Annotated in this window: 104 protein-coding genes and 1 tRNA gene (2 of these 105 cut by a window edge); 57 read left to right on the top strand and 48 right to left on the bottom strand. The window is 68.2% G+C overall.

The window, feature by feature from the left end:
• Together ACODSL_RS06175 and ACODSL_RS06180 are read left to right on the top strand one after the other, a co-directional pair.
• Positions 1-12 carry the end of a hypothetical protein gene (locus ACODSL_RS06175; RefSeq protein ID WP_488899786.1) on the top strand. 918 nt of this gene lie to the left of the window's left edge, so only the last 12 of its 930 coding nucleotides appear in the window; its start codon lies off the left edge, out of view; its stop codon occupies positions 10-12.
• Positions 9-902, top strand: a complete 894-nt coding sequence (locus tag ACODSL_RS06180) for an MBL fold metallo-hydrolase (RefSeq protein WP_488899787.1) — start codon at positions 9-11, stop codon at positions 900-902. The genes ACODSL_RS06175 and ACODSL_RS06180 overlap by 4 nt, the downstream gene beginning before the upstream one ends.
• Before the next feature lie 11 nt (positions 903-913).
• Here the strand turns inward: ACODSL_RS06180 and ACODSL_RS06185 are convergent, their stop codons facing one another.
• Positions 914-3,844 (bottom strand): long-chain-fatty-acid--CoA ligase, encoded by a 2,931-nt coding sequence (locus tag ACODSL_RS06185; protein WP_488899788.1) that lies wholly within the window; start codon positions 3,842-3,844, stop codon positions 914-916.
• Positions 3,845-3,982: 138 nt separating this feature from the next.
• Here ACODSL_RS06185 and udk point away from each other — a divergent pair, with 138 nt between their 5' ends.
• Positions 3,983-4,657, top strand: coding sequence for a uridine kinase (gene udk / locus ACODSL_RS06190; protein ID WP_488899789.1), 675 nt, complete (start codon positions 3,983-3,985; stop codon positions 4,655-4,657).
• A gap of 78 nt (positions 4,658-4,735) precedes the next feature.
• The gene (locus tag ACODSL_RS06195) at positions 4,736-5,371 is read left to right on the top strand and encodes a TetR/AcrR family transcriptional regulator (protein WP_488899790.1); all 636 of its coding nucleotides are present in this window, start codon (positions 4,736-4,738) and stop codon (positions 5,369-5,371) included.
• Positions 5,372-5,531: 160 nt separating this feature from the next.
• Here the strand turns inward: ACODSL_RS06195 and pdxH are convergent, their stop codons facing one another.
• Positions 5,532-6,200 (bottom strand): pyridoxamine 5'-phosphate oxidase, encoded by a 669-nt coding sequence (gene pdxH, locus ACODSL_RS06200; RefSeq protein ID WP_488899791.1) that lies wholly within the window; start codon positions 6,198-6,200, stop codon positions 5,532-5,534.
• 97 nt (positions 6,201-6,297) lie between these two features.
• Between pdxH and ACODSL_RS06205 the strand changes: the two genes are divergently transcribed.
• Together ACODSL_RS06205 and aroC are read left to right on the top strand one after the other, a co-directional pair.
• Positions 6,298-6,972 (top strand): DnaJ C-terminal domain-containing protein, encoded by a 675-nt coding sequence (locus ACODSL_RS06205; RefSeq protein WP_488899792.1) that lies wholly within the window; start codon positions 6,298-6,300, stop codon positions 6,970-6,972.
• A gap of 38 nt (positions 6,973-7,010) precedes the next feature.
• Entirely contained in the window at positions 7,011-8,132 is a 1,122-nt protein-coding gene (aroC, locus tag ACODSL_RS06210) for a chorismate synthase (protein ID WP_488899793.1), read from the top strand.
• A 29-nt stretch (positions 8,133-8,161) separates the two neighbouring features.
• Here aroC and ACODSL_RS06215 read toward each other — a convergent pair whose 3' ends face one another.
• Together ACODSL_RS06215 and ACODSL_RS06220 are read right to left on the bottom strand one after the other, a co-directional pair.
• Complete coding sequence (locus ACODSL_RS06215) at positions 8,162-8,470, bottom strand: helix-turn-helix domain-containing protein (RefSeq protein WP_488899794.1); 309 nt, start codon at positions 8,468-8,470, stop codon at positions 8,162-8,164.
• Positions 8,471-8,565: 95 nt separating this feature from the next.
• A complete protein-coding gene (locus tag ACODSL_RS06220) occupies positions 8,566-10,566 on the bottom strand; it encodes a TonB-dependent receptor (protein WP_488899795.1) in 2,001 nt (666 codons plus the stop codon).
• Positions 10,567-10,788: 222 nt separating this feature from the next.
• Between ACODSL_RS06220 and ACODSL_RS06225 the strand changes: the two genes are divergently transcribed.
• The gene (locus ACODSL_RS06225; protein ID WP_488899796.1) at positions 10,789-11,361 is read left to right on the top strand and encodes a TetR/AcrR family transcriptional regulator; all 573 of its coding nucleotides are present in this window, start codon (positions 10,789-10,791) and stop codon (positions 11,359-11,361) included.
• A 26-nt stretch (positions 11,362-11,387) separates the two neighbouring features.
• Positions 11,388-11,771, top strand: coding sequence for a VOC family protein (locus ACODSL_RS06230; protein ID WP_488899797.1), 384 nt, complete (start codon positions 11,388-11,390; stop codon positions 11,769-11,771).
• A 67-nt stretch (positions 11,772-11,838) separates the two neighbouring features.
• Here ACODSL_RS06230 and ACODSL_RS06235 read toward each other — a convergent pair whose 3' ends face one another.
• Positions 11,839-12,327, bottom strand: a complete 489-nt coding sequence (locus ACODSL_RS06235; RefSeq protein ID WP_488899798.1) for a DUF1579 domain-containing protein — start codon at positions 12,325-12,327, stop codon at positions 11,839-11,841.
• Between the two features lie 155 nt (positions 12,328-12,482).
• Here ACODSL_RS06235 and ACODSL_RS06240 point away from each other — a divergent pair, with 155 nt between their 5' ends.
• From ACODSL_RS06240 to ACODSL_RS06250, 3 genes are all read left to right on the top strand, one after another.
• The gene (locus ACODSL_RS06240; protein WP_488899799.1) at positions 12,483-13,178 is read left to right on the top strand and encodes a pirin family protein; all 696 of its coding nucleotides are present in this window, start codon (positions 12,483-12,485) and stop codon (positions 13,176-13,178) included.
• Between the two features lie 151 nt (positions 13,179-13,329).
• A complete protein-coding gene (locus ACODSL_RS06245; protein WP_488900284.1) occupies positions 13,330-13,839 on the top strand; it encodes a response regulator in 510 nt (169 codons plus the stop codon).
• A gap of 58 nt (positions 13,840-13,897) precedes the next feature.
• Positions 13,898-14,110: a hypothetical protein gene (locus tag ACODSL_RS06250; RefSeq protein WP_488899800.1), complete on the top strand. Its 213-nt coding sequence runs from the start codon at positions 13,898-13,900 to the stop codon at positions 14,108-14,110.
• A gap of 5 nt (positions 14,111-14,115) precedes the next feature.
• On the opposite strand, the gene ACODSL_RS06255 is transcribed toward ACODSL_RS06250, so the two are convergent.
• Genes ACODSL_RS06255 through queC form a run of 3 tightly spaced genes read right to left on the bottom strand, consistent with a single transcriptional unit; the run spans position 14,116 to position 15,903 of the window.
• Positions 14,116-14,484, bottom strand: coding sequence for a 6-pyruvoyl trahydropterin synthase family protein (locus ACODSL_RS06255; protein ID WP_488899801.1), 369 nt, complete (start codon positions 14,482-14,484; stop codon positions 14,116-14,118).
• A 55-nt stretch (positions 14,485-14,539) separates the two neighbouring features.
• A complete protein-coding gene (queE, locus tag ACODSL_RS06260) occupies positions 14,540-15,172 on the bottom strand; it encodes a 7-carboxy-7-deazaguanine synthase (RefSeq protein WP_488899802.1) in 633 nt (210 codons plus the stop codon).
• A complete protein-coding gene (gene queC, locus ACODSL_RS06265; RefSeq protein WP_488899803.1) occupies positions 15,169-15,903 on the bottom strand; it encodes a 7-cyano-7-deazaguanine synthase QueC in 735 nt (244 codons plus the stop codon). Before queC ends, queE begins: the two co-directional genes overlap by 4 nt.
• 377 nt (positions 15,904-16,280) lie before the next feature.
• Here queC and ACODSL_RS06270 point away from each other — a divergent pair, with 377 nt between their 5' ends.
• Both ACODSL_RS06270 and ACODSL_RS06275 read left to right on the top strand, forming a co-directional pair.
• Complete coding sequence (locus tag ACODSL_RS06270; protein ID WP_488899804.1) at positions 16,281-19,133, top strand: TonB-dependent receptor; 2,853 nt, start codon at positions 16,281-16,283, stop codon at positions 19,131-19,133.
• 134 nt (positions 19,134-19,267) lie between these two features.
• Entirely contained in the window at positions 19,268-20,776 is a 1,509-nt protein-coding gene (locus tag ACODSL_RS06275) for a response regulator (protein ID WP_488899805.1), read from the top strand.
• 23 nt (positions 20,777-20,799) lie between these two features.
• On the opposite strand, the gene ACODSL_RS06280 is transcribed toward ACODSL_RS06275, so the two are convergent.
• A tRNA-Met gene (locus ACODSL_RS06280) sits at positions 20,800-20,876 on the bottom strand.
• A 123-nt stretch (positions 20,877-20,999) separates the two neighbouring features.
• On the opposite strand from ACODSL_RS06280, the gene ACODSL_RS06285 reads away from it, so the two are divergent.
• The 3 genes from ACODSL_RS06285 to ACODSL_RS06295 are packed head-to-tail and all read left to right on the top strand — an operon-like array spanning position 21,000 to position 25,006.
• Complete coding sequence (locus tag ACODSL_RS06285) at positions 21,000-22,028, top strand: glycosyltransferase (protein ID WP_488899806.1); 1,029 nt, start codon at positions 21,000-21,002, stop codon at positions 22,026-22,028.
• Positions 22,028-23,770, top strand: a complete 1,743-nt coding sequence (asnB, locus tag ACODSL_RS06290; protein ID WP_488899807.1) for an asparagine synthase (glutamine-hydrolyzing) — start codon at positions 22,028-22,030, stop codon at positions 23,768-23,770. The genes ACODSL_RS06285 and asnB overlap by 1 nt, the downstream gene beginning before the upstream one ends.
• Positions 23,771-23,782: 12 nt before the next feature.
• Positions 23,783-25,006 (top strand): PQQ-dependent sugar dehydrogenase, encoded by a 1,224-nt coding sequence (locus ACODSL_RS06295; protein WP_488899808.1) that lies wholly within the window; start codon positions 23,783-23,785, stop codon positions 25,004-25,006.
• A gap of 120 nt (positions 25,007-25,126) precedes the next feature.
• On the opposite strand, the gene ACODSL_RS06300 is transcribed toward ACODSL_RS06295, so the two are convergent.
• On the bottom strand, positions 25,127-26,236 hold the full coding sequence (locus tag ACODSL_RS06300) for an NAD(P)/FAD-dependent oxidoreductase (RefSeq protein ID WP_488899809.1): 1,110 nt from the start codon (positions 26,234-26,236) through the stop codon (positions 25,127-25,129).
• 66 nt (positions 26,237-26,302) lie between these two features.
• Here ACODSL_RS06300 and ACODSL_RS06305 point away from each other — a divergent pair, with 66 nt between their 5' ends.
• The gene (locus ACODSL_RS06305; RefSeq protein ID WP_488899810.1) at positions 26,303-27,583 is read left to right on the top strand and encodes a tetratricopeptide repeat protein; all 1,281 of its coding nucleotides are present in this window, start codon (positions 26,303-26,305) and stop codon (positions 27,581-27,583) included.
• Between the two features lie 57 nt (positions 27,584-27,640).
• Entirely contained in the window at positions 27,641-28,399 is a 759-nt protein-coding gene (locus ACODSL_RS06310) for an acyl-homoserine-lactone synthase (RefSeq protein WP_488899811.1), read from the top strand.
• A gap of 263 nt (positions 28,400-28,662) precedes the next feature.
• On the opposite strand, the gene ACODSL_RS06315 is transcribed toward ACODSL_RS06310, so the two are convergent.
• Positions 28,663-32,088, bottom strand: a complete 3,426-nt coding sequence (locus ACODSL_RS06315; RefSeq protein WP_488899812.1) for an indolepyruvate ferredoxin oxidoreductase family protein — start codon at positions 32,086-32,088, stop codon at positions 28,663-28,665.
• A gap of 141 nt (positions 32,089-32,229) precedes the next feature.
• Between ACODSL_RS06315 and ACODSL_RS06320 the strand changes: the two genes are divergently transcribed.
• The 3 genes from ACODSL_RS06320 to ACODSL_RS06330 are packed head-to-tail and all read left to right on the top strand — an operon-like array spanning position 32,230 to position 34,876.
• Complete coding sequence (locus tag ACODSL_RS06320) at positions 32,230-32,727, top strand: Lrp/AsnC family transcriptional regulator (RefSeq protein ID WP_488899813.1); 498 nt, start codon at positions 32,230-32,232, stop codon at positions 32,725-32,727.
• Positions 32,708-34,000, top strand: coding sequence for an NHL repeat-containing protein (locus tag ACODSL_RS06325; RefSeq protein WP_488899814.1), 1,293 nt, complete (start codon positions 32,708-32,710; stop codon positions 33,998-34,000). Before ACODSL_RS06320 ends, ACODSL_RS06325 begins: the two co-directional genes overlap by 20 nt.
• A gap of 12 nt (positions 34,001-34,012) precedes the next feature.
• On the top strand, positions 34,013-34,876 hold the full coding sequence (locus tag ACODSL_RS06330; protein WP_488899815.1) for a pirin family protein: 864 nt from the start codon (positions 34,013-34,015) through the stop codon (positions 34,874-34,876).
• Between the two features lie 147 nt (positions 34,877-35,023).
• Here ACODSL_RS06330 and pgsA read toward each other — a convergent pair whose 3' ends face one another.
• Positions 35,024-35,653 carry a CDP-diacylglycerol--glycerol-3-phosphate 3-phosphatidyltransferase gene (gene pgsA, locus ACODSL_RS06335; RefSeq protein ID WP_488899816.1) on the bottom strand — a complete coding sequence of 210 codons (630 nt, stop codon included), beginning with the start codon at positions 35,651-35,653 and terminating at the stop codon, positions 35,024-35,026.
• Positions 35,654-35,818: 165 nt separating this feature from the next.
• Positions 35,819-37,765, bottom strand: a complete 1,947-nt coding sequence (uvrC, locus tag ACODSL_RS06340; protein ID WP_488900285.1) for an excinuclease ABC subunit UvrC — start codon at positions 37,763-37,765, stop codon at positions 35,819-35,821.
• Between the two features lie 104 nt (positions 37,766-37,869).
• Here uvrC and ACODSL_RS06345 point away from each other — a divergent pair, with 104 nt between their 5' ends.
• The gene (locus tag ACODSL_RS06345; protein WP_488899817.1) at positions 37,870-41,355 is read left to right on the top strand and encodes an autotransporter domain-containing protein; all 3,486 of its coding nucleotides are present in this window, start codon (positions 37,870-37,872) and stop codon (positions 41,353-41,355) included.
• 40 nt (positions 41,356-41,395) lie between these two features.
• On the opposite strand, the gene ACODSL_RS06350 is transcribed toward ACODSL_RS06345, so the two are convergent.
• The 4 genes from ACODSL_RS06350 to ACODSL_RS06365 all read right to left on the bottom strand — a co-directional run bounded on the left by ACODSL_RS06350 (position 41,396) and on the right by ACODSL_RS06365 (position 45,586).
• Positions 41,396-42,187 (bottom strand): enoyl-CoA hydratase/isomerase family protein, encoded by a 792-nt coding sequence (locus tag ACODSL_RS06350; protein WP_488899818.1) that lies wholly within the window; start codon positions 42,185-42,187, stop codon positions 41,396-41,398.
• A 190-nt stretch (positions 42,188-42,377) separates the two neighbouring features.
• Complete coding sequence (gene upp / locus ACODSL_RS06355) at positions 42,378-43,016, bottom strand: uracil phosphoribosyltransferase (RefSeq protein ID WP_488899819.1); 639 nt, start codon at positions 43,014-43,016, stop codon at positions 42,378-42,380.
• Positions 43,016-44,260, bottom strand: a complete 1,245-nt coding sequence (locus ACODSL_RS06360) for a DUF1688 family protein (protein ID WP_488899820.1) — start codon at positions 44,258-44,260, stop codon at positions 43,016-43,018. Before ACODSL_RS06360 ends, upp begins: the two co-directional genes overlap by 1 nt.
• Positions 44,261-44,329: 69 nt before the next feature.
• The gene (locus tag ACODSL_RS06365; RefSeq protein ID WP_488899821.1) at positions 44,330-45,586 is read right to left on the bottom strand and encodes a GTP cyclohydrolase II; all 1,257 of its coding nucleotides are present in this window, start codon (positions 45,584-45,586) and stop codon (positions 44,330-44,332) included.
• Positions 45,587-45,775: 189 nt separating this feature from the next.
• On the opposite strand from ACODSL_RS06365, the gene ACODSL_RS06370 reads away from it, so the two are divergent.
• The gene (locus tag ACODSL_RS06370) at positions 45,776-46,786 is read left to right on the top strand and encodes an adenosine deaminase (RefSeq protein ID WP_488899822.1); all 1,011 of its coding nucleotides are present in this window, start codon (positions 45,776-45,778) and stop codon (positions 46,784-46,786) included.
• A gap of 85 nt (positions 46,787-46,871) precedes the next feature.
• Here the strand turns inward: ACODSL_RS06370 and ACODSL_RS06375 are convergent, their stop codons facing one another.
• The 5 genes from ACODSL_RS06375 to ACODSL_RS06395 all read right to left on the bottom strand — a co-directional run bounded on the left by ACODSL_RS06375 (position 46,872) and on the right by ACODSL_RS06395 (position 52,162).
• Positions 46,872-47,654 carry a glycine zipper 2TM domain-containing protein gene (locus ACODSL_RS06375; protein ID WP_488899823.1) on the bottom strand — a complete coding sequence of 261 codons (783 nt, stop codon included), beginning with the start codon at positions 47,652-47,654 and terminating at the stop codon, positions 46,872-46,874.
• Positions 47,655-47,912: 258 nt separating this feature from the next.
• Positions 47,913-49,067, bottom strand: a complete 1,155-nt coding sequence (locus ACODSL_RS06380; protein WP_488899824.1) for an acyl-CoA dehydrogenase family protein — start codon at positions 49,065-49,067, stop codon at positions 47,913-47,915.
• Entirely contained in the window at positions 49,064-50,218 is a 1,155-nt protein-coding gene (locus ACODSL_RS06385) for an acyl-CoA dehydrogenase family protein (protein WP_488899825.1), read from the bottom strand. Before ACODSL_RS06385 ends, ACODSL_RS06380 begins: the two co-directional genes overlap by 4 nt.
• A 127-nt stretch (positions 50,219-50,345) precedes the next feature.
• On the bottom strand, positions 50,346-51,137 hold the full coding sequence (locus ACODSL_RS06390; protein WP_488899826.1) for an enoyl-CoA hydratase/isomerase family protein: 792 nt from the start codon (positions 51,135-51,137) through the stop codon (positions 50,346-50,348).
• Complete coding sequence (locus ACODSL_RS06395) at positions 51,137-52,162, bottom strand: NADP-dependent oxidoreductase (protein WP_488899827.1); 1,026 nt, start codon at positions 52,160-52,162, stop codon at positions 51,137-51,139. The genes ACODSL_RS06390 and ACODSL_RS06395 overlap by 1 nt, the downstream gene beginning before the upstream one ends.
• Positions 52,163-52,347: 185 nt before the next feature.
• Between ACODSL_RS06395 and ACODSL_RS06400 the strand changes: the two genes are divergently transcribed.
• Together ACODSL_RS06400 and ACODSL_RS06405 are read left to right on the top strand one after the other, a co-directional pair.
• The gene (locus tag ACODSL_RS06400) at positions 52,348-53,430 is read left to right on the top strand and encodes a hypothetical protein (RefSeq protein ID WP_488899828.1); all 1,083 of its coding nucleotides are present in this window, start codon (positions 52,348-52,350) and stop codon (positions 53,428-53,430) included.
• Between the two features lie 48 nt (positions 53,431-53,478).
• Positions 53,479-54,123, top strand: coding sequence for a hypothetical protein (locus ACODSL_RS06405; RefSeq protein ID WP_488899829.1), 645 nt, complete (start codon positions 53,479-53,481; stop codon positions 54,121-54,123).
• A gap of 242 nt (positions 54,124-54,365) precedes the next feature.
• Here the strand turns inward: ACODSL_RS06405 and ACODSL_RS06410 are convergent, their stop codons facing one another.
• Positions 54,366-55,556 carry an acyl-CoA dehydrogenase family protein gene (locus ACODSL_RS06410; protein WP_488899830.1) on the bottom strand — a complete coding sequence of 397 codons (1,191 nt, stop codon included), beginning with the start codon at positions 55,554-55,556 and terminating at the stop codon, positions 54,366-54,368.
• 96 nt (positions 55,557-55,652) lie between these two features.
• Here ACODSL_RS06410 and ACODSL_RS06415 point away from each other — a divergent pair, with 96 nt between their 5' ends.
• The 5 genes from ACODSL_RS06415 to ACODSL_RS06435 all read left to right on the top strand — a co-directional run bounded on the left by ACODSL_RS06415 (position 55,653) and on the right by ACODSL_RS06435 (position 62,967).
• Positions 55,653-57,719 (top strand): 3-hydroxyacyl-CoA dehydrogenase NAD-binding domain-containing protein, encoded by a 2,067-nt coding sequence (locus tag ACODSL_RS06415; protein ID WP_488899831.1) that lies wholly within the window; start codon positions 55,653-55,655, stop codon positions 57,717-57,719.
• A gap of 121 nt (positions 57,720-57,840) precedes the next feature.
• Entirely contained in the window at positions 57,841-59,406 is a 1,566-nt protein-coding gene (locus tag ACODSL_RS06420) for a class I adenylate-forming enzyme family protein (protein ID WP_488899832.1), read from the top strand.
• Positions 59,407-59,596: 190 nt separating this feature from the next.
• Entirely contained in the window at positions 59,597-60,550 is a 954-nt protein-coding gene (locus tag ACODSL_RS06425) for a D-alanyl-D-alanine carboxypeptidase family protein (RefSeq protein ID WP_488899833.1), read from the top strand.
• A gap of 24 nt (positions 60,551-60,574) precedes the next feature.
• Entirely contained in the window at positions 60,575-61,627 is a 1,053-nt protein-coding gene (locus ACODSL_RS06430) for a L,D-transpeptidase family protein (RefSeq protein WP_488899834.1), read from the top strand.
• An 86-nt stretch (positions 61,628-61,713) separates the two neighbouring features.
• The gene (locus tag ACODSL_RS06435; protein WP_488899835.1) at positions 61,714-62,967 is read left to right on the top strand and encodes a cytochrome P450; all 1,254 of its coding nucleotides are present in this window, start codon (positions 61,714-61,716) and stop codon (positions 62,965-62,967) included.
• Between the two features lie 4 nt (positions 62,968-62,971).
• Here ACODSL_RS06435 and ACODSL_RS06440 read toward each other — a convergent pair whose 3' ends face one another.
• Positions 62,972-63,394: an OsmC family protein gene (locus ACODSL_RS06440; RefSeq protein ID WP_488899836.1), complete on the bottom strand. Its 423-nt coding sequence runs from the start codon at positions 63,392-63,394 to the stop codon at positions 62,972-62,974.
• A 386-nt stretch (positions 63,395-63,780) separates the two neighbouring features.
• On the opposite strand from ACODSL_RS06440, the gene ACODSL_RS06445 reads away from it, so the two are divergent.
• The gene (locus ACODSL_RS06445) at positions 63,781-65,157 is read left to right on the top strand and encodes an MATE family efflux transporter (RefSeq protein WP_488900286.1); all 1,377 of its coding nucleotides are present in this window, start codon (positions 63,781-63,783) and stop codon (positions 65,155-65,157) included.
• A 90-nt stretch (positions 65,158-65,247) separates the two neighbouring features.
• Here ACODSL_RS06445 and ACODSL_RS06450 read toward each other — a convergent pair whose 3' ends face one another.
• The 8 genes from ACODSL_RS06450 to ACODSL_RS06485 all read right to left on the bottom strand — a co-directional run bounded on the left by ACODSL_RS06450 (position 65,248) and on the right by ACODSL_RS06485 (position 73,333).
• A complete protein-coding gene (locus tag ACODSL_RS06450) occupies positions 65,248-65,685 on the bottom strand; it encodes a hypothetical protein (protein ID WP_488899837.1) in 438 nt (145 codons plus the stop codon).
• Between the two features lie 324 nt (positions 65,686-66,009).
• Positions 66,010-67,011: an LLM class flavin-dependent oxidoreductase gene (locus ACODSL_RS06455; RefSeq protein ID WP_488899838.1), complete on the bottom strand. Its 1,002-nt coding sequence runs from the start codon at positions 67,009-67,011 to the stop codon at positions 66,010-66,012.
• A gap of 176 nt (positions 67,012-67,187) precedes the next feature.
• A complete protein-coding gene (locus tag ACODSL_RS06460; RefSeq protein ID WP_488899839.1) occupies positions 67,188-68,150 on the bottom strand; it encodes a quinone oxidoreductase family protein in 963 nt (320 codons plus the stop codon).
• Between the two features lie 101 nt (positions 68,151-68,251).
• Positions 68,252-69,679: an amidase gene (locus tag ACODSL_RS06465; protein ID WP_488899840.1), complete on the bottom strand. Its 1,428-nt coding sequence runs from the start codon at positions 69,677-69,679 to the stop codon at positions 68,252-68,254.
• Positions 69,680-69,698: 19 nt separating this feature from the next.
• On the bottom strand, positions 69,699-70,976 hold the full coding sequence (locus tag ACODSL_RS06470) for an aminotransferase class III-fold pyridoxal phosphate-dependent enzyme (RefSeq protein ID WP_488899841.1): 1,278 nt from the start codon (positions 70,974-70,976) through the stop codon (positions 69,699-69,701).
• A gap of 93 nt (positions 70,977-71,069) precedes the next feature.
• On the bottom strand, positions 71,070-71,552 hold the full coding sequence (locus ACODSL_RS06475) for a type III secretion system chaperone family protein (RefSeq protein WP_488899842.1): 483 nt from the start codon (positions 71,550-71,552) through the stop codon (positions 71,070-71,072).
• A gap of 155 nt (positions 71,553-71,707) precedes the next feature.
• Positions 71,708-71,980 carry a GNAT family N-acetyltransferase gene (locus ACODSL_RS06480; RefSeq protein WP_488899843.1) on the bottom strand — a complete coding sequence of 91 codons (273 nt, stop codon included), beginning with the start codon at positions 71,978-71,980 and terminating at the stop codon, positions 71,708-71,710.
• Between the two features lie 168 nt (positions 71,981-72,148).
• Complete coding sequence (locus tag ACODSL_RS06485; RefSeq protein ID WP_488899844.1) at positions 72,149-73,333, bottom strand: acetyl-CoA C-acyltransferase; 1,185 nt, start codon at positions 73,331-73,333, stop codon at positions 72,149-72,151.
• A 238-nt stretch (positions 73,334-73,571) separates the two neighbouring features.
• On the opposite strand from ACODSL_RS06485, the gene ACODSL_RS06490 reads away from it, so the two are divergent.
• Positions 73,572-74,063 (top strand): winged helix-turn-helix transcriptional regulator, encoded by a 492-nt coding sequence (locus ACODSL_RS06490; RefSeq protein ID WP_488899845.1) that lies wholly within the window; start codon positions 73,572-73,574, stop codon positions 74,061-74,063.
• Positions 74,064-74,066: 3 nt separating this feature from the next.
• On the opposite strand, the gene ACODSL_RS06495 is transcribed toward ACODSL_RS06490, so the two are convergent.
• On the bottom strand, positions 74,067-75,101 hold the full coding sequence (locus ACODSL_RS06495; RefSeq protein ID WP_488899846.1) for a MerR family transcriptional regulator: 1,035 nt from the start codon (positions 75,099-75,101) through the stop codon (positions 74,067-74,069).
• Between the two features lie 216 nt (positions 75,102-75,317).
• Here ACODSL_RS06495 and ACODSL_RS06500 point away from each other — a divergent pair, with 216 nt between their 5' ends.
• The 9 genes from ACODSL_RS06500 (at position 75,318) to ACODSL_RS06540 (ending at position 80,590) form a co-directional block, all read left to right on the top strand.
• Positions 75,318-75,671: a hypothetical protein gene (locus tag ACODSL_RS06500; RefSeq protein ID WP_488899847.1), complete on the top strand. Its 354-nt coding sequence runs from the start codon at positions 75,318-75,320 to the stop codon at positions 75,669-75,671.
• 28 nt (positions 75,672-75,699) lie between these two features.
• A complete protein-coding gene (locus ACODSL_RS06505; protein ID WP_488899848.1) occupies positions 75,700-76,080 on the top strand; it encodes a VOC family protein in 381 nt (126 codons plus the stop codon).
• Positions 76,081-76,095: 15 nt separating this feature from the next.
• Positions 76,096-76,476, top strand: a complete 381-nt coding sequence (locus ACODSL_RS06510; protein ID WP_488899849.1) for a GFA family protein — start codon at positions 76,096-76,098, stop codon at positions 76,474-76,476.
• A gap of 118 nt (positions 76,477-76,594) precedes the next feature.
• Entirely contained in the window at positions 76,595-76,924 is a 330-nt protein-coding gene (locus ACODSL_RS06515; protein ID WP_488899850.1) for an ArsR/SmtB family transcription factor, read from the top strand.
• An 11-nt stretch (positions 76,925-76,935) separates the two neighbouring features.
• Positions 76,936-77,118, top strand: coding sequence for a hypothetical protein (locus ACODSL_RS06520; protein WP_488899851.1), 183 nt, complete (start codon positions 76,936-76,938; stop codon positions 77,116-77,118).
• A 43-nt stretch (positions 77,119-77,161) separates the two neighbouring features.
• Entirely contained in the window at positions 77,162-77,563 is a 402-nt protein-coding gene (locus tag ACODSL_RS06525) for a hypothetical protein (RefSeq protein ID WP_488899852.1), read from the top strand.
• Positions 77,564-77,658: 95 nt separating this feature from the next.
• On the top strand, positions 77,659-78,990 hold the full coding sequence (fliI, locus tag ACODSL_RS06530) for a flagellar protein export ATPase FliI (RefSeq protein ID WP_488899853.1): 1,332 nt from the start codon (positions 77,659-77,661) through the stop codon (positions 78,988-78,990).
• Positions 78,990-79,400 carry a flagellar export protein FliJ gene (locus ACODSL_RS06535; protein ID WP_488899854.1) on the top strand — a complete coding sequence of 137 codons (411 nt, stop codon included), beginning with the start codon at positions 78,990-78,992 and terminating at the stop codon, positions 79,398-79,400. The genes fliI and ACODSL_RS06535 overlap by 1 nt, the downstream gene beginning before the upstream one ends.
• A 119-nt stretch (positions 79,401-79,519) precedes the next feature.
• Positions 79,520-80,590 (top strand): endo-1,4-beta-xylanase, encoded by a 1,071-nt coding sequence (locus ACODSL_RS06540; protein WP_488899855.1) that lies wholly within the window; start codon positions 79,520-79,522, stop codon positions 80,588-80,590.
• Here the strand turns inward: ACODSL_RS06540 and ACODSL_RS06545 are convergent.
• Both ACODSL_RS06545 and ACODSL_RS06550 read right to left on the bottom strand, forming a co-directional pair.
• Positions 80,565-80,954, bottom strand: a complete 390-nt coding sequence (locus tag ACODSL_RS06545) for a DUF4282 domain-containing protein (RefSeq protein ID WP_488899856.1) — start codon at positions 80,952-80,954, stop codon at positions 80,565-80,567. The genes ACODSL_RS06540 and ACODSL_RS06545 overlap by 26 nt on opposite strands.
• A gap of 126 nt (positions 80,955-81,080) precedes the next feature.
• Positions 81,081-81,557, bottom strand: a complete 477-nt coding sequence (locus ACODSL_RS06550) for a hypothetical protein (protein ID WP_488899857.1) — start codon at positions 81,555-81,557, stop codon at positions 81,081-81,083.
• A gap of 142 nt (positions 81,558-81,699) precedes the next feature.
• Here ACODSL_RS06550 and ACODSL_RS06555 point away from each other — a divergent pair, with 142 nt between their 5' ends.
• Complete coding sequence (locus ACODSL_RS06555) at positions 81,700-82,515, top strand: crotonase/enoyl-CoA hydratase family protein (protein WP_488899858.1); 816 nt, start codon at positions 81,700-81,702, stop codon at positions 82,513-82,515.
• A 97-nt stretch (positions 82,516-82,612) separates the two neighbouring features.
• On the opposite strand, the gene ACODSL_RS06560 is transcribed toward ACODSL_RS06555, so the two are convergent.
• From ACODSL_RS06560 to ACODSL_RS06620, 13 genes are all read right to left on the bottom strand, one after another.
• Positions 82,613-82,951: a hypothetical protein gene (locus tag ACODSL_RS06560; RefSeq protein ID WP_488899859.1), complete on the bottom strand. Its 339-nt coding sequence runs from the start codon at positions 82,949-82,951 to the stop codon at positions 82,613-82,615.
• A gap of 1 nt (position 82,952) precedes the next feature.
• Positions 82,953-83,603, bottom strand: a complete 651-nt coding sequence (locus tag ACODSL_RS06565) for an SRPBCC family protein (protein ID WP_488899860.1) — start codon at positions 83,601-83,603, stop codon at positions 82,953-82,955.
• Entirely contained in the window at positions 83,600-84,226 is a 627-nt protein-coding gene (locus ACODSL_RS06570; RefSeq protein WP_488899861.1) for a TetR/AcrR family transcriptional regulator, read from the bottom strand. The genes ACODSL_RS06565 and ACODSL_RS06570 overlap by 4 nt, the downstream gene beginning before the upstream one ends.
• Before the next feature lie 234 nt (positions 84,227-84,460).
• Positions 84,461-86,488: a flagellar biosynthesis protein FlhA gene (gene flhA / locus ACODSL_RS06575; protein ID WP_488900287.1), complete on the bottom strand. Its 2,028-nt coding sequence runs from the start codon at positions 86,486-86,488 to the stop codon at positions 84,461-84,463.
• A 92-nt stretch (positions 86,489-86,580) separates the two neighbouring features.
• Positions 86,581-87,951 (bottom strand): sigma-54-dependent transcriptional regulator FlbD, encoded by a 1,371-nt coding sequence (gene flbD, locus ACODSL_RS06580; protein WP_488899862.1) that lies wholly within the window; start codon positions 87,949-87,951, stop codon positions 86,581-86,583.
• Between the two features lie 30 nt (positions 87,952-87,981).
• On the bottom strand, positions 87,982-88,323 hold the full coding sequence (gene fliN / locus ACODSL_RS06585; protein ID WP_488899863.1) for a flagellar motor switch protein FliN: 342 nt from the start codon (positions 88,321-88,323) through the stop codon (positions 87,982-87,984).
• Positions 88,316-88,966: a FliH/SctL family protein gene (locus ACODSL_RS06590; RefSeq protein ID WP_488899864.1), complete on the bottom strand. Its 651-nt coding sequence runs from the start codon at positions 88,964-88,966 to the stop codon at positions 88,316-88,318. Before ACODSL_RS06590 ends, fliN begins: the two co-directional genes overlap by 8 nt.
• Positions 88,966-89,997 carry a flagellar motor switch protein FliG gene (gene fliG, locus ACODSL_RS06595; protein ID WP_488899865.1) on the bottom strand — a complete coding sequence of 344 codons (1,032 nt, stop codon included), beginning with the start codon at positions 89,995-89,997 and terminating at the stop codon, positions 88,966-88,968. Before fliG ends, ACODSL_RS06590 begins: the two co-directional genes overlap by 1 nt.
• Positions 89,994-91,658, bottom strand: a complete 1,665-nt coding sequence (fliF, locus tag ACODSL_RS06600) for a flagellar basal-body MS-ring/collar protein FliF (protein WP_488899866.1) — start codon at positions 91,656-91,658, stop codon at positions 89,994-89,996. Before fliF ends, fliG begins: the two co-directional genes overlap by 4 nt.
• Positions 91,659-91,851: 193 nt before the next feature.
• Positions 91,852-92,133 (bottom strand): CtrA inhibitor SciP, encoded by a 282-nt coding sequence (gene sciP / locus ACODSL_RS06605; protein WP_488899867.1) that lies wholly within the window; start codon positions 92,131-92,133, stop codon positions 91,852-91,854.
• A gap of 165 nt (positions 92,134-92,298) precedes the next feature.
• The gene (locus ACODSL_RS06610; RefSeq protein WP_488899868.1) at positions 92,299-93,705 is read right to left on the bottom strand and encodes a flagellar hook-basal body complex protein; all 1,407 of its coding nucleotides are present in this window, start codon (positions 93,703-93,705) and stop codon (positions 92,299-92,301) included.
• 35 nt (positions 93,706-93,740) lie between these two features.
• Positions 93,741-94,418, bottom strand: coding sequence for a flagellar hook assembly protein FlgD (locus ACODSL_RS06615; RefSeq protein ID WP_488899869.1), 678 nt, complete (start codon positions 94,416-94,418; stop codon positions 93,741-93,743).
• 3 nt (positions 94,419-94,421) lie between these two features.
• A complete protein-coding gene (locus ACODSL_RS06620) occupies positions 94,422-95,876 on the bottom strand; it encodes a flagellar hook-length control protein FliK (protein ID WP_488899870.1) in 1,455 nt (484 codons plus the stop codon).
• Positions 95,877-96,265: 389 nt separating this feature from the next.
• On the opposite strand from ACODSL_RS06620, the gene flgK reads away from it, so the two are divergent.
• The 15 genes from flgK to prfA form a co-directional block, all read left to right on the top strand.
• Positions 96,266-98,383, top strand: a complete 2,118-nt coding sequence (flgK, locus tag ACODSL_RS06625) for a flagellar hook-associated protein FlgK (RefSeq protein ID WP_488899871.1) — start codon at positions 96,266-96,268, stop codon at positions 98,381-98,383.
• Between the two features lie 3 nt (positions 98,384-98,386).
• Positions 98,387-99,313 (top strand): flagellin, encoded by a 927-nt coding sequence (locus ACODSL_RS06630; RefSeq protein ID WP_488899872.1) that lies wholly within the window; start codon positions 98,387-98,389, stop codon positions 99,311-99,313.
• A 61-nt stretch (positions 99,314-99,374) separates the two neighbouring features.
• Positions 99,375-102,353, top strand: a complete 2,979-nt coding sequence (locus ACODSL_RS06635; RefSeq protein WP_488899873.1) for a class I SAM-dependent DNA methyltransferase — start codon at positions 99,375-99,377, stop codon at positions 102,351-102,353.
• Between the two features lie 31 nt (positions 102,354-102,384).
• On the top strand, positions 102,385-102,678 hold the full coding sequence (locus ACODSL_RS06640) for a type II toxin-antitoxin system RelE/ParE family toxin (RefSeq protein ID WP_488899874.1): 294 nt from the start codon (positions 102,385-102,387) through the stop codon (positions 102,676-102,678).
• A 2-nt stretch (positions 102,679-102,680) separates the two neighbouring features.
• Positions 102,681-102,866, top strand: coding sequence for a hypothetical protein (locus ACODSL_RS06645; RefSeq protein WP_488899875.1), 186 nt, complete (start codon positions 102,681-102,683; stop codon positions 102,864-102,866).
• A 96-nt stretch (positions 102,867-102,962) separates the two neighbouring features.
• Positions 102,963-104,132, top strand: a complete 1,170-nt coding sequence (gene mnmA, locus ACODSL_RS06650) for a tRNA 2-thiouridine(34) synthase MnmA (protein WP_488899876.1) — start codon at positions 102,963-102,965, stop codon at positions 104,130-104,132.
• A gap of 416 nt (positions 104,133-104,548) precedes the next feature.
• Positions 104,549-105,244, top strand: coding sequence for a response regulator transcription factor CtrA (gene ctrA / locus ACODSL_RS06655; RefSeq protein ID WP_488899877.1), 696 nt, complete (start codon positions 104,549-104,551; stop codon positions 105,242-105,244).
• 141 nt (positions 105,245-105,385) lie between these two features.
• The gene (locus tag ACODSL_RS06660) at positions 105,386-107,761 is read left to right on the top strand and encodes a M20/M25/M40 family metallo-hydrolase (RefSeq protein ID WP_488899878.1); all 2,376 of its coding nucleotides are present in this window, start codon (positions 105,386-105,388) and stop codon (positions 107,759-107,761) included.
• Between the two features lie 87 nt (positions 107,762-107,848).
• Positions 107,849-108,289, top strand: coding sequence for an ArsI/CadI family heavy metal resistance metalloenzyme (locus ACODSL_RS06665; RefSeq protein WP_488899879.1), 441 nt, complete (start codon positions 107,849-107,851; stop codon positions 108,287-108,289).
• Positions 108,290-108,428: 139 nt separating this feature from the next.
• Positions 108,429-108,779, top strand: coding sequence for an ArsR/SmtB family transcription factor (locus ACODSL_RS06670; protein ID WP_488899880.1), 351 nt, complete (start codon positions 108,429-108,431; stop codon positions 108,777-108,779).
• On the top strand, positions 108,779-109,273 hold the full coding sequence (locus ACODSL_RS06675; RefSeq protein WP_488899881.1) for an arsenate reductase ArsC: 495 nt from the start codon (positions 108,779-108,781) through the stop codon (positions 109,271-109,273). The genes ACODSL_RS06670 and ACODSL_RS06675 overlap by 1 nt, the downstream gene beginning before the upstream one ends.
• 3 nt (positions 109,274-109,276) lie before the next feature.
• Entirely contained in the window at positions 109,277-110,320 is a 1,044-nt protein-coding gene (gene arsB / locus ACODSL_RS06680; protein WP_488899882.1) for an ACR3 family arsenite efflux transporter, read from the top strand.
• Positions 110,317-110,721, top strand: a complete 405-nt coding sequence (gene arsC / locus ACODSL_RS06685; protein ID WP_488899883.1) for an arsenate reductase (glutaredoxin) — start codon at positions 110,317-110,319, stop codon at positions 110,719-110,721. The genes arsB and arsC overlap by 4 nt, the downstream gene beginning before the upstream one ends.
• A gap of 147 nt (positions 110,722-110,868) precedes the next feature.
• On the top strand, positions 110,869-112,299 hold the full coding sequence (locus ACODSL_RS06690) for a peptidoglycan DD-metalloendopeptidase family protein (RefSeq protein ID WP_488899884.1): 1,431 nt from the start codon (positions 110,869-110,871) through the stop codon (positions 112,297-112,299).
• Positions 112,300-112,370: 71 nt separating this feature from the next.
• Positions 112,371-112,856 carry the beginning of a peptide chain release factor 1 gene (gene prfA / locus ACODSL_RS06695; RefSeq protein ID WP_488899885.1) on the top strand. The gene runs 591 nt beyond the window's last position, so only the first 486 of its 1,077 coding nucleotides appear in the window; its start codon is at positions 112,371-112,373; its stop codon lies off the right edge, out of view.

A 112,856-nucleotide genomic window follows, 5' to 3' on the forward strand; every position in this document is an offset into this window, starting at 1 on the left:
GCCGGCGCATGATCCCCTTCGTTCGCGAGGTGACCTTCGAGTACGGCGTCGTTGACCGGCTGACGCCGCTGATCCGCCGGGTCGTGGCCAACAACCCGGGACCGTTCACCTACCTTGGCACCGGCACCTACATCATCGGCAACGGCGAGGTGGCGGTGATCGACCCCGGCCCCGACATGGACGATCACCTTGAGGCGATCCTGGCGGCGACCGCCGGTGAAAAGATCACCCACATCTTCGTCACCCACAATCACATGGACCACTCGCCGCTGGCCCGGCCGCTGGCCGCCCGGACGGGCGCGACCATCTACGCCTGCGCCAAGCAGGGCCTGGCCACGGAGTCCGACGTCCGGATGGAAGCCGGCGATGACCGCGCGTTCAGGCCTGACGTTGGCCTGTGCGACGGCGGCCTGTTCCCGGGCGCAGGCTGGACCATGGAGGCCATTCCGACGCCGGGCCACACCTCCAACCACATCTGCTTCGCCCTGCTCGAAGAGAACGCCCTGTTCTGCGGCGATCACATCATGGGCTGGTCGACGACCGTGATCAGTCCGCCCGACGGCGACATGGGCGACTATTTCGCCAGTCTGGAGCGGGTCAGGGAGCGCGGATTCTCCACCCTGTGGCCGACCCACGGTCCGCCGATCACCGAGCCGGCCCCGTTCATCCAGGCCTATATCGACCATCGCCGCGACCGCGAGGCCCAGATCATCGCGGCGCTGAAGGCCGGGCACACCCGGATCAAGCCGATGGTCGCCGAGCTGTACAAGGCTGTCGACGTGCGCCTGCACCCCGCCGCCGCCCATTCGGTGATGGCGCACATGGTCCAGTTGGTGAAGGAGGGCCGCGCCGTCTGCGAGGGCCAGCCCACGCTGGACAGCGACTACCGGCTGGCGGGCTAGCGGAAGAGCCTCTATCCGACCAGCGCGCTGACCAGGCTTTCGATGCGGTGGCAGTTGGCGCCCATATCGCGATCGCCTGTGCGGCGGATCGCGCGGAGGTCGATGCGGGCGCCGGTTCCGTCCGGACGAATGCGCACCACGACATCATCCTTGAAGCCGTAGAGCATGCTGACGGCGGTCGCCTCGATCCGGCCTGACGCCGGATCGGCGGTGATGATCGACATGCCGGCGTTCTCGACCGCAGCCTTGGCCACGGCGAAGGCCTGGGCCGCGTTGGCCGCGAGCGTCACGGGCCGGGCGGCCGGGCAGGTTTCGGCGTTGACCTCGGCCACCGGCCGGCCGGCGTAGGCGCGCGACCCCATCGGCAGGATCGGCGAGGGGTCGACGGGATTGGCGTCCGGCCCCCGCGCCTTCAGCGCCGTGGGCGAGAACATCAGCGGGTCCTTCCAGTCCGTCGCCACGTCATGGATCGAGGGGATCCGGGTGTCCCAGAGGCCGACGCCGATAAACGCGCCCCAGGTCAGGGCCGTGACGACGAGGGCCAGAAACGCCTTGCCCCACAGCCGCGCGAAGCCGCCGAAGACGGCGGCCAAAACGCCGATAATCCCGGTCAGCACGCCGACAAGAGCGATCGCAGGCGCCCAGCCGAGCGAGTCGGTCGGCCCCTGGATCAACATGGCGTCGAAGCCCTGCGCCTCGGTTATGACGCCGAACTTCGTGGCGAACGCGCCGACCAGCGCCATGGCGGCCGGCGCGAGCGCCACCAGCAGGGCGAAGTCGAGGTAGCGGTCGGCCCAGCCGCGGGTCGACTTCGCGCCCGCCTTGCCTTTGGGCTTGCGCCTGTCCTTCGCGCGCTTGCGATCCCCCATGCCTGGCAGGGGGGCGAAGGCCAGCGGCGCGTCGATCCTCGACTCTCCGCTCTTCGGCAAGGGTCCCTTGACGGGTGTCGGCCTGAGCGAGAGCGGAGCCTCGGCGGCCGGCGTACCGCCGGACATGGGTGTCATGTCCGGCATGCTCGGGAGCGCCGCGGGAACGTCGCCGTCCTCCAGGGGATCCGAGGAAGACCAGGCGAGATGTTCCTCGGCCGGGGGTTCGACCACGGGCGCGGACGTGTGTTCAACTTCGGCGGTCACGGGTTCTTCGGCCCCGACGGCAGCTGCCACGCTGGCCGGGGCCTCAGATTTTCCCACGGCGGTCTCCGGCGCGGCGGGCGCCGGATCCGGGTTGTCGGGTGCGTGCAGGACCGGGTCCGGCTCGGCCTTCATCGCGACGGTCGCCGCGGCCAGCACAGGCGTGGCCGGCAGGACATAGTCCTTCATCCGCTCGCGGATCAGCTTCTTGTCGATCTTGCCCGTGGCGCCCAGCGGGATGTCGTCGACGAAGGCGACATCGTCTGGCATCCACCACTTGGCGATCTTGCCTTCAAGGAAGCGAAGCATCTCTTCCTTGGTCGCCGTCTCGCCGTCTTTCAGCTTGATCAGCAGCAGCGGCCGCTCGTCCCACTTGGGATGGGGCATGCCGATCACCGCCGCCAGCGCCACCTTGGGGTGGCCCATGGCGATGTTCTCGATGTCGATGGTGCTGATCCACTCGCCGCCGGACTTGATCACGTCCTTGGCGCGGTCGGTGATCTGCATGAAGCCTTCGGGGTCGATCGTCGCCACGTCGCCCGTGTCGAAATAGCCGTCGTCGTCGAGGATCTTGCCGCCGGCGCCCTTGAAATACTCGCGAACCACGAACGGGCCCTTGACCTTCAGGTTGCCGAAGGTGCGCGCGTCGTGCGGCAGTTCGTTGCCGGCGTCGTCGGTCAGCTTCAGGTCGATGCCGAGCGGCGGCCGGCCCTGCTTGAGCTTGTAGACCATCTGTTCGTCGTAAGGCAGCGAGGCGATGCGGGCGTTGGCGGTGCCGAGGGTGCCGAGCGGCGAGGTCTCGGTCATGCCCCAGGCGTGCAGCACATCCACGCCGTAGCGGTCATGGAAGCCGCGAATGATTGCCTCAGGACAGGCCGAGCCGCCGATGACCACGCGCTTGAGCGTGCTCAGCTTGCCGTTCGTCTTGTCGAGGTGCTGCAGCAGCATCTGCCAGACGGTCGGAACGGCGGCAGAGAAGGTCACGCCTTCCGTCTCCAGCAGTTCGTGGATCGACTCGCCGTCCATCTTCGCGCCCGGCATGACAAGCTTGGCGCCGACCGCGGGGCCCGCGAAGGCGATGCCCCAGGCGTTGGCGTGGAACATCGGCACAACCGGCAGGACGGTGTCGAGCGCCGAGACACCGAGCACGTCACGCTGAAGGCCGACCAGGGTGTGGATGTAGTTGGATCGGTGCGAATAGAGGACGCCCTTGGGATCGCCCGTCGTGCCCGAGGTGTAGCAGAGGCCGGCGGCGGTGTTCTCGTCGAAGCCGCCCCAGGCGACGTCGGGGCTGCTGCCCTCCACCAGGGTCTCGTAGGTGTGGGCGCCCTTCCAGGCCAGGGTCGGCACGCCGCGGATCTGGAACGGTGTCATGTGATGGCTGTCGGTGAAGACGATCACATGTTCCACGGACGGACAGTTGCCGAGGATTTCCTCGAGAATCGGCACGAAGGTCAGGTCGACGAAGATGATGCGGTCTTCGGCGTGCCGGATGATCCAGGCGATCTGGTCAGGGTGCAGACGCGGATTCAGGGTGTGGCAGACCGCCCCGATGCCCATGATGCCGTACCAGGCTTCCATGTGGCGGCCGCTGTTCCAGGCCAGGGTCGCGACGCGGTCGCCCGGCCGGATGCCCAACCCCAGCAAGGCGTTGGAGACGCGCTTGGCGCGGTCGTGCATGCGGGCGTAGGTCGTGCGCACGATCGGCCCCTCGACCGACCGGGTGACGACCTCGCGGTCGCCATGCCAGCGTTTGGCGTGATCCAGGATCGTGTCGACGGTCAACGCCGACTGCTGCATCAGGCCCTGCATGCCCGGACTCCCCTTGATTTCCCTGCGGGCGAGACCCTAGCGGCGCAAGGCCTTCCGGGCAACGCGGGGCGCGCAGAGCGGGAAAATTCACCATACTGACCGTTGGCAAGCGCTTCTGATTGTGGCCGATAGGTCGACATGAGCGATATCCGCGCCCACTCCCCGTCCCCGCCCCTGCTGATCGCCGTCGCCGGCGGGTCCGGGTCGGGGAAGAGCACCCTGGCCAGCGCGCTGGAGTCGCGACTGCCCGCTGGGACGGTCCGGCTGGTCATCGAGGACGCCTACTACGGCGACTATGGCGGGCGGCCTGGCTTTGACGCCGCCACCTTCGACTTTGACGACGTCACGGCCAAGGACCACGCCCTGCTCGGAGAGCACCTGGTTGCATTGCGGGCCGGAGGCACGGTCGAGGCGCCGCTCTACTGCTTCGAGACCCACCGCCGGCTGCCGTCGGTGGACACCATCGCGCCGGCGCCGCTGATCGTCGTCGAAGGCGCGCATCTCTTGTGCTCGCCGGACCTGGCGGCGCTGTTCGACCTGCGGATCTATGTCGACACGCCGCCGGACGTACGGTTCATCCGTCGACTGATCCGGGATCAGGCCCAGCGGGGTCGCACGGCGGACTCCGTGATCCAGCAGTACCTCGCCACCGTCCGGCCGGCGCATGAGCGGTTGATCGAGCCGTCGCGGGCTCGCGCCGATATCGTGCTGGTCGACGACCGCGGCGCGGTGATCCCCGATGACCCCGCCGAATTCGACCGTCTTCTGGCGCCGGTGCTGGCACACCCCCTGCTCAACGCCTGGGCGACCTGATCCGATTTGAGTCACCACGCCTTGCGACTGCGCCTTTTTCGCCTATAGGCTGAACGGAGGCAGCATTTTCGAGGGTGCATGGCGAAGTCAACACCGGGAGAAACAAGGTCCGCGCGAAAACGGAACAGCATCCTTGCATCAGCGCGCGCCCTCTTCGCCCGTGAAGGCTATTCCCATGCCGGCATGGAGCAGGTCGCGCGGGACGCCGGCGTCTCGACCGCGACCCTCTACGCCCATTTTCCCGGCAAGGCCGACCTGTTCACCGTCGTGGTCAAGGACGCCCTCGCCGAAATCGCGACCCACGTACAACGCTCCGCAAAGACCGAGGGCGACGCGCGGACGCGACTGGCGGCCTTCAGCCGGGCGTACGCGGACTTCTACTGCACCGCCCCCGCCCGGGCGACATTCCGGATGGTCGTGTCAGAGCGCCGCCGCTTCCCGCACCTCGCCGACGAGGTCCGGGCGCACGCCCGCACGCAGCTGGCCGGCACGCTGGTGGATATCCTCCAGTCGCTTGAGGCGGATGGCGCGATCCGGGTCGAGAGCCCGGCCTGGGCCGCGGGCCAGCTGCAGGGGATGATCGAACATCCCACGCTGCTGCTGGGACTGCTGGGTGGAGACGACGCGATGCCCGCCCGCCCGCTCGACAGCATCGTCCATGAGGCCGTCGAGACCTTCCTGGCCCGCTACGGCGTCAAGGACGAGGGAGTATAGCCCGCCCTTCCGCTCATCCCGGCGAAGGCCGGGACCCAGGCGTTTTCAGTGGTCGGCCTGCGGTCCCTGCTGGGACTGCGGCCAATTGGAATCTTGCGCAGCCGCTTCAAAAAAACCTGGGTCCCGGCCTTCGCCGGGATGAGCGGAGTATTTGGGGGCCCTACGGAAACAGGCGCCGGGTCGTCCAGCCCGTTCCCGCACGATTGAACACAAGCCGTTCGTGCAGGCGGAACGGCCGGTCGCGCCAGAACTCGATCGACTCGGGGCGGACCCGGAATCCGGACCAGTGCGGGGGGCGCGGCACCTTGCCGAGGCCAAAGCGAAGGCCCGCCTCGGCGACCTTCCTGCCCAGCTGCATCAGCTCGGTCATCGGCCGGGACTGGTCCGAGGCCCAGGCGCCGATCTGGCTGTGGCGGGCGCGGGAGGCGAAGTACTCATCGGCCTCCGCTGCGCTGACCGGCGTAACCGCCCCCCGGACCCGGACCTGACGGCGCAGGGATTTCCAGTGGAACAGCAGCGCCGCGACCGGGTTGGCCGCCAGCTCGCGGCCCTTGGCGCTTTCGAGGTTGGTGTAGAAGACGAACCCGTCTGCATCGACGCCCTTGAGCAGGACCATGCGCACGTCCGGCACGCCGTCGGCGTCGACCGTGGCGAGGGCCATGGCGTTGCCGTCATTGGGCTCGGACTGGTGGGCGGCCTTCAGCCAGGTCTCGAACAGGGCGATCGGATCGCCCTCCGGCAGCAGGGGCAGAGGCTCGGCCTCGGTCACCTGTTTGACGTAGTCGGCCTCGGCGGGGGACGGCGGGATCAGGTCGGTCTTGTCGGTCATGCGCCCCGATATAGCGCGGCCGGCGCGATTGTTCAGCTTAACTGACCATTGACCCTGTTCCCGCACCTTGCCCGCCATGACCGGGGACGGGCGAAACATGACGGCGCGACTGGCGCGCGCACGGCTCGGGGTCGAACCGGGCGCGGACGAACGCGCGCTGCGGGCCGCGTTCCGCGAAGCCGCCAAGCGAAACCACCCCGACCGGCCCGGCGGCGATCCGGCCGCCTTTCGCGAAATCATGGACGCCTACCGCTTCCTGCGCGGCGAGGATCTGGAGCCAATCGGCCTGCCGCCGGTCCCGGTCACGCCGGTCCTGCGCCGGGCCGAACTCGAAATTCCGCCGGAGGTCGCCGTGCAAGGCGGCCTCGCAATGGTCGAGACCGCCGATGGCCGGCGTCTGCGCGTGGCGCTTCCGCCCGGCATGCGTCCGGGAGACCAGGTGCGCGCCGGGGGCGAGTCTTTCGAGGTGGTGGTGCGCGGCGACGGCGCCATCGTGCGCGGCGATGACCTGTGGATCACCGCGCCGGTGGATCCGGCCATCCTGACCGACGGCGGGCGGGTGTCGATCATGACGCCGCGCGGCGAGCGCACTGTCTGGGTCAATCGCAAGGCCGGCGCCCGGGCGCTGGTGCGGCTGCCGGGCGAGGGACTGCCCGAACGCGAGCACTATCGGCAGGGCGACCTGTTCGTGCGGCTGGCCGCAGGATCGGCGCGCGCCGAGGGTCCCGCCCGCCGGATGCTGCGCCAGTTCGCGGCTGCCTGGGCGGCGTGACTTTGTGACCCTTCCGACTTTCGTCTAGAAGCCACCGCATGTCGCACAACACCTTCGGCCATCTTTTCCGCGTGACGACCTGGGGCGAGAGCCACGGGCCGGCGCTGGGCTGCGTGGTCGACGGGTGCCCGCCGGGGATTTCGCTGACGCCCGAGGACATCCAGGTCTGGCTCGACCAGCGCAAGCCCGGCCAGGGCAAGTTCGTCACCCAGCGCCAGGAGCCGGACGCGGTGCGCATCCTGTCCGGCGTGTTCGAGGATGACCGGACGGGCGGTCCCGTCACGACCGGGACGCCGATCAGCCTGATGATCGAGAACACCGACCAGCGCTCGAAGGACTATTCCGAGATCGCCCAGGCCTTCCGGCCAGGTCACGCCGACTGGCCCTATTTCGCCAAGTACGGCGTGCGCGACTATCGCGGCGGGGGCCGGTCCTCGGCTCGCGAGACCGCCGCCCGGGTCGCCGCCGGGGCCGTGGCCCGCAAGGTGCTGGAGGGCGTCACGATCCGCGGCGCCCTGGTTCAGATCGGCCCGCACGCGGTCAATCGCGACCGCTGGGACTGGGACCAGACGCGCGAGAACGGCTTCTGGTGTCCTGACGCAGAGACGGTCCCCGTCTGGGAAGAGCACCTGGAAAAGATCCGCAAGGCCGGCTCCTCGACCGGCGCGATCGTCGAGGTCGAGGCCACGGGCGTACCCGCCGGCTGGGGCGCGCCGCTCTACGGCAAGCTCGACGCCGAGCTGGCCGCCGCGATGATGTCGATCAACGCCGCCAAGGGCGTGGAAATCGGGGCCGGCTTCGCGTCAGCGGCGCTTACCGGCGAGGAGAACGCCGACCAGATGCGCATGGGCAATGACGGCATCAGCTTCCTGTCGAACAAGGCCGGCGGCGTGCTGGGCGGCATCTCCTCCGGCCAGCCTGTGGTGGTCCGGGTGGCGTTCAAGCCGACCTCCTCGATCCTGACGCCGCGCGAGACGGTCAACGAGGCGGGCGCGGAGATCGAGCTGCGGACGAAGGGTCGGCACGACCCGTGCGTGGGTATTCGTGCGGTGCCGGTCGTCGAGGCGATGATGGCCTGCGTGCTGGCGGATGCGTTCCTGAGACATCGCGGGCAGACAGGCGGCGGGGCGTTCTCACCGGGGTCGAGCGAGCGCGGCTAGGCACCCCTCGGGCATCACGAACTCATGGATCAGGGTTGCGAGGGTGTTGACTGGTCGCTGTCGCCCGGACGGGATTCCACCACAAGGCGACAGGCGAGGCTGGCGTCCATGGCCGACAGCAGCCGTGCCGCCGCCTTGAGACTCATCTTGCGATGATCCGACAGCCACTCATGAATTTGTGGCCTTGAGGTCCCAAGCCTTCGCGCCAGGTCGGCCTGCGTAAGGCCGGCCATATTGTGCAGCTGTCCAAACCGGCCCGTGACGAGCAGCCAGACGGCCCGCTGTGCCTCGTCGATCACCTCAGCCTGCCGGCGCTTGCCGAGATAGGCAGGTTTCACGCGTCTCTCCGAATGGATCGTTCGGACGGCCTGCGGGCCCGTCAGGCTTCTTGCTCGCAGTCTCAGGAACACCCCGCAGGCTGGACCTGAGGGGCTCAGAAGCGCGACAGAAGGACCAGGCGGATATCCCGGCCGGGCATGACGACATCATCCTTGTTGAGGGCGGTCGCGTTGCGAATCGTCGCGTCGGCGAGGTTGTGGCCAACGAGCAGCACCTCGAACCGGCGCGATCCGTCGAACGGGCGCCAGGCCAGCTGCGCGTCGACCGAGGTGTAGCCCTCGGTCGGCGAATCGGCGACGCCGACGCGGGTCTGGTCGCTGACCGCCAGCACCAGGAAGCTCGCGTCGAAGGCCTTGCTGTCCCAGCTCAATCCACCCCCAAGTCGGCCCGGCTGGATGCGCGGGACATCGCCGCCGCCGTCGCTGAAGCGCGCCCGGACATAGTCGCCGAGCACATTGAGCGAGAGTTGACCCCCGTCAGTCTTGGCGAGGGGGAAGGCCCCCTTCAGCTCGACGCCCCAGAAGTCGGCGTTGCGCTGGGTATAGTTCAGCTCCTTGAGGGTCTCGGGGCTGCCGAAGGCGCAGACGCCGAGTTCATCGCAGGTGCGACCGGTGAGCGCGCCATAGATGTAGCCGTCAAACTGGCTGGCCCAGACCGAGGCCTCGACCTTCATGCCGCTGTCGGGATGATAGCGGGCGGTCGCTTCCAGCGAGTTGGCCCGCTCGATCCCGAGCGTCGGATTGCCGGTCTCGAAAGTCTGCGGGCCGTCATGCGGACCAATGGCGAAGAGCTCGGTCTGGCCGGGCGCGCGCGCTGCGCTGGAAGCCGTTAGGCCCAGGCGGATGCTGTCGGTGAGATCATAGGTGGCGCCCACCGATACACTCACGGGCGTGAAATCCAGCCGGGTCGAAACGCCCAAGGCCGGCGTGCCGCTGATCCGCGAACCTTCGATCCGCAGAGCCCCCTGAACCTGAAGCCCTCCAACCGGCGCCTCGACAAAGACGAAGCCCGCCGTGCTCTGGGTATGGGTCGGCAGCAGATAGTCAGCCGCTTCACCCAGGCCTTCGAACTTGCGGTCCTGCACCTGAAGGCCGACGGCCGCCGCCGATAGAACGCCCAGTTGTCCAAAGACCGCCTCGGCGCGCCCGTCCCATTCCTTGTTGTTGAAGGTGGACAGTGTGACCATGCCCGCTGGGTCGATTTCACTGTGGCTGTAGTCAGCATAGCTGACGTCGACGTTGAGCGTCTTCAGCGGTCCGTATCCAAGGGCGAAGGACGAGCCGAACGCGCCCTTGTTCTGGCGCATGTCGATGAAGGTGTCGTCGCCGGGGATGCCATAGCGCGCTTCATAGCGCGTGCCGGAAAGGCCGACGCGGCTGTCCTGGTCCGCGCCGAAGAAATAGGACCCGCCAACCGAGTAGCCATCGCCGTGGAACCAGGAGTTGGCCTGGAGGCCGATCGGCGTGTCGTAGCTGCTCGCCCGCCGCGCGAAGCCGTCGACGTGGAAGGCGAACGGACCCTGGCCGGCGTCTAGGCTGACAGCGCCTTCGCCGGTCGACGCCACGGAATTGTAGGCGGCCGACATGTCACCCTCCACGCCTGACACCGGACGCATGGGAATGCGGTTGTTGATCGCGTTAACGACCCCGCCGATGGCCTGGCTTCCGTATCGAAGGGTCGCCGCGCCCCGGACGACTTCCACCGACTGGGCGGCGAGCGGGTCGATCGGCACGCCGTGATCAGGTCCCACGTCCGAAACGTCGGAGCTGGACTGGCCATTCTCGACCAGTTTCACCCGTTGGGCGTCCATCCCGCGAATGACAGGCCGGCTGGCTCCGGCCGCGAACCCCGTGCCGGCGACGCCGGGTGTATCGCGCAGGGCGTCGGCGAGGTTGGCTCCGCCGTTGCTAAGGACCTCGTCGCGTTTGACCAGATCGACAATCGTGGCGAACCGGTCGGGATCGCCGGCGATGGGAGAGGCCGTAACAACCACCTCGGAGACCGTTGGCCCAGCGCCTGAATCGTCAGCCAGCGCCGCCGATGAAATGAACGCTGCAGCGGCAGCGGTGGCGAAAAGCAGAGTACGGCAAGCCATGATTGAAGCCTCTTCGAGAACCGGAAGTGGCTAGTGTTATGATATAACATTTCAGAGAGTCAATCTGATTTGCTCGTGGCGGGACAGAGGCCAACTTCCGCGAGCGCGGCGGCTGATCGACACCCCCGGAGCTTTCGCCGGTTGATCGGACCAGACCTCGAGTCCCCTTGACACTGACCGCCGGTCAGTAACTAATGACTGACAGTCATTAGAGATCGATCCATGCCCAAACCCACCCGTCGCCGCCTCCAGCCGGAGGCCCGGAAGCTGGAGATCATCGAGGCGGCCGAGCGGCTGCTGGCCGTGGAGGGCTCGCGGGTGCGGGTCGAGGACGTGGTCCGCGAGGCCGGCGTCGCGAAGGGCACGTTCTTTCTCTATTTCCCGACCTTCGACGACTTGCTCGAGACCGTGCGCCAGCGGCTGGTGACCGAGTTCGACCGGTCCCATCCCCTGCCGACCGAGGTCGAGGGGCCGGTAGACTGGCCGGGGCTGGTGGAGTCGCAGGCCGCCGCCTTCATCGACTGGACCCTGTCCCGTCAGGGGTTCGGCGAGGCGATCTTCCATTCCGATTTCGCCGAGCGCCGGCCGCTGGCCGACAACGCCATCCTGCGGCTGAGCGCCGTCATCCGCGCGGGCCAGGAGGCGCAGGCGTTCGGGCCGGTCGATCCCGAGCCCACCGCGCGGCTGCTGTTCGCCGTGATCCACGAGGCCGCCGACGCCGTCGCCGGCGGCGCGGACCGGACGGTCATCGTCGCGGCGCTGACCAGCCTGCTGCGGCGCACCCTGGCGCCCTGAACCCCGCCGCCATCAAGGATTTCCACATGACAGAGACCACCGTGAACGTCCGCTACATGGTCGCCGACGTGCAGGCGGCGGTCGACTGGTACGTCGGCCACTTCGGCTTCACCGAGCAGATGAACGCCGCGCCGGCCTTCGCCTCGGTGGCGCTGGGCTCGATGCGGCTGCTGCTGAGCGGGGAGAAGAGCTCCGCGGGCCGGCCGATGCCCGACGGACGCCAGCCCGAGCCCGGCGGGTGGAACCGCTTCCAGATCATTGTCGAGGACATCACCGCCGAGGTCGAACGCCTGCGCGGCCGGGGGGTGGCGTTCCGCAATGACATCCTGTCCGGCCCCGGCGGGTCGCAGATCCTGGCCGAGGACCCGTCCGGCAACGTCGTCGAACTGTTCCAGCCGGCCGGGCGGTGATCTCGCGCTGGGACAGGACAAGCAGTCCCGAGGGACAGCTTGTCCTGTCCCCGTTCAAGCCCGCCCCCTACCCCGCCCGCGTGAACGCCATTTCCCAGTTGGTTTCCCAGGTCGCGCCTTCGTCGGCGGAGAAGGCCTGGCGCCATTCGCAGGTGTTGGGGGTGATGGCGGACCAGAGGAAGCGGACCTTGATCGGGCGCCCCTCGAACAGGTCGTCGCCGAGGAATTCGCCGACGCCGTTCCCGAACCGGCCATGCACAGGCGGGTCGATGTCCGGGCAGCGGGCGTCCAGCCACCAGATCGACCAGCGGCGCAGGGCCGGGTCGAAGCGGCGGAAGGTCACGGCCGCATAGCTGCCCTCGGGCAGCTCCAGCCAGTTGTCGTCCATGTTGCCGAGGCCGCCGAGAATCTTGTGCATCACGCAGGAGCCTTCGAACTCCGTCCAGGCGTCGCAGCCGGCGAGCCGGGTGTTCAGCCGCCGATGGCGGATGGTCCAGCGACCGACGAGGAAGTCGAAATCGTTGCGGCCGTCGTCGATGTTTGTATCCGGAGTCACGATGCGGGTCCCCTTTTCGGGGCCTCATAGGCCTTGCCGCTGTCAGGGCCTGTCAGCATGCTGGCGGGTGACGACGTCAGCGATATTTCTGGCACCACTCCAGTTGCAATTAACGCGGCGCCTCCCTATCTCTTCGTCCGAAAGGGAGATACCCCATGATTGATCGCAGGCCTTTCGAGCAGCTCGGCCACGCCGACCACGGCTGGCTCAATGCCCGACACCACTTCAGCTTTTCCAACTGGTACGACCCGAACCGCATGGGCTGGGGCGCGCTGCGGGTCTGGAACGACGACGAGATCGCGCCGAAATCCGGGTTTCCGCCGCATCCGCACAACGACATGGAAATCATCACCTATGTCCGCACCGGGGCGATCACCCACCAGGACAGCCTGGGCAACAAGGGCCGCACCGGCGCGGGCGACGTGCAGGTGATGAGCGCCGGCACCGGCATCCGTCACGCCGAGTACAATCTCGAGGACGAGACCACGACGCTGTTCCAGCTGTGGATCGAGCCGCGCGAGCGCGGCGCACCGCCGTCCTGGGGCCAGAAGCCGTTTCCCAAGGCCGACCGGTCCGGCCGGTTCGTCGCCCTGGCCAGCGGGTTCGACGAGGACGGCGCCCTGCCCATCCGTACGGATGCGCGGGTGCTGGGCGCGACACTGAAGGCCGGCGAGTCGACCACCTATGACCTGGGCGAGGGCCGTCACGCCTATCTGGTGGCCGCGGCCGGCGAGGTTTCTGTCAACGGCGTGACGCTGAATGCCCGCGACGGCGCGGCGATCAAGGACGAGGCGCGACTGACCATAACGGCGGTCGCCGATGCCGAACTGGTGCTCGTCGACTCGGCATGAAGGCGCCTGAAACGGGCAAGTCGGTGATCCGGTTCACTTTTTTTGTTTGACCGGCCGAGAATGGGCCGCTTACGAGTGGCGGTCTGGACCTTGAGGCTGGCGACACATGCGTCGCCGGCCTCCTTCCACTCGCTGGAAACACTTCCTCGCCGTGCGCTTTGAACTGATCAAGATCCTGCTGGTCGACGACAACCACCACATGCGGGTGCTGTTGACGGAGATCCTGCGCGCCATCGGCGTCAAGCACGTCTACGAGGCGGCCGACGGGGCCGAAGCGCTGCAGCTGATGCGCACCCATCAGGTTGATATCGTCATGACCGATCTGGCGATGCAGCCGCTGGACGGCATCGACTTCGTCAAGCTGCTGCGCAATTCGCCCGACAGCCCCAACCAGATGTGTCCGGTCATCATGATCACCGGGCACTCGACCGCCCGTCGCGTTGGAGAGGCCAGGGACGCAGGGGTCAACGAATTCCTCGCCAAGCCGGTGACGGCCCGGGGCGTCATCGAGCGGATCGGCGAAATCGTCGAACATGCTCGGCCTTTCGTCCGGGTCGCCGACTATTTCGGCCCCGAACGCCGCCGCAAGTCCGATCCCCACTACCAGGGCCCGTGGCGACGGGCGTCCGATCCGCAGCAGGACGCCGCGCCGGTCGACTGACCCGCCACGTTTCCGCAACGATTGGCCGCTAGGCAGGGTGTCTCACCGGAACCCGACCATGTCCCCGCGCAAGGCCTGCCCTGTCCTGATCGTCCTGCTCGCCTTCGGCCTTCAGGGGTGCGTGGCGACCGTTGTCGGCGCGACCGCGGGCGCTGTCGTGGGCGTGGGCGCCGCCGCCGTGGTCACCACCGCCAAGGTCGGCGGGGCGGTCGTCGGCGCAGCCATCCCCGGCGGCGACAAGAAGGACGGGAAGAAGACGCGCAATCGCTGACCGGATCAGAGCGCCAGGGCGCAGCTCTCGTTGATCGTCGGACGCGAGACCACGACCCGCGACAGCCCCGGGAAGTCCGGACGCAGTCGCTCGGCGAAATAGAGACACAGCCGCTCGAGCGTCGGCGCTTCCAGACCCGGCTTGTCATTCAGCAGCCCGTGATCGAGCTCGATCGCAACCGCCTTCAGCGCCTTGTCCAGGCCGTCGAGATCGACGACCCAGCCGGCGGCCGCGGCAGCGCCCCGCACACTGGCTTCCACGCGGAACGAATGGCCGTGAAGCCGGCGGTAGCGGTGATCGGGCGCGCCCTCTTCAATGAAATGGGCGGCATCGAAGGTGGCGGCCTTCGTGATTTCGAAGATGGCGTCGGTCATGTCTTCTTGAGGTGGCCTGGGAGGCTTCAGGTCCGCAGGATGCGGTCCCTATCCGTCAGGGCAGGCCGAGATACTTGTGTGTCTGGACGCTTAAACGCCAACGGGGGTGGGAAAGGCAATAGGCGACCGCCGCCGCGGTGTTGGCCGCCTGGTCCACCGAGTCCATCGGCTGGAGGAAAAACCGCTCGAAATCGAGGTCGGCGAAGCGCGCCGGATCCACGCCGGGCTGGGGATAGACCAGCTTCAGTTCCTGGCCGGAGGTCTGCACCACCGGGGCGTCGGCTTTCGGGCTGACGCAGATCCAGTCGATTCCGGCCGGCGCGGCCAGCGTGCCGTTGGTCTCCACCGCGATCATGAAGCCCCGCGCGTGCAGGGCGTCGATCAGCGGCGCATCGAGCTGCAACAACGGCTCGCCACCCGTGCAGACGACCAGCCGGTTGTCGGCCGGCCCGGTCCAGGCGGCCTCCACGGCGTCAGCCAGCGCGTCCGGCGTGACGAACTTGCCGCCGCCCTCCCCGTCGGTTCCGACGAAATCGGTGTCGCAGAAGGTGCAAACGGCCTTCGCACGATCCTGCTCGCGGCCGGTCCACAGGTTGCAGCCGGCGAAGCGGCAGAACACCGCCGCGCGGCCGGCCTGGCCGCCCTCGCCCTGGAGCGTGAGGAAGATCTCCTTGACGCTGTAGGTCATGGGGCTGTCGCCGGCCGGCCGTCCGCGACCCACGCGTCCCAGCCCGCCGCGCGCAGTTCACAGGCGGGGCACTGGCCGCAGCCGTAGCCCCAGTCATGCCGCTCGCCGCGCTCGCCGCGATAGCAGGTGTGGCTGTCCTCGAGGATCAGCTCGACCAGCGATTCGCCGCCGAGCGCGGCGCCGAGACGCCAGGTTTCCGCCTTGGTCAGCCGCATCAGCGGCGTTTCGACGCGGAATTGCCGTTCCATCCCCAGATTTAGCGCGGTCTGCATCGCGTCGATCGTGTCGCGGCGGCAGTCGGGATAGCCGGAGTAGTCCGTCTCGCACATGCCGCCGACCAGGGCGGTGAGACCGCGACGGTCCCCCAGGGCTGCCGCGTAAACGAGGAACACCAGATTGCGGCCGGGGACGAAGGTCGACGGCAAGCCCCGGGCGGTCATCTCGATCGCCCGATCGGCCGTCAGGGCCGACTCCGCGACAGCGCCGAAGCCGCGCAGATCCAGCACGTGATCCTCGCCCAGGCGGCTCGCCCAGTCCGGAAAGCGGGCGATCAGACCGGCCCGGACCCGTTGCCGCGCTTGCATTTCAACGATGTGGCGCTGGCCGTAGTCGAAGCCGACCGTCTCGACCCGTTCATAGCGTGACAGGGCCCATGCGAGGCAGACCGCCGAGTCCTGTCCGCCCGAGAACAGGATCAGCGCGCCGTCGGAGGACGAGGGTGAGGAGGTCATGGACGGCGCTTCGCGGACGGTGTCGAAAACAGGGGGGAGACGAGCGCCTTCCCTACACGAGAGGGGCGGTCGCCGAAACGGTCGCCCGCCGCATCCCGGCCGGTTTCCGCCTTCCGGGCTCCCGCATGACGAGAAGAAGTCGTTTCCCAAGTGTTACAAGGCGCGGCGGCCCTGCAACACCAAGGTGAAAAGCGGCAACTTGACGGCGGTTACGTCACGGCGCCCGTTGACACAAGCCCTTGGCCCGTATGCAATTCGGGGAAGCTGCGGGGGAATGTGTCGCGCGACCCCGGCGGTAACTGATCGCGCGATACATGAGGAAACACGACGCCGCTGAACCTCCTAGAAGAGGTCGCGCCGTCCGGGGAGGGTTACGAATGTCCGAATCTCTGCGCCTGCGCAGTCTTCTTATCGCCGGGGTCTCCGCCGCCGCCATGATTGGCGTGGCAGCTCCGGCTTTCGCCCAGGACACGACGGTCGGCGAGGTCGTCGTGACCGCTCAGAAGAAGGAAGAAGCGATCCAGGACGTGCCGATCGCCGTCTCGGCCTTCTCCGCTGAAAGCCTCGAAAAGGCGAAGATCGACGGCGGTCCGAACCTGGTTCTGGCCGTGCCGAACGTGAACTTCTCCAAGGGGAACTTCACTGGCTACAACTTCCAGATCCGCGGCGTCGGCTCCAAGCTGGTCGCCGGCTCCGGCGACGCCGGCACCGGTATCCACCTGAACAACGCCCCCCTCACCGCCAACAACCTGTTCGAGTCGGAATTCTTCGACGTTGAGCGCGTGGAAGTGCTGCGCGGCCCGCAGGGCACGCTGTACGGCCGCAACGCCACCGGCGGCGTGGTCAACCTGATCTCCGCCAAGCCGACCGACGATTTCGACGCCCTGGTTCGCGTTGAAGCCGGCAACTTCGGCTCCAAGAAGATCCGCGGCATGATCAACCTGCCGATCGGCGACACGCTCGCCCTTCGCGTGGCCGGCAACCTGCTGAAGCGGGACGGCTACGGCACCAACCTGACCACCGGCAACGACGTCGACGACCGCGATCTGTGGGACGTCCGCGCGACCCTGGCGTTCAACCCGACCGACTCGTTCCGCACCTTCCTGATGTGGGACCACTTCGAGGAAGACGACGCCCGCTCGCGTATCGGCAAGCAGCTCTGCGTGAAGGACCCCGGTCCGGCCACGGCCGTCGGCGGCCAGTCGCTGAACGCCGGCGGCGCCGGCCCTGTCGCCCAGATCCAGCGCGGCTTCTTCAGCCAGGGCTGTCTGGCCCGCTCGGTCACTGATCCGGGCATCCTCGGCACCCCGAACAGCCAGGCCACCCTGGGCGGCCTGTTCGGCACCCTGTACGGCTTCACGACCGGCGACGCCTTCGCCGGCCAGATGCAGGATCCGGATATCCGCAACATCCAGTCGGCCGCTGACCCGATCTACCAGGCCAAGACCGACATCGTTCAGTTCCAGATCGCCTGGGACATGACCGACGACCTGCAACTGACGGCGCTGACGGGCTACAGCAAGAACAGCCTGTTCACCCGCCAGGACTACAACCGGATCGTTCCGACCTCGCAGTTCAACGCGACGCCGAACCCGATCAACGCCTACGGCGCCCTGCCGGGTTACGCCGCGACCTACGCCGCGCTGTTCAACCCGACCGCCGCCGCCACCGGCAGCGTCGTCGATCCGCAGCTCGGCACCCAGACCCGCTTCAGCACCTTCGACATCTCGGGCGGTGAAAGCGAAAACTGGTCGCAGGAACTGCGCGTTCAATCGAACTTCGACGGTGCGTTCAACTTCAACGTCGGCGCCATCTACATCGACTTCAAGTCGGACGGTGACTACTACGTGATGGGGAACACCCTCACCGCCGCGACCCAGGTCGAGAATGCCTATCCGGCCTTCGCCACGCTTCTGCCCTGCTCGAGCGCGACGCCTTGCTATATCGATCCGAACGCGAATCCGACCCGCACCGGCCGCAACTACTACGACAACACCGGCGCCTATCACCTGAAGTCCCGCGCGGCCTTCGGTGAGGTCTACTGGCAGCTGTTCGACAACTTCAAGATCACGGGCGGCCTGCGCTACACCCATGACATGAAGGTTCAGGAAAACCGTCCGGTGGCCCTGTTCGTCGCCGGCGGCCCGGGCATCCCGCTCAGCGCCACGACGCCTTCCCTGACGGCCGACTTCAAGGAACTGACGGGCCGTATCGGCGCCGACTGGAAGCCGGACGTCAGCTTCACCGACGAAACCCTGATCTACCTGTTCTACTCGCGCGGCTACAAGGCGGGCGGCATGAACGCCGCCTGTACTGCCACCGTGGGTTGCCCGGCCCCGACCTTCGAGCCGGAATTCGTCAACTCGCTGGAACTGGGTACGAAGAACACCCTGCTGGGCGGCGCCATGGTGCTGAACTTCACGGGCTTCAAGTACGACTACCAGGGCTACCAGGTGTCGAAGATCGTGAACCGCACGTCGGTGAACGAAAACATCGACGCGAAGATCAAGGGCCTGGAACTGGAAACGGTCTGGTCGCCGCTTGACGGCCTCCGCCTGAACGCAAACATCGGCTACCTGCAGACCGAAATCACGGGCGGCTCGTCGATCGACACGTTCAACCGGACCCAGGGCAACCCGCTCCTGACCCTGATCAAGGCCAGCAGCGCCGCCAACTGTGTCGTCACCACGGCCAACGCCGCCTTCATCCTGGCCAACTCGAACACACCCGCCTCGGTGTTCAACCTGCTCGGCGCCTGTACGCCGGCCACGACGGCCACGGCCGGCACCCCGCTCTTCGCGGGCGGCCCGGTCGCGGTTGGCACGAACGCCTTCGGCGGTCTGATCAGCGACGGTGTCGAAGTCGACCTGAAGGGCAAGGAACTGCCCAACGCGCCGCACTACACCCTGTCCCTCGGCGCCCAGTACAACTGGGAAGTCGGCGGCGGCTGGGAAGCGACCATCCGTGGCGACTACTACAAGCAGACCTCGTCCTTCTCGCGGATCTACAACTCCGTGCCGGACCGTCTCGACAGCTGGCAGAACGTGAACGCCACGTTCACCGTCGCCAACTACGAAGCCGGCTGGTCGGTTGAAGTCTACGGCAAGAACCTGCTGGACGACTCGCCCCTCACGGACACCTACCTGACCGACGACTCGTCGGGTCTGTTCCGGAACGGCTTCTTCCTTGAGCCCCGCACCTACGGTGTGGCGGTCACCAAGAACTTCTAAGCCGCAAGGCCTCTGAAGACTGGAAACGGCGGGGATGCAAATCCCCGCCGTTTTTCTTTGTCCGCACGGCGCTTAACCTCTCTTCAAGCGCATTCTGTCAGGGTGAAGGTCGCTTTGATCTTCGCGTGCGGCTCATGGACACCCTTTTCGACATTTCCGACCAACGCGCGCCGATGCCGGCCGGGTCGACCTGCGCCGCCGCCGCGGCCCGGTTCGCGGCCGAGCCGGACGCCATGGTCCTTGGGGTCGTCGACGGCGCACAGCCGGTCGGCCTGATTTCACGTGATGTCGTTCTGTCCCAGCCCGACGCCGCCCGGCTGATCGACGGCGTCATGGACGCCGCCCCGGTCATCGCCGAAGCCGGCATGACCGCCAGGGCCTTCCGTGAGCAGCTGTTGGCGACCCGCCCCGACTCCATCGTTCGCGGCTTCATCGTTGTCCGTGATGGTCAGTTTGTCGGGACAGGAACCCCGGCGACGCTGCTGGCCGCGCCCAGAGCGCGCGACACGACACCCGGCAGCACCGCGGCCACGCTCGTCCAGCGCCTGAGCGGCGAAATCCTGCGTCACCTCGATGGAGTCGCCGACTTCACCGCCCGGCTCGCGCGCCAGAACCTGTCGCCGGACGCCCAGGCCTGCGTGCGGGCCATCGGCGAAACCGGCGAGGAACTGACCGCCCTGATGCATCGCGCCGCCGACCTCCACGAGGCCGATCTGGGCGTGCTGTCGTTCAATCCCCACCCCTGTCAGCTGCAGCCGTTCATGGACACCGTGGACGCCCGGTGGAAGGCTCGCGCCGCCGCCAGCGGCGTGACCCTGCTGACCGCCTATGACGGTGATCCCGAGGACGCCGCGCAGATCGATGAGGCGCGCCTGCTTCAGGTGTTCGACGCCCTCATCTACGGTGCGCTGAACGAAACCCGCCGGGGCGCCATCGAGGCGAGCCTCAAGGTTCGTCCGACCGCCGACGGCCTGATCCTCGAGGGGCGGGTCCGCGATGGCGGCAGCGAGGTTTCGCCGCAGCGCCTGGCGCACATCTTCGACCCGGTCCCGGAGGGCGCCAGTCCGTCGGAAGACCTGTCCGTCAGCCTCGGCATGGCGCTGGCCAGCCGCATCACCACCAGCGCCGGCGGCCTGATCCACGCTGAATCAAACCCCGGCGCCGGCGTGACGGTGATGTTCGAGCTCATCGTTCGCACCGCCAAGGCGGCCGATCCGGCGACGACGGCCGACGCCGACGCGCCGACCCACGCCGCCCACATCCTGATTGTCGATGACAACGCCACCAACCGGATGGTGGCCGAGGCGCTGTGCGAGATGTTCGACTGCACCTCCGAGCAGGCCGTTGACGGCCTCGAGGCGCTCGACGCGGTGCAGGCCCGGCGGTTCGACCTGATCCTGATGGACATCAAGATGCCGCGCATGGACGGCGTCGCCGCCACCAGGGCCATTCGCGCCCTGCCCGGCCCGGTGGCCCGCACGCCGATCATCGCCCTAACCGCCAACGCCGATCCCGAGGACGTCCGCGGTTATCTCGAGGCCGGCATGAACGATGTAGTCGAAAAGCCGATCAAGGCCGAGCGCATGCTGGCGGCGCTGCAAGGCGCGCTCGATGCGGCCGACGCCCAGTCGGCTGCGGCCTAAGTCCATAAATTACCAGAGAAAAATGGTAGCTGGGGGCGGGATCGAACCGCCGACCTGTGGGTTATGAATCCACCGCTCTAACCATCTGAGCTACCCAGCCACACGCGACGGCAAATCAATCCGCGAGCGCGAGAGGCGGCCTTATACGGGCGCATCGGTTCCGCTTCAAGAGCGCGTCATGCGGCTTGGGAAACCGCCTCTGTCCGGATAGGGTCGCGCCCACATGAGCGTGCTCCATCTGCTCGGGTCCGGCGGCGACGGCGGCGCCGAGACCTATTTCGTCGACCTCGTCACGGCCCTGCATCGCGCGGGGGTCGCGGAGGCCTGCGCGATCCGTCGTCACGCTGCCCGCACAGACGCCCTGTCCGCCGCCGGCGTGATCACCAACGGCTTCGGGTTCGGCGGCCCGCTCGATTTCCTGACCCGTCCGGGTGTCGCCGCTTTCGGCCGCCGGATGGACATCAGGGTCATGGTCGCCTGGATGAACCGCGCCGCCCGCCACACGCCGGCCGGGCCGTGGAAGCGGATCGGCCGGCTCGGTGGCTACTACAGCCTGAAATACTATCGCGGCTTCGACCATCTGGTCGGCAATACCCGGGACATCGTCGACTGGGTCATCGCCCAGGGCTGGCCCGCGACGCAGGTCAGCTACATTCCCAATTTCGCCGGCGGACCCGAGGATGTCGCGCCGGTCACCCGCGCCTCGCTGGACACGCCCGAGGGCGTTCCGCTGCTGCTCGGCATGGGCCGGCTGCACGACGCCAAGGCGCACGACGTCAGCCTGAAGGCGCTGACCCGGATTCCTGACGCCTGGCTGTGGATCGCCGGGGCCGGCGGGCTGGAGGACAAGCTGAAGGCCATGGCGATCGCGCTCGGCGTCGCCGACCGGGTGCGGTTCCTCGGCTGGCGGCAGGACGCGGCGGCTATCTACCGGGCCGCCGACGTCTGCGTCTTCCCCTCGCGGTTCGAACCGCTGGGCAATGTGGTCATCCAGGCTTGGGCGCACGGCCTGCCGGTCGTCGCCGCCAACAGCCAGGGCCCCGGCGCGCTGATCCGCGACGGGCAGGACGGACTGCTGATCCCGATCGATGACGCCGAGGCGCTCGCCGACCGCACCCGGGCCGTGCTGACCGACCCCATGCTGCGCATCAAGCTGATCCAGAACGGTCACGCCCGGGTCGAGGCCGAGTTCGCCGAGGCCGCGGTGGTCGACGAGTGGCGGCATCTGTTCGCGCGGCTGGGCGAAGGCTGATGTGCGGCATCGCGGGGATTCTCGGCGTCACCGACCCGGTCCAGGCCGAGAAGGACGTGCGGGCGATGATCGAGCGTATCGCCCATCGCGGTCCGAACGGCATCCGCGTCGAGAGCGGCCCCGGATGGTGCGTGGCCCACGCGCGGCTGTCGATCATCGATCTGGAGGGCGGCTGGCAGCCCCTGCACGCCGCCGGCTCGACGATCATCGGCAACGGCGAGATCTACAACTACCTGGAGCTGGCCGAGGAATTCCAGCTGAAGGACAAGCTGGCGACGGGCTCGGACTTCGAACCGCTGCTGCACCTCTATGCCCAGGAGGGCGAGAAGGCCTTCGAGCGCCTGCGGGGCATGTACGCCTTCTGCCTGATCGGCTGTGACGGGCGGACGTGGCTGGTCAGGGACGGGTTCGGGATCAAGCCGCTGTCGATTCGACGCGACGGTGAGTCCATTGCCTTCGCCTCCGAGCCCCGCGCCCTGCTTCCCGGCCTGAAGCCCCTGCCCCAGCCGGAAGCGATCGAGGAGCTGTTGAGCCTCGGGTATGTGTTGCCAGGCAATATCCGGCCGCTGACGGCCTATCGTGGCGTCGAGACGGTTGAGCCGGGCGAGCGGGCCCAGGTTCTGGACGGTGATCGCGAAGAGGCGATTCTCGGCTGGCGCCGAAGTCCCGCCAAGCCCCTGCCCGCGGACGAGGACGCGCTCCTCGACAGGCTCGACGCCGTGCTGGAGGACAGCGTCACCGTCCACCAGCGGTCCGACGTGCCTTACGGGCTGTTTCTGTCCGGCGGCATCGACAGCACGACCATCGCCACCCTGATGGCCCGGCTGAATGAAAGGCCGGTGACCGCCTTCACCTGCGGTTTCGACGCACCCGGGGCTCGCGATGAGCGCGGCGCCGCCGAGAGGGTCGCGCGCGCGCTGAACCTCGACTGGCGCGAGACAACCTTTGGCGAGGAGGATTTCTGGCGCATTGCGCCCCAGGCGGCCTGGGCGCTGGACGAGCCAACGTCCGACTACGCCACCTTGCCGACCTACAAGCTGGCGGAGGCGGCCCGGGGAACGCTTACGGTGGTTCTGTCCGGTGAGGGGGGCGACGAGCTGTTCGGCGGCTACGGCCGCTATCGTCGCGCGCAGAGGCCGGTCTGGCTCGGCGGGCGTCCGGCGGAACCGCAGATCGACGCCCCGTTCCTGAAGGTTGGCGGGCGGTTTGCCCTCGCTCGCTGGCGGCAACGGGCCAAATCACCCCCGGGCCTCACCCCTCTCCAACGCGCCCAGTATGCCGACATCGCCACCTGGCTGCCCAATGACCTGCTGCTGAAGCTCGACCGGATGCTGATGGCCCATGGCCTTGAAGGCCGCACGCCGTTCCTCGATCGGGAAGTCGCGGCATTCGCGTTCAACCTGCCGGACGGGATGAAGATCCAGGGCAGGTACGGGAAGTACATCCTGCGCAAGTGGCTGGAGCGGCATTGCCCGGCGGCGGAGCCCTGGGCCAGGAAGAAGGGCTTCACCGTTCCCGTGGCCAGCTGGATCGCGCCGCGCGCCGGGGATCTGGGCCCGCGCATCGCCGACGTGAAGGCCGTGGCCGAGGCCTGCGACGTCCAGGCCGTCCGCGCCGTGTTCACCGACCCGGCCCAGGCGCACAACCGTTGGCCGTTGATGTTCTTCGCCCTGTGGTCGCGGATTCACCTGGAAGGTGCGGAACCTGAAGCCGCCCTCGCCTCTTTGCTCGGCAGCCCCTAGGAGCCAAAAGCCATGCGTCCTGCCCCGCTCGCCCTCGCCGCCCTGCTGCTCGCCGCCTGCGGGGGCCAGTCCTCGGGCGCGCAAACGCCCGGACAGCCGCTGGAAACCCGGCCGCCCAACGCCGATGGCCAGACCCCGGCCTTCCCCGGCCAGACCCGCGCGCCGCTGGTCAGCGCCAACGTCGCCTTCGAGGTCCAGACCGTCGCCACGGGCCTGGACCACCCCTGGGCCATGGCCTGGCTGCCCGATGGCAGGATGCTGGTCACGGAACGTCCCGGCCGACTTCGCATCGTAGCGAAGAACGGAACCCTGTCGGCCCCCGTCGAGGGTCTGCCGAAGGTCGATGCGCGCGGCCAGGGCGGGTTGCTGGACGTCGCCCTGTCGCCGACCTTCGGCAAGGACGGCCTGATCTACTGGAGCTATTCGGAGCCTCGCGAGGGTGGCAATGGAACCGCAGTGGCGCGCGGCAGGCTGGTCGCCGACGACGCCGCGCCCCGGATCGAGGGCGTCACGGTGATCTGGCGGGTCACCCCGACGCTCGAGTCCGTGCAGCACTTCGGCGGCCGGCTGGCCTTCGCGCCGGACGGGACCCTGTTCGTCACCAGCGGCGAACGCTCGATCCTGCCGGGCCGGGTTCAGGCCCAGCGGCTGGACGGCGATCTCGGCAAGGTGGTGCGGATCAATGCCGATGGCTCGATACCCAGGGGCAATCCATGGGCGAAGACCGCCGGCGCCCGGCCGGAGCTGTGGTCCATCGGCCATCGCAATCCGCTGTCCGCGGCGATCAATCCCTGGACCGGCAAGCTGTGGACCGTGGAACACGGCGCCAAAGGCGGCGACGAGATCAACATTCCGCAGGCCGGCAAGGACTACGGCTGGCCGACCATCACCTACGGCGAGGAATACTCGGGCCAGCTGATCGGCGAGGGCATCACGGCGAAGGCCGGTATGGAGCAGCCGGTCTACTACTGGGACCCGGTGATCGCACCGTCGGGCATGGCCTTCTATGACGCGTCCCTGTTCCCGGCCTGGAAGGGCAGCTTGTTCATCGGCGGCCTGAGCAGCAAGAAGCTGGTCCGGCTGAAGCTGAAGGGCGACCATGTCATCGGTGAGGAATGGCTGCTGCAGGACCTGAAGCAGCGCATCCGCGACGTGCGCGTGGGTCCGGACGGGGCCGTGTACGTGGCGACCGACGACAGCGACGGGAAGGTGCTGAGGCTGGTCCCGAAATCCTAGCCCCTCTCCCGCAGGGAGAGGGAGGGGCCCGACGCGTAGCGACGGGAGGGTGAGGGGTTACGGCGGTGAGGGCTTAACCCCTCAACCTCCCACGTCTGCGACGTGGGTCCCTCCTTCTCCCTATGGGAGAAGGGAAGAAACCTCTTCCCCGATGGCCAGCGAACTCGTCAGGCCCGGGCTCTCGATGCCGAACATCGCCAGCAGGTCGGGGATGCCGTGGACGGCGTCGGTGTCCAGCCGGAAGTCCGGCTGGGGTTCGTCCGGGCCGTGGATCTTGGGACGCAGGCCGGCGTAGTCGGGGGACAGGTGATCCTCGGGCACGGCCGGCCAGAACTTGCGGATATAGGCGGCGAAGACGGCCGCCTTGGACGGATCGACCGAATAGTCCTCGGTTTCGACGAACTCGAGATCGGGTCCGAACACCGCCTGGCCGCCGAGGTCCTTGCGGTAGTGGGTGCCGAGCGCGCCGTGGATCGGCGGCGGGTAGATCAGATGCTCGAACGGCGCCTTGCCGGCGAGACGGAAGTAGACCCCCTTGCCGAAATGGCGAGGGGGGATCCGGTCGGCCGGAAAGCCCTCGATCAGCGCCGCGACGGCCTGGGCGCCAAGTCCCGCGGCCGTGACCAGCTTGCGGACGGTGAGGGTCGTCGGCGACTCTCCGCCGGCCCGCACGGAGAAGCCGCCGCCCGGCAGGGGCGTCGCGCCCTCGAACGGCGTGGCGACCACCACCGCGCCGCCATGCGCCTCGATCTCGCCGACCAGGGCGGTCATGTAGCCGTGGCTGTCGAACACGCCGCTCTCGGGTGACAGCAGCGCCATATCGCAGCGAAGGCCTGGCTCCATGGCCATCGCGTCTTCGCCCGAGAGGCGCGCCATGCCCTCGACGTCGTTGATGCGGGCCTGTTCGAGGATGGCGTCCAGCCGCTCGACCTCGGCCGCGCCATTGGCCACCACCAGCTTGCCGCACTTGCGGTAGTCGACGTGGTGCTTGTCGAGGAAGGCGTAGAGCAGCCGCCGGCCCTGCACGCAGAGGCGGGCCTTGAGCGAGCCGGTCGGATAGTAGAGGCCCGCGTGGATGACCTCGGAATTGCGCGAGGACACGCCCTGGCCGATGATCTTTTCCTTCTCCAGCACCACCACGGACAGGCCGCGCTTGCCGAGGGCATAGCCGGTGGCCAGGCCCACGGCGCCGGCGCCGACCACCAGGACGTCAAAGTCGAACTCGCTCATGTCCAAGGCGTAGACCAGGGCGGGCGGTCAGGCCAAGCTACGATTTCACGACGCAGCGAGCAGATCATGGCCTTCGATATCGCGACCGGACAGCGCCCCACGGGCGCCAGCGCCGCGGCGCTTGAGCACTACGAGACGGTCCTGGCCGGGCACCAATGCTTCATCGGCGAGCCGGTGCGGGGTCTGCGGGCGGCGCTGGCCGACAGTCCGGACTTCGTCATGGCGCGGGTGTTCCTTGGCTACCTGCATGCGGCGGGCACGGATGCGGCGACGCTGCCGATCGCGCTGGAGCATCACGCGGCGGCCCTCGGCCTTGCGGCCAACGACCGGGAGACCGGCCATGTCACGGCGCTGGGCCATATGGCGCGAGGCGAGATCGCGGCGGCGGCGCAGGTGCTGGCGGACGTTTCGGCGGCCTGGCCGCGCGACGCCCTGGCGCTGCAGATCGGCCAGCTGCTCGATTTCCTGCGCGGCGACTCGCGCATGCTGAGGGACCGGATCGGGGCCGCCCTGCCCCACTGGACCCCGGACATGCCGGGCTATCACGCGGTGCTCGGCCTTCACGCCTTCGGGCTTGAGGAGACCGGCCACTATGCCGCCGCCGAGGCGACCGGACGGCGGGCGATTGAGCTGGAGCCGCGCAATGGCTGGGCCCAGCACGCCGTTGCCCATGTGATGGAGATGCAGAACCGCCGCGAGGAGGGCGTCGCCTGGATGCGTGAGGACCTCTCGCGCTGGACCGGCGACAGCTACTTCCAGGTGCACAACTGGTGGCATCTGGCGCTGTTCCATCTGGGACTCGGCGACACCGACGCGGTGCTCGCGCTCTATGATGACCCCATCCGGGGCGCCCGGTCGGAGCTGGCCTACGACATGGTCGACGCCTCGGCCCTGCTGTGGCGGCTGCATCTGATGGGCGTGGACGTCGGCGATCGCTGGAGCGAGCTTGCCGGGCGATGGGAACCGGCCGTCGCCGAGAGCCTCTACGCTTTCAACGACGCCCATGCGGCCATGGCCTTTGTCGGCGCCGGCCGGACCGATGCGATCGGCGCCCTGCGCGAGGCCCAGGCGCGGGCGATCGCCGCCGGCGGCGACAATGCAGCCTTCGTCGAGATCGGCGAGCCCGTGGTGCGCGGGCTGGCGGCATTCGGCGAGGGCGACTGGCAAGGGGCGCTGGCGGCATTGCAGCCGGTGCGCGACGTGGCCCATCGCTTCGGCGGCAGCCACGCCCAGCGCGATGTCATCGACCTGACGCTGGTCGAGGCGGCGCGACGGGCGGGCGAGTCGGGACTGGTCGCGGCGCTGGAGGCCGACCGCGCAGCTTCCCGGTTGCGCGTACTTGATTAACATCCTATAGTTGTTTTCGCGGGATCGACACGGAAGGGTGGGCTGGGAGACTGGCCCTTGATCCTGCTGCTCAACGCCGCCAACCGGGACGCCTTCCCGGCGCTGATGGACGACATGTTCCGCATTCGCCACGAGGTGTTCGTCGACCTCAAGGGGTGGGAGGAGCTGCGTCGGCCTGACGGGCGGGAGACTGATCCCTGGGACCGGGCGGACGCCGCCTATCTGCTGGCCGTGGACGGCGACCGGGTGCTGGGCGGTGCGCGGTTCAACGGCGGGGCCGCATCGACCCTGGCCGGCGAAATCCTGCCCGAGCTGTTCGCCGACGCCCCGCCGATCGGCGAGGACTTTCTCGAGATGAGCCGGCTGTTCGCGCGGTCGCACGCGGCGCTGAAGGACCTGCTCAGCCCGGTGATCAGCGAGCTGCTGGTCGCCGCCGCCGAGCTGCAGCGGATCGTCGGCGGGCGCGGGGCGCTGACGATCATGGAGCTGAAGCTGGCCCAGGCGATGCTGGCCTGGGGCGGCCATCCCGAGCCGCTGGGCCTGCCGCAGCGGACGCGGGACGGGGTGCTTGTCGGGGTGATGGCTCACGCCACGGCGCTGGCCAGCCGCAACCTGCGCCGCGCGCGCGGCCAGACGGGGCCGGCGATCTGGTGGGCCGACGATCCGGGGGACCCGCCCAGACTCTACGCTGACGTGCTGCGGGTTGACCCGATCAGCGCCGACTGGGTTCCGCCGGCGGGGTTCACGCCACTGGAGCGGACACACCTGCGGCCGGACGAGATGGCGGAGGCCTACTGGCGGGGACGGTTGGGGTAGCTGACGCATCTTTCCTCTCCCGGAGGGAGAGGGGGACCATGCGGAGCATGGTGGAGAGGGAGACGCCGGTGCTGGATGATCCCGCGCGATCCCGTCTGTCAGCCGTTCATCCCTCTCCGACCCGGCTCCGCCGGGCCACCTCTCCCTCAGGGAGAGGAAGGTCTGAAGCCAGGGACATGTACCGCAGGTACGTGTCCCCCAATCGAGATTCAGCGGCGGTTCGTTTAGGGGACACGTACCTTCGGTACATGTCCCCGCTCCGCCTAACCCCACTCGGCCCAGAGCGCCGTTTCGTCCGCCTTGGCGACCTTTACCGCCGCTTCCTTGATGTGCCCGTAGCCGCGAATCTGCTGCGGGACGGCGGCGATGCGGGCGGCGAGGGGCAGGCGTTCGGCCGTCAGACCGCCGAGGATCCGGTCCAGCTGGGCCTCGTAGGACACGATCAGACCCCGCTCCATCCTGCGCTCTTCAGTCATGCCGAAGATGTCCAGAGGACCACCGCGCAGGCCCTTGAGCCGGGTCAGGACCGGGAAGACCAGGTCGATCATCCAGCCGCCCAGGGCGATCTTCTTCGGCCGGCCGTCGGCGTCCTTCGGGGCGATCAGCGGCGGGCTCATCCACACCTTGACCTTGCCGCCCTTGAAGGTGCCGGCCAGTTCGGAGGCGAACCGGCCATCGGTGTAGAGCCGCGCGACCTCGTACTCGTCCTTGTAGGCCATCAGCTTGTAGAGGTTGACCGCCACAGCCCGCGTCAGGGCCTCGCCGCCCCCATCCTTGCCTGATTGGGCGGTCTCGGCGGCCTTCACCTGGGCTATCCGCTTCGCATAGCGGTCGGCGTAGGCCGCGTTCTGATAGGCCGTCAGTTCGGCCGTACGCTTCGCGACCAGATCGTCCAGCGCCATCGTCTCGGGCGTGGCCACCGCGTCTTCAGGCTGCCCCTTGAAGTCGGGATCCATGGCCGCCTTGCGACCGACCTCGAAGGCCTGGAGGTTGGACTCGTAGTCGACGCCGTTGAGCTTGATCGCCCGGTAGATGGCGCGGCTGGAGATCGGGATCACGCCCTTCTGCCAGGTGAAGCCCAGCATGATCATGTTGGCGTAGATGCCGTCGCCCAGCTTGTGCTCGGCGAGGGCCTGCGAGGGGCAGGCGTCATAGCTCTTCGTCGCGGCCGCGATCTTGCGGGCCATGCCGCCGGTGTCGAAGCGCACGTCGCGGTTGGTGACGAAGTCGGCCGTCGGCGAGAAGTCGGCGTTGCCGAAGGCGCGGGTGGTCTTCTTCGAGAACAGCGCCAGGCCTTCCGGACTGGCGGCCACCAGCAGGTCGCAGGCGATCAGCACGTCGGTCGAGGCCGCCGGCACGCGGCCGCCGACCACGGTGTCCTCGCGCTCGCCGATCTTGACGTGGCTGAACACCGAGCCGCCCTTCTGGGCCAGGCCGGTCATGTCGACCACGCTGGCGGCGCGGCCGTCGACGTGGGCGGCCATGGCCAGGATCGAGGCGACCGTGGTCACGCCGGTGCCGCCGATGCCGGTGAACAGGATGCGGCGCACCCCGGTCAGCGGCTCGAACTCGGGCAGCGGGGTGGCGTCGGCGGTCAGGGCCGCCATCTTCTCCCGCGTGGCGTTCTGCGCGCCCTCGAGCGTGATGAATGACGGGCAGAAGCCGTCGACGCAGCTGTAGTCCTGGTTACAGGTCGACTGGTTGATCTTGCGCTTGCGGCCGAACTCGGTGTTCAGCGGCTCGACCGAGACGCAGTTGGATTTCACCGAACAGTCGCCGCAGCCTTCGCAGACCAGCGGGTTGATGAAGACGCGGCGCGGCGCCTTCTCCATCGTGCCGCGTTTGCGACGACGGCGCTTCTCGGTGGCGCAGGTCTGGTCGTAGAGCAGCACCGTCACGCCGGTCGTGTCGCGCAGCATGCGCTGGACCTTCATCAGGTCCGAGCGCGGGAAGATCTCGACATTGGGCGCCAGGTCGGTGACGGCGGCGTAGCGCTCGACCTCGTCGACGACGATGACGGTCCTGGTGACGCCCTCGCTGGCGAGCTGGCGGGTGATCTGGGCCGGGGTGAAGCCACTTTCGGCCGCCTGGCCGCCGGTCATGGCCACCGCGTCATTGAACAGCAGCTTGTAGGTAATGTTGGCCCCGGCCGCGATCGCCGCCCGGATCGCCAGCGAGCCGGAGTGGTTGTAGGTGCCGTCGCCGAGGTTCTGGAAGACGTGCTTTTCGCTGGTGAACGGCGCGGCGCCGACCCAGGTCAGACCTTCGCCGCCCATGTGGGTGTTCAGGTCGGTCGAGGGGTCGTTGAAGCTGGCCATATAGTGGCAGCCGATGCCGGCCAGGGCGCGACTTCCTTCCGGCAGGCGGGTCGAGGTGTTGTGCGGGCATCCGGAGCAGAAGAACGGCTTGCGCTGCTGGTCGCTGGCCAGGGTGACGGCGGCCATCGAGGCGGCCGAGACCTTGTCGAGATAGGCCTGGGCCCGCTCGCGGTGCGGCCCGTCCGGCAGGTAGTTGTAGAGGTCGAGCGCGATGGCCGCGACGGTCAGGGAGCCGGTCTGCTCCATCAGCGGCCGGCCGTTCTCATCCTTCTTGCCGATGATCCTGGGCCTGGCGTGGGCCGGCAGGTCATAGAGGACGGCGCGGGCCTGATCCTCGATCAGCGGCCGCTTGTGCTCGATGCACATCAGGGTCTCGAGGCCGGCGGCGAAGGCGCGCAGGCCCTGCGGCTCCAGCGGCCAGGGCATGCCGACCTTGTAGATCGAGACGCCGAGGGCGGCGGCTTCGTCGAGGCCGAGGTCCATGGCCTGGAAGGCTTCCAGCACGTCCTTGTAGGCCTGGCCCGAGCAGACGATGCCCAGACGCGGCCGCGGGGCCGCCAGGGCGACCCGGTCGATGCCGTTGGCGCGGGCGAAGGCCAGGGCGGCCGGGATGCGGTAGTTGCGGAGCCGCTGCTCCTTGTCCATCGGCTGGTCCTTCAGCCGGATGTGCAGGCCGCCGGGCGGCAGGGCGAAGTTGTCGGGAACAACGTGTTTGTGGCGATCGAGCGAGACGTCGATCGTCACGCCGCTGTCCATCGTGTCGGCCAGCGCGATCAGCCCGACCCACAGGCCGCTGAAGCGCGACATCGAGAGACCGAGCAGGCCGTAGTCGAGCACTTCCTGGACGTCAGCCGGCGAGAGCACCGGCATCTCGAAGTCCTGGAAGGCGTATTCCGACTGCGACGGCAGGGTGGAGGACTTGCAGTTGTGGTCGTCGCCGGCCACGGCGATGACGCCGCCTTTGGGCGTGGTGCCGGCGAAGTTGGCGTGCTTGAACACGTCGCCGGTCCGGTCGACGCCGGGGGCCTTGCCGTACCACATGGCGCTGACGCCATCGAACTTCGCGCCAGGGAACAGGTTGGCCTGCTGGCTGCCCCAGACGGCCGTCGCGGCGAGGTCCTCGTTGAGGCCTTCCTTGAAGACGATCTCATGGCTTCTGAGCAGCTTGCCGGCGCGCCCGGCCTGCTGGTCCAGCCCGCCGAGCGGCGAGCCGCGATAGCCGGAAACGAACCCCGCGGTGTTCAGCCCGTCGCGCAAATCGAGGCGTCGACGATCGAGCATGACACGGATCAATGCCTGCACGCCGGTTATGAACGCACGACCGTTTTCGAGCAGATATTTGTCGTCTAGCGTCACATTGTCGTGGCGCATTGAAAAATCTTTCCTGTGGCGGGGTCGGTTCGGCTTGCAAGATCATATAAGCACAGCGAAATTGCTTGCCAAAGCCGTGCCCCTTTCACTGTGCAGTTCGGCACGATCAGGGCGCGGAATGGCATATTGGGGGAAAAAGGTTTGGCCGAGCAGCTAGACGCGGTTGACGCAAAGATTCTCGATCTGATCCAGCACGACGCCAGCCTGTCGGTCGCCGAGATCGCCGAGCGGGTCGGCCTGTCCTCCAGCCCGTGCTGGCGGCGCATCAAACGCCTCGAGGACGCCGGCATCATCCAGCGTCGCGTGACCATCCTCGACCGCGAACAACTGGGCCTCGGCTTCGAGGTCTATTGCACCGTGAAACTCAGCCTGCCGACCAAGGAGAACCTCGAACAGTTCGAGGGCAATGTCGTGAAATGGGCCGAGGTGGTGCAGTGCGCCACCGTCACCGGCGCCGCCGACTACGAGCTGCGCATCGTCACCCGCGACATGCACGCCTTCGACGATTTCCTGCGCGACAAGATCCTCAGCCTCGGCCTGGTGTCGAACATCGAGAGCCGCATCGTCATCCGCGGCGTCAAGAACACCACCGCCGTGCCGCTCGGGATGGTCAGCCCCTATGTCAGCCCGCACGGGTAAGGCGCTCGGGGCGGCTCTGGCCGTCCTTCTCCTGATCGCCGCCGCCGCGCCTGAGGGCCGGTTGGCGCAGTACCAGCGCCTGCGGGCCGAAGCCGGCGCCGCGGTGAAGGCCGGCGATCTCGCGGGCGCGGAGGCGAAACTCGAGGCGGCGCTGGCGCTTTATCCCGCCGCGCCGGGTTCGCTGGTCCGGCTTGCGCGCGTCGAGGCTGCCGCCGGCAAGCCCGACGAAGCCATCGCCCATATGAAGGCCTACGCCGACCTCGGCCTTGCCGGCGACGTCGTCGGCGATGCAGCGCTCGAACCGCTGGCCGCCCTGCCCGCCTTTGGCCCCGTGGCCGCCCGACTCGCGGCCAATGCCACGCCGAAGGGCGAGCCGTTCGAGGTCATCCAGCCGGGCAAGGCGGGCGACATATGGGAAGGCGTGGTCGCGGTCGATGACGGCTGGCTGATCAGCTCGGTGACGGCGCGGACGATTGTCCGGGCGACTGAAGACGGATCCCTGGCCCCCTTCTTCGAGCCCGACGCCGCCGCCGGCGGGCTGTTCGGCATGGCGGTCGACCGGCGGGGCAAGGCCCTGTGGGTCGCCGAATCCAGCGGGCCGGGCATCCCGGGGTCCACCGGCGCGCGGCGAACGGGCCTGCTGAAACTGTCGCTGAAGGACGGAAAGGTGCTAGGCCGCTACCCCGCGCCAGACGACGGCAAGCCGCATCAACTGGGCGACGTGATGCTCGCGCCGGACGGAACCGTCTACGCCACCGACAGCCTCGGGGCCGTGATCTATCGGCTCAAGCCGGGCGGCGCGGCGCTGGAGGCGTTTGTCGCGTCCGGGGAGATGGCCTCGCCACAAGGGATGGTCGCCTGTCCGGGCGCCGCCATGATCGTCGCCGACTACACCACGGGCCTGCACCGGATCGATCTGAAGACCGGCGCGGACACGCTGGTGGGCGGAACCGATCGGGTGGCGCTGGCGGGAACGGACGGCCTGTCGTCGTTCCCGCGCCGTGGCGCCGGGGTCTCCCTGCTGGCGACGCAGAACGGTGTCACGCCCCAGCGGGTGCTGGGGCTGCGGCTCAGCCGGGACTGTCGCTCCCTGCTGGATGCCGAGGTGCTGGCCTCCGGCGGGACGGACCTGGACGACCTGTCCCTCGGCGCGGCGAGCAAATCTGGCGTGGTTGTGATCGGCTCCAGCGGCTGGGCCGGGTATGACGGCGAAGGCCGCCCGGTTCAGCCGACGCCGCGCGCGGCCAGACTGTTGTTCGTCCCCCTGCCCTGACGGAGTCCTGCCATGATCGACCTGATCCTTGACCAGCATCGCCGGGACCTGGGCGGGTTCGAGGTGGGGCGGGTGCTGCCGCAGGCGGCGCGGCGTATGGTCGGGCCGTTCATCTTCTTCGACCGCATGGGGCCGGCGGACTTCCAGCCCGGCTTCCCGCGCAGCGTGGACGTGCGACCGCATCCGCACATCGGCCTGTCGACGCTGAGCTATCTGTTCGACGGCGAGATGACCCACCGCGACAGTGTCGGCTCGGACATCGTCATCCGGCCGGGCGAGGTCAACTGGATGACCGCCGGTCGCGGCATCACCCATTCGGAGCGGTTCGAGGGCCTGCGCGAGCACGGCGGGCGGATGGACGGCATTCAGACCTGGCTGGCCCTGCCGACCGAGGCCGAAGAGACCGCGCCGGCCTTCTCGCACCATGCCGGTGACGCGGACCTGCCCTTCTACCAGGGCGACGGCATGACCGCGCGGCTGGTCGCTGGCTCAGCGTTCGGCGTGAAGGCCACCGTGCCGGTGTTCTCGCCGCTGTTCTACGTGCACTGGGAGCTGCAGCCGGGCGTCACCGCCAGCCTGCCGGCCGAGTATCCGGAACGGGCGGCCTACGTGGCGAAAGGCAGCGTCGAGATCGACGGCCAGATGATCGGCGAGGGCCAGATGGTCATCTTCGAGCCGGGCCAGACCGTGCCGGTCAAGGCGCTGACGGCGGCCAGCGTGATCCTGATCGGCGGCGAGCCGGTCGGCGAGCGGTTCATCGAGTGGAACTTCGTCTCGTCCAGCAAGGACCGCATCGAACAGGCCAAGGCCGACTGGCGCGCCGGCCGGATGAAACTGCCGGATCTGGACGACGGGGAGTTTATTCCGCTGCCGTAGCTTGCGTGCTTCGAGACGCGGACCTGAAGGTCCGCTCCTCAGCATGACGGTGGTTCGAGACGCGCTTCGCGCTCCTCACCATGACGTGCATGAGCTACGTCATCCTGAGGAGCGAGCCTCAAGCGAGCGTCTCGAAGGACGCAGGGACTAAGCCTTCAGCGCCTTCCGCGCCGCCAGCCCGTACTCGGCTCCCGTCCACAGCGTCACCGCCACGGCCAGCCACAGCACGGCGTTGGCGACCATCATCGCCTGGTGCACCAGGGTCATGTCGCGCGGAAGGTCCCAGAAGCCCCAGCCGGGCACGAACAGCTGCGCGGCCAGCGCGACCAGCTGCAGGGTGGTCTTCCATTTGGCCAGCAGGGTCACCGGAAGCTTCAGGCCCTTCGGCGCGAGCGTCTCGCGCAGGGCGCTGACGGCGAACTCGCGGAACAGGATCAGGCCGCCGGCGGCGGCCACCATCCAGGAGCCGAGGATCGACAGGCCGACGACCGCCCCGGCGACCAGCACCTTGTCGGCGATCGGGTCGAGGATCGCGCCGAGCGTGCTCTCGACCTTCATCCGACGGGCCAGCCAGCCGTCGAAGAAGTCGGTCACCGCCGCGATGACGAAGCCCCAGAAGGTGGTGAAGTAGAGCGCGCTCTGGACCGAGGCGGGATCGGCGCCCTTGCCGGCGGCCCACATGGCGAACGGCTGCGAGGCCAGCCCCAGCATGGCGAGAAAGACCACGAGCGTCAGGATCAGCCGCAGGCCGGTGAGGATGTTGGGCAGGTGTTTCATGAGAGGTGAGTAGCGGGTTTTGGCGTGGGGGCCAAATAGATGCTCCCCACCGGGGGAGCTGTCGGCGCGTAGCGCCGACTGAGGGGGTCCGCTCAGATCTCGGGTGACCCCCTCCGGCTCGCCGAAGGCGAGCCACCTCCCCCGAGGGGGGAGGATCCTCCTTACCTACTTCCGGAAGAAATCATGGATCCGCTGCGCCAGCGGCTCACTCACACCGTCGACCTTCATCAGGTCGCCGACCGTCGCCTTGCCGACCTCGCGGGCGGAGCCGAAGGCGTGCAGCAGGGCGCGCTTGCGGCCGGGGCCGACGCCGTCGATCTCGTCGAGCGGGTTCTTCTTCATCTCCATCGACCGCTTGGTGCGATGGGTGCCGATGGCGAAGCGGTGGGCCTCGTCGCGCAGGCGTTGCAGGTAGTAGAGCACGGGCGATTTCGGCTCGAGCAAGAAGGGCGTCTTGCCCGGCATGAACATCCGTTCCAGCCCCGCGTCGCGGTCGGGGCCCTTGGCGATGCCGACCACGGCGATGTCGTCGACGCCGAGGTCGGCCATCACTTCCAGCACCGCGTCCAGCTGGCCCTTGCCGCCGTCGATCAGCACGAGGTCCGGGCGGGCGCTGTCGTCGCCCTCCTCCTCTTCCTTGACCAGGCGGGCGAAGCGGCGGCGCAGCACCTCCTTCATCATGCCGTAGTCATCGCCGGGGGTCAGCTCGGTCCCCTTGATGTTGAACTTGCGGTACTGAGCCTTCTGGAAGCCGTCGGGCCCGGCCACGACCATGCCGCCGACAGCGTTCGTGCCCTGGATGTGGCTGTTGTCGTAGACCTCGATGCGCTCGGGCGGGGTATCGAGGCCGAACGCCTCGGCCACGCCGACCAGCAGTTTTCCCTGGGCCGAGCTCTCGGCCATCTTGCGGCCCAGCGCCTCGCGGGCGTTGAGCACGGCCTGGTCGACCAGCGCCTTCTTCTCCCCGCGCTTGGGCTGAAGAATCTCGATCTTTCGATTGGCCTTCATCGAGAAGGCTTCGCTGAACAGCTCGTGTTCGAACGGCTGAACGTTGACCAGGATCGAGCGAGGGATCGGCCGGTCGTCGTAGAACTGGCCGAGGAAGGCGCTCATCACCTCCGCGTCGCTGTCGCTCTTGTCGACGCGCGGGAAGTAGGCCCGGTTGCCCCAGTTCTGGCCGGCGCGGAAGAAGAACACCTGGACGCAGGCCTGACCGCCCTCGGCGAACAGGGCGAACACGTCGGCCTCGTCGACGGTCTCGGGATTGACCTGGGTCTCCTGGGCCACCGACGACAGGGCGCGGATTCGGTCGCGCAGGCGGGCGGCGCGCTCGAATTCGAGGTCGTCTGAGGCGGCCTGCATCTGCTCGGACAGACGCTGCATCACCGCCCGGCTCTTGCCGCGCAGGAAGGCCTCGGACTCCTCGACCAGCTTCGCGTAGTCGTCCAGCGCGATCAGGCCGGTGCAGGGCGCGGCGCAGCGGCGGATCTGATGCAGCATGCAGGGCCGGGTGCGGCTCTCGTAGACGCTGTCGGAACAGGACCGCAGCAGGAAAGCCTTCTGCAGGGTGTTGAGCGTGCGGTTGACCGCCCCGGCCGAGGCGAACGGGCCGAAATAGTCGCCCTTGATGGTGTGGGCCCCGCGATGCTTGCGCAGCTGCGGCGCGGCGTGGTCGCGGCGGATGACGATCTCGGGGAAGCTCTTGTCGTCGCGCAGCAGCACGTTGAAGCGCGGCTTCATCTGCTTGATCAGGTTGATCTCGAGCAGCAGTGCGTCGGTCTCGGTGCGCGTCGAGACGAATTCCATCGACCGGGTCAGGTCGACCATGTGGGCGATGCGGTTGGTGTGGAAACGCCCCTGCGCGTACTGGATCACCCGCTTCTTCAGCGAGCGCGCCTTGCCGACGTAGAGCACCTCCCCGTCCTCACCGACCATCCGATACACGCCCGGCGCGTCCGGCAGCCGTCTGGCATGGTCGGCGATCAGGGCGGCGCCTGTGAGGGGGATGTCGGGCGAAGTGGTCACGCGGAGAGATATAGGGGAGTCGGCGGCGATTGGCGCGGGGGTGTTGGCAGCAGGGTGGGGACCGGATTTCCGGCCCGCCGCCGGGATTCCCGCACGGCGTGAACTGGCGTCGCGTAGTCCAGCCCCCTTGCCGGACGACGGGGTTTGGGCGACCTTGCCGGTAGGGAATTCAGGTTCGGGGGAGTCTTTTCATGAGCATTCGTGGTTCTGATGCGATCGGCGCGCGTGCGCGACGCCTGAAACTGTTCGGGTCGGTCGCGGGCGTTTGCCTCGCGGCGATGGCCGGCGCGGCGCAGGCGCAATCCGCCGGTGAGGGAACGCCCGGCGTCGCCACGCCGTCGATCGTCATCGCGGCCCCCGGAACGCCGACCACAGCGCGTGACCCGGTCGTCGTCACCGGCGTCGGTCAGATGATCATCGACCAGCAGAACGGCTTCATCGGTCTGTGCACGGCCACCCTGATCAATCCGCGGACGGTGATCTTCGCCGCCCACTGCGTGAACGAACGGGCCGCCAACGCCTATGGGTCGGCCACCGGCGGCCAGCCGATCGGCTTCGGCTTTTCGAACAACAACAACGCGGCGGGCGCCAGCGCCTTCGGCGGCTGGCTGAACGGCATCACGCCCGGCGGCACCCGGTACCTGACCAATACCTCGCGGTACATGTTCAACGCCAACTACGTGGCCTACAACCCCGCCTCGCTCGAACCGGCCGCCAACAGCTTCCTCTATGGCGACGTGGCGGTGGCCTCGCTTGATACGGTGGCGAGGGGCGTTCCGAGCTGGGCCCTGCTGTTTTCGGCCCTGCCCGCCCCGACCGTTACCGCCGCGGGCACCGGCTATCACGTCGTCATCGACGGCTACGGCAACAACGGGACGGGCCTCACCGGCTCGACCGGCGGCATCGACTATCGCCGCCGCCTGGCCGAAAACATCCTCGGCGGCCTCGCCTCGCTCGATCATTTCGAGAACTTCCTGTTCGGCGGCGCCTCCACGGCCCATCCGCAGAACCTCTACTGGCTGGATTTCGATGACCCCCGGCGCGGCACGCCGCAGGCGAGCCCCTTCGACTTCAACGCCTGGCGCGACAACGCCCTGCCCCGGGAAGGCATCACCGCCAGCGGCGACTCCGGCGGCCCGCTGATCCTCGACTCCACCTTCTCGCAGCAGGTCGTCATCGGCGTCCTGTCGGGCGGCTACACCCGGTTCTTCAACGGCCAGCCGGCCAACGGCTATGGCACCGCCTCGTTCTACCAGCCGCTCTATCTCTACTGGGACTGGATCGCGGCCAATAACCCCTACCACTACGTCTCGGCCCTCGCGGGCGACGCCAACTGGACCGACGCCAGTCACTGGGTCACCAACCTTGATCCCAACTACCAGATCATCGGCCCGGGCAATCAACTGGTGAACGGCGTACCGGGCTCTCCGGGCGCGGGTCAGACCGGCAACACCGGCCAGTTCGGCCAGGCCTGTTTCCAGAGCGGCGGTGTCAGCGACTGTCTGGATATGGCGACCAACGTCGAGACGATCGACGCCCGGCCCATCGGCACCACCGGCGGCGGCCCCCTGATCGTCTCGGCCGGCACCCTGAACGGCGGAACGATCGAGGGCGATGACGCGGGCTCCGCGACGGACGCCTCCGGCGTCGACGCCGTTGGCGCCGTTGATCAGGCCAGTGTCGGTCCCACTGACCCGACGCCGCAGGTCGTCGGCGGAAGCGACACCCCGTCTGGCGTGTTGCCGCCCGCGACCCTGCTCAATGGTCTTCCCGGCGCGACCAACTTCACGCCCAACAACTCCGACGGCAACCGTCTGACCAATACGCCGCCGCGCTACTTCGACGTGACGCTGTCCGCCAACGGTACGACCACCCTCAACACCACGGCGACGGTCGACCGGCTGACGCTGGCGGGCGTCGGCGCCGGCCTGACGATCACGACGACCGGCTCGCTGACCAGCAACATCGACATCACCCAGCTGACCGGCACCCTGCAGGTCGACGGCGCGATGATGACGCCCGGCGACTATTTCATGATGACCGGCGGCCTGACGGGCCGAGGGGTGATCACCACGCCCTTCTTCACCAATATGGCCGGCGTCATTTCGGCGGGCACGGCCGGCACGATCGGCACCCTGACCTTCCGCGGCAATGTCATCCTCGCCTCGGGCGGCGCCCTGCTGGTCGATATCGGCGCGAATGGCGTTTCCGACCGCATCGCGGTCGCGGCCACCCAGTTCAGCGGCGTGACCCCGCTCAACGGCCAGGCCAACGTCGGCGGCCTGGTGGCGTTCGGGGCGGCCCCCGGGACGATGCTCCGTTACGGCGACACCTACACCTTCCTGACCGCCGAGGGTGGCGTCACCGGCACGTTCCAGACGCCGGCGCCGATCAGCGCCATCCTGACGCCGAGGCTGATCTACACGGCCACCTCCGTGCAGATGCAGCTGGACGCCGCGTCCTATGCCAGCGTCGTCGCCAATACGCCGATCCAGCAGGCCTACGCCCAGCTGCTCGACCAGAATCGTTCCCGGTACAGCCGTTTCAGCGACCTTTACGGCCCGCTTGACCTTCAGAGCGCCGGCCAGATCAGCGGCACGCTCGAAGGGCTGGCTCCCCGCGCCGAGACCCTGAAGAACGCCATCGGCACGGCCACGCTCGGCGCGCTGTCGAGCTTCTTCCGGGATCGTACGGCGAACGGCGGCGACAGCAACGGCGGGACGCTGGCGGTGATCGGCAAGCCGATCCAGCTGGCTTCGCTGGCCTTCAACTCGTTCGACGCCTCCGGCGCGGCGGCCACGGTCAACGATGCTTCCGAGACCACCCTGATCCCGGGCGCCTTGCCGGAGTCCATGACCGGCTATCTGGCGGCCGGCTATCTGAAGGGCGACAGCGCCCCGATGTTGTCGGCGGTTCCGGCCGGACGTGACAGCTTCGACGGCTATTTCATCGCGCTGGGCGTCGAGAGCGCCATCGACGACCGCAAGATGGTCGGCGTGGCCCTGTCCTACAGCGACGTCAACGGCGACACGGCCGGCCCGCCCCAGACGGCGGACGGCACGCTCCTGCAGGGCACCCTGTACGGCCGTGCGGACTGGGGCGACGGCTGGTCGGTCAACGGCCAGTTCAGCGCCGGCCAGCTGGACGTCCAGACCGCGCGGACCGCTGTCGTTGGCGCATCCACCTTCAACCTGCGGGGGGAAGACAAGGCCGTCGCGATGAGCGCCGAAGTCGGCTTCGCCCGCACCCTCATCGACACCCGGTACACGGTCACCCCGGACGCCTCGCTCCGGGCGACCCGGATCAACTTCGAGCCGGTCATGGAAACGGGCGGCGGCCCCGCCCTGCTCATCGACCGTGGCGTGCTCAAAGGGCTTGAGGGTCGGCTCGGCGTGTCGATCACCGGCAAGGACACCGCCTTCAAGCCGTATCTGCGGGCTCATCTTGTCCACGCGTTCGGCGAAGCGCCCGCCCCCTTCGGGGCGAACTTCGTCGGCGGCGTCGGGCCGAACGTGGCCTTTGATGTGGCCGGCGTCGATCGTGACTGGGGCGAGGTGGCGGGCGGCCTGACGGCCGAGACCGACAACATGAGCATCTCGGTCACGGCGGAAACGACGGTCGGCCGCACCGACGTCGACACCCAGACCTACCGCGCCGCGTTCCGGTTCCGGTTCTGAGACGGACGGCCCTTGCGCTGACCGCGCGAGGGCCGGTTTCCTACCGGCCCTTCCAGTCAGGCTTCCGCTTCTCGCCCCAGGCCGCCACGCCTTCGCGGCGGTCTTCGGTGGGGGTGAGCTCGTTGTAGGCGGCCAGTTCGACCGCCACCGCGTCGGCGCCGGCAAGCACCGCGGTTTCCCGCACCACGCGGCGGATGTTCCTCACCGACAGCGGCGCGTTGGCGGCGATGCGTCTGGCGAGGTCGACGGCCTCCGGGATCAGGCCGGCGGGATTCCAGACGGCGTTGATCACGCCCCACTCAAGCCCCTGAGCGGCGGTGAACGGGTCGCCCGTCAGCAGAATCTCGCGGGCGCGGCGCTCGCCGGCGGCGCGGACCAGGTTCTGCACGCCCCCAAGCCCCGGCATGATGCCCAGCTTGACCTCCGGCAGGGCGAAGCGGGCGTTGTCGGCGGCGAAGATCAGGTCGCAGTTCAGCGCGATCTCGAAGCCGCCGCCGTAGGCCGCGCCGTTGACGGCCGCGATGACCGGGACCGGCAGGGCGACCAGCGCATCGCGCATGGTCTCGAACAGGACATGCTGGGCCTTCCACTGCGCGTCGGTCATGCCGTCGCGCTCCTTCAGGTCAGCCCCGGCGCAGAAGATCTTCTCGCCGGCGCCGGTGAGGATGATCACGCGGGTCGCGCCGGGCTGCGCCAGGTCGGTCCAGAGGGCGAGCAGTTCCTCGGCCATCTGTGTGGACAGCGAATTGCCGGCGGCGGGGCGGTTGAGGGTGACGACGAGGACGCCCTCGGCAGGGGTGTCGACCAGCAGGGTTTCGAAGGCTTCGTTCATGAGGGGAAGGGATAGCCCCGCGACGCCTCGATGACAAAGGGCCCTGTGCCCAAGCCTTTCCTCTCCCATAGGGAGAGGTGGCCTGGCGGAGCCAGGTCGGAGAGGGAGGTGCGATAGTCTGCCGGCAATAGTGTCTCCCTCTCCACCATGCTCCGCATGGTCCCCCTCCCCCTCCGGGGGAGGAATAAGGTCAGCGCGTCCCGTACAACCTGTCCCCCGCATCCCCCAACCCCGGCAGGATGAACCCGCGCTCGTCGATCGTGCGATCAATGCCCGCGGTCCAGATCTGGACGTCGGGATGGTCGCCGCGCAGCGCCTCGATGCCTTCGGGGCAGGTCAGGATGCAGACGAAGCGCAGGTCTTTCGCGCCCTCCTCCTTCAGCCGGTCGACAGCGGCGCGGGCTGTGACGCCGGTCGCCAGCAGGGGGTTCATGACGATGACCTGGCGCTCGGCCATGGTCTCGGGGACCTTGAGATAGTACTCGACCGCCGCCCGGGTGCCGGGGTCGCGATACAGGCCGATATGGGCCACCCGGGCCGAAGGGACGAGGGTCAGCATGCCCTCCAGCATCCCCTCCCCGGCCCGCAGGATCGGGGCGAAAACCAGCTTCTTGCCGGCGATCTCGGGGGCGGTGGTGGTCTCGAGCGGCGTCTCGACCGCGCGGTCCGTGAGGGCCAGATCGCGGGTCACCTCGTAGCAGAGCAGGGTCGAGATCTCGCGCATCAGCTCGCGGAAGGTCTTGGTCGAGGTCGCCTTGTCGCGCATGCGGGTCAGCTTGTGCTGGACCAGCGGGTGGTCGACCACCGTCACGCCTGGGTAGCCACGCATCAGAACACGGTCCCGTCGCTGGTGATGGTCAGGGGCGGGCCGCCGCCGTCGCGCCGTTCGCGGGCCAGCACGCGTCCGGCGGCCCAGGTGCCGCCTTCGAGCACACGGGCCAGCGGGAAGTCTGCCTCGGCCACGCCCAGCCGCTCGCGCACCAGCGGCGCGATGCGGTCGAGCAGGGCCACGGTCATCGACCGCCAGCCGACCACCAGCGGATCGCCGACGGCGTGGGTGCGGGTCAGGTCGGCGGGGTCCTTGAGGACCAGCACGCCGTCGTCGATGAACAGGCCGCCGTTGCGGTATTCGGCGAGGCCGGTCAGGCCGTCGAGGCTGTGGACGGTGATCCCCGCCTCCTCCAGCGGTTCGATCAGGCTGTAGGCCAGCCACTGCGACAGCTTGTGGATCGGGACGAGGCCGTCTGTGGCGTCGTCCCGGCTGATCGCGGGATGGCGCCAGGTGTCGCCGAGCGGCAGGCCGCCGAGGGTCAGACGGTTCTCCCAGATCGGGCCGAGGCGCTCCAGCAGCACCTCGAGGATCACGGGCGCCGGCAGGCGGCCGTCCGTCGCGCGGCTGGCCATCACGTCGAACAGGTCGCCGGGCCGGCCGACCGCCGCGCCGAGGCGACGCAGCAGGGCCGCGCGGCCGTCAAGCCCGACCAGCGGATTGCGGTCGGAGACCTGAAAGGCGTCGGCCAGGGCCGCGGCGGTCAGGCCGGTGAGGCCGTCGGCGCGCAGGCGGTCCTCGCCGGCCGACAGGGCGCCCGACTGGAACAGTCGCAGGCTGGCGACGCCAAGGCCTTCGGAGCGGCTGCTCTCCGTGCAGGTCTGGGCGTCGAGGAATTTCCATGACGGCCCCGCCCCCGCGTCGAGCAGCACCGAGGTGATCGCCAGGTCGAACGCCGCGCGGCCCCTGGCTTGCGCATCCGGCCAGTCGGCGGTGGCCGCCAGCTCGGCCCACAGGTCGCGGCCCCCGACGACGAAGTGCCGCCAGCGCGCGTGGAAAGGGACTTCGAGCGTCGGGTACTGTTTGCGGATGACCCCCGCGACGATGTCGGCGGTGGCCGGCAGGCGGGCGAGGTCGACGCGCCAGTCGCTGAGGCCGCCGGCCTCGGCGATGGCCAGCATCTCATGCGCCCGCTCGCGGACGGCGGCGGCGGAGAGGAGAGAGCGGGCGGCGGCGGTGTCCCCATCGCCGTCATCCTGGGCCTTGTGCCCAGGACCCCTCTCAACGTGTTCCAAACCGGTCATTCTGGATCACCGCCCGTGCGGCTGGGCGAGGGGTCCTCGCCACAAGGACGAGGATGACGGGCTTTGAGATCAGAACTCCCCAAGATCGCGTCCCACCGTCTTCTTCAGGTCTTCGGCGGAGGGCGCGCCTTCCGGGGTGAAGTAGCCGGCGGCCTTCTTGGCTTCCATCTCGACGCTGGCGTCGTCGGGAACCAGCCAGGCCGGGATCGGCACGCGCTCCCCGATGGTGATGCCGCCCTCGATCAGGGCGTCGTGCTTCATGTTGGACATCGAGACGAAACGGTCGATGTGCTTGATGCCCAGCCAGTGCAGCACGTCCGGCATCAGCTGCTGGAAGCGGGCGTCCTGGACGCCGGCGACGCATTCGGTGCGCTCGAAATAGGTCGCCGCCTGGTCGCCGCCCGGCTGGCGCTTGCGGGCGTTGTAGACGAGGAACTTGGTCACCTCGCCGAGCGCGCGGCCTTCCTTGCGATTGTAGACGATGAGGCCGGCGCCGCCGTTCTGGGCCTCAAGCACGGCCTCCTCGATGCCGTGGATCAGGTAGGGCCGGCAGGTGCAGATGTCCGAGCCGAACACGTCGCTGCCGTTGCACTCGTCGTGGACGCGGCAGGTCAGGCGGCGGGCCGGGTCGGCGATCGCGGCCGGGTCGCCGAAGATGTACAGGGTGATGCCGCCGATCGGGGGCAGGAACACCTTGATGTCCGGCCGGGTGACCAGCTCGGGGTACATGCCGCCGGTCTGTTCGAACAGGGTCCGACGCAGGGTGACCTCGTCGACCTCGAACCGCTCGGCGATGCCCGGCAGATACCAGACCGGATCGAGCGCGGCCTTGGTCACGGCCACGTCGCGGGTCTCGTGGACCACCGTGCCGTCGATCTTCAGCCGGCCGGCGTCGATGGCGTCGCTGATCTCCGGCAGGGTCAGGCGGGCCTTGGTGATGGCGATGGAGGGCCGGATGTCGACGCCTTCGGCCACCTCGGCGGCGAAGTCCTGCTGGATGCGGTGGCCCCAGGGATCGAGCGAGACGATCTTGTGCGGATCCGTCCACTGACTGAACGGGCCGACATCGACGACCGGCGCGGTGTCGGTCAGGTCGGGCCGGACCAGCGGGTTCAGGGCGCCGGACGCGATGGCCAGCGAGCGGTAGATGGAATAGGCGCCGCCGTGGGCGCCGATGGCGTTGCGGTCGCTGCCGGAATTGACCGTGGCGACCACCGGGCCGCGCTCACGGGCGGTCGGGGCTCCCCAGGTCAGCGGGAAACGACTGGGCGCGCCTGATCCCGGGTGGGAAGTCAGACGGATGTGGCCTTGGCGATTTACAGACATCTTCAGTTCGCGCGCCGACGGCGCCTCCAGAATCGAAAAGGCTCCCCCCGGTTTTCGCCGGCGAGGAGCCTTTGAGCGAGGATAGTGCTCCCGTGATTCCGGGTTGGCAAGTCAGGCGCCCGCCGGGCGTGAATCGGCAATCGCACCGTTCGCCTTGACCACGAGCCGCCGGGGCCGTGAGATGGCGCCATGACCGACACGCTCGACGACTTCATCCGCGGCCTGCCCAAGGCCGAACTGCACCTGCACATCGAAGGCAGCCTCGAACCCGAGCAGATGTTCGAGTTCGGCCGGCGCAACGGCATCGACATGCCGTTCACCTCGGTCGAGGAGGTCCGCGCCGCCTACGCCTTCTCGAACCTGCAGGACTTCCTCGACATCTACTACCAGGGCGCGGGGGTGCTGCAGAACGAGCAGGACTTCCACGACATGGCGATGGCCTATTTCCGCCGGCTGCACGCCGACGGCGGGGTCCATGCGGAGATCTTTTTCGACCCGCAGACGCACACGGATCGTGGCCTGCCCTTCTCCATCGCCATCGACGGCCTGCTGGCCGGCATGAAGACGGCGGAGGCCGAGCTGGGCATCACGTCCGGCCTGATCATGTGTTTCCTGCGCCACCTCGACGAGGACTCGGCGATGGCCACGCTGAAGGCCGCCGACCCATGGCTGGACCGGCTGGTCGGCGTCGGGCTGGATTCGTCCGAGGTCGGACATCCGCCGTCGAAGTTCGCTAAGGTGTTCAAGGCGGCCAAGGAACGCGGCCTGACGCTGAGCGCCCATGCCGGCGAGGAAGGCCCGCCCGAGTATGTCTGGGAGGCGCTGGACCTGCTGAAGGTCGACCGCATCGACCACGGCAACAGGGCGCTGGAAGATCCGGCGCTGGTGCAGCGGCTGGTCGCCAGCGAGATGACGCTGACCGTCTGCCCGCTGTCGAACCTGAAACTCTGTGTCGTGAACGACCTGAAAGACCATCCGATGAAGCGGATGCTGGACCTGGGCCTGAAGGCGACCTGCAACAGCGACGACCCGGCCTATTTCGGCGGCTACATCGGCGAGAACTTCACGCGCACCGCGCGGGCGCTGGACCTGTCACGGGCCGAAATCGTGACGCTGGCGAAGAACAGCTTCACGGGGTCATTCCTCGATGAGGAACGGGTGGCGCGGCATCTGACGGCGATCGATGAGTACGCCCGCTAGAGGACATGCACCGCAGGTCCATGTCCCCCAATCGAGCGCGCGGGCTTAGGGGACACGTACCTTTGGTACATGTCCCCGCTTCTGGTTAGCCCGTGATGCGATAGCGGCCCTGACGGTCGGGGCAGACGCGGACGTAGCGGTAGTCCGTGCGGCCGCTGTAGTCCGTCGGCGCGGCGGCCAGACGGCAGCCGCGACGGGCGTACTGATTGTAGCCGTACTGGCCGCTGCGCTCGCCGCGATCACGATAGTAGCGGGCCTCGCGGTACGGGATCGTCTCGTTCTTGCTGTACCAGTAGCCGCGGGCGTCGCAGCGGGCGGTGTCGCGGCCGACGCTGGCGCCGAGGCTGCCGCCGACGATGGCGCCGAGCACCGCGCCCTCGGTCTGCACGTCGGTGGCCGCCACGTTGGAGCCGATGGCCGCGCCGGCCAGGGCGCCGATAATCAGGCCGGCGGTGGTGTTGTTGCTCCGGCGCTGTTCGCACGGGCTGTTGCGATAGCGATCGAAGTCACCGCCGCGCGAGCGGTCCGGGCCATAGTCGGGGCCGTTGTTGGCATAGGGCGCGGGTTCATAGCGCCAGGCGCCGTACTGCCGCTCATAGGCCCCGGCGCCATAGCGGCGGTCATAGGTGTCGCGATCGCGCAGATACTGGGCGCGCTTGGCCTCGTAGGCGCGGCGCTGGTCGGCGTAGGCGGCCTGACGGTCCTGGTAGGCGTCCTGCTGCTGCTGATAGGCGCCCTGTTGCTGCTGATACGAGCGTTGCTGGGCGTTGTACTCTTCCCAGGTCGGCGGTGCGCTTTGAGCGAAGGCGGCGCCGGCGCTGAGGGCGATGGCGCTAGCCACGGCGAGGGAGATAAATCTGGTCTTCATGGTCGTCGTTCCGTTTCCTGCCTGGGCGGAGCGGCGACCGGTCTGATCGACGCCCTCGCGAGCGCCCACCCCCGATACGCTGACAGAACGCGGGTCCCGTTAACCGGTTGCGTGAGAGGGCGAATGCTCCCTATCGGGGGAGCTGTCGCCCCGGACAAGATCCGGGGCGACTGAGGGGGTCACCCCGGATCTGAGCGGACCCCCTCCGTCTCGCCAGATGGCGATCCACCTCCCCCGATGGGGGAGGATCCCCGCCTCCTAAAGCTGATCCACCCGCGTCGGCAGGCCCAGCAGCACCCGGCCGGTCAGCTCGTAGATCGCTGGGGCGACCATGGCGTGGTGAGTGATGACGTTGGCGTCGCGGAAGCGGCGCTGCAGGTCGTTCTCGAGATAGACCGCCGAACCGCCGAGCATGTCGTAGGCGACCTTGCTGACATCGGCGCTGGCCTCGGCGGCATGGGCGCAGGCGAGACGCAGCCGGTTGCGCGGCTCCAGCCCCCCCTCCCCGCCGGCCTGGATCTCCGCCCAGAGGACGGCGATGGTCTCGAAATAGAAGGCGCGGGCGGCTGAAAGCTTCGCCACGGCGCGGGCGAAGTCGGCCTGGACCACGTTGCGCTCCGCCATCGTCCGCTGCGACCCCGCCGCCTTCTTCGTCTGGGCCGCGGCGCCGGCTGCGAGCAGGGCGCCGCGCGCATTGCCGAGAGCCACGGCGGCCACGCCCATGGCCAGCAGGCAGAAGACCGGGAAACGGGCCAGCGGCGTATCGACCGTCACCGGATCGGACTGCAACGCCACGCTACGCGCCTTGGGCACCCGCATGTCCTTGACCTGGAAGTCGAGACTGCCGGTGCCGCAGAGGCCGGCGGTGCGCCAGGTGTCGATCAGCTCCACCTCGGCGGCGGGGAAGATCATCATCCGGTGCCTTGGCTGGCCATTGTCGTCCGTGAGCGGACCGTCCGGGCCCATCAGCACGGCGCCGCCGGCGATCCAGCTGGCGTTCTGCGAGCCACTGCCCCACTGCCAGCGGCCAGTGACGATCCAGTCGTCACCGTCCTCCACCGCCCGGCCCATCGGCGCGAAGACGCCGGCCGAAATGACCCCCGGCTCGCCGAACACTTCGCGCGCGGCGCCGGCCGGCAGCCGGTTGGCCATGCCCCCCATGGTTGCCCCGATCATCACGCACCAGGCGGCGGAGGCGTCAGCCTGGGCGAGGGTTTCCAGCGCCAGAGCGATCTGCGTCGGCGGCGTGTTCCGCCCGCCGAGCGCGACCGGCAGCACCATGTGGAACAGCCCCGCGTCAGCGAACTTCCTGGCCAGATCGGCGGGCAACCGGCGGAGGCTCTCGATCTCCGGCGCGCGGCGGCTGACCTCGTCGGCGAAGGACTGGGCGACGGTGACGGCGTTGAAGGTCATCCGGGTAACTTCCACAGGGCGGCGAGATTGTTGCGCTGCATGTTCGAGGAGCCGCCGACGATCGGCATGCCCAGCAGGTCGCGCACGTTGCGCTCGATATCGTAGTCCGCCGACATGGCGTAAGCCCCCATGACCCGCTGGCAGGTCAGGGCGATCTCGACGCCGGCCTCGGCGATGAACAGCTTGGCCATGCTGGTCTCGGCGGCGCAGGGCTCGCCCGCATCGGCCAGGCGGGCGGCGTTCCACAGCATCAGGCGGCAGGCCTCGAGCCTGGTCTTCGCATCGACCAGGGCGTGGCGCACGGCCTGGTGGCCGCTGATCGGCTTGCCGAACTGGACCCGGTCCTGGGCGTACCGCCAGGCCTCCTCCAGCGCCGCCTGGGCGATGCCGAAGGCGCAGGCGCTGATCTCCAGCTTCTCGATGTCGAGCGCCCGGCCGGCCAACATCTTCCAGCCCTGGTTCCAGCGTTCCGGCCCGCCGACGATAGCCGACAGCGGCAGGCGGACCTCGTCGAAATGGACGTCGGACGAGAGGGTGTAGCGCAGGTTCACATGGTCGATCGGGGTGATGGTCACGCCGGGCGCGTCGGTCGGGATCAGCACGAAGCTGAGGCCATTGCGGGCCGGGGCGTCCGGGTCGCTGCGCACCAGGCAGTAGATGTAGTCGCTGAAGTCCGCCCCGGTGCACCAGCGCTTGGCCCCGTTGATGACGATCTCGTCGCCCTCGCGGCGGGCGCGGGTAGTCACCTGCGAAAGGTCGCCGCCGACGTCGGGCTCGGACAGGCCATAGGCGAAGAACAGCTCGCCCTTCGCCAGCCTGGGCAGCAGGTCCGCCTTCTGTTCGGCCGAGCCGTTCTCGAGAATGTTCATGCCGCCGTAGAAGGCGCACTGGATGAACGGTCCGGCGAGGAACGACCCCGCACGGCATAGCTCCTCGATGGCCGCGACGGCGGCGAGGATGTCCGGGCCCGTGCCGCCGTATTCCTCCGGGATGGTCAGGCCGCAAAGCCCCAGGTCCGCCAGCTCGCGGAACAGGTCGCGCGGGAAGGTGTGGGTCCGGTCCCACTCGCGGCGCTTCTCGCGCGGGGCCTTTTCGAGGACGAAGCGCTGGAGGATCGCGCGGAGAGCGGTGACGTGTTCGGGTTCGGTCATTCCCAAACCCGCTCATCCCGGCGAAGGCCGGGACCCAGATGAAAAATCTCGATGTCAGCCCGCCGGCCGAACGCCCTTTGATCTGGGTCCCGGCCTTCGCCGGGATGAGCGGATGTTTTGTGTCCCATCACTCCCCCGTCAGGTTCATCGGCCGGCGCTCGCGGAAGGCGGCGACGGCCTCCTTGCGGTCGGCGGTCATGTTGGAGAGGGACTCATAGGCGACCGCCGCGTCGCTGGTGCTGACCATGATCTGCTTGAGCGTGATATTGGCCGTCATCTTGGTCCAGCGCACCGCCCAGCGCGGGTTGCCGAGGATCTTGCCGGTGATCTCGGCGACCTTGGCGTCAAGCTCGGCGGCGGGAACGGCGTAATTGATCAGCCCCATGCGGGCTGCCTCGGTCGCCGACAGCAGGTCGCCGGTCATCAGCAGTTCCTTGGCCCGGGCGAAGCCGATCAGCTGGGGCCAGATGATCGCCCCGCCGTCGCCGGCGACCAGGCCGACCTTCACATGCGGGTCGCCGATCTTCGCCGTCTCGTCGGCGATGATCACGTCGCACAGCAGGGCGATGGTCGCGCCAAGGCCCGCCGCCGCGCCGTTGAGCCGGGCGATGATCGGCTTTTCCAGATCCAGCAGTCCACTGACGATCCGCTTGGCGTCATAGGCGATGGCCCGGAACTTCCGGGGGTCGCTGATCTGTTCATCGAACCAGTCGAAGTCGCCGCCGGCGCAGAAGGCGCGGTTCTCGCCGGTCAGGACGATCAGGTCGCTGTCGTCGTCATGCTGAAGGTCGACGAACAGCTCGGCCAGTTCGTCATGCATCCTGGCGTCGACGGCGTTCACCGCATTGCCGCTGAAAGCGCAGATCAGGATCCGCCCATCGCGGCGGAAGGTGAAGCGCTGGTAGTCCTCGAACTTCATCAGGCGGGGTCCTTGCTGACGCGCACGAGACGGCGGCCGAAATTCTCGCCGCGGAACAGGCCGCAGAAGGCTTCGGCGGCGCGCTCCAACCCGTCGAACTCCTCGATGGCGAATTTCAGCGAGCCGTCGGCGATCCAGTCGGCCATCTGGCCTTGGGCGGCGGCGAACTGGCGGATGTCGTCGAACACCACCAGCCCCTCCATCCGCACCCGGTGGGTGATGAAGACGTCGGTGTGCTTGAGACCATAGCGCTGCTCAACCGGCAGATTGTAGTCGGCCACCTGGTCGGAGACGACGACCCGGCCGCGCAGCTTCATCATCGGCAGGACGCGATCGACCATCTCGTTGCCGACGTTGTCGAACAGCACGTCGACGCCCTCGGGGCAGGCCGCCCTGATGGCGGCGGTCAGGTCCGGTTCGGCCTTGTAGTCGATGACTGCATCGAAGCCGGCCTCTTCCTTCAGCCAGGCACACTTCTTCGCTCCGCCGGCGACGCCGACGACGCGCATCCCAAGCTTCTTGCCGAGCTGACCGGCCGTCGCGCCGACCGGGCCGGCGGCGGAGGTGACCAGCAGGGTCTCGCCGTCCTTCGCCTGGCCGACGCGGTTCAGGCCGAACCAGGCGGTCAGGCCTGGCACGCCGAGGATGCCGATCCAGCAGCCCAGCGGCACGCGGCGGTCGGTGATCTTCTGGATGAAGCCCCGGCCGTCGGAGACGAAGTGCTCACGCCAGCCGCCGCCCGCCGCGATCAGGTCGCCGACCGCGTAGTTGGGGTTCCTGCTCTCGATGACTTCGGCGACGCAGAAGCCGTCGATGCCCTCGCCGATCTTCATCGCCCCGGCGTAGCTGTCGCCGCCGGACAGGCGCGAGCGGGTGCCGGGGTCGACGGAGCTGAGGATCACGCGGGACAGGAATTTGCCCTCGGCCAGTTCGCCGAGCGGCGCCTCTTCCAGCCGGAAGTCCTCGGGCGATGGCGCCCCTTCGATGTGGCGCGCCAGCACCCAGCGGCGGGTTGTTCCCGGCATCTTTCCTCCTGCGCCGGGCGGGTCCCGGTCTGGTCGCCAGATTACGCGGTTAGAGGGCGGGGGGAAGGGACAGGCCACGCCTTTGCGGGAAAGGCGGCCCCCTTTTTGAGGGGCGCCCGCTGTGGCGATCCTCCGGGAACGCGACGATAGGTCAGACCTCATCGCATCAGACCAGAGGCTGGCCCGTGGCGCACTCTTTTCTCCGTTCGACCCTGACCATTGCGGCCGTCGCGTTCGGTCTGCTGTCACCGGCGCTGGCCAGCGCCCAGACGGCCGCACCGACCGCCGCCTTTACCGACAGCACGGCTGCCGGACTGAGCGGAACGCGGCGCGTGGCGATTTCCGCGGTGGTGGTCTCCTTCCAGGCCTCGGTGGCCGGGGAGCGGCTCGCGGGCAGCGGCATGCTGGCGGACAAGAGCTCGGCGCGCGCTGTCCTCGCGCTGCCGAACATGGATCCGGCCCTGCAGGCGCGGATCGCCGACGAAGCCTACGCGCAGCTGAAGACGCAGTTGACGGCCGCCGGCTACGAGGTGGTGCCGGAATCCGAGGTGAAGGCCAGCGCGACCTACGGCGAAATGATCAAGCTGGCCGGCCTGCCCAACTACACGCGGTTCGGAAACGCTCTGGGCGACATGACCCTGGTCAGCGCCGCCGGCCTGACGCCCTACCTGCCCTACAGCGTCGAAGGCAGCCTGTTCGAGCAGCCGAAGAGCTACATCGGCTGGATGAGCGGCATGGGCGGCAAGAGCATCACCCCGGGCGGTCCGAGCGTGGTGTCGATCGGCACGACCTGGAAATTGCCGGGCCTCGAGGTGAAGCTGGCCAAGGAGCTCAACGCCAATGTGGTCAAGGCCTTCTACGTCGTAAACATCGGCGAGGCTTTCGCGGATCGCAAACGGCAACTGGGCAGCCGCATCGTGACCACCGGCGAAGGCTCCGCCGCCGCACAGCTGAGCCTGGTTCCCGACCAGACGCGCATCGCGTTCCGCACCCCGACCGGCAATCCGAAATGGCAGAAAGTCGCCTTCACCAAACCCGCCCCGGCCAAGGACGGCGATGTCGTGGTTCGCCTCGCCGCCCCCCTGGTCAACGATGGCGAGTTCTTCAATGTGACCGGCACCAGCCGGCTGGGCGGCATCTTCGCGCCGGGCGCGGATTTCCAGTTCAACTTCACCGCCACCCTGACGGACGAGAAGCTCTACGGCGTCGCCGTCGACGGCATGATCGCCTCGGCGACGGCGGCGATGGTCGGTCTGATCAAGCCCTGACCCGACGCCTCAATTCCGCCGCGTCGCTGAATCGTCTATGGACGTTCCATGCGCCGCCTGAGCCTGATCACAGCCCTGAGCTTCCTTCTCGCCGGGCCTGTGCTGGCCCAGGACGGCAGGAAGCCCGATCCGCGTCAGGACCGGGGCGAGACCCAGGCCCGGCCGGACTTCCGCGACGCGGTCACCGCCCCGCTCGATGATCTGAACCTGAAGCACACCCGCATTCCCGACGTGCTCAAGCGCGCGGTCGCCGGTCCCTACGACATGGACGGGCTGGCGCGCTGCGAGGGCATCGCCGGCGAGATCGGCCGGCTGAACGAGGCGCTGGGGCCGGACCTGGACGAGCCGCCGCCGCCCGACCACCGCACCCGGGGTCAGAAGCTCAAACAAGCTGCGGGGGACGCCGCGGTCAGCGCCGTCGGCGACAAGACCCGCAGCCTGCTGCCCTTCCGCGGCTGGGTGCGCAAACTCTCCGGCGCGGAACGGCGTGACAAGCGGGTCGCCGAGGCGATCAACGCCGGCAAGATCCGCCGTGGCTACCTCAAGGGCGCCGGCATGCGCATGAACTGCGCCCCGCCCGCCGCGCCCAGCTGGTTCGTGCCCGAGCGGGAGGCGAAGGGCGGTGGATTACTGGGCTGGCTGGCGGGGGTTTGGGCCGCCCTGGCGGGCTTCTTCAGGGGCCTGTTCGGCTGAGCCGACGAGGCCGAAGAGAACGAATCACCAACCCGAAGGGATAGCGTTGGAACATCGCCCGACCGCTAGGGGTTGAGTTTTGTTCGGCGGCTGTTCCGCGCTTTTCGCATTTCCTCTCCCGGAGGGAGAGGTGGCCCGGCGGAGCCGGGTCGGAGAGGGAGCCGCCGATCGTCAGGCGCCGGTTCTTCTCTCTCCACCATGCTCCGCATGGTCCCCCTCCCCCTCCGGGGGAGGAGTTCTAATCAGAGCCCCAGCACGGCCTTGGCGATGATGTTGCGCTGGATCTCGTTGGAGCCGCCGAAGATCGAGGTCTTGCGCATGTTGAAGTAGGTCGGGGCGGCCTTGCCGGCGTAGTCGGGGCCGACGGGCAGGTCGTTGCCGCCCTGCATGCCGCGGGCGTAGGGCGCGCCGTAGTGGGCGGCCGCTTCCAGCGTCAGTTCGGTCAGGCGCTGGCCGACCTCGGTGCCCTTGACCTTCAGCAGCGAGGCTTCCGGTCCGGGGCCCTTGCCCTTGCTCTCCGAGGCCAGGCTGCGCAGCTCGGTGTATTCCAGAGCGGCAAGATCGACCTCCAGCTCGGCCACCTTGCGGCGGAAGTCGCTGTCGCGGATCAGCGGCTGGGCGTCGTCGGCCAGTTCCGCCGTGGCCAGCTCGCGCAGGCGCTCGATGCCGCGCTTGGAGCGGGCGACGCCGGCGATGCCGGTGCGCTCGTGGCCGAGCAGGTACTTGGCGACCGTCCAGCCCTTGTTCTCCTCGCCGATCAGGTTGGCGACGGGCACCCGGACGTTGTCGAGGAAGACGTCGTTGACCTCGTGGCCGCCCTCGATGGTGATGATCGGACGCACAGTGATGCCCGGGCTCTTCATGTCGATCAGCAGGAAGGAGATGCCTTCCTGCTTCTTCGCGTCGGGATTTGTGCGGACGAGGAAGAAGCCCCAGTCGGCGAAGTGGCCCTGCGTGGTCCAGGTCTTCTGGCCGGTGACGACGTAGTGGTCGCCGTCGCGCACGGCGCGGGTCGACAGGCCCGCGAGGTCGGAGCCGGCGCCCGGCTCGGAGTAGCCCTGGCACCACCAGATGTCGCCGTTCATCGTGCCCGGCAGGAACTTCTCTTTCTGCTCGGGCGTGGCGAAGGTGTAGAGCACCGGCCCGATCATGCCGAGGCCGAAGCTGGTCTGGCTGGTCTGGGCGCGGGCGAGCTCTTCGCTGAAGATGTATTTGCGGACCGAATCCCAGCCTGTGCCGCCGAATTCGACCGGCCAGGACGGGGTCAGCCAGCCCTTTTTGTGCAGCGTGCGGTGCCAGGCGAGGATGTCTTCCTTGCCGAGATGTTCGCCGGCCTCCTGCTTGCGGCGGGTCTCGGCCGGGTAGTTGGCTTCGATCCAGTCGCGGACTTCCTTACGGAATTCGGCGTGCTCAGGCAGGAAATCGAGATCCATCGGACGTCTCCCAGTGTTGTGCGCTGGACTCTCGCGGTCCGGCTCGGCAGTTTGCGCTCAAACAAGCGTTTCAATGAACGATAGGGGTGAGGCGTCATGGCCGCAATAAATTCCGTCACCGAACTGACCCAGGATGGCGACATCGCCATCATCACGCTGAACTCGCCGCCGGTGAACGCCCTGTCGGCGAACGTCCGCGACGGCCTGTTCGAAGGCTTCAAGGCCGCGATCGCCGACGACTCGGTGAAGGCCATCGTGCTGATCTGCGCGGGCCGCACCTTCATCGCCGGCGCCGACATCAGCGAATTTGGCGGAGCCCAGAAGGGCGCCAGCCTGTTCGACGTCCAGAACATGATGGAAAACTCGCCCAAGGCGGTGGTCGCCGCGATCCACGGGACCGCGCTCGGCGGCGGCCTCGAAGTGGCCCTGACGGCCCATTATCGCGTGGCCGTTCCGTCGGCCAAGTGCGGCCTGCCGGAAGTGAACCTCGGCCTGCTGCCGGGCGCAGGCGGCACCCAGCGCCTGCCGCGCATCGTCGGCGCCGAGAAGGCGCTGGAGATGATGACCAGCGGCGCGCACGTGCCGGCCAAGGAATGCCTGGCCATGGGCCTCGTCGACGCGATGGCCGAGGAGGGCAAGCTGCTCGAGGGCGCCGTCGCCTTCGCCCGCAAGGTGCTCGACGAGAAGATGCCGCTGAAGAAGGTCCGCGACCGCGAGGTGGCCGGCGGCTCGCCGGAGGTCTTCGCCGCGTTCCGCAAGGCCAACGCCCGCAAGTTCCGCGGCTTTGATGCGCCCGAAGCCAACATCAAGTGCGTCGAGGCTTCGCTGCTGCCCTTCGAGGAAGGCCTGAAGGTCGAGCGGACCCTGTTCATGGGCCTGATGACCGGCGCCCAGTCGGCCGCCCAGCGCTACGTCTTCTTCGCCGAGCGCCTGGCCAACAAGATCCCCGACGTGCCCGACGACACGGCCGAAATTCCGGTCAAGAAGGTCGGCATCATCGGCGCCGGCACCATGGGCGGCGGCATCGCCATGAACTTCCTCAACGTCGGCATCCCGGTGACCATCGTCGAGACCAAGCAGGAAGCGCTGGACCGTGGTCTGGGCGTGATCCGCAAGAACTACGAGAACACCGCCAAACGCGGCCGTCTGACGATGGAGCAGGTCGAGCAGCGCATGGGTCTGCTGACCGGTACGCTCGCGCTCGAAGACCTGGCCGACAGCGATCTGGTGATCGAGGCCATCTTCGAGAACATGGCGGTCAAGAAGGAGGTGTTCGGCAAGCTGGACACCATCGTCAAGCAGGGCGCGATCCTCGCCAGCAACACTTCGGCCCTGAACATCGACGAGATCGCCACGGCGGTGAAGCGTCCCGAAGCGGTCATCGGCCTGCACTTCTTCTCGCCGGCCAACGTCATGCGCCTGCTGGAAGTGGTCCGCACCGACCACAGCTCCAACGAGGTCATCGCCACCTCGATGAAGCTGGCCAAGAAGATCGGCAAGGTCGCCGTGCTCGTGGGCGTCTGCCCCGGCTTCGTCGGCAACCGCATGCTGTTCCAGCGCCAGAACCAGGCCCAGCGCCTGGTAATGGAAGGCGCCATGCCCTGGGACGTCGATCGCGTGCTCTACGACTTCGGCTTCCCCATGGGTCCGTTCGCCATGAGCGATCTGGCCGGCCTGGACATCGGCTGGAACAAGGACACCTCGAAGGGCGAGACCATCCGCGACCAGCTCTGCGAACTGGATCGCCGCGGCCAGAAGACCGGCGCCGGCTATTACGACTACGACGAGAACCGCAACGCGATCCCCTCGCCGGTGACCGAAGAGATCATCAAGGGCTTCGCCGCCAAGCAGGGCCTGAACCAGCGGGACATCAGCGACGAGGAAATCCTCGAGCGGACGATCTTCCCGATGATCAACGAGGGGGCCAAGATCCTCGAAGAGGGCAAGGCGATCCGCGCGTCGGACATCGATATCGTGTGGATCAACGGCTACGGCTGGCCCGTCTATCGCGGCGGCCCGATGCACTACGCCGACCTCGTCGGCCTGCCAAAGGTGCTCGAGCGCCTGAAGCAGTACCAGAACGAGATGGGCGACTTCTTCAAGCCGTCCGCCCTGCTCGAAAAGCTGGTCGCCGAGGGCAAAGGGTTCAAGGACCTGAAGTAGGGCCTGACCTGAGGGGCTAGGGATTAGGGGCTAGGGGTCAGTCGCATCGCGCGACCCCGGCCCCTTTTTTCTAGTCCCTAGCCCCTAGCCCGTAGTCCCTAACCCCTTGGACCCGAACGCCATGACCACCCTGCCAGACATGATCGCCGCCGATTTCGGCACGGTGCCCGACATCCTCCGCCTCAACGCGGCCGCGCATCCCGGCAAGGTCGCATTGATCCAGGACGACCGGTCGATGAGCTGGGGCGAGCTGGACGCGATGATGGATCGCGTCGCGGCGGGCCTGCAGCGGTACGGTGTACAGAAGGGCCAGGCCCTGTCGGTCTGCGCGACGACCTCGATCGAATACGCGGCGCTCTACCTCGGGGGCCTTCGCGCGGGGGCGGCGGTGGCGCCGATCGCGCCCTCCTCCACGCCCGAGCAGATCGTGGCGATGGTCAATGACTCCGGGGCCAGCCTGTTCTTCCTCGACAAGACCGTCGCCGCCGAGATGGGCGCGGCCCTGGAGCAGGTGAAGACGAAGCAGGTCGCGCTGGACGGCTCCGACGTCGGCCAGGCGTTCGCCGACTGGCTGCCGCCTGTGGGCGCGAAGCCCGCGCCGGTCACGCTGGAAAAGAAAGACCCGTTCAACATCATCTACTCGTCGGGCACGACCGGCACGCCCAAGGGCATCGTCCAGAGCCACGGCATGCGCTGGCGGCACCTGGCCCCGCGAGAGGACGGCGTCGGCTTCGGCCCCGACGCGGTCGCGTTCATCTCCACGCCGCTCTATTCCAACACGACCCTGGTGCATTTCTTCCCGGCGCTGGCGGGCGGCGGGACGGTGGTCATGCTGGCCAAGTTCGACGTGGTGAAGTGGCTGACAGCCGCGGAAAAGCACCGCGTGACCCACGCCATGCTGGTGCCGGTGCAGTACCGGCGGCTTCTCGAACACCCCGACTTCGACCGCTACGACCTGTCGAGCTTCGTGATGAAGTTCGCCACCAGCGCGCCGTTCTCGGCCGAGCTGAAGAAGCAGGCGCTGGAGCGCTGGCCGGGCGGACTGATCGAATACTACGGCATGACCGAGGGCGGCGGCGGCTTCATGCTGCAGGGCCATCTCCATCCGGACAAGCTGCACACCGTCGGCCAGGTCAGCCCGGGCGCGATCATCAAGATGATCGACGAAGAGGGTAACGAGGTGGGCCCCAACGAGGTCGGCGAGATCGTCGGCCGGTCGGCGGCGACCATGAGCGGCTACCACAACCAGCCGGGCAAGACGGCCGAAGCCCAGTGGACCGACCCGAAGACGGGCGACGTCTACATCCGCACCGGCGACGTGGGCCGGCTCGACGAGGACGGCTTCCTGACGCTGATGGACCGCCGCAAGGACATGATCATCTCGGGCGGCTTCAACGTCTATCCGAGCGATCTGGAGTCGGTGATCGTGCAGCATCCCGCCGTGGCCGAGGCCGCCGTCATCGCCGCGCCGTCGGACGCCTGGGGCGAGACGCCGGTGGCCTTCGTCGCCCTGAAGACCGGCGAGACCGCCACGGCCGAGGAGATCCGGGCGTTCACCAACACCAAGGTCGGCAAGACCCAGCGGGTTTCCGACCTGGTGCTGATCGACGTCCTGCCGCGCAGCCACATCGGCAAGGTGCTCAAGCGCGAGCTGCGGGATGAGTATGTGAAGGGCAAGGCCCAATAAATCCGCTCATCCCGGCGAAGGCCGGGACCCAGGTGTTCTTGATGTGAGTCCGCTCGCGCCCGAGTGTTCCTGAAAAAGCCTGGGTCCCGGCCTTCGCCGGGATGAGCGGAACATTGGGTGAAAGACCCTTGGTCCCCGAACGGCATCTCGCGCGTTTCCCTCCCGGGACGATCGGGCGCAGGGTGGCGGGATGAAGGTGATTTTCTGGGCAGTCGTGGTCTGGGCGGTGGTGATGCTGGGCGTGGCCTGGTTCGCGCCGAGGCCGTCAAACGTCCACCTGACCCGTGAAATGACCTTGATCGCCGCATCGCCAAATCCGGCGCGGGTCAATTCTGCTCCGGCCTGGGACCAGCCGCCGGAGGAAGCCTGCACCGACGCCCCGGCCTTTGAAGCCGCCGCGGCGCGCAACGCCGTCGATATCGACGCGCTGGCGTGGATGCCCTACGGCCCTCCGGAGACCGGCTGGCGCACGTATGCCCCGCGCATCGCCGTCGAGATCGCCTCGAACTGCGCCTGGGAAAGCCCCGGCTTCGCCAACGCGCTGGCCGGATGGCAACGTGCGCACGGCCGCAAGCCCACCGGGGTGATGGACCAGGACACGTTCAGCCAGATGAAGGTGCGCTGGCATCTCCAGCGGCCGTTCGTCGTGCTGAGCCGGCACGGCGACTGCCCGGCCGCGCCGGACCCGGCCCTGCTGGCCACGGCCCGGCCGGAGGAGGTCTATGGCGCCCGGCCGATGCAGCTGCGCGCCGATGCGCTGGCCGCCTATCGCCGGATGGTCGCCGACGCCCGCGCCGCTGATCCCGCCATAGCGCGCGACCGGCAGGCGCTGCTGATCTTCTCCGGCTACCGCAGCCCGGTCGAGAACGACCTGACCTGCCTCCTGCAAGGCGGCTGTGACAACGTCACCCGCGCGCCCTGCTCGGCGCATCGCACGGGGCTGGCGTTCGACATCATCGTCGGCGCGGCGCCGGGGGGACGGGTGGATTCGACCGAGAACGGCAACCGCCTGTTCCAGTCGCAAACGCCGACCTACCTCTGGCTGGTGCGCAACGCGCATCGCTATGGCTTCGTGAACTACGTCTTCGAGCCCTGGCACTGGGAATGGTCGCCGCCGGAACAGCGGGGCGCGACGCGCGCTTAGGTCTCCTGACCAGGAGACAAGTCCGTGATCCGTGCACCGCTTTCCGCCGCCCTGCTGCTGACCCTCGCCGCCTGTGGCGATGGCGCTGATCCAAGGGCTGGCCATGACGTTCCGGCCGCTGTGATCGTCACACCGCCGCCGACGCTGACCCGCACGGCCATCGACGCGGCCGTCTTCACGCCGGCCCCCGTTCCGGCGCCGGGCGCGCCGGCTGCGCCGCTGAACGCAGAAGCAGACCCGGCCGTCCTGCGCGCCCAGGTGCTGCTGGACCGGGCCGACTTTTCGCCGGGCGTGATCGACGGCTTCTCGGGCGAGAACGTGCGGCAGGCCATCGCCGCCTATGAAGGCGCCCAGGGCCTGCCGGTCGACGGGGTGCTGGACCAGGAAGTGTTCGCCCGCCTGACCGGCGCGGATACCGCGCCCGCCCTGACCGACTATGTGATCACCGCCGCCGACGTCGCCGGACCGTTCGTGTTGGACATGCCGACCGATCTGGTCGCGCAGAGCAAGCTGCCGAAGCTGGCCTATTCCGGCCCGGCCGAACTGCTGTCCGAGACGTTTCACACCACCCCGACCCTGTTGCAGGCGTTGAACCCGGGCGTCGACCTGACAAAGGCCGGAACCGCCATCGTCGTGCCGGCTGTTCGCGCGCAGGCGCTGGCCGCGCCGGTGACGCGGATCGTCGTGGACAAGGCAGAGCGAGCCGTGAAGGCCTACGCCGCCGACGGCCGGCTGCTCGCCTTCTATCCGGCCAGCATCGGCAGCACCGACCGGCCCGCGCCGACAGGCAGTATGACCGTGCGGGCCGTCGCGCCGAACCCGACCTATACCTTTGATCCCAAGCGGCTGACCTTCGGCTCGTCGAAGACGAAGGTGACCATTCCCGCAGGCCCCAACAGTCCTGTCGGGCTCGTCTGGATCGACCTGTCGAAGGACACCTTCGGCATTCACGGCTCCGATGTACCCAAGGAAATCGGCAAGACCTTCAGCCACGGCTGCGTTCGCCTGACCAACTGGGACGCGCTGCAGCTGGCCGCCGCCGTCAAGCCGGGCGTCGCCGTCGAGTTCACCGGCTGAGGCCGCTACCCGATTTGCGTACCCCCGCCCCTAGCCGTCAGGCTCCGGAAGGGCCAAGGTAGTTAAAACGAACGGGGAGAATGACCATGAGCGACGGGTCCGTGGATCTGAAGCAGACCGCCGCCGAGCACGCCTGGAGCATGCCGCTGTCGGAGATCAAGGTCGCCGACCCGCTGCTGTTCCAGACCGACACCATGTGGCCCTACTTCGACCGCCTCCGGAAGGAAGCGCCGGTCCACTATCAGGCCGAGCACGAGTTCGGGCCCTACTGGTCGGTGACCAAGTACAACGACATCATGGCCGTCGACACCAACCACCAGGTGTTCTCGTCCGAGGGCGGCATCACCCTGGCCGAGGGGTCGGAGGACTTCCGGCTGCCGATGTTCATCGCCATGGACCCGCCCAAGCACGACGTGCAGCGCAAGACGGTCAGCCCCGTCGTCTCGCCGGGCAACCTGCAGTACCTCGAGCCGATCATCCGCGAGCGCGCGGCGAAGATCCTCGATGAGCTGCCGATCGGCGAGGAGATCGACTGGGTCGACAAGGTCTCGATCGAGCTGACGACCATGACGCTGGCGACGCTGTTCGACTTCCCGTGGGAAGACCGGCGCAAGCTGACCTACTGGTCCGACACGGCCACCGCCAGCAAGTTCAGCCCGTTCTACAAGGGCGAGGACCACCGCCGCGCGGCGCTGTTCGAATGCGTCGAGTACTTCACCCGGCTGTGGAACGAGCGGGTCAACGCCGAGCCGAAGAACGACCTGATCTCGATGCTGTGCCACGGCGAATCCACGCGGAACATGGATCGCATGGAGTATCTCGGGAACCTGATCCTGCTGATCGTCGGCGGGAACGACACGACCCGCAACACCATCACCGGCAGCATCCTGGCCCTGAACCAGAACCCCGACCAGTTCGCCAAACTGAAGGCCGACCCGTCGCTGATCCCCTCGATGGTGTCGGAGACCATCCGCTGGCAGACGCCGCTGGCCTACATGCGTCGCCGCGCGCTGCAGGACGTCGAGCTGAACGGCCAGAAGATCAAAAAGGGCGACAAGGTCCTGATGTGGTACGTCTCGGGCAACCGCGATGACGAGGTCATCGAGAACCCCAACAGCTACATCATCGACCGCGAACGCCCGCGCCAGCACCTCTCGTTCGGGTTCGGCATCCACCGCTGCGTCGGCAACCGTCTGGCCGAACTGCAGCTGCGGATCATCTGGGAGGAAATCCTCGCCCGCTTCCCGGACATCCAGGTGACCGGCGAGCCGACGCGCGTCGCCTCCTCGTTCGTGAAGGGCTACGAGCACCTGCCGGTGGTCATCCCGGGTCGCAACTGAGGCGTCAGACGAGCGTCGCGTCCAGGGTGATCTCGGCCTTCAGCAGCTTCGACACCGGGCAGTTCTTTTCCGCCACGCCGGCCAGTTCATCGAACTTCGCCTGATCCAGACCCGGAACTTTCGCGGTCAGGGTCAGCGCGGACCTTGTGATGGTGAACCCGCCGTCCTTCGAGTCCAGCGACACCGCCGCCTCGGTGGTCAGGCTTTCGGGCGTGAAGCCGGCCGTCTGAAGCTGGAACGCCAGGGCCATGGTGAAACAGCCGGCGTGGGCCGCCGCGATCAGCTCCTCGGGGTTGGTCCCCGGCTCATTCTCGAAGCGGGTCTTGAAGCCATAGGGGGCGGCCGACAGAACGCCGGATCCCGTCGTGAGGTCGCCGGAGCCGTCGCGGCCCGTGCCCTGCCAGTGTGCGGTCGCCTTGCGGATCATGGTCTCTTCCCTTGCTGCCGTGGTCCACTGTAGCGCCGAACGGGCGCCATCGGTTGCGGTCCCACGGCATCTCACGCCGCCGTGACGATTTGACGGGACATCGTTACCCGGGTAACGAGTGGTCACCGGATGGGCATGGGGCCCGTCGAATCGCGAGCAGGAAACCATGCAGACGTCCAAATGCATGACCCTTCGACCGGCCTCCTCCGCGCCCGTTGGCGCGGGTTGCACCGCGTCTGCTCGCGAGGTTTGCGCCGCCTAGATCACGTTTCGATCCAGCGCCCCGTCCCTCCCGAGCCCGATCGCTCTGGAGGGATTTTTTGTATCCGTCATCCAGCGTCCATCGGGTTCGGGCTTATCTCTGAAAGTCTCCGACCGTGACCGACATGACCCTGAACCCGACCGCCCTGCGAAGAACGCCCTGGCTCATTGAAGCTCGCGCGCTGCTGGTGCTGGCCGCCCCGATGGCCGGCTCGCAGCTGGCGCAGATGGCCATCATGACCACCGACGTCGTGCTGCTGGGCCGGCTTAGCCGCGAAGCCCTGGCCGCCGCGGCTATCGGCAACACCGTGTTCTTCTTCGCCTGGCTGATCGGCAGCGGCCCCGGCATGGCCGTCTCGCCGGTCGTGGCCCAGATCCTCGGCGCCTCGCCGCGAGACCGTCGGCATGTGCGCGCCACCGTGCGGATGGGCCTGTGGGTGACGATGCTGGCCGCCCTGCCGTTGATGCTGATCATGCTCAACGCCCGCTGGATCCTGTCGCACCTGGGACAGGACCCGCAGCTGGCGCGCGACGCCGGCGTTTTCGTCTCGATGCTGGCCATCGGCCTGCCGTTCGCGCTGGGCTATCAGGCCCTGCGCAGCTTCACGGCCGCGCTGGGCAAGCCGGCGGCGGCCCTGTGGGTCATGCTGGCGGCGATCGGAGTCAACGGCCTGCTCGGCTGGAGCCTGATCTTCGGTCACTTCGGGCTGCCTGCGCTCGGGCTGCTGGGCTCTGGCCTGGCCACGGCGGTCTCGGCCGTGTTCGAGTTCGTCGCCATGGTCGTGGTGATCTGGCTGACCCCCAGCCTGCGCGCCTATCGCATCTTCCGCCGCGCCCACAGGCCGGTGCCCGTGCGGGTCAAGGAACTGATCCGTCTGGGCATGCCGATCAGCATGACGATGATCTTCGAAGCCATGCTGTTCAACACCATGACCCTGATCATGGGCACGTTCGGCGCCGTCGCCGTGGCGGCGCACCAGATCGCGCTGAACTTCGCCTCGATCACCTTCATGGTGCCGCTGGGCATCGGGATGGCGTCGACGGTGCGCGTGGGTCTGGCCGCCGGCCGGGACGACATGCCCGCCGCGCGCCGCGCCGGGATCACCGCCATGGTTCTGGCGGTCGGCTTCATCAGCGTGGTGGCCGTGGCCATGGTGCTGTTCGGTCCGCAGATCGCGGCCCTCTACCTGGGCCACGGCCGGGCGGGCGACGACCAGGTGGTGATCTTCGCCACCCAGTTCCTGATGATCGCCGCGGCGTTCCAGGTGTTCGACGCCCTGCAGGTGGTCGGCGCCCAGGCGCTGCGCGGCCTGAAGGACGCCCGCATGCCGATGATCCTCGCCGGCGTCAGTTACTGGCTGGTCGGGGCCCCGGTCTGCATCCTGCTCGGCGTGGTGCTGAAGATGCAGGGCCTGGGCATCTGGATCGGCCTGGCCGTGGGCCTGGCCGTGGCGGCCGTGCTGATGGTCGCACGGTTCGCGCGGATCACGCGGGCGGGGTGACGCCGGGGACATGTACCGCAGGTACGTGTCCCCCAAACCCGCCGCTCGATTAGGGGACACGTACCTGCGGTACATGTCCCCGGTCGCTGGTCAGAACGGCAGCGCCTTCACATCCGGCTCGACCCACGTCCGCCGCGCCTCGGGCGAGAACAGCCGCTCGTGAGTCCAGAAGGCCAGCAGCCAGTCGCGCCGGCCGAGATTCGTCGCCATCAGCCGGTTACAGGCCTCGAACAGCGGCGTCCCTTCCGGCAGGCTGGCGAGACACGCGCGCGTCGCCCGCAGCGAGGCCAGGGTGATGGTCTCGTGATAGCCCCCGGAGTCGGTGTTGGGCACGCCGGTCGCGGTGTTGTAGGCGCGGATCAGGCCCGGCATGTCGCGCTCCGGATCGAGCGTCGACTGGCCGGCGATCAACCAGACGGCGGCCGCGAAATGCGCCGCATGGGTCCAGGCCGGCTTGGGCAGGGTTCGGGCGACGACGCCCTCGCCGATGGCGATGATCTCGGCGTCAGTGGTGAAGGGGGTGGTCATGGAAGGCTCCTGTCAATGAAGCCGGCGCCCCGGAACGACAAACCCGCCGGGGTCGCCGGCGGGGTCTGTTCGATGGGGTGGAAGATGGATCGGGCCTCGATCACCTCACCGCACGCGCAACGGCCGCCGGAAGAGTCCGACGTTGTTGCTGCGCGGCGATGGTGCGGGCGAGAGCCATGGACGGGGCGTCTAAGGCAGGATGGTTCGCCAGACAAGATGCTCCCCCCTTTGGGGGAGCTGTCCGCGAAGCGGGTTGAGGGGGTCTGCTCAGATCTCGGGTGACCCCCTCCGGCCCTTCGGGCCACCTCCCCCGATGGGGAGGATCTAGGCGGCGTCCGCCAACTCGCGGTTCGCTTCCGCCGTGATCTCGAAGCTGCGCAGGCGGGCCGCGTGGTCGTGGATCTGGCCGGTGATGATCAGCTCGTCGGCGCCAGTGCGCGCGATGAACTCGGCCAGGCCCTTGCGCACGGTCTCGCGCGAGCCGACCACCGAACAGCGCAGGGCTGACGCGAGCCGCGCCTTGGCGTCGGCGGGAAGCCGGGCCTCATAGCCCTCCAACGGCGGCGGCAGGCGGCCGGGCATGCCGGTGGCGAGGTTGACGAAGGCCTGCTGCAACGACGTGAACAGCAGCCTGGCCTCTTCGTCGGTGTCAGCGGCGAAGACGTTCAGCGCCAGCATGACATAGGGCTTGTCGAGCTGGGCCGAGGGCTCGAACCGGGCGCGGTAGGCGGCCACGGCGGCCTCCATCTCCTGCGGCGCGAAGTGGCTGGCGAAGGCGTAGGGCAGGCCGAGCGCGGCGGCCAGATGGGCGCCGAACTGGCTGGAGCCGAGGATCCAGACGGGCACGTCGAGCCCCTCGCCCGGCGTGGCGACCACGGCCTGGCCCGGCTGGGCCGGCTGGAAGTAGCGCATCAGCTCCATCACATCGGCGGGGAAGCGGTCGACGTCGCCAACCATGGTCCGGCGCAGGGCGCGGGCGGTCAGCTGGTCGGTGCCCGGCGCGCGGCCGAGGCCGAGATCGATGCGCGGGCCGTACAGCGCCGCGAGCGTCCCGAACTGCTCGGCGATCTGCAGCGGCGCATGGTTGGGCAGCATGATCCCGCCCGACCCGACGCGGATCGTCGAGGTGCCCTCGGCCACATGGCCGATCAGCACGCTGGTCGCCGCGCTGGCGATGCCGCGCATGTTGTGATGCTCGGCCAGCCAGAACCGGTTGTAGCCCCACCGCTCGGCGTGCTGCGCCAGGTCGCGGCTGTTGTGCAGCGCCTGCTGGACGCTGGAGCCCTGAACGACGGGGGCAAGGTCGAGTACGGAGAGAGGAGTCATGAGGGGGATATGGGGGCTCGCGGCTGCCGATAAAGTCTTTCCTCTCCCGGAGGGAGAGGTGGCCCGGCGGGGCCGGGTCGGAGAGGGAGACACCGCAATCAACAGTCGAGCACCGTGCCTCCCTCTCAGTCACCGCTCCGCGGCGACAGCTCTCCCTCTGGGAGAGCGAAGTCGCATCACGGAATCAGCAGCACCCGACCCACCGCCTGCCGGCTCTCGATGTAGGCGTGCGCCGCTGCCGCTTCCGACAGCGGGAACTCGCGGTCGATGACGACCTTGATGTCGCCCTTCGCCGCGTCCTCGATCAGGCCCTGGATCATGTCGTGGGCGCGGTCGGTCATGATCTCGGCGCCGAGGAAGACGCCGCTGAGGGAGCGGTTGCCGCCCATCAGGCTGCCGACGTCGACGACCATCGGCTCGCGCCCGGCCTGGCCGACCATCGAGACCCGGCCGCGATAGCCCAGCGACAGAATCGAGCCCTGCAGGGTCGGGCCGCCGACGCTGTCGACCACGAGGTTCACGCCCTTCTTGTCGGTGATTTTCATCACCGCCTCGGGCACGGCGTCCCGGGTGTAGTTGATGCCGTGGTCGAGGCCGTAGGCCTTGAGCTTCTCCAGCCGCGCGTCGCTGGAGGCGGTGGCCAGCACCCGCGCGCCGGCGCGCTTGGCCAGCTGGATGGCGGCCAGCCCCACGCCCGAGGCGCCGGCCTGGACCAGCACGGTCTCGCCGGCCTTGAGGCGGCCGAACTCGAACAGGCAGTCATGGGCCGTGCCGAAGGCCACCGGGATGACGGCGGCGTGGCGCGGGTCGAGGCTGTCCGGGATCGGCCAGCAGTTGCGAGCCGGCACCGGCCGCAGCTCCGCGTGGCTGCCGAAGCCGTCGCAGGTGGCGACCTTCTGGCCGACCTTGAGGTGGGTGACCTCCGAGCCGACCTCGACGATCTCGCCGGCGGCCTGGTAGCCGACGATGTGCGGCTTCGTGACGAGGGGGCCGCGCCAGCGGTTCAGCGTATCGCCGCCCTCGATGGAGACCGCGAGGACGCGGATGATGACGCCCTTGGGATGGCAGACGGGGTCAGGCACGTCCTCGTACTTCAGGACGTCGGGGGATCCGTTCTCGTAGTAGACGGCGGCTTTCATGGGGGGCTCCTCGGGGACATGTACCGCAGGTACGTGTCCCCCAATCCAGATTCAGCAATGGCTCGATTAGGGGACACGTACCTGGCGGTACATGTCCCCGGCTACCCCCACACCGGCGGCTTGCGGCCGATCCAGGGGATTTCCTTCTCCAGCTGGCCAGCCAGCCGATAGAGCGTCGCTTCGTCGCCGAAGCGGCCGGTGAACATCATGCCGAGCGGCAACTTATCAACGCTTTCCCAGAGGGGCAGCGACAAGGACGGCTGGCCGGTGAAGTTGAACGGCGGGGTGGTGCCGTAGGTGGCCGCCTGGCGCTTGTCGAATTCCTTCACGTCGACCGTCAGCGGGTCGAGCCAGTCGATGCGCGGCGACGGGTGGCTCATGGTCGGGGTCAGGAAGACGTCGAACGACTGGAAGCGCTCGAGGATCTGGATGTTGATCAGCCGCAGGGTCTGCCAGCCCCACAGCGCCTGCTGGCCGGAGACGCGGCGGCCGCCGTCGTAGCCGCGCTGGGCCAGCGGGCCCAGTTCGCCCGGCTCCGGCTCGCGGCCGAGCAGCTCGACCCAGCGCTGGATCGAGGCGGCGAAGTTGGAGGCCGAGACCAGACCCTGGGCGCGGTAGAGCAGACGGTAGTCGATGCCGAGACCCATCTCGACCACCTCGTGGCCGAGGTGCTTGAGCGTCTCGACCGTCTTCTGGGTCGCGGCGATCATCTCGTCGCCCATCGGCCGGCCGCTGGGGGTTTCGTTGGACCAGGCGATCTTCAGCTTGCCGGGACTGCGGCTGACTTCCTCGAGGAACGGCCGCTCCTTCTTCGGATGGGTGAAGGGGTCGCCGGCCTGCGGGCCGTCAGTCGCGTCGAGCATGGCGGCGCTGTCGCGCACCGTGCGGCTGACCACATGGTGGACCGAGAAGCCGATCGCGCCGTCAGTGACTTCACAGATGGGCGTGCGGTCGCGGGTGATCTTCATGCCGACAAGGCCGCAGTTGGCCGCCGGGATGCGGATGGAACCCAGACCGTCGCTGGCGTGGGCCAGCGGCACCATGCCCGACGCCGTGGCGCTGGCCGCGCCGCCGGACGAGCCGCCGCTGATGTGCTCAGGGTTCCAGGGATTGCCGCAGGGGCCCAGCCGCTCGGACTGGGTGACGCCCGGGATGCCGAACTCCGGCGTGTTGGTCTTGCCCAGCAGGACCACGCCGCTGTTGCGATAGCGGCGGACCAGTTCGCTGTCGGCGGCGTCGGCCGCGACCTGGGCGTACATCGAGCCGGAGCTGCGCGGCCAGCCCTGCACCTGGGCGCCGAGGTCCTTGATCAGGAACGGCACGCCCTGGAACGGCCCCTCGGGCAGCGGCCCGGCGGCGACCTTGCGCGCCTCGTCATAGGCCTTGTGGACGACGGCGTTGAGCGTGGGGTTGTGGCGCTCGATGCGCTCGATGGCCGCGTCGACCAGCTCGGCCGGCGAGACCTCGCCCTTCTTCACCAGCGCGGCCAGACCCAGGCCGTCGTGGTCCGCGTACTCGGCGAACGCCATCTGTCTCTCCCGTGATGTTCTATCGCGCGGAGAGGAAGGCGAGCTTCTCCACCGGCGGCAGGTCGTGCGCCTGCGTTTTCAGAGTTTGAAACGCTTGTTCGGCCGCGTCGAGGGCGAACTGGATATCGGCGTCGGTCATCGCCGCGCAGAGGAACATATTGTGCCAGGGGTGGACGTAGACGCCCTTGCCCAGCATGGCGCTGGACCAGCAGAAGCCCTTGCGCAGGTCCGGGTCGTCGTCGAACAGGAACAGCGGCATAACGCCGGGCCCGGTCTGGCGGAAGCCGAAGCCGGCGGCGGCGGCGCGTTCGGCGAGGCCCGCGCGCAGGGTTTCGCCCAGCGCCGTGATCCGCTCCAGATAGTCGGTCTCGCGCACCAGCCGCAGGGTTTCCAGTCCCGCCGCCATGGCCGCGCCCGCGTACCAGAAGGAGCCGGTGACATAGATCGAGGCGGCGGCCTTGCGGGCCTTGTCGTTGCCGAGCAGGGCCGAGATCGGGTGGCCGTTGGCGATGCACTTGCCCCAGGTCGACAGGTCCGGCTGGACGCCGATCGCCGACCAGCTGCAGTCGCGGGCGATCCGCAGGCCGGCGCGCACGTCGTCGACGATCAGCAGGGCGCCCGTCTGGTCTGCCAGTTCACGGGCGCGCCGGGCGTAGGCCAGGTCCGGCGCGGCCTGGTCGATGAAGGCGTCATGACGGAAGGGCGCCGCGAAGATGGCCGCCAGATCGTCGCCAGCCTTGGCCACGGCGGCCTCGAGGCTGGCGATGTCGTTGTAGGCGCAGAATATCTGGTTGGCCTTGTCCTCGGCAGTCGTGCCGGCGGGCCTGGGCGTGCACCAGGGCGCGGCCCCGTGATAGGCGCCGCGGGCCAGCACCAGGGTCTTGCGGCCGGTGTGCTGGCGGGCGGTCATCATCGCCATGGTCGTGGCGTCCGTGCCGTTCTTGCAGAACATCGCCCAGTCGGCGTGGGTCACCATGCCGACGAAGGCCTCGGCCAGCTCGACCATCAGGCCTGTGGGGCCGGTCAAGGCGTCGCCCTGCCCCAGCTGGCGCACATAGGCGGCGTCGATACCCGGGTTGGCGTAGCCGAACAGGTTGGGCCCGTAGGCGCACATCAGGTCGAGGTAGCGCTTGCCGTCGGCGTCGGTGATGTGGGCGCCGTCGCCGCTGCGGAAGAACTGCGGATAGTCGTCGGGCAGCAGCCCCACAGACTGGTGGCCGTACATGCCGCCGGGGATCACCGCCTCGGCCCGGCGGCGGAGGTTGCGATCGACGCTGTTGGAGCCGCTGGCCGTCATCGTCTTCTCCCGCTGGATCCCGGCCGGGAGGTTAGCAATGAAAAGGCCGCGGAGTCGCCCCCGCGGCCTGATCGTTCTGTCGAGGTGGAGCGACTACTTGCCGCCGCCGTTCCAGATGTCTTCCGCGACCTCGATGAACACCTCGATGTTCGTCGCCAGATTGGCGCGGGTGATGCCGTTGTCGAAGATGATGTAGCGCGACACTTCCAGCGAATTGTCGCCGGCGTTGCGCACGCCGACCGCCGAGCGGTCGATTTCCTTCTCGCGGGTGTCGACTTCCGTGTCGGAGCCCAGCGTGAAGCTGGCCGACAGGTTGGCGCCGTTGCAGCGCTTCGGCGTGCCCTTGCAGACCGTGCCGTAGACGACGAATTTCATGCCGCCGGCCGTGGAGGCGCCGATATAGGGCGCGCCGCTGTCGAGCGCGCCTTCCTTGGTGACCGTGGCTCCGGCGGCGGTCAGGGCCGCCTTCATGTCCGACGGCGCCCAGTCGCTCAGCAGACCATTCTGGGCAAACGCGGCGCCGGGAACCGACAAGGCGAGCGCCAGGGCGCTGACCGTGGCGAGCGATTTCAGCATGTCATTTTTCCTGTTCACAAGAATTTCCCCAGATTTCCCGGGGCGCCGGTGAACAAGCGCCCCGCTTCAACGCACCTCGCGCGATCATGGCGCCGGGTCATCCCCGACGGCCCCCAGACCCGCCTCCCGATGGCAGCTTAGGACGAGGTTTCGCGTCAGGCTACCAGATCGGACGCCTCAGGATGCCTTTTCAGCCAGGCGGCCGCATAACCGCAAAGGGGGGTAATCTTCACCGATCGCGCCCGGGCCGCACTCACGACCCCCTGCATCAGGCGACCGGCCGTCCCCGCGCCGCGCAGGGCGGGCGGCGAAAACACATAGTCGATGATCATCCGGTCCGGCGTCATGCGGTAGTCGGCATAGGCCGTCTGCCCCTGCTCGATCAGCTCGAACCGGCCGGCGGCGGCGTTGTCGGTAATGGGGGACATGGGGGCCAAGGAGTAGGGAGTGGAGAGTAGGGAGTAGGGAGTAGGAAGTGGGGAGTAGGAAGTGGGGAGTGGGGAGTGGGGAGTGGGGAGTAGCAGAGGGAAGGCGCGAAACGGGCGGCGCGCAAGGCCGAACTACTCCCTATCCCCTACTCCCTACTCCCTACTCCCTCACACCAGCTCGACAGCCATGGCCGTGGCTTCGCCGCCGCCGATGCACAGGCTGGCCATGCCGCGCTTGCCGCCGCGCGCCTTGAGCGCCGACAGCAGGGTGGTCAGGATACGTGCGCCCGAGGCGCCGATAGGGTGACCGAGCGCCGTCGCACCGCCGTTGACGTTCAGCTTCGCCCGGTCGATGCCGAGTTCCCGCTGGGCGATCATGGCGACGACGGCGAAGGCCTCGTTGACCTCCCAGAGATCGACGTCCTCGGCCGTCCAGCCCGCCTTCTTCAGCGCCTTCTGCATCGCCGGCACCGGCGCGGTGGTGAACAGGCCCGGCTCATGGGCGTGGGCCGCGTGGGCCACGACAAGGGCGACGATCGGCAGGCCGAGCGCCTTCGCGACGCTCTCGCGGGTCATCACCAGGGCGGCGGCGCCGTCGCTGATCGAGCTGGCGTTGGCGGCGGTGATGGTGCCGTCCTTGGCGAACGCGGGCTTGAGGCCGGGGATCTTCGACGGGTCGGCCTTCAGCGGCTGCTCGTCCTGGCTGACCGTTTCCTCGCCCTTGCGGGTCTTGACCGTCACCGGCGTGATCTCGGCGGCGAAAGCCCCGCTTTCGATGGCCGTGCGGGCGCGGTTCAGGCTTTCGATGGCGTAGTCGTCCTGGTCCTGGCGGGTGAACTGGTAGGTCCGGGCGCTGTCCTCGGCGAACGAGCCCATCAGCCGACCGGGCTCGTAGGCGTCCTCGAGGCCGTCCAGATACATGCTGTCGCTGATCACATCGTGGCCGATGCGGGCGCCGCCGCGGTGCTTGGTCATCAGGTAGGGCGCGCCGGTCATGCTCTCCATGCCGCCGGCGACGATCAGATCGACCGAGCCGGCCGCGAGGGCGTCGTGGGCCATGATCGCCGCCTGCATGCCGCTGCCGCACATCTTGTTGACCGTGGTCGCCTCGACGCCGAGCGACAGGCCCGCGCCCAGACCGGCCTGTCTGGCGGGAGCCTGGCCCAGGCCCGCCGGCAGCACGCAGCCCATGATGATCTGCTCAATCTTCGCCGGATCGACCCCGGCCCGCTCGACGGCCGCGCGCACGGCGGCCGAGCCCAGTTCAGTGGCCTTCACGCCGGTGAGCGCGCCCTGGAAGCCGCCCATCGGCGTGCGGGCGAACGAGACGATGACGACGGGATCGGCGGACATGTTCAGAATTCTCCGAAGGCGGACGCCGCTGATTTGAGCGTTCCGGACGCCGCCCGCAAGCGCGACATGGCGCGTCGCGCCATGGGCCTGTCCGAAAAAAGCGGGGACGGCGTCGGGGTCCGATGACGCCGTCCCGAGTTGAGCAAACAGGAAATGAGTTGCTAAAAGCAACTTACTCAGGTTCGTCCCGAAAGGCAACCCTCTTGCTTTCCCTTTAGGGAAACCGCAAATTAGGCCCATGGGCCGTACAGCAGACTATTCGCACCAGACCTGTGGCATCGCCGCGACCCTTGAGGTCGTCGGAGACCCGTGGACGTTGCTGATCCTGCGCGACTCGTTCCGGGGCGTGCGCCGGTTCGAGCAGTGGCAGGAACGGCTGGGCGTCGCGCGTAACGTGCTGGCCGCCCGGCTGAAGAGCCTTGTCGCGCACGGCGTGCTCGCGCCCCGACGCTATTCCGAGCGTCCGCCGCGCCAGGAGTACGTGCTGACCGAGAAGGGCCGGGCGCTGCAGCCGGTGCTCCTGACGATGCTCGACTGGGGCAACCGCCATGTCTACGGCGAGAACCCTCCGGTCCAGTTCATCCATGACCATTGCGGCCACGCCTTCTCGCCGAAGCTCGTCTGCGAGCACTGTAACGAGGGCCTGATCCCCGGCGATCTGCGTCGATACGAACTGAACGAGGGCGCCCTGACCGTCGGCGAGGCCCTGGCGAAATCGGACGCGAGCTGAGGCTCAGGCCACGTTCGGCCGCCAAGCAACTACGCCCTCCGTCCTGGCCCGAACGTCGGGAGATCCCAGACAGGTCGCGACGGCCTCGTAACCTGCCGCGCCCACGTGCGGCGCCACGAACGTCGGCGGACTGTGGTTGGCCGGGCAAAGCAGGATCGCCTCGTCCGCCCCGACAGCCTGCAGGTCGAGAATCGACGACGAACGGGTCATCAGAAACAGGAGCCGGCCCTTCGGACCACGGCGGCGAAGGTGCGCGATGAGCGCCTGCTGCGTCGACTGGTCCAGCCCCTGCTCGACCATGTCCACCACAACGGCGCCTGTCCCGTCCGCCTCAAGCGTCGCGAGCAGGATGGTCAGAGCGGCCGACGCTTTGGCGCCATCCTCTTCCAGCCAGACGCCGGCCTGATCGACCCTCGACCGCAACGTCGGATCCGCGTCCAGCCGCGCGTTGGCCGCCGCCCCGTCGTCCGCCAGCCGGTCGAGGCCGAGGAAGATCGCCCCGGGCAGTTCCTCGGCGAGGCGGCGCGCCAGTCGGGTCTTGCCGCTGCCCAGCGGCCCGACGATGTAGGTCAGCGGCCGGAGGTCGCGCAGTTCGAACCGCTCGCCGCCCCAGGGCCAGGGCAGATCGAACGCCGCGGCCGGGCCCGCGGGCGGCGCCAGAATCCCGATCAGATCGCCGACACTCGGTGTCTTGCCGCGCGCCAGGTCATCGCGCACCGCGCGCACCGCCTCCAGCGTCCGGACCAGGTCGCGGTATCGCTCCTCCAGCCCCGCCTGATGGGCGGCGAGGGCGGGTTCAAGGCCCAGCGGATCGCCGCCGAGCACGCGAGCGACCTGCGCGAGACTCAGTCCAAGGCGGCGCAGGGACGCGATCTCGGCGGCGCGCTCCATTTCGGCTGGACCATAGGCCCGCCAGCCCGCCGGCGTGCGCCCCGGAACGACCAGCCCTCGCTGTTCGTAAAGCCGCAGGGCCTTGGAGGAAACACCGAGCCGACGCGCGGCCTCGGACGGGTTCAGGAATCGTGGGGACGTCGTCATGACTCACCTTTTCGCTGGTTGACCGCCACACCTATCGGGGCGTCCCCCGGGGCCGGGTCAAGCCCCTCCGGGTCGGACCGGGTCAAGGCAGAGCCGGGCCGACTGGCGCGCTGACCGGAACAGGCGTAGAACGCCCCATCGCTGACTGGTGGCTTTTCCCTGGCGTCGGCGGCTGAGGGCCAATTGCCCCCGCCTGGTTTGTTCAGGCGTCATGTCATGCAGATTTTCACCTTCTTTCTCTGTCAGCCGGATGGCAGTGCAGCAACCTTCGAGGCGCGGCCTCTGCCGTCAGACCGGGACGCCGTGGCGCAATCGCGCGTGTTGCTGGGCGAGCATCCCAGCGCGGCGATGGTCAGCGTGTGGGACGGCGAGCGGTCGGTGCACGAAGAATGGCGATGCCGGCAGTTCCAGCCCCTGCCCGGCTTCATCCGCGGCCGACCGGTCGGGGAAACGCTCGACATCTGTGAGCAGTGCGCGAGCCCCGACTGTGGCGTGGTCGCGGGACGAAAGCACAGGCCGGCGGCCTCGACCTGCGAACGCCCCGTTTCTCCCGGGGCATTCCCCCGCTAGCATCGGCTCGCGAAACGCGGAGGCTTCAATGACCGATCTGGCTTCAGCCGGCGTGGTGACCCACATCCTCACCCGGGACCGAGCGGCGTCCAAGGCCTGGTACATGCAGGCCCTAGGGCTGACGCTGCTGGAGGACGATGACTACGGCTGCGCGCTCAACATGAACGGGGCCACGCTGCGGATCACCCAGATCGACGACCACCAGGCCGGGCAGCATCCCGTGGTGGGCTGGCAGGTCGCCGACATCACCGCGACGATCCAGGCGCTCAACACCAAGGGCGTGACCATGACGATCTACGAAGGCTACGGCATGGACGCCCTCGGCATCTGGTCCTCGCCGGACGGCGCGTCGAAGCTGGCCTGGTTCGCCGATCCGGACGGCAACGTCCTGAGCCTGTCGCAGGGCTGATCGGAGGCGCCGTCCATGCATACGGGATCCTGCCTCTGCGGCGCCGTGACGTTCGAGGTCGAGGGCGACCTGCCCGCGCCGGACGGCTGCCACTGCACGCAATGCCGCAAGACGTCAGGGCATTTCTTCGTCTCGACCGACCTGCCGGAATCGGCGGTGACCATCCACGGCGCGGACCGGGTGACCTGGTTCCAGTCTTCGGAGAAGGTACGGCGCGGATTCTGCGCCACCTGCGGTTCGGCGCTGTTCTGGAAGCCCGTCCACCACCCGTGGATCGCCATCGCCATGGGCGCTTTCGACAGCCCCACCGGCACGCGGATGAGCAAGCACATCTTCGTCGCCGACAAGGGCGACTACTACGACATCGCAGACGGCCTGCCGCAGAACCAGCGGTAGGGGACATGTACCGCAGGTACGTGTCCCCCAATCGAGCGGCCCAGGATTAGGGGACACGTACCTGCGGTACATGTCCCCACCCGTTGACTCCCTGACATGCGTCAGTTATTTCTGACATATGAAATCGAACGCGTCACCGACGGGGGATCAGCTGCTGGCCATGCTGGCGGCGCTGGCCAGTCCGCATCGGCTGCGGATCCTCGCCGCGCTGCAGGCGGGCGGGCGCGACTACATCAGCCGGCTGGCGCGGGAACTCGGCATCAGCCGACCGCTGCTGCATCTGCACCTGCAGAAGCTTGAGGACGCCGGACTGGTCACCAGCCAGCTGGAACTGTCCTCCGACGGCAAGGCGCTGAACTATTTCGAAGTCACCGACTTCGCCCTCGCCCTGACTCCCGCCGCGATCGCCGAGGCGGCGCTCACGCTCACCAACAAGCTCGACACCTAGAGGCCAACCCCATGTCCCCAGCCATTTATCTGACGACGCTCTGCCTGCCGCTCGCGACCATCCTGCTGGTCTTCGGCATGCGTTATTTCGCCCAGGTCCAGCAGGCGAAGGCCAAACTGGCCAACGACGACACCCTGGCCTCCATCGAGGCCCGTCTGGCGACCATCGAAAAGATCCTCAAGGACGTCGGCTAGCCGCCGCCCCTTTCCCCACTCATCTCTGCAAGGAAATCCCGGCATGACCCAGGTCCCGCTGCTGCGCCTCCATGCCCTCAGGGCCGCCTATCTGCTGATGTCCGTGGGGCTCGGCCTGACCATCTGGCCGGGCATCCTCCACCACGAGACGCCGTGGCCCCTGATGTACGGCGTGGTCCAGTGCATGCTGGCGGCGGTGTCGCTGCTGGCGCTTCTGGGTCTGCGTTACCCGATGAAGATGTTGCCGCTGCTGATGTTCGAACTGATCTGGAAGGGGATGTGGCTGGCGCTCGTCGGCATCCCCGCCTGGCAGGCCGGCGGGATGAGCGCCGGCACGTCCGAGACCCTGCTGGCCTGCGGCATGGGCGTGATCTTCCCGATCGTCATCCCGTGGGGCCATGTGTGGACGAACTACGTCGCGGCGCCGGGGGACCGGTGGAAATAGGGGAGACGTACCTGCGGTACATGTCCCCGGCCCTTTTCATTTATGGTTAAAGCAACCTTGCCATGATGGGCGCTGGGTAATCCGGGGCCATCGCGTTGCGCAGTCTGATCGCCGCCGTCGAGCGTATCGAGCCACTGTCCATCTCCTGTCGCGTGGCGGCGGTGAACGGGCTGCTGATCGAGGCCCGCGGCGGGCTGACCCATCTGGCGGTCGGCGCGCGCGCCGAGATCGAGCGCCGCAACGCCCCGTCGCTGGCCGCCGAGGTGGTCGGCTTCCGCGAAACCCGCGCCCTGCTCATGCCGTTCGGCCCTGTCGAGGGCATCGCCCCCGGGGCGGAGATCCGTATCCAGCCTGACGGCGCGGTCGTCCGGCCGCACAAGGCCTGGCTCGGCCGGATCATCGACGCCTTCGGCAACCCCATCGACGGCAAGGGTCCCCTGCCCCAGGGCGCCGCCCCCTACAGCCTGCGCGCGCCGCCGCCGCCGGCCCATGCGCGCGGCCGGGTCGGCGAGCGACTGGACTTGGGCGTCCGGTCGATGAACGTCTTCACCACCACCTGTCGTGGCCAGCGGTTGGGCATTTTCGCCGGCTCGGGCGTCGGCAAGTCGGTGCTGTTGTCGATGCTGGCCCGCCAGGCCGATTGCGACGCTGTCGTGGTCGGGCTGATCGGCGAACGGGGCCGCGAGGTGCGCGAGTTCATCGAGGAGACCCTCGGCGAAGAGGGCCTCAAGCGCGCCGTTGTGGTCGTGGCCACCTCCGACGAGCCGGCCCTCAAGCGGCGCCAGGCCGCCTACATGACCATGGCCGTAGCCGAGGCGATGCGCGACCAGGACCTGGAAGTCCTCTGCCTGATGGACTCCGTGACCCGCTTCGCCATGGCCCAGCGCGAGATCGGCCTGGCCGCCGGCGAGCCGCCGACCACCAAGGGCTACACCCCCACCGTGTTCACCGAACTGCCCAAGCTGCTGGAGCGGGCGGGCCCCGGCCCCGTGCGGCCGGACGGCTCCACGGCCGGCCCGATCACCGGCCTGTTCACCGTGCTGGTCGACGGCGACGACCACAACGAGCCGATCGCCGACGCCGTACGCGGCATTCTCGATGGCCACATCGTGATGGAAAGGGCGATCGCCGAGCGCGGACGCTTCCCGGCTATTAACGTCCTCAAGTCCATAAGTCGGACCATGCCCGGCTGTCAGCTGCCTCACGAACGCCAGATCGTCTCCAACGCCCGCCAGACCCTGGCGGCGTGGGCGAACATGGAAGAGCTGATCCGCATCGGCGCCTATCGCCCCGGCGCCGACGCCCAGGTCGACCGGGCCATCGCCCTGAACCCCGATCTCGAGGCCTTCCTCGGCCAGGACAAGGACGAGGTCACCAGCCTGGAAGACGCCTTCGCCGGCCTCGACCATATCCTGGGTAGCGCCTGATGAAGGCGATGGGCTCCCTGATCCGCATCTCGACCTTCGAGGTCGAGAACCTGCAGAAGCGGCTGGCCGAGATCGTCGACCGCCGGACCATGGTCGAGATGCGACTGGCCGTGCTTGAGGCCGAGGGCGAGTCCGAGTTGCAGAACGCGCGGGCTGACGCCGAGGCCGGCTGGTACATGGCCGGCTTTCGCGAAGGCCTGAGGCAGCGTCAGGCCACCGCCCAGGCGGCGCTGGATGCGATCGCGCTGGAGGAAGCCGGGGCCCGCGACGCGCTGAGTGAGGCCTTCGAGGCGCTCAAGAAATACGAACACGTCGCCGAAGCCACGAAAATGGCGGCCCGCAAGGAAGCCGGCCGCCGCGAAACCGCCGCCCTCGACGAACTGGGGCTGCGCAGAGCGGCACGCGGGTGAGGCGGGACCAGAGATCCCTCCCCACCGGGGGGGGTGGATCGGCGAAGCCGAGACGGAGGGGGGCCGCTCCGGTCTCGGGCGACCCCCTCAGTCAGGCCTGCGGCCTGACAGCTCCCCCGATGGGGGAGCATCTGCTCTCCCGCCGCCTGGTCCTGGCGTCCGGCCTGGCGCTGGCCGCCTGCGGACGGGAGCCTGCGGCGGCCCAGGCGATTCCCGAGCCGCCGTTGAGGTCGCTGGCGCCGTTCCGCATCGGCACGGCCGTGCGGGCCGCTGAACTGGCCGACCCGGCCTACGGCGACCTTGTCGCCCGCCACTTCTCCCAGATCACCGCCGAGTGGGAGATGAAGATGGAATACGTCGTCCAGCCGGACGGCGCGTTCCGCTTCGACCGCGCCGACGCCATCGCCGGCTTCGCCCGCCAGCGCGGGCTGAAGCTCTTCGGCCATACGCTGGTCTGGTACGCCAATGAGCCCGAGGGGTTCGTCAGGCTCGACGAGACGCGACAGTCCTTCGAGGGCGCGCTGCGCAACTACGTCACCGCCATGGTCAGCCGCTATCGCGGCGTCGCCGTCGGCTGGGACGTGGTCAACGAGCCGGTGATGGAGAACGGCGAGGGCCTGCGCGAGAGCCTGTGGACCCGCAAGCTGGGCCAGACCGGCCATTTCCGGGTGGCGTTCGAGGCGGCCCGCGCGGCCGATCCTGACGCGCTCCTGTTCATCAACGACTACCACCTCGAAAGCCGGCCGGCGAAGCTGGCCACCTACCTGCGGCTGATCGAGCAACTGCTGAAGGACGGCGTTCCGCTCGGCGGCATCGGCTGCCAGACCCATTGCTGGTCGGAACTGGCGCCCGGCGCGATCACCGCGACGTTGACGGCCCTGGCCGGGTTCGGATTGCCGATCCATCTGTCGGAGATGGACGTCTCGGTGGTTCAGGGCGGGGTGCTGGCGTCGCGGGCCGAAGCCGAACGGCGACAGGCGCGGCTCTATGCCGAGGCCGTCGAGGCCTATGCGGCCCTGCCCGAGGCGCAGCAGTTCGCGTTCACGGTCTGGGGCGTGCGCGACAAGGACAGCTGGCTGAAGCGGGAGAACGCCGCGGACACGCCACTGCTGTTCGATGATGCGGGGCGGCCGAAGGCGGCGTTCACCGCCGTCGTCGAAGACCTCAGACGTCGAGCGTCGGGGGGCTGACAGGCCGCTTCAGCACGTGATCCGAATCACTGGCCTGGCGCAGCGCGCGCAGGTCGTCGGCGATGCGGAAAATGGCCACGTAGAACTCACAGAACGAGCGCCAGAGCAGGCTCAGCGCCAGTCCGACCAGCACGCCGGCGATCGCCACGGGCAGGGCAAGCAGCTTGCCGATGATGTTGGTGTCCTGCAGCGCAACCCCAACGGCCGCGCCGATCGCGCCGAAGATGCCGATGATGATGACGCCAAGGCCTGCCCAGTAGATCAGATGGATCACCGGCCCTGTCATCAGGCGGTCAAAGGTCAGCAGGTCCCACAACAGGGTGCTGCTGGAGCCGCGTTTCGTGTTCGGTCTGGCCGGAGCCATGCGCAGGTTTTCCCCGGCGGCATCCGCGCCGCCCTTGTGGCCGCATGTCTATCGGCGCGCGCGGTCCGGGGCAATGGCGACGAAACGTCCTGACGGCGCGAAACCGTCAGGACCGGATCGTCTCGTCTATTGCGGGCGCGGCGCGGCGGGCGCGCCGGCTTCAGCGGCGGTCTGGTTGCTGACCGCGACATCGCCATCCATGCGCAGACTGGCGGCGGGCACAGTGATGAAGCCCGCGCCGGTGCGGATGGCCACGCGGCCTTCCGTGGCCATGCCTTCCTTCGGATCCATGACGGTCCCGATCTGCACGCCCGCCGAATCGCGCACGACCGTGCCGATGGGGAAGCTGCTCGGGCCGCTGACGGTCGCACCGGTCCCCATGCTCGTGGACGAGGATGCGGACGGCGCGGCAGGCGAAACTGGCGGGGGTGTCACGGCCTTGGGAGGCGCGGCCGGCATCGCGGGCGTGGCGGGCACAGCCGGCGCGGCGGGCGGCGTGACGGCGGCCTTGCCGGTGACGCCGACGGTCTGGGCGGGGGCGGCGCCGGCGATCACCAGCGCACCGATCGCGCTGAGGCCGGTCAGGACAGTCTTGTGGGTCATGAGGTCTTACTCCGTGGCTTTCCCCCGACCCCAGGACCTGAATAACCGTCCGGCACGGCTCCGGGTTCCGTCGGGTGATGGCTTGCGGGAGGCGCGCCGGGCCCGATACGGTCCTCAAAAGCCAGACAGGGAGGCGCTCGTCATGAGCACGCAGGACCGGATTTCCGTGACCATCGAGGGCGGCGTCGCCGACGTCCGGCTGATCCGCACCGACAAGATGAACGCGCTGGACGACGCCATGTTCTCGGCCCTGATCGAGACGGGCGAGCGGCTGAAGACCGAGTCCGGCGTGCGCGCCGTGGTGCTGTCGGGCGAAGGCCGGGCCTTCTGCGCCGGGCTGGACATGGGCAACTTCGGCAAGATGGCCTCGGGCGAACGCAAGGGCGGTGAGGGTCTGGTGACCGCCAGCCGCACGCCCGGCGGGGCCAATCGCGCCCAGCAGGCGGCGATGGTCTGGCGCGAGATCCCCGTGCCGGTGATCGCCGCGATCCACGGCGTGGCCTTCGGTGGCGGCTTCCAGGTCGCGCTGGGGGCCGACATTCGCTACGTCACCGCCGACGCGAAGATGTCGATCATGGAGATCAAGTGGGGCCTGGTGCCCGACATGGCCGGTCTCGTGCTGATGCGCCATCTGGCCCGCGATGACGTCATTCGCGAGCTGACCTATTCCGGCCGCCAGTTCAGCGGCGAGGACGCCGTCGGCTACGGCTTCGCCACGCGCGTCTGCGCCGATCCGCGCGCCGAAGCCCTGGCGCTGGCCCATGAAATCGCCGGCAAGAACCCGCATGCCATCCGTGGCGACAAGCGCCTGATCGATCTCGCCGCCAGCGGCGCCGACCAGCATACGGTTCTGCTCGCCGAGTCAAAGGAACAGGGCGCCCTGATCGGCTCCCCGAACCAGATAGAGGCGGTCATGGCGACGATGGAGAAGCGCGCGGCGAAGTTCGCGGAGGCGTAGGGAGTAGCCTTTAGGGAGTAGGGAGTAGCCAGCTCGAGTTGCGGCGCCTGCGGCGTCCGCAGGCCGAACTACTCCCTATTCCCTACGCCCTACTCCCTTACTTCAGCACCTTGCCGATCGCCCCGCCGACCACCCCGCCAAAGGCGGAGCTGAGCGTGCCGATCACCAGAATGATCGGCTGGACGTCGCCGAGCAGGCAGGACACCGCAATCCCGAGCAGCGCGCAGACGGCGCCGGCGATCACGCCGCCGAGCAGGCTGTCGCTCCACGCGCTCTTCGCCGCCCGGGCGTAAATCAGGCCGGCGACCAGCGACAGCAGGATGCCGATCGGGGCGAACAGGGCGGCCACGGCCGGCGCGAAGTGCCCCACCCCGACCATTATGAGTTGAAGCACCGTGCCGATGACGGTCGCGTTGATGAGCGCCTTGCGGTTCATGTCAGTTTCCCCCTTGAACGACGGCCGACGCGGCCGCGGCTTTCTGCCGTGCGAACACCGCCGCCCAGTCGACGGGCCCGGTGTCGAAGCGCTTCTTCAGTTCGGCCAGCGAATAGGCGTTGCCCCATTCGAAATGGCGATACAGGTAGTCGAACCCCTCGCCCGGTCCCCAGCCGACGCCGGTCATGGTCACCCGCGTGCGGCCGGCGCCGAAGTCCTCGAACTCGATGGTCTGCACCACCTGGCCGAACAGCTCGCGGTGTTTCAGACCCGACGGGGTCTGGACATTGCGGATCGACAGAAGTCGACCGGGCACATAGCTGACGATCTGGTTCTTGATGTTCTCGCCATCGCCCGGTTTGGCGGTGGGCAGATAGCTGCTCTCCATCATGCCGCCGACGCGGAAGTCGACCCAGGCCACAGGGACGGCCCAGGTGCTGAAGCCCTTGCTGGTGGCGAAGGCCTCCCAGACGGCGGCGGGCGGCGCATTGACGACGATCGACAACTGAAGCACGCGCCCGCCGCCCGGCTCGACGAACGAACTGTTGGACACATCGCGGAAGGCCCGCCAGTCGGGAAAGGCATCGGCCGCCCTGGCCGGCTGGGCGGCGAGCAGCATCGAGATCGCCGCAGCGGCGAGCAGACGTTTCATGTTCCGGTCTCCTGACGGTCGGCGGGCGTCGCGACTGCTCCGGCGGCGGCCTGCAACAAGGTGAAGTAGTGCCTCAGGCCGGCCACCGAGGCATCGAAGGCGGCCAGCGTGCGGTGCGTGCGCGACTGCATCACCCCGCCCTCCATGGTGGTCAGGACGAAGGTCGCCAGCGCGTGGGTGTCGGTCCCGGCCGGCAGGCGCGACTTCGCCGCGTCCAGACAGCCCTTCACATGACGCACCCAGCCCTCGAAATTGACCGACAGCATCTCCCGCACCGGCGGGTCGGGCTCATGCAGTTCGAGGGCGATCGAACCGATCGGGCAGCCATACAGGCAGGCGGTGTTCTTCAGCATGCCGCGATAGGCGGCCAGCAAAGCGAACACCCGCTCGATCGGGTCTTCCACACCCTCCCAGGCCGGGGCCAGCAGCATCGGATAGATGCCGTCGCGATACATCTCCAGCACCGCAAGCAACACGTCCTGCTTGGTCGGGAAGAAGTGATACAGACTGCCCGAATTGGCCCCGGCTTCGCGCAGTATGTCGGCCACGGAGGTCGACAGGAACCCCTTCTCCGAGAAGAGCGTCAGAGCGGCGAACAGGATGCGCTCGCGGGTGGGTTCCATGGGCGGGCTCACTTGATTGAGTGTTCAAGTAAGCACGGGTTGAGTGGTTGATCAAGTGCTGCGGCAATCCTCCCCACGCAGTGGGGAGGGGGACCATGCGGAGCATGGTGGAGGGGCAGCGGCCGGCTGGCCGAAAAGACCGGAATTCAGGATGGGGCAGCTGATGTTCGCGCTGCCCCTCCACCGCTCTCCGAGCGGTCCCCCTCCCCGCTTCGCGGAGAGGAAAGTCAGTTCTTAAACCTGCCCCACCGTCTTCAGCCGGGCCTTCGGATGGACCTCGTTCTGGCTCATCACCACGGTCTGGCCGCGGAAGCGTTCGATGATCGAGCGGACGAACGGGCGGATCTGCGGGCTGGTCAGCAGGACCGGGCTGTCGCCGGCCAGCGCCGCGCGCTCGAAGGCCTCGCGGACGCCGCGGATGAAGTCCTGCAGCTTGCTCGGGGCCATCGCCAGCTGCTTGTCCTCGCCCTGGCCGACCAGGGCCTCGCTGAAGGCGACCTCCCAGTCGGGCGACAGGGTGACGATCGGCAGGGCGCCGTCGTCGCCTCGGTTGGCCCAGCAGAGCTGGCGGCCAAGACGGGAGCGGACCGCCTCCACCAGCTGGGTGATCGACGCGGTGTGCGGCGCGGCCTCCGCGACGCCTTCGAGGATGGTCGGCAGGTCGCGGATCGAGACCCGCTCGCGCAGCAGCGCCTGCAGCACACGTTGCAGGCTGGTGCCGGTGACGATCGCCGGAACCACGTCGTCGGCCAGTTTCTTCTGCTCGGGACCCAGGTCCTTCAGCAGCTTCTGCATCTCGGCGTAGGAGAGCAGGTCGGACATGTTGTCCTTGAGGATCTCGGTCAGGTGCGTCGTCAGCACCGTGGCCGGATCGACGATGGTGTAGCCGCGGAACGTCGCCTCTTCCTTCAGGCCGTCATCGATCCAGGTGGCCGGCAGGCCGAAGGCGGGCTCGCGCACGTGGTCGCCGGGCAGGTCGACCTGACCGCCGCGGGGGTCCATGGCCATCAGCGAGCCGATGCGCACCTCGCCCGCGCCGCACTCCATCTCCTTGATGCGGATGGCGTAGCCCTGGGTCGGCAGGCGCATGTTGTCGAGGATCCGCACCGGCGGCATGACGAACCCGAAGTCGGCGGCAAGCGTCTTGCGCAGGGCGCGGATCTGGTCGGTCAGCTTGCGGCCGTCGAGGTCGTTGATCAGCGCCAGCAGGCCATAGCCGAGCTCGATCTTGATGTCGTCGATGGCCAGGGCGTTGGCGATCGGCTCCTCTTCCAGCTCGGCAGGCGCAGACTGTTCGATGATGATCTCGGGTTCGTTTTCCTTGAGCGTTCTTCGGTAGGCCAGCACGCCGGCGCCGATGGCCAGGATCAGGAACGGGATCTTCGGCATCGCCGGGATCAGGGCGATGATGCCGGCGGAGGCTGAGACCATGCCCAGGCTGATGGGGTTCATCGCCAGCTGGGTGACGAGCGCCTTGTTGGCTGATCCCTCGACCCCGGCCTTGGACACCAGGAAGCCGGCGGCGATCGAGATGATCAGGGCCGGCACCTGGCTGACCAGGCCGTCGCCGATGGTCATCAGGGTGTAGGTCGTCGCCGCCTGGCCGGCGGGAATCTGGTGCTGGAACACGCCGATCAGGAAGCCGCCGACAATGTTGATGGCGACGATGATCAGGCCGGCGACCGCGTCCCCGCGGACGAACTTGCTGGCGCCGTCCATGGCGCCGAAGAAGGTCGACTCCTGCTCCAGGTCCTTGCGACGCGCCTTGGCGACATCCTGGTCGATGAGCCCCGACGAAAGATCGGCGTCGATGGCCATCTGCTTGCCGGGCATGGAGTCGAGCGTGAAACGCGCCGCGACTTCGGCGATGCGCCCCGAACCCTTGGTGACGACGACGAAGTTCACGATCACCAGGATGGCGAAGACGATCACCCCGATGATGTAGTTGCCGCCCATCATCAGCTCGCCGAACGCCTTGATGATCTGGCCGGCGCCGTGGGCGCCCTCGTGGCCATGGGTCAGGATCAGGCGTGTCGAGGCGAGGTTGAGACCCAGCCGGAAAAGGGTTGTGACCAGCAGAACCGTTGGAAAGGCGCTGAATTCCAGCGGCCTCTTGATCAGCAGCGCCGTCATCAGGATCAGCACGGCGCTTGTGATCGACAGCGACAGCAGGACGTCCAGCAGGAAGGCTGGAATCGGAATGATCAGCAGGATGATGATGCCGATGACGCCGACCGCCAGGCCGACCTCGCCGCGCACCATCCAGCCCCAGACGCGTCCCGCCGAGGGCTTCTGACCGGTCAGTCCTGAAAGTCCGATGTCCGCCATGCTGGGTCGGACCTGGGGCTAGCGCCCTAGGCCGCGTGCGCTCCCAGACCGCCCTGCGGCGCGGGGACGCTGACGCCGGCCTCGGAGTACTCCTTCAGCTTGTTGCGCAGGGTGCGGATCGAGATGCCGAGGATGTTGGCCGCATGGGTGCGGTTGCCCAAGCAGTGGCCGAGCGTGTCCAGGATCAGCTGCTGCTCGACCTGGGCGACCGTCTGGCCGACGAAGGCGCGGCTGATCGCGTCCGCGGCCATCGAGGCCGAGCGGGCGACCGCGGCGTCCGGCGCGGGCGACATGGGCTGGCCATCCGGCAGGCGAACGGCGAACTCCTCGATCTCCGGACCTGTCGACAGCAGCACCGCGCGGTGCATGGCGTTCTCCAGCTCCCGAACGTTGCCGGGCCAGCGGTGACCGACAAGACGGCGACGTGCCTCGGCCGACAGCGGCCGTTCCGGCATGCCGTTGGCGGCGGCGTACTTCTTCACGAAGTGATCCGACAGGGCGACGATGTCGCCCGGCCGCTCGCGCAGCGCCGGCAGACGCAGGTTCACAACGTTCAGGCGGTACAGCAGGTCTTCGCGGAACGTCCCCTCGCGCACGGCCTGGGCCAGGTCGCGGTTGGAGGTGGCGATGACGCGGATGTCGACCTTGACCGGCTTGGCGCCGCCGACACGGTCGATTTCGCGTTCCTGCAGCGCGCGCAGGAGCTTGGCCTGCAGGCGGCCGTCCATCTCGCTGATTTCGTCAAGCAGCAGGGTGCCGCCGGTGGCTTCCTCGAACTTGCCGATGCGCCGGGCCACGGCGCCGGTGAAGGCGCCCTTCTCGTGGCCGAACAGCTCGCTCTCGAGCAGGTTCTCCGGGATGGCGGCGCAGTTGACGCTGATGAACGGCTTGTTGGCGCGGCGGGACTTGGTGTGGACGTAGCGCGCCATCACCTCCTTGCCGACGCCGCTTTCGCCGGTGATCAGGATCGAGGCGTCGGACGGAGCGATCTGGTCGGCCAGCTTGATCACGCTCTCCATGATCGGATCGCGGGCGATCATCGGCCGGGCGTCGTCGCCGATCGCCGCCAGCACGGCGGCGATCAGGTCCGCTTCCGCCGGGAGCGGGATGAACTCCTTGGCCCCGGCGCGAATGGCGTCGCCGGCCTTCTGGGCGTCGGCCCCGACCCCGCAGGCCACGACGGGCACGCGGATCCGTTCGGCTTCGTTGGCCGCGATGAGCCCGGCGATGTCGAGCTCATAGTCGACCATCAACAGGTCGGCCCCCTGCCCGGCCCGCAGGGCCTGGGTAGCGGCGGCCACCGTCTCCACGTGGGCCACCTTGGCGCCCGCCGACATCGCCATTTTCACGGCGAGGGCCAGCTGCCCGTTCAAACGTCCGACGACCAGAAGTCGCATGGGTACTCTCCTTTACGTTCCGACCGCCGATCAGGCCGCCGAATCGCCGTCCTTGATGATTTCCGTCATGGTCACGCCGAGCCGGTCGTCGACGACGACGACCTCGCCCCGGGCGACCAGGCGGTTGTTCACGTAGATGTCGATGGCCTCGCCGACCTTCCGGTCGAGCTCGAGGACGCTGCCCTGGCCCAGCTGCAGCAGCTGGGCGACGGACAGGTTGGCGCGGCCGAGCACGGCAGAGATGTTCACCGGCACATCGAAGACCGGCGCCAGATCGGCGGCGGTCTTCTCGTCGGCGTCGACGTGCATTTCGGAGGCGAGCGCCTCGTCAGCGGCGAACTCATTGAGCGCGAGATTGGTGTCTTCAGCCATGGTCGGCCTCACTGGCGGGAATCAGGGGTTCGGCGTGCAGCCCCTCGGACGCGAGCGCCGCGTCGAGGGCCGCCGCGACACGGTCGGCGGCGGCGATGGGATCGAAGGCGGCCTTGCCATCGCCCCAGTCGAGGACGAAGGCGGCGACCGGCAGGGCCGGATCGGCCCGGGCCGTGATCTTGCCGGCGAAGCCGATGGCGTCCGCCGTGTGGTCGAGCGCCGCCTGGACGCGGTCTTCCAGGCCAGCAGCGACGCGAATGACCAGTCGGGGCTGGGCCTCGACCTCGCGGGCCAGGGCTTCGAGCGCGGCCGTAACCGGCGCGTCCGGGAAGCGCGCCAGTGCGGCGTCGGCGATGGCGCGGCCGACGGCCATGGCCAGACCGGCGGCCTGCTGACGATGCTCGTGGGCCACGCCGGCGAGGGCCGACAGTCCAGCCCGCGCGGCGCGGGCGATGTCGGCCTGGGCGTCCGCCTCGGCCCGCGCGATGGCCGATCGTTCGCCGTCCGCATAGGCCGTGGCGCGGATCTGCTCGACTTCGGCGCCGGTGTAGGACGTCCGCCGCGGCGGCGGCTGAAAGGCCACGGCGCCCGCGTCGTCGAATACGGTGTCAAAGCCGAAGGGGGTGTGGGCGGGACCGGCCATCAGTAGATCAACTCATCGTCGCCGCCGGCGCCGGCGAGCATGATCTCGCCCTTGGCGGCCAGATCCTTGGCCGCCTGGACCATGCTCATCTGGGCCTGGTCGACGTCGCGCAGGCGGACCGGGCCCATGCTCTCCATGTCTTCGCGCATGATCTTGCTGGCCCGCTCGGACATGTTGGAGAAGAACATCTCGCGCAGGGCGTCCGAGGCGCCCTTGAGCGCCAGGGCCAGCTGATCCTTCTCGACCGCGCGCAGCAGCGTCTGGACGCCGCCCGGATCGAGCTTGTTGAGGTCCTCGAAGACGAACATCAGCGCCCGGATGCGCTCGGCGCTCTCGCGGTTGCGCTCTTCCAGGGCCGCGATGAAGCGGGCCTCTGTCTGCCGATCGAAGTTGTTGAAGATGTCGGCCATCATCTCGTGGCTGTCGCGCTTGGACGTGCGCGCCAGGTTCGACATGAATTCCGTCCGCAGGGTTTGTTCGATCTTGTCGAGGATTTCGCGCTGCACGGGCTCCATGCGCAGCATGCGCTGGACGCATTCCAGCGCGAAGTCCTCCGGCAGGGCGCCCAGCACGCGGGCGGCGTGCTCTGACTTGATCTTGGACAGCACCACCGCGACGGTCTGCGGGTATTCGTTCTTCAGATAGTTGGCGAGGACGGCCTCGTTCACGTTGCCGAGCTTGTCCCACATGGTGCGACCGGCGGGGCCGCGGATCTCCTCCATCAGGGAGTCGACCTTCTCGGGATTCATGAAGGCACCAAGCAGACGCTGGGTCTGCTCGAAGCTGCCCATGATCGCGCCGCTCGACGACATGCCCGAGACGAACTCGACCAGCAGTTCCTCGACGACGCTGGCCGAGACTGTGCCGAGCGTGGCCATGGCCTGGGAGACTTCCTTGATCTCCTCCTCGTCCAGGGCCTCCCAGATGGCCAGGTGGTCTTCGCCCAGCGCCAGCAGGACAATGGCCGCCTTTTCAGGTCCATTGAGCCGCGCGGAGTCGACGACCGCCTTGGATTTGCTCTTAACGCTCATGCGGTTTCATGAAGCCAGGAGCGGAGGATCGAGACCGACTCGTCCGGGTGCTTGTTGACGAAATCCGAAACGCGCTTGACCGACGAGGCGCGAACCTGACCCTCGATGCGGGCGATGTCGATGCGCTGGTCCATGTCCGGTCCCGGCAGGGCCAGAGGCTCGCCGGTCTGCGGATCCACCGCGATCTGCATCGTGCCGCCGTCCGGCGTCGAGACCAGCCGGGTCGTGATCTGGCCGCCGGCCGCGCCGGACAGGGCCGGCATCATCCCGCCGCCCGCGCCGCCGCCTGCCGTCAGCCCCTTGAGCAGGGGCCTGACGCCGAACAGCATCAGCAGGATGCCGAGGATCGCGAGCACGCCCAGCTCGATAGCGCGCATCAGATCATTCTTGTCGAAACTGGCGAGCAGGCCCTGCTTGGCCGTTGTTCCCGCTTCGTCGATCGCTTCGCGGGCAAAGCGGACATTTGTGACCTTGACCGTATCGCCCCGCGACACGTCGAAGCCCACGGCCGCCTTGACCAGGTCTTCCAACTGCAGCCGCTCGGCCTCGGAACGCGGTGTCCAGGCGCCGGGCTTGCCGTCCTTGCCGATGGCGGTGACGCCGTCGACGGCGACCGCGACGGACACCTTCTTGACCGTGCCGGGCTCGCGCACCTCGGTGGTGACGGTCTTGCTGATCTCGTAGTTGGTGGTCGAGTCCGTGCGACCCGTTCGCGAGGACGCCTGGCTACCAGCCGCCGCGCCGGTCGAGCCGGGAATATTGCCTGTCGCAGACACTGTGTTGGCGCCGTCGGGCTGGTTTTCCGTCGCGTTCTCTTCGCCCGTCTGCTCGGAGCGGACGACCTGGCCATCAGGATCGAAGGTCTCCTTCTGCTCGGTCACCCGGGCCATATCGATGTCGGCGGTCACTTCGACCCGCGCCCGCCCGGGGCCGACGACGCCCTCGACCAGTTCCTTGATGCGGGCGGCCATGCGGCGCTCGACCTCGGTCTTGCGATCGTCGGCCATCTTTCCGGCGACAGACGAACCGCCCGCAACCGAGAGGACCTTGTTGTGCTGGTCGATGACCGAGACCTGCTCGGCCTTGAGCCCCGGCACGGCGCCGGCGACGAGGTTCTGGACGGCCTGGACCTGGTCATCGCCCGGCGTGCGGCCGGTGATGCCGATCATCACCGAGGCGGACGGCGGCTCGGCCTCCTCCTCGAACAGCTGCCGGCGCGGCAGGTTCAGGTGCACGCGGACCGAGGTCACGCCGTCGAGACCGCGAATGGTTCGGGCCAGCTCGCCCTCGAGCGCGCGTTGACGGTTCAGTTGCTGGACGAAGTCGGTCTGACCGAGCGCCGAAGACTGGTCGAAGATTTCGTAGCCGACCGACCCGGAGCTCACGAGCCCCTTGCTGGCGACCATCAGGCGCGCTGAAGCGACCTGGTCGCGGGGGACCATGATGGTCGAGCCATCGCCTTCGGCCTCGTACTTGATGCCTGCGGCCTGCAGCGCCTGGACGACCGCCGAGGCTTCCTTCAGATCAAGGTTTGAATAGAGCAGCGACTTGGGTTGCGTGCCGATGTTCATCGTCAGGGCCACGAGGGCGGCGGCGATGCCGATCCCGATCCCGGCCAGCGCCGCGAGCCGGCCGAAGCCGAACCCACGCAAGGCGCTCATGAACTGTTCCACCCCGGACGCCCCTACGCATTGGACCAACGGCGCCGACAGGATCGGACCGCTAGGCAGGAATTACCGGGTGCGTGGTAAACGGGCCCTTAAGTTCACGGTCCCGGCGCCGAAAGGACAACGGCCGCGTCCTGGTCGGGACGCGGCCGCTTTCCACGAGCCTTGGGCTGAAGCGCCCGGCGGCTCAGCGATACTGCTGCAGTCGCGTCGTCCGCAGGCCCGCGAGGCCGTGGCGGTCGATCGATTTCTGCCAGGTCAGAAACTCCTCGTTGGTGAGCCGGTAACGATCACAGGCATCATCAAGGGTGAGCAGACCTCCGCGCACCGCCGCGACGACCTCGGCCTTGCGCCGGATGACCCAGCGCTCGGTGTTGGCGGGCGGCAGGTCGGACAGCGTCAACGGCGCACCGGTTGGACCGATCACGTATTTTTCGCCCCTGTTGTTCACACGCTGTTGTTGAAGCATGGCTCTAGGCCTCTCTCACCATCACTGTTGAGGAGAACCGTACGCCACTGGCGATAACGGTGCGTGAATCGCGATAGTAAAAATCAAGGTAACCACTATCGCCCCCAAGTTAATATCCGTGTTTCATCTTGAAACACTCGAATTAAAGCAAACTAAACTTCAAGACTAACGCTTGATGCTCAGAAGTTCTTCCAGCATCTGGTCGGCCGTTGTGATGATTTTCGACGAAGCGGAGTAGGCCCGTTGTGTCGTGATCAGGCCGGTAAACTCGCTGGAGAGGTCGACCGTCGACGCTTCAAGCGTAGACGGCGCGATGAAGCCCGCCCCGCCGCTGCCCGCGGTCTTGAAGTTGTAGGTGCCGCTCTCCTGGCTGACCCGGTAAGCATTGCCGTTGACCGCCATCAGGCCGTCCGCGTTCGGGAAGGTCGCGATGGCGACCTGGGCGATCTGCCGGGCGATGCCGTTGTCGAAGATGGCTGTGACGAAGCCGTGCTCGTCGATCTTGATGTTGGTCAGGTTGCCGAAGGCCGTGCCGTTGGTGGCTACCGACTGGACAAGGGACTCGCTGTCGAACTGGGTCAGACCGCCCGCGGCCCCGCCGAGATCAAGACGGATTTCCTGCCCCCCGACCCCAAGGCCGTCAGCCCACTTGAACGCCCCGGCGCCCGGAGCGGCGTCCGCGGAGGCGCCGAACTTCAGGACGGGGTTCGTCGGGTCGGTGAAGAGGGTGGTCGCCGTCGTGTCCAGACGCCCGTCCGGCGTAAACACGACCTTGCCGACCGCGAGCTGGCCATTGGTCAGGCCCGTGCCCGTGACGACGTCGCTCGCCGGGACCGCGCGAACCTCCGCAAGCCATTCGTTCGGGTTCGCGCTCTTCAGGAAATCAACCTGGACGGTGCGCTTGCCACCCTTTGAATCCGAAACCGGCACCTGGATGGAGAAGTCCGGGCGCACGCCGGTGCCGAGGTCCGCGTTGTACATCGCCATGGAATTGGCCGCGGGGTCGTAGGCGCCGAGATCCGCTGAAAGGGTCTGGCTGGACTTGAGGTTGGCGTTCACCGTCGCCCGCGTGGTCTGTTCGGCGGCGCCGCCGACCGCCGACACGTTGATCGACTTCAGACGCGTGATGTCTGACGGATCGGGCAGGATCACGCCCTCGTCATCCACCAACCAGCCCTGCAGATAGAGGCCGGCGTCGTTGCGCAGATAACCGAGGCTGTCGAGACGGAAGGATCCGGCGCGGGTGAACGACCGCACATCGGAGGCCTGCAGATCCTCGGCCTTTTCCGTCACGGCGAAGAAGCCCTGACCCGAGATCGACAGGTCCGTGCCCGAGGTGGTCTGTGTCGGCAGACCCTGGGTCGTGATGAATCGGCGGGTCTGGGCCGTCACACCGCCCGCCGAATAGGCCACGTTCGACCCCCGGCTGGTGACCAGGGTCTGGAAGTTCGCTTGGGCGCGCTTGTAGCCAACGGTGTTGACGTTCGCGATGTTGTCCGAAATCGCGGCGAGCGCCGACGAGTTCGATATCAGGCCGGTCACGCCGGCAAGCATGGCGCTGTTGATGCTCATGGGAGGTTATCCTCTTCCTTGATGACGGACCTGGCTCACGAAGCGGTCTGGACGCTGGTGACCGAAGACACGGGGACTTTGAGTTTGCCGATGCTGACGACCGTGGCGCCGTCGAGCACCTCGATGCCGGAGACCACGCCACTGGTGTGGGTGGTCGCGTTGATCTTTTCACCGCCGGAGCCAGTCGCGGTGATCTTGAGGGTGTAGGTTCCGCCGTCGGGCAGCTTTTGCCCGCCGCTGTTCACGGCGTCCCAGTCGAGCGTGCGGGCGCCGCCGGCGACGCTGGGGTCCGTGCGGCTCCAGACCGTCGTGCCCTGGGCGTTGACGACTTCGTACTTCACGCTGGTCGCGTTGCGATCGAGATCGAAGGCCCAGCTGGCCTTGCCGTCGGCGACGACGGCCTGATCCGTCTGGGCCGTCACGGCCTTGCCGATGAGCCCGACCGAACCGGACAGGCCGCCGTCATTCATGCCGACAAGCATCTTCAGCAGGTCATTGGTCATCAACTGCTGCTCGACCCCGGTCATCTGCACGATCTGCGCGGTGAACTGGTTGGAATCGAGCGGCGACAGCGGGTCCTGGTTCTTAAGCTGGGTGGTCAGCAGCGACAGGAAGGTCTGCTCACTGTCGGCCAGACGGCTGCGCGAGCTGTTGAGCTTGTCCGAGACCGAGGCGCCGGCGGCGGTTGCCGTGGGATCAATGGTGCTGGTCATGGTCTAGATCCGGATGTCCACGCCGGACCGGGTCCAGCCAGGTGAAAGGGGGGGTGCGCCGGTCTGGATCAGATCGGCCTCGTCGGCGCCGTTCTGGGCGCGCTGAAAGGCTCGGCCGGACCAGGCGCGGTCCTGCTGTTGCTGAGCGGCATCTCGACCGCCGAAGCCGGCGTTCTGGCCGGCCGTATCAAAGGTCAGGCCGCTGTCCGACACGCTGAAGCCGGCCTGCTCGAGGGCATGGCGCAATTCGGCCGACCGACCGCGCAGCTCGGCGGCCGACTGTGCGGTGTCGAACGTCATGGCCGCCGTCAGCTTGCCGGCCCGGTCGATTTCGATGGCGACATCGACCTTGCCCATGCCGTGCGGGTTCAGTTCGAGGTCGAAGCGCGTGCTTTGACCGTCGAGCTTGCGAATGATGTCGGCGGCGAGTTTGGCCACCGTTTCGGGCGATCCGCGTGTCGCGGCGGCGGCGTCCGCGGTCGCGAGGGCCTGGGCCGTCTGGGCGCGGATCTCGGCCGGGAGGCTGGGCTGATCGACGGCGGGCGTGTCGGTCGGTTCCTTGGCCAGACTTTCGGCATCGACCGGCGCGACGGCGTCGGATGGCGTCGGATCGATGGCCTCCGCCAGGATCGCCGATGCAGCCGCCTTCACCGGAGACGAGCCGGTCAGGTCGGTCGATGCGGGCCGGCCGGTCGCGTCGGCGCGGCGTTCAGAGCGGGAGCCGGCAGCCCGACGGATGTCGCCGGTCGTCGGCGTGACTCGGAGCGCTTCCGGCGCAACCGGCGTCTCCGCGGCGGCGGCGGCGATGATCGTGGGCGCGATCTCCGGGCGAGGCTCGACTGCGGCCACGGCAGGCGGCTGAGGCGGCGCTGTCTGGATGTCCGCAACGGGGGCGGCAGCAGGCGCGGGGGCGGGAGCCGGAGCGGCCTGACGGGACGAGGCGACCTGGTTCCCGACCGCGGGATCGGTGCGCGGAGCGGCGGGCGCGGCCGCCTTCGGTTCAGCAGCGCCGGACTTCTCCGGTTGGGCCGCCTCTGCCTGGACGACGTCGCGGGTGATCTTTTGATCTTCGACGAGCGCTGGAATTTCCAGCGTCGACGACTGGGGGACAGCGCCCGTTTCCGTCGGCCGGGCCTGGCGCGGGGCGAGGACGTCCGGGGTCGCAGCGGCGTCCTCAGGCTCGATAGCAGGCGCCACGAACGGTGCGGCCACCGGTACGGTCAGGAGCAGGGCAAGTCCCGCGTCCGGCGTCGCCTGGGTCGCGTCGTCTTCCGGACGGTCGGCGCTCGCCGCGCCGTCAGGCGACAGCCCCGTCGATGCAGGCTTCGGATCACCGGCGTTGGCCAGTGCAGCCAGCAGGCCCTCGAACACGCCGCCGAGGCCGGAGTCGCCCACGCCAGTCGGAGCGCTGGGCGCACCGGGCAGGACAACGGACATGCTGATCGCAGGCGCGGTCATGGAAAGCGTGGACACCATTGACGGGGAAGCGGTCGGCGCCTGCTGCGCCCGGATCATTCGACAGGGTCATAGCAACCGCCGGGCCAGATGCCGGATCGGTGCGCAAATCCCTGTCCTACAAGGGCCCGAAGCCATCGCCCCACCCCGGGCGGACCTCACCGTCAGGGCGCTTTTTGCCGGGCCGCATCGGTCCCCGGGCGCCCGAAACTGCCGCCCGACGATCATGGCGCCGGTCTTGCGCATGGTTAATGCGAACCGTTTGGCGGTTGGAATATAATCGCCATGAAATTCAACAGGTTAGTTTTTGTCTACGCGAGCGCGGACGCGTTCGCCCGGCAAAAATCGCCGGAAAACGCGTCAGGCTTTGCCGGGCGCAGGGCAAAGTACGCATGACCATGAATGCGATCATGTCGTCGGCGACGACCGGCCTGATGGCCGCCCAGACCGGTCTTCGGACGGTTTCGGACAACATCGCCAACGTCAACACCGCAGGGTACGTCCGCAAGGTCGTCAACCAGGCCCCGCTGGTCTCCGCCGGCATGGGCGTCGGCGTCAACATCACGGGCATCAGCCGGGCGGCTGACGCGTTCCTGCAACGCGCCGCCCTCACCGCCAAGGCCAGCTCGGCGCAGTCGGGCGTGCTGGCCGAGGCCTTTGACCGCGCACAAGCCCTGTTCGGCGACCCGTCCAGCTCCAGTTCGTTCTTCAATCGTCTGGACGAGGTGTTCTCGGCCTTCACCGCCGCGGCCAGCGATCCCGCCTCTTCGATCCAGCGCGGGGCGGCCATCGACGGGGTGACCGACTTTCTCAACGAGGCCTCGCGGATCTCGACCTCGCTCAAGAGCCTGGCGACCGAGGCCGACGGCCGCATCGGCGCCGCGGTCGACCGGGCCAACCAGCTGCTGACCCAGATCGACTCCCTGAACGCCGACATCGGCCGCGCCCAGGTCGAGGGGCGTGACTCGACCGGCTCGGAGAACATCCAGGGCCAGCTGATCAACGAACTCTCCAGCCTGATCGATGTCAGCGTGAACGCCCGGGCCAACGGGGGCTCGGTGATCCGCGCCTCGGACGGCACGGTTCTGGCCGGTAACGGCGGGGCGGCGACGCTCTCCTATGTGCGGGCGGAAGGCGCGTCCGGCGAAATCGCCGTCACCCTGCCCGGCGCGGCGGGCCAGACCTCGCTGCGAGCGCGGCTGACCTCGGGCGAGATCCGCGGTCTGCTGGACCTGCGCGACCGCGAACTGCCCGCCGTCGGCGCTCAGCTTTCGGAGTTTGTCACCAAGGCCGTCGACGAACTGAACCGCGCGCACAACGCCTCCTCCAGCGTGCCCTCGCCCACCAGCCTGACCGGCCGCAATACGGGGCTTGATCTGCCGACCGCCATTTCCGGCTTCACCGGCAAGACCACGATCGGCGTGGTCGCGGCCAACGGGCTGCTCCAGCGCCAGGTCGCCGTCGACTTCGACGCGGGAACCATGAGCGTGGACGGCGGCGCGGCCGTGGCGTTCACGGCCAACACCTTTCTTTCGACCCTGAACACGTCGCTCGGCGGGTTCGGGTCGGCCAGCTTCACCAACGGCGCCCTGTCCCTCTCCGCGAACGGCGGCGCGGGCGTGGCCATCGCCGATGACGCAACGGCCCCATCCACCAAGGCCGGCAAGGGCTTCTCGCACTTCTTCGGACTGAACGACCTCGTCAGCTCGGAAGGTTACCCGTTCTATGACACCGGGCTGAGCGCCACGAGCCCCCACGGGTTCACGACGGGCGACACCATCAGCCTGCGAGTCGCCGACGGCGACGGCGTGCGGGTCAGGGACGTCACCGTGGCGGTTCCGCCCGGCGGCACGATGCAGGACCTGCTCAACGCCCTGAATTCCAGCACCACCGGCGTCGGCCTCTACGGGGCCTTCAGCCTCGACGCCGACGGCGCCATGACCTTCGCCGCCAACGCCAAGGGTGCGAGCCTGTCCGTGCTCAACGACGACACCCAACGCGGCGCCGGCGGGCCGTCGATCTCCGAGCTGTTCGGAGTCGGTCTGGCCCAGCGCGGCGGCCGGGCAGAGCGGTTCGAGATTCGCGCCGACATCGCCGGCAACCCGATGAAGCTGGCGCTGGCCACGCTCGACCTCAGTCAGGCGTCCGCCGGGAAGCCCGTGCTGGCCGTCGGCGACGGCCGCGGCGCGAACAAGCTGGCCCGGGCCGGCGAAACCCTTGCCGGATTCGACGCCGCCGGCGGCCTCGCCGCCTCGACCATGACGGTATCGCGCTACGCCTCCGAACTGGCCGGCTCGATCGCTCGCAAGGCCGACGCCGCGACCTCCCGCCAGAGCATCGCCGAAGCTGTCGCCTCCGAGGCCGACACGCGCCGCAGCTCGGCGGAAGGGGTCAACCTCGATCAGGAACTGATCAGCATGACCACCTACCAGCAGGCCTTCAATGCCTCCGCCCGCCTCGTCCAGGCGAGCAAGGACATGTACGACATCCTCATGACGATGGTGCGATAAGCCATGAACCGCGTCGCCTCCGGCAACAATTACTCCTCGGTCCTCAATGACCTGATGCGCGCCCAGGTGCGGCAGCAGGACGCCAACGCCCAGGTCTCCAGCGGCAAGATCGCCTCCGACCTGAAGGGCTATGCCCGAAAGGCCGAGACCCTGCTGGCCACCCGCTCGGTCCAGACGAAAGTCGAAAGCTATCTGACCCAGGGCAAGACCCTGACCTCCCGGCTCGAGTCGCAGGACCTGGCCCTCACCCAGGTCGCCGACGCCGCGGCCGGCGCCCGGCAGGCGGTCGCCGAAGCCCTGGCCACCGGGCGTGGCGACTCCCTGATGAGCGAAATGAAGAGCTGGTTTTCGTCAGCCTCCGACGGCCTGAACTCGAAGTTCGGCGGGCGCTATCTGTTCGCCGGCGGTCAGGTCGACACCGCCCCTGTGACGACCGACACAATGGCCGAGCTTACGGCCAACCCGACGGTCGCCGCCGTGTTCAAGAATGACAATCTGACCCCGACCAGCCAGCTGGACGAGTCCTCGACCATCCAGTCGGGCTTTCTCGCCGACCAGCTCGGCACAGGCCTGTTCAACTCCTTCCGCCAGATTCAGGCGTTCGTCGACGCCAACGGGGACTTCACCGGGAAGCTGACGCCGACGCAGGAGACCTTTCTGCAGGGCATGCTCGGCGGCTTTGAATCGGCGCGCTCCAGCCTGACGGATGCGACCGCCAGCAACGGCCTGATGCAGAACCGCGTCGACAAGACCATGGAGACCCAGGGCGCGCGCAAGTCGATGCTCGAGGGCATGGTCGGCGGCATCACCGATGTCGACATGGCCGAGGCCATCAGCCGCCTGGAACAGGCCCGCACCACCGTCCAGGCCAGCGCCCAGGTGTTCAACGCCCTGAGCCAGAGCTCGCTGCTGACCCTGCTGCAGCGGTAAGGGGCCCGCGCGGCGTTCAGGGCTTCCCGAGAGGCGGCGAAGCGGTCGATAAGTTACCCCCATGACACCCGCCGCCTTTATCCAGAAGTGGTCCGACAGCCAGCTGCGCGAGCGGCAGGGCAGCCAGGAGCATTTCATCGACCTGTGCCGGATGCTCGGTGAGCCGACCCCGGCAGAGGACGACCCGCTGGGCGAGCGCTATTGCTTCGAGCGCGGCGCGGGCAAGACCGGCGGCGGTGACGGCTGGGCCGACGTCTGGCGCAAGGGCTGCTTCGGCTGGGAGTACAAGGGCAAGCACAAGAACCTCGACTCGGCCCTGCGCCAGCTTCAGGCCTATGCGCTCGACCTGCAGAACCCGCCCTATCTGGTCGTCTGCGACATGGAGCGGATCATCGTCCACACCAACTGGACGAACACCGTCAGCAAGAAGATCGAGTTCACGCTCGACGACCTGCACGAGCCGGAAAAGCTGGCCGTTCTCAAGCTGGTCTTTCAGGGCTCGGAGAGCCTCAAGCCGAAGATCAGCCCGCAGGAACTGACCGCCAAGGTCGCCCAGACGTTTGGCGATCTGGGGCGGCGGCTGCAGGAGCGGAAAAGCTCGGACGGGACGCCGCTGCACAACCCGCGCGACATCGCCCATTTCCTGAACCGCATCGTCTTCTGCATGTTCGCCGAGGACGCGCGACTGTTGCCGCATGAGCTGTTCACCCGGCTGATGAAGTCGATGCAGATCCGCCCGCCGGCCGAGTCCGCCGCCGCGTTCGACAACCTGTTCGCAATGATGCGCAACGGCGGCATGTTCGGCGCCGACGTGATCAAGCATTTCAACGGCGGGCTGTTCGACGACAAGCCGGCGCTGCCACTCGACCGGGGCGACCTGAAACTGATCGCCGACACAGCGGGCGAGCATGACTGGTCCGAGATCGATCCCTCGGTGTTCGGCAATATGTTCGAGGAGGCGCTGAAGGCCACGCGCGAGCGGGCGGCGCTCGGCGCCCACTACACCGACCGGGCCAAGATCCTGAAGATCGTCGATCCGGTGATCACCTGGCCCCTGACGGCCGAGTGGGAGGGCGTGCTGGCGAAGATGGCCGACGCCATCGCCGACCGGGACTCCGCCGAGGCCGACCGCAAGGCGGTGCTCGAAGCCGCCGCCGAGGCCATGAAGGCCGATCCGGTCAAGGCCAAGGCCGGCGAGGCCGGGCGACGCAGGGCGCTGGGCCTGGTGGAAAAGCGCAAGGGCGCGGCGCTGGACGAGGCCGCCGCCTTGCTGGAGGGCTTCCTCTCGCGGCTCGCCGCCTATCGCGTGCTCGATCCGGCCTGCGGCAGCGGCAACTTCCTCTATGTCGCCCTGCACGCGCTGAAGGACATCGAGCGCCGGGCGCTGGTTGACGCCGAACGGCTGGGCGTGCCGGTCCCCGCGCCGCGCGTGGGCCTGCAATGCGTGCGCGGGATCGAGATCGAGGACTACGCCGCCGAACTGGCCCGCGTGACCCTGTGGATCGGCGACCTGCAGTGGAACGCCCGGAACAACTACACCGGCCTGGCCGAGCCGATCCTGTCGTCGCTGGACCAGATCGAATGCCGCGATGCGCTGCTGAACCCGAACGGGACCGAGGCGGTGTGGCCGGACGCGGACGCGATCGTGGGGAACCCGCCGTTTCTGGGCGGTAAGAAAATGCTCGCTGACCTCGGAGAGGACTACGTTAGCCGATTGCGCATCGCCTACGGTGATCGTCTTCCGGGCGGCGCAGACTTCGTCTGCTTTTGGGTCGAGAAGGCTTGGCGCATCGTTGGCGGCTCGGCCGGGCTGCGAGCAGGGCTGGTGACTACCAATTCTATTCGCGGCGGCGCGAGCCGCAGCGTTGTCGATCCGATCGCGGACAAGGGGTCCCTGATGGATGCATGGGCCGACGAGCCGTGGACGCAAGAGGGTGCCGCGGTTCGTGTTTCCATGCTGTGCTTTGGCGATGGGTTCGTAGATCGACGACTGGACGGGCATCCCACGGACCAAATCAATCCCGACCTGTCGGGTTCCGTCGTGGACATCAGTCGCGCTGTCCGCCTTCAAGAGAACGCGGGTGCATGCTTTGAGGGTGGGCAGAAATTCGGCCCGTTCGACATTGAGGGCGACGTGGCGCGTCAGTGGCTTCTCGCGCCAACCAATCCGAATGGCCTGACCAATTCCATGGTCCTGCGACCTTTGCTCAACGCTGCGGACCTGGTTCGACGCTCCAGTGATACTTGGGTCATCGATTTTGAGGGCGTTTCGACGGAGGCCGGTGCAGCGCTGTTCGAGGCCCCCTTCAAGTTCGCGCTAGCGCACGTGAAGCCAGAACGGGAGCGCAGCTCACTGCCGAAAAACCGTGAGTACTGGTGGAAACACCACAGGGCGCGGCCTGAGCTGCGCGCCGCAATGCAGGGGGTAAGCCGCTACATCGCTACCCCCGTTGTGGCCAAACATCGGATCTTTGCGTGGCTGTCCGTGGCTGTTTGGCCGTCAAACCTGCTGGACGCAATCGCCCGCGAAGACGACACCACCTTCGGCATCCTCCACTCGCGATTCCACGAACTCTGGTCCCTCCGCATGGGCACCTCGCTGGGCGTCGGCAACGACCCCCGTTACACCCCCTCGACCACCTTCGAGACCTTCCCCTTCCCCGAGGGCCTGACGCCCGACATCCCGGCCGCCGACTACGCCGCCGATCCGCGCGCCATCGCTATCGCCGAGGCGGCGGCCGACCTGAACGCCAAGCGCGAGGCCTGGCTCAATCCGGCCGATCTGGTGCGCATCGAGCCCGAGGTCGTGCCAGGCTATCCCGACCGCATGCTGCCGAAGGACGAGGCGGCGGCGGCGGTGCTGAAGAAGCGCACCCTGACCAACCTCTACAACGAGCGGCCCGCCTGGCTGGCCATGGCCCACGACCGCCTCGACGCCGCCGTGGCCGCCGCCTACGGCTGGCCCGCCGACCTGACCGACGAGCAGGTGCTGGAGCGGCTATTCGCGCTCAATCAGGAACGGGCGGCGGCGGGGCGTTGACCGCCGGATAGGTTGTAACGCATCGTGGAGCATGGCTCTCGAAGTGGTCCGTACGCCAGAGTTCGCCCGCTGGCTGTCGCGGCTGCGTGATGACCGCGCGCGAGCGATCATCGCCCGGCGGATCGACAGGGTCGCGGAGGGCAATCTCGGCGACGTCCGGTCGGTCGGCGAAGGCGTCAGCGAGCTACGAGTCGATTCCGGGCCCGGGTACCGGATCTATTTCACCCTGCGCGGCGAAACCGTCATTGTGCTACTATGTGGAGGTGACAAGGACAGCCAGGACCGCGACATCGCGCGAGCAAGGGCTTTGGCGCAGGAGATTTGAACGTGGAACTCAAGCCGTTCGACCCCGCCGACTATCTCGACTCCGAGGAGGGGATCGAGGCCTATCTGGCGGATGCCCGCCTCGATGGCGCCGCGGCATTGGCTCGCGCTGCTTCGGTCGTGGCCCGGGCGCGGGCGCGGATGGTCGAGGCTGGCCGTCGTCAGTCGCGGCGGAAGGCGCGCGCCTAAATCCGATCGATTTCGGGGACACCTACTGATCGCCGCGATATCGGACCATAGCCGCCCCGGTCGCAATTTCGGCCCTGACCCTCTACATAGCGGCCCATGAACGCGCTCCCGCCCCTTGCAGACATCGCCGACGACGTCGTGCGCGCGGCTGTCGGCCTGCCGACCGGCTCGCGGGTTGTCGCGGCCATGTCGGGCGGGGTGGACTCGACGGTGACGGCGGCGCTGCTGGCCAAGGCCGGGTACGACGTCGTGGGCGTGACGCTACAGCTCTATGACCACGGTGCGGCGATCCAGAAGAAGGGCGCCTGCTGCGCCGGCCAGGATATCCTCGACGCCCGCCAGGCGGCCGAGGCGATCGGCATTCCGCACTATGTGCTCGACTATGAAAGCCGGTTCAAAGACCAGGTGATCGAGGAGTTCGCCGACGCCTATCTGCGCGGCGAGACGCCGATCCCCTGCGTGCGCTGCAATCAAACTGTGAAGTTCCGCGATCTGCTGGATGTGGCGCGGGATCTCGGCGCCGCGGCCATGGCCACGGGCCACTACGTGCGGCGCGAGGACGGTCCGAACGGCCCGACGCTGCACCGCGCCGTCGATGCGAACCGTGACCAGAGCTACTTCCTGTTCGCCACCACGCGTGAGCAGCTCGACTACCTGCGCTTTCCGCTCGGCGGCCTGCCCAAGCCTGCGGTGCGCGGCGTCGCGGCCGGCATGGCGCTGGCGGCGGCGGACAAGCCCGACAGCCAGGACATCTGCTTCGTGCCCGAAGGCAAGTATCACACGGTCATCGACCGCCTGCGGCCGCAGGGCGCTTTGGCCGGCGATGTGGTTCACCTCGACGGCCGGGTGCTCGGCCGCCACGAAGGCGTGACGCGCTATACCATCGGCCAGCGCCGGGGCCTGAACATCGGCGGCGGCGATCCGCTGTTCGTGGTGCGCATCGACGCCGACGCCCGTCAGGTCATCGTCGGCCCGCGCGAAGCGCTGCTAACGCGAGCCCTGACTCTGAAGGAAGAGAACTGGCTGGGCGACGAGGCGACGATCGGAGCCGCCGCCCTGGCCGGCCGGCCCGTGCTGGCCCGGGTCCGGTCGACCCGCGAACCAGTCGCCGGCCGGCTGGCGATGGTCGACGGCCAGATCGGCGTGACCCTCGACGTCATGGAAGAAGGCGTGGCTCCCGGCCAGGCCTGCGTGCTCTACGCGCCGGAAGATCCCGGCCGGGTGCTGGGCGGCGGATTCATCGCGTCGGCGGTGCGGGCAGGTTAACGTTAACCCCGCCGTCATCCCGGGCCCTGTGCCCGGGATCCCTCTGACGGCCGTTCAAACCGCGTCAGATTGACTCACTGTTCGAGGAACCGGCCCGAGGGGTCCCGGGCACAGGGCCCGGGATGACGAGGTTGGGGGTCGATCCACGTTCATTCCCCCACTACCGCAAGGGCTGGCGGAATCCCTCGGGATTCACTCGGGATTCCCCGATCACGAAAGAGTCATCCCCACCGTGAGTCTGACCGGCGCGATGGCCGCTTGCCGCCGATTCGCAAATCGGCTTAACGATTCTTTCCAACGGGCGGTTCACCATTAACCAGTCTTAAAGCAGCTTAATTCCAATGTCGGAATTGAGCTTCGGGAGCGGATTCCGCTCTGCCTTAATTGTTGCCGCGGCCGCCGCGTGGAGGGGATCGATGCGCGTTCTTTTGATTGAGGATGACAGCGCCACGGCGCAGACCATCGAGTTGATGCTGAAGTCCGAGGGCTTCAACGTCTACACGACGGACCTGGGCGAGGAAGGCGTCGATCTGGGCAAGATCTACGACTACGACCTGATCCTGCTGGACCTGAACCTGCCCGACATGAGCGGCATGGACGTGCTCCGCACCCTCCGCAATCACAAGATCAACACCCCGATCATGATCCTGTCGGGCTCGGCCGAGATCGACACCAAGGTGAAGACCCTGGGCGGCGGCGCCGACGACTACATGACCAAGCCGTTCCACAAGGACGAGATGGTCGCCCGGATCCACGCCGTGGTGCGCCGCTCCAAGGGCCATGCCCAGGCGATCATCCAGACCGGCGAGATCGCCGTGAACCTGGACGCCAAGACGGTCGAAGTGAACAACCTGCGGGTCCACCTGACCGGCAAGGAATACCAGATGCTGGAGCTTCTCTCGCTTCGGAAGGGCACGACCCTGACCAAGGAGATGTTCCTCAACCACCTGTACGGCGGCATGGACGAGCCCGAGCTGAAGATCATCGACGTCTTCATCTGCAAGCTGCGCAAGAAGCTCGCCACGGCCTCCGGCGGCCAGCACCACATCGAGACGGTCTGGGGTCGCGGCTACGTGCTGCGCGACCCGCAGGAAGCCATCGTCGCGGCCTGATCCACCCCCTTAGTATCGTCCAGCGTACCAACGCCCGCCGGCCCCTCCGGCGGGCGTTGTGCTGTGTGGCGCGCCTTCGACGTTGCGCAACGGTCGGCGGCATGTCTCCCTGCCCCCTCAAAAGGTTCGGGGAGGACCGGGATGGGACGGATGATCGCGCTCGCGGCGGCGCTGGCGGGCGCCTTGCTGCTGGCCTGGACCGGGACGAAGACGCCCGGCCCCTCGGCGACCGCGGCCGGGCCGACGTCTTTCCGCACCGACCTGGCGGTCGCCGATATCGCCCGGATCGCCCGTGCTCCCCATCCCGTGGGCTCGGCGGCCAACGCCGAGGTTCGGGACTATCTGTTCGCGCGCATGACGGCGCTCGGTCTGCAGCCGACGATCCAGGCCGGCATGGCCGTCAACAGCGTTTCCCGCCGCGAGGGCTGGATCCTCGCGGGTCAGATGCAGAACCTCGTCGGCGTGCTGCCGGGCAAGGACCGCGCCGCGCCGGCCATCGCCCTGATGGCGCACTATGACAGCGTACCCGCCTCTCCCGGGGCGGCCGACGACGCCACGGGGACGGCGGTCGTGCTGGACGTGGTGCGGGCGCTGAAGGCGAAGGGAACGCCGGAGCGGGACGTCATCGTCATCCTCACCGACGGCGAGGAGGCCGGCCTGCTCGGGGCGCACCTGTTCTTCGCCGAACACCCGCTGGCGCGCCGTACCGACCTGCTGATCAATCTCGAGAGCCGGGGCGGCGGCGGCCGGGGCAACATGTTCCAGACCGGCCCGGACAACGGCGCATTGATCCCGCTGTTCGCGAAGACCGCGGTCCAGCCGATCAGCAACTCACTGGCCGTCTTCCTCTACAGCCGGATGCCCAACGACACCGACTTCACCGTCGCCAGCGCGGCGGGCGTGCGAGGGCTGAACTTCGCCTTCATCGGCCGGCAGTTCGACTACCATTCGCCGACCTCGACACTGGCCAACCTCGACAAGGGGTCGGTGCGGCACATGGGTGAACAGGCCCTGGCGGCGGCGTCCGCCCTCGCCTTCGCCGACACGCTGCCCGGCAAGGCGCCGGACATGGTCTACAGCCAGACCTTTGGGGACCACCTGCTGGCCTATCCGGCCTGGGGTGGCTGGATCGTCTTGCTGATCGCCGGGGCTCTGATCGGGCTGGCCGTCCTGCGAGGACGCCGCGACGACGGCTTCAAGCTGGCAGACATCGCGCGCGGGGCCGGTGCGGCGGTGTTCCTGCTGCTGGCCGAAGCGCTGTTGCTGCATCTGGCCCGGCGGGCAACGGGGGTCGAGTTCGGCTTCCTCGGTCAGCGGCCGCTGCTGGCCCGGTGGGCGCTATGGGAGACGACGCTGGCCGTGTTGGCGACCGGTGGCCTGTTGCTCGTTCCAGGTCTTCTGGCGCGAAGCGGGGCGCGGCTCTGGCTGGCCGGCGCCGGTCTGGCGGGCGGGCTGCTGTGCCTGGCCTTCGCGGGCTGGGATCCGGTCGGCGTGGGCCTGGGCGTCGCGACCGCGCTGGTCGGCTATGCCGCCTTCGGCAGGCCGGCTGCCCTGCCCGGGACCTGGCTGGGCGTACTGCTGACCGGCCTCGTCGCCGGCATTGCGCTGCAGATCGCCCTGCCGGCCGTCGCCTTCCTCATCGCCTGGCCGCTTGTGCTGGCGGGTCTCGGCGCCGCGATCAGCGGGATGGGCCCCCAACTCGACAGGACACGGACCGCGGGTCTGGCCTTGCTGGCGGCGCTCGGCGGCGGCTGGCTGGCGGTGTTCTTCCATGTGGTGTCGCAGGGCCTCGACCTGCCGGACCTGCTGGCGCTGTACCTGTGGCTCGGGGCGTTCCTGTTCTGGCCGCTGGCCTGGCCGGGCGGGAAGACGCGACTGGCGCTGGCGCCCGCGATCAGCATGCTGGTCCTCGGCGTGGTGCTTCTGGGCGTTGTCCGGTTCGCCGATCCGTGGACGCCCCGGCACCCCCGGGCGACCGTCGTGCTGCATGTCCACGACGCGCTTTCGGGCAAGGCCTGGCGCGTCGCGGCGACGCCGGACCTGTCCCCCTGGGCGCGGGGCGTGCTGACGTCCGATGGCGGCGATGTCAGCAGGCAGTCCCTGCCGGCCCTGACCGGGGCAAAGGTCTGGGCGGCGCCCGCCAATGCCATGCCACCGGGCCAGGCGCCCGTCTCGGCATCCAGGTCAGACACAGCCACGATACTCAACCTGCCAGCGGCGCGGGTGATCCTGCTCGACGTTCGGAGCCGCCAGCCGCTGCGGACCCTGACAGTGAACGGCAAGCCTGTCGCGCTGACCGGAAGGGCCGGGGCCTGGACTCATCTTCGGATCGCCGGGGCTCCGCAGTCGAGCCAGATCGGTCTCCCGGCCGGCGCGACGGTCGACGTCCGCTACGCCGTCTTTGACGAGCACTGGCCGGCCAGCGCAACGGCCCTGCCCCCGCGGCCGACGGACCTGATGCCGTTCGACCTGTCGGACTCGAGCGTGACGACCGGGCAGTTCACCACCGGCGAGTGAGACCTCGGAGACAGGCCATCCCGAAGCGCCCTTGACGCGGATCATTATTTCTATATTTCTCGAATAATCGATTTATTGGAGATCGCCATGAAACGCCTGCACCTGCACATCGCCGTCGAGGACCTCGGCCGTTCGATCGGCTTCTACTCCACCCTGTTCGGCGCCGAGCCGTCGGTGGTGAAGGATGACTACGCCAAGTGGATGCTCGAGGATCCGCGCGTGAACCTGGCCATCTCGCAGCGTGACCGTGTCGCCGCCGGCATCGACCATGTCGGCGTCCAGGCCGGGACATCCGCTGAACTGGCCGAGATGGCGACCCGGCTGAAGTCCGCCGGCGAGACGACCTTCGATCAGGAAGCCGCGACCTGCTGCTACGCGAAATCCGACAAGAGCTGGGTCACCGATCCGTCCGGCGTACGCTGGGAGACGTTTCACACCCTCGGCGAGGCGACGACCTACGGCGAGGATGAGGTCATACCGGCGACGGTCACAGCGGCGGACATGGCGAAGGCGAGCTGCTGCGGCTGAGTGCGTGGTTCGAGACGCGGACCTGAGGGTCCGCTCCTCACCATGACGAACACAAATGCCCGTCATCCTGAGGAGCGAGGCCTCAGCCGAGCGTCTCGAAGGACGCACAGCCGTCACAAAATTCGGCTATTCTCGAATCATGGAACAGACTGACGCCGTCACCGCCCTGTCGGCCCTCGCTCATCCCGGACGGCTGGCCGTGTTTCGACTGCTGGTGAAGGCCGGGGCGGAAGGCCTGCCCGCCGGGCGTATCGCCGAGGCCACGGGGACCCTGAGCAACACCCTGTCGACCAGCCTCAACATCCTCACCCAGGCCGGCCTGGCCCGCTCGCGGCGCGACGGCCGCCAGATCATCTACACCGCCGACTACGACGCCATGCGCGGGCTGCTGACCTTTCTGGTGGAGGACTGCTGCCAGGGCGAGCCGGCTATCTGCGGCCCGCTGGCCGGCGTCGTCAGCGAAGCCAGCTGCGGAGCGAAGACCTGCTGATGACCCACACCGTCCTCTTCCTCTGCACCGGCAACTCGGCCCGCTCGATCCTGGCGGAGTCGATCCTCAACCGCCTCGGGGCCGGCAAGTTCACTGCCTTTTCGGCGGGCTCCATGCCGACCGGAACGGTCAATCCGCACGCCATCAAGCTGCTGGAACGGTTCAACTATCCGACCGCGCACCTGCGCTCGAAGTCGTGGGAAGAGTTCGACCGGACGCACAATCCGGATGCGCCGGACCTGAACTTCGTCTTCACCGTCTGCGACAACGCCGCGGGCGAAGTCTGCCCGTTCTGGCCGGGTCAGCCCATGACCGCCCACTGGGGCGTGCCCGATCCCGCCGCCGTCGAGGGCACGGACACCGAGATCGCCCTGGCCTTCGCAGACATCTACGGTCGCCTGCACAACCGGCTCGAAATCTTCGTCAGCCTGCCGATGGCCAGCCTTGACCGCATGTCGCTCCAGGCTCGTCTCGACGGCATCGGCAAGGCCTGATCCATGTCCATTTTCGAACGCTTCCTGACCCTGTGGGTCGCCCTGTGCATTGTCGCGGGCATCGCCCTAGGCCAGCTGTTTCCCGGCCTGGTCCAGACCATCGCCGGCCTCGAGATCGCCAGGGTCAACCTGCCGGTCGCCGGGCTGATCTGGCTGATGATCATCCCGATGCTGATGAAGATCGACTTCGCCGCCATGCGCGAGGTCGGCCGCCACTGGCGCGGCATCAGCGTGACCCTGTTCATCAACTGGGCGGTCAAGCCGTTCTCCATGGCTTTCCTCGGCTGGCTGTTCATCGGCGTGCTGTTCCGCCCGCTGCTGCCGGCCGTCCAGATCGACAGCTACATCGCCGGCCTGATCATCCTGGCCGCCGCCCCTTGCACGGCGATGGTCTTCGTCTGGAGCAACCTGACGAAGGGCGAGCCGCACTTCACCCTCAGCCAGGTGGCGCTGAACGACGCGATCATGATCATCGCCTTCGCCCCGATCGTGGCGCTGCTGCTGGGCCTGTCTGCCATCACCGTGCCGTGGGAAACGCTGCTGCTGTCGGTCGGCCTCTATATCGTCGTGCCGGTGATCATCGCCCAGTTCCTTCGACGGCTGCTGCTCGCGCGGGGCGAGACAACGCTGAACGCCGCGCTGGCGCGCCTGGGTCCGGCCTCGATCCTCGCCCTGCTGGCCACCCTGGTGCTGCTGTTCGGCTTCCAGGGCGAGCAGATCCTCGCCCAGCCGCTGGTCATCGCCCTGCTGGCCGTGCCGATCCTCATCCAGGTCTATTTCAACGCAGGCCTGGCCTATCTGCTGAACCGCCTGACCGGCGAGCAGCACTGCGTCGCCGGCCCCTCGGCCCTGATCGGCGCGAGCAACTTCTTCGAACTGGCGGTGGCCGCGGCGATCAGCCTGTTCGGCCTGAAGTCCGGGGCAGCCCTGGCGACCGTCGTCGGCGTGCTGGTCGAGGTGCCGGTCATGCTGACCGTCGTGGCCATCGTGAATCGCTCGAAGGGCTGGTACGAACGCGGCCTTCGCGCCCGAGGAGACGCCCCATGACCGTGACCATCTTCCACAACCCCGCCTGCGGGACCTCGCGAAACACCCTGGCCGCGATCCGCGAGTCGGGCGTCGAGCCGGTCGTCGTCGAGTATCTCAAGGCGGGCTGGACCCGGCCGCAGCTCGAAAGCCTGCTCAAGGCGATGGGGCAGACTCCGCGCGACATCCTGCGCGTGCGCGGCACGCCGGCCGAAGAGCTCGGACTGACCGATCCAGGTGCGACGGACGGCGCGATTCTCGACGCCATGGTCGCCCATCCGATTCTCGTCGAGCGGCCCATCGTTCAGTCGCCAAAGGGCGCGGCGCTCTGCCGACCTTCGGAAAAGGTTTTCGCCCTGCTGGACAACCCGCCGGCGGAATTCACCAAGGAAGACGGGGAAACCGTAACCCCCGTTCGCTGAACGCCCGGGGCGTGACAAAATCGACGAAGCACCGAATATTGCTTGCGTCGAGAGGGCAGGCGCGGTGAAACCGGCCCGCCGATTGCTGGGAGTATCCCGGCCGTGCCATTCTGACCTCGTGCGGCATCGTCAACTGATGGGGGAACGATGCAGGAATTCGATCCCAGGCGCCCAACAGTCCGTTTCGCGCCCAAGGTGCTGGTCGCGATCGCCGGTTTCGCCATGCTCAGCGTGGGCTGGAAACTGACGGCCGGCCCCGCCGCGCCGGGCGCCCGCCCGCTCGATCCTGCCGCCCTCACCGCCCTGCAACATATCGCCTTCGTCCGCGCCGAGGCTCAGCCCGGTTTTGACCACGGCCAGAACATCGCCGTCGAAGTCCGCCCCGGCGAGACCCTGGAAGCCGCCGTGCTGCGCAGCGGCGTGGCCCCCACCGACGCCCGTCTGGCCGTCCGCGTCCTGGCCCAGGCCATGGACACCGTGAACATCCGCGCCGGGATGGACTTCGTCGCATCCGTCGCCCGCCCCCACGACCGTCGCGGCCCGGCCAGGCTGATCGGCCTGTCGATGCGCAACGGCGCGGCCAGCACCCTGACCGTCTCGCGTACCTTCGACGGCGCGCTGCGCCTGCGCGAACTGGAAGAGGTCGTGAAGCCCGAGACCGTGGCGGCCTGCGGCCGGATGCAGGGCTCGTTCCACGAGAGCGCCATGGCGGTCGGCGCCAACGCCGGCGTGATCGCCGAGGCGTCCAAACTGTTCTCGCACAAGATCGACTTCTCGAGCGACATCAAGGCGGGCGACCCGTTCTGCCTGGTGTTCGACCGCACCGTCACCGAGAGCGGCCGCACCGTCGAGGCCGGCGGGCTGCAGTATGCCGAGATCAAGGGCCAGCGTTTCTACGGCTTCACCCGCGCCGACGGGAAGCGGACCTTCCTCGACTCCATCGGCAAGAGCATCAAGGGCTTCCTGCTGCGCGCGCCGGTCGACGGCGCCCGCATCACCTCGAGCTTCGGCATGCGCCGCCACCCGATCCTCGGCTACAACAAGATGCACCAGGGCATCGACTTCGGCGTCGGAACCGGGACGCCGGTCCTGGCGGCCGGCGACGGCGTGGTCGTCGAGTGCCGCCGCTGGAGCGGGTATGGCAACTGGGTCCGCCTTCGTCATGCCGGCGGCTATGAGACGGGCTATGGCCACCTGTCGCGCTTCGGCAAGAGCTGCAAGGCCGGCATGCGCGTGAGCCAGGGCCAGGTGATCGCCTATTCCGGCTCGACCGGCGCCTCGACCGGCCCGCACCTGCACTACGAGGTCTGGCTCAAGGGAAAGCGGGTCAACCCTCTCGGCGCCAAGATCCCGACCGGCACGAGCGTCGATCCGCGCGACGTCGCCGCCTTCAACACCACGAAGAAGCGCATCGAGGCCCTGATCGCCCCGCGTCGCACGGCTGCGGCGATCCCGACGCCGACGGCGCCGACGGTGACCCCGGTGTCGAGCACGCCGGAAGACGCCGTCCCGACCAAGAAGCTCGCCCGGACGGACTTCAGCGCGCCCAGGGCCGGCCTGCGCCCCCGCACGGGGTGAGCCTGTCGACACGACCGGCCCGACCACTGTAAACAGCGGCCCCTTCCCGTCGCTGTTTCCGGATTTCCGCCTTGCGTCTTCCCCAGGCCCGCCTTGACCAGGTGCTCGACCGTTTCCGTGAGATCGAAGCCCGCATGGGCGCTGCCACGGAAGGTCCCGAGATCGTGCGCCTGGGCAAGGAGCACGCGGAGCTGAGGCCGATCGCCGAGGCTGTCCAGGCGCTCGCCAAGGTCCTGGCCGAAAAGCCCGAACTCGAGGCCATGGCCGCCGACACCGACCCGGACATCTCCGAACTGGCCCGCGACGAACTGGAGCGGCTCGAGGCGAAACTGCCGGACATGGAGCGCGACGTCGCTCTACTGCTGGCGCCGCGCGACAAGGACGAGAACGCCTCGGCCATTCTTGAAGTGCGCGCCGGCACCGGCGGCGACGAGGCGGCGCTGTTCGCCGGCGACCTGTTCCGCATGTACCAGCGCTATGCCGCCAACCATGGCTGGCGCGTGGAGATCGACAGCATCTCCGAAGGCGAAATGGGCGGCTTCAAGGAAATCATCGCC

The sequence above is a fragment of the Caulobacter sp. FG121 genome, assembly GCF_057809815.1.

Bases quoted from the DNA above. Each gene is read 5' to 3' on its own strand.
- ACODSL_RS06180 (WP_488899787.1), top strand. From the start codon at position 9: ATGATCCCCTTCGTTCGCGAGGTGACCTTCGAGTACGGCGTCGTTGAC.
- ACODSL_RS06185 (WP_488899788.1), bottom strand. From the start codon at position 3,844: ATGCAGGGCCTGATGCAGCAGTCGGCGTTGACCGTCGACACGATCCTG.
- udk (WP_488899789.1), top strand. From the start codon at position 3,983: ATGAGCGATATCCGCGCCCACTCCCCGTCCCCGCCCCTGCTGATCGCC.
- ACODSL_RS06195 (WP_488899790.1), top strand. From the start codon at position 4,736: ATGGCGAAGTCAACACCGGGAGAAACAAGGTCCGCGCGAAAACGGAAC.
- pdxH (WP_488899791.1), bottom strand. From the start codon at position 6,200: ATGACCGACAAGACCGACCTGATCCCGCCGTCCCCCGCCGAGGCCGAC.
- ACODSL_RS06205 (WP_488899792.1), top strand. From the start codon at position 6,298: ATGACGGCGCGACTGGCGCGCGCACGGCTCGGGGTCGAACCGGGCGCG.
- aroC (WP_488899793.1), top strand. From the start codon at position 7,011: ATGTCGCACAACACCTTCGGCCATCTTTTCCGCGTGACGACCTGGGGC.
- ACODSL_RS06220 (WP_488899795.1), bottom strand. From the start codon at position 10,566: ATGGCTTGCCGTACTCTGCTTTTCGCCACCGCTGCCGCTGCAGCGTTC.
- ACODSL_RS06225 (WP_488899796.1), top strand. From the start codon at position 10,789: ATGCCCAAACCCACCCGTCGCCGCCTCCAGCCGGAGGCCCGGAAGCTG.
- ACODSL_RS06230 (WP_488899797.1), top strand. From the start codon at position 11,388: ATGACAGAGACCACCGTGAACGTCCGCTACATGGTCGCCGACGTGCAG.
- ACODSL_RS06240 (WP_488899799.1), top strand. From the start codon at position 12,483: ATGATTGATCGCAGGCCTTTCGAGCAGCTCGGCCACGCCGACCACGGC.
- ACODSL_RS06250 (WP_488899800.1), top strand. From the start codon at position 13,898: ATGTCCCCGCGCAAGGCCTGCCCTGTCCTGATCGTCCTGCTCGCCTTC.
- ACODSL_RS06255 (WP_488899801.1), bottom strand. From the start codon at position 14,484: ATGACCGACGCCATCTTCGAAATCACGAAGGCCGCCACCTTCGATGCC.
- queE (WP_488899802.1), bottom strand. From the start codon at position 15,172: ATGACCTACAGCGTCAAGGAGATCTTCCTCACGCTCCAGGGCGAGGGC.
- queC (WP_488899803.1), bottom strand. From the start codon at position 15,903: ATGACCTCCTCACCCTCGTCCTCCGACGGCGCGCTGATCCTGTTCTCG.
- ACODSL_RS06270 (WP_488899804.1), top strand. From the start codon at position 16,281: ATGTCCGAATCTCTGCGCCTGCGCAGTCTTCTTATCGCCGGGGTCTCC.
- ACODSL_RS06275 (WP_488899805.1), top strand. From the start codon at position 19,268: ATGGACACCCTTTTCGACATTTCCGACCAACGCGCGCCGATGCCGGCC.
- ACODSL_RS06285 (WP_488899806.1), top strand. From the start codon at position 21,000: ATGAGCGTGCTCCATCTGCTCGGGTCCGGCGGCGACGGCGGCGCCGAG.
- asnB (WP_488899807.1), top strand. From the start codon at position 22,028: ATGTGCGGCATCGCGGGGATTCTCGGCGTCACCGACCCGGTCCAGGCC.
- ACODSL_RS06295 (WP_488899808.1), top strand. From the start codon at position 23,783: ATGCGTCCTGCCCCGCTCGCCCTCGCCGCCCTGCTGCTCGCCGCCTGC.
- ACODSL_RS06300 (WP_488899809.1), bottom strand. From the start codon at position 26,236: ATGAGCGAGTTCGACTTTGACGTCCTGGTGGTCGGCGCCGGCGCCGTG.
- ACODSL_RS06305 (WP_488899810.1), top strand. From the start codon at position 26,303: ATGGCCTTCGATATCGCGACCGGACAGCGCCCCACGGGCGCCAGCGCC.
- ACODSL_RS06315 (WP_488899812.1), bottom strand. From the start codon at position 32,088: ATGCGCCACGACAATGTGACGCTAGACGACAAATATCTGCTCGAAAAC.
- ACODSL_RS06325 (WP_488899814.1), top strand. From the start codon at position 32,708: ATGTCAGCCCGCACGGGTAAGGCGCTCGGGGCGGCTCTGGCCGTCCTT.
- ACODSL_RS06330 (WP_488899815.1), top strand. From the start codon at position 34,013: ATGATCGACCTGATCCTTGACCAGCATCGCCGGGACCTGGGCGGGTTC.
- pgsA (WP_488899816.1), bottom strand. From the start codon at position 35,653: ATGAAACACCTGCCCAACATCCTCACCGGCCTGCGGCTGATCCTGACG.
- ACODSL_RS06345 (WP_488899817.1), top strand. From the start codon at position 37,870: ATGAGCATTCGTGGTTCTGATGCGATCGGCGCGCGTGCGCGACGCCTG.
- ACODSL_RS06350 (WP_488899818.1), bottom strand. From the start codon at position 42,187: ATGAACGAAGCCTTCGAAACCCTGCTGGTCGACACCCCTGCCGAGGGC.
- upp (WP_488899819.1), bottom strand. From the start codon at position 43,016: ATGCGTGGCTACCCAGGCGTGACGGTGGTCGACCACCCGCTGGTCCAG.
- ACODSL_RS06360 (WP_488899820.1), bottom strand. From the start codon at position 44,260: ATGACCGGTTTGGAACACGTTGAGAGGGGTCCTGGGCACAAGGCCCAG.
- ACODSL_RS06365 (WP_488899821.1), bottom strand. From the start codon at position 45,586: ATGTCTGTAAATCGCCAAGGCCACATCCGTCTGACTTCCCACCCGGGA.
- ACODSL_RS06370 (WP_488899822.1), top strand. From the start codon at position 45,776: ATGACCGACACGCTCGACGACTTCATCCGCGGCCTGCCCAAGGCCGAA.
- ACODSL_RS06375 (WP_488899823.1), bottom strand. From the start codon at position 47,654: ATGAAGACCAGATTTATCTCCCTCGCCGTGGCTAGCGCCATCGCCCTC.
- ACODSL_RS06380 (WP_488899824.1), bottom strand. From the start codon at position 49,067: ATGACCTTCAACGCCGTCACCGTCGCCCAGTCCTTCGCCGACGAGGTC.
- ACODSL_RS06385 (WP_488899825.1), bottom strand. From the start codon at position 50,218: ATGACCGAACCCGAACACGTCACCGCTCTCCGCGCGATCCTCCAGCGC.
- ACODSL_RS06390 (WP_488899826.1), bottom strand. From the start codon at position 51,137: ATGAAGTTCGAGGACTACCAGCGCTTCACCTTCCGCCGCGATGGGCGG.
- ACODSL_RS06395 (WP_488899827.1), bottom strand. From the start codon at position 52,162: ATGCCGGGAACAACCCGCCGCTGGGTGCTGGCGCGCCACATCGAAGGG.
- ACODSL_RS06405 (WP_488899829.1), top strand. From the start codon at position 53,479: ATGCGCCGCCTGAGCCTGATCACAGCCCTGAGCTTCCTTCTCGCCGGG.
- ACODSL_RS06410 (WP_488899830.1), bottom strand. From the start codon at position 55,556: ATGGATCTCGATTTCCTGCCTGAGCACGCCGAATTCCGTAAGGAAGTC.
- ACODSL_RS06415 (WP_488899831.1), top strand. From the start codon at position 55,653: ATGGCCGCAATAAATTCCGTCACCGAACTGACCCAGGATGGCGACATC.
- ACODSL_RS06420 (WP_488899832.1), top strand. From the start codon at position 57,841: ATGACCACCCTGCCAGACATGATCGCCGCCGATTTCGGCACGGTGCCC.
- ACODSL_RS06425 (WP_488899833.1), top strand. From the start codon at position 59,597: ATGAAGGTGATTTTCTGGGCAGTCGTGGTCTGGGCGGTGGTGATGCTG.
- ACODSL_RS06435 (WP_488899835.1), top strand. From the start codon at position 61,714: ATGAGCGACGGGTCCGTGGATCTGAAGCAGACCGCCGCCGAGCACGCC.
- ACODSL_RS06440 (WP_488899836.1), bottom strand. From the start codon at position 63,394: ATGATCCGCAAGGCGACCGCACACTGGCAGGGCACGGGCCGCGACGGC.
- ACODSL_RS06445 (WP_488900286.1), top strand. From the start codon at position 63,781: ATGACCCTGAACCCGACCGCCCTGCGAAGAACGCCCTGGCTCATTGAA.
- ACODSL_RS06450 (WP_488899837.1), bottom strand. From the start codon at position 65,685: ATGACCACCCCCTTCACCACTGACGCCGAGATCATCGCCATCGGCGAG.
- ACODSL_RS06455 (WP_488899838.1), bottom strand. From the start codon at position 67,011: ATGACTCCTCTCTCCGTACTCGACCTTGCCCCCGTCGTTCAGGGCTCC.
- ACODSL_RS06460 (WP_488899839.1), bottom strand. From the start codon at position 68,150: ATGAAAGCCGCCGTCTACTACGAGAACGGATCCCCCGACGTCCTGAAG.
- ACODSL_RS06465 (WP_488899840.1), bottom strand. From the start codon at position 69,679: ATGGCGTTCGCCGAGTACGCGGACCACGACGGCCTGGGTCTGGCCGCG.
- ACODSL_RS06470 (WP_488899841.1), bottom strand. From the start codon at position 70,976: ATGACGGCCAGCGGCTCCAACAGCGTCGATCGCAACCTCCGCCGCCGG.
- ACODSL_RS06475 (WP_488899842.1), bottom strand. From the start codon at position 71,552: ATGCTGAAATCGCTCGCCACGGTCAGCGCCCTGGCGCTCGCCTTGTCG.
- ACODSL_RS06480 (WP_488899843.1), bottom strand. From the start codon at position 71,980: ATGTCCCCCATTACCGACAACGCCGCCGCCGGCCGGTTCGAGCTGATC.
- ACODSL_RS06485 (WP_488899844.1), bottom strand. From the start codon at position 73,333: ATGTCCGCCGATCCCGTCGTCATCGTCTCGTTCGCCCGCACGCCGATG.
- ACODSL_RS06490 (WP_488899845.1), top strand. From the start codon at position 73,572: ATGGGCCGTACAGCAGACTATTCGCACCAGACCTGTGGCATCGCCGCG.
- ACODSL_RS06495 (WP_488899846.1), bottom strand. From the start codon at position 75,101: ATGACGACGTCCCCACGATTCCTGAACCCGTCCGAGGCCGCGCGTCGG.
- ACODSL_RS06500 (WP_488899847.1), top strand. From the start codon at position 75,318: ATGCAGATTTTCACCTTCTTTCTCTGTCAGCCGGATGGCAGTGCAGCA.
- ACODSL_RS06505 (WP_488899848.1), top strand. From the start codon at position 75,700: ATGACCGATCTGGCTTCAGCCGGCGTGGTGACCCACATCCTCACCCGG.
- ACODSL_RS06510 (WP_488899849.1), top strand. From the start codon at position 76,096: ATGCATACGGGATCCTGCCTCTGCGGCGCCGTGACGTTCGAGGTCGAG.
- ACODSL_RS06515 (WP_488899850.1), top strand. From the start codon at position 76,595: ATGAAATCGAACGCGTCACCGACGGGGGATCAGCTGCTGGCCATGCTG.
- ACODSL_RS06520 (WP_488899851.1), top strand. From the start codon at position 76,936: ATGTCCCCAGCCATTTATCTGACGACGCTCTGCCTGCCGCTCGCGACC.
- ACODSL_RS06525 (WP_488899852.1), top strand. From the start codon at position 77,162: ATGACCCAGGTCCCGCTGCTGCGCCTCCATGCCCTCAGGGCCGCCTAT.
- ACODSL_RS06535 (WP_488899854.1), top strand. From the start codon at position 78,990: ATGAAGGCGATGGGCTCCCTGATCCGCATCTCGACCTTCGAGGTCGAG.
- ACODSL_RS06540 (WP_488899855.1), top strand. From the start codon at position 79,520: ATGGGGGAGCATCTGCTCTCCCGCCGCCTGGTCCTGGCGTCCGGCCTG.
- ACODSL_RS06545 (WP_488899856.1), bottom strand. From the start codon at position 80,954: ATGGCTCCGGCCAGACCGAACACGAAACGCGGCTCCAGCAGCACCCTG.
- ACODSL_RS06550 (WP_488899857.1), bottom strand. From the start codon at position 81,557: ATGACCCACAAGACTGTCCTGACCGGCCTCAGCGCGATCGGTGCGCTG.
- ACODSL_RS06555 (WP_488899858.1), top strand. From the start codon at position 81,700: ATGAGCACGCAGGACCGGATTTCCGTGACCATCGAGGGCGGCGTCGCC.
- ACODSL_RS06560 (WP_488899859.1), bottom strand. From the start codon at position 82,951: ATGAACCGCAAGGCGCTCATCAACGCGACCGTCATCGGCACGGTGCTT.
- ACODSL_RS06565 (WP_488899860.1), bottom strand. From the start codon at position 83,603: ATGAAACGTCTGCTCGCCGCTGCGGCGATCTCGATGCTGCTCGCCGCC.
- ACODSL_RS06570 (WP_488899861.1), bottom strand. From the start codon at position 84,226: ATGGAACCCACCCGCGAGCGCATCCTGTTCGCCGCTCTGACGCTCTTC.
- flhA (WP_488900287.1), bottom strand. From the start codon at position 86,488: ATGGTGCGCGGCGAGGTCGGCCTGGCGGTCGGCGTCATCGGCATCATC.
- flbD (WP_488899862.1), bottom strand. From the start codon at position 87,951: ATGCGACTTCTGGTCGTCGGACGTTTGAACGGGCAGCTGGCCCTCGCC.
- fliN (WP_488899863.1), bottom strand. From the start codon at position 88,323: ATGGCTGAAGACACCAATCTCGCGCTCAATGAGTTCGCCGCTGACGAG.
- ACODSL_RS06590 (WP_488899864.1), bottom strand. From the start codon at position 88,966: ATGGCCGGTCCCGCCCACACCCCCTTCGGCTTTGACACCGTATTCGAC.
- fliG (WP_488899865.1), bottom strand. From the start codon at position 89,997: ATGAGCGTTAAGAGCAAATCCAAGGCGGTCGTCGACTCCGCGCGGCTC.
- fliF (WP_488899866.1), bottom strand. From the start codon at position 91,658: ATGAGCGCCTTGCGTGGGTTCGGCTTCGGCCGGCTCGCGGCGCTGGCC.
- sciP (WP_488899867.1), bottom strand. From the start codon at position 92,133: ATGCTTCAACAACAGCGTGTGAACAACAGGGGCGAAAAATACGTGATC.
- ACODSL_RS06610 (WP_488899868.1), bottom strand. From the start codon at position 93,705: ATGAGCATCAACAGCGCCATGCTTGCCGGCGTGACCGGCCTGATATCG.
- ACODSL_RS06615 (WP_488899869.1), bottom strand. From the start codon at position 94,418: ATGACCAGCACCATTGATCCCACGGCAACCGCCGCCGGCGCCTCGGTC.
- ACODSL_RS06620 (WP_488899870.1), bottom strand. From the start codon at position 95,876: ATGACCGCGCCTGCGATCAGCATGTCCGTTGTCCTGCCCGGTGCGCCC.
- flgK (WP_488899871.1), top strand. From the start codon at position 96,266: ATGACCATGAATGCGATCATGTCGTCGGCGACGACCGGCCTGATGGCC.
- ACODSL_RS06630 (WP_488899872.1), top strand. From the start codon at position 98,387: ATGAACCGCGTCGCCTCCGGCAACAATTACTCCTCGGTCCTCAATGAC.
- ACODSL_RS06635 (WP_488899873.1), top strand. From the start codon at position 99,375: ATGACACCCGCCGCCTTTATCCAGAAGTGGTCCGACAGCCAGCTGCGC.
- ACODSL_RS06640 (WP_488899874.1), top strand. From the start codon at position 102,385: ATGGCTCTCGAAGTGGTCCGTACGCCAGAGTTCGCCCGCTGGCTGTCG.
- mnmA (WP_488899876.1), top strand. From the start codon at position 102,963: ATGAACGCGCTCCCGCCCCTTGCAGACATCGCCGACGACGTCGTGCGC.
- ctrA (WP_488899877.1), top strand. From the start codon at position 104,549: ATGCGCGTTCTTTTGATTGAGGATGACAGCGCCACGGCGCAGACCATC.
- ACODSL_RS06660 (WP_488899878.1), top strand. From the start codon at position 105,386: ATGGGACGGATGATCGCGCTCGCGGCGGCGCTGGCGGGCGCCTTGCTG.
- ACODSL_RS06665 (WP_488899879.1), top strand. From the start codon at position 107,849: ATGAAACGCCTGCACCTGCACATCGCCGTCGAGGACCTCGGCCGTTCG.
- ACODSL_RS06670 (WP_488899880.1), top strand. From the start codon at position 108,429: ATGGAACAGACTGACGCCGTCACCGCCCTGTCGGCCCTCGCTCATCCC.
- ACODSL_RS06675 (WP_488899881.1), top strand. From the start codon at position 108,779: ATGACCCACACCGTCCTCTTCCTCTGCACCGGCAACTCGGCCCGCTCG.
- arsB (WP_488899882.1), top strand. From the start codon at position 109,277: ATGTCCATTTTCGAACGCTTCCTGACCCTGTGGGTCGCCCTGTGCATT.
- arsC (WP_488899883.1), top strand. From the start codon at position 110,317: ATGACCGTGACCATCTTCCACAACCCCGCCTGCGGGACCTCGCGAAAC.
- ACODSL_RS06690 (WP_488899884.1), top strand. From the start codon at position 110,869: ATGCAGGAATTCGATCCCAGGCGCCCAACAGTCCGTTTCGCGCCCAAG.